At 71.9% G+C, this 110,028-nt stretch carries 111 protein-coding genes and 5 pseudogenes (1 of these 116 only partly in view); 62 read left to right on the forward strand and 54 right to left on the reverse strand.

What is annotated here, in order from left to right; translation table 11 throughout:
* Positions 1–28: 28 nt before the first annotated feature.
* Positions 29–562 carry a hypothetical protein gene (locus tag BKD26_RS25505; protein ID WP_084902503.1) on the reverse strand — a complete coding sequence of 178 codons (534 nt, stop codon included), beginning with the start codon at positions 560–562 and terminating at the stop codon, positions 29–31.
* A gap of 343 nt (positions 563–905) precedes the next feature.
* Here BKD26_RS25505 and BKD26_RS25510 point away from each other — a divergent pair, with 343 nt between their 5' ends.
* Entirely contained in the window at positions 906–1,766 is an 861-nt protein-coding gene (locus BKD26_RS25510) for a CoA ester lyase (RefSeq protein ID WP_107417997.1), read from the forward strand.
* 17 nt (positions 1,767–1,783) lie between these two features.
* Here the strand turns inward: BKD26_RS25510 and BKD26_RS25515 are convergent, their stop codons facing one another.
* From BKD26_RS25515 to BKD26_RS25525, 3 genes are read right to left on the reverse strand one after another with little or no spacing between them, the layout of a single operon-like run.
* Positions 1,784–3,259, reverse strand: coding sequence for an MmgE/PrpD family protein (locus BKD26_RS25515; protein ID WP_241518825.1), 1,476 nt, complete (start codon positions 3,257–3,259; stop codon positions 1,784–1,786).
* The gene (locus BKD26_RS25520; RefSeq protein ID WP_241518826.1) at positions 3,252–4,079 is read right to left on the reverse strand and encodes a cyclase family protein; all 828 of its coding nucleotides are present in this window, start codon (positions 4,077–4,079) and stop codon (positions 3,252–3,254) included. Before BKD26_RS25520 ends, BKD26_RS25515 begins: the two co-directional genes overlap by 8 nt.
* Entirely contained in the window at positions 4,076–5,272 is a 1,197-nt protein-coding gene (locus tag BKD26_RS25525; protein WP_084902508.1) for a CoA transferase, read from the reverse strand. The genes BKD26_RS25520 and BKD26_RS25525 overlap by 4 nt, the downstream gene beginning before the upstream one ends.
* A 189-nt stretch (positions 5,273–5,461) precedes the next feature.
* Here BKD26_RS25525 and BKD26_RS25530 point away from each other — a divergent pair, with 189 nt between their 5' ends.
* Positions 5,462–6,910, forward strand: a complete 1,449-nt coding sequence (locus BKD26_RS25530; RefSeq protein WP_084902511.1) for a dihydroorotase family protein — start codon at positions 5,462–5,464, stop codon at positions 6,908–6,910.
* Between the two features lie 14 nt (positions 6,911–6,924).
* Here BKD26_RS25530 and BKD26_RS25535 read toward each other — a convergent pair whose 3' ends face one another.
* Positions 6,925–7,668 carry an arylmalonate decarboxylase gene (locus BKD26_RS25535; RefSeq protein WP_084902514.1) on the reverse strand — a complete coding sequence of 248 codons (744 nt, stop codon included), beginning with the start codon at positions 7,666–7,668 and terminating at the stop codon, positions 6,925–6,927.
* A complete protein-coding gene (locus BKD26_RS25540; protein WP_084902516.1) occupies positions 7,665–8,225 on the reverse strand; it encodes a TetR-like C-terminal domain-containing protein in 561 nt (186 codons plus the stop codon). The genes BKD26_RS25535 and BKD26_RS25540 overlap by 4 nt, the downstream gene beginning before the upstream one ends.
* A 78-nt stretch (positions 8,226–8,303) precedes the next feature.
* Here BKD26_RS25540 and BKD26_RS25545 point away from each other — a divergent pair, with 78 nt between their 5' ends.
* From BKD26_RS25545 to BKD26_RS25555, 3 genes are all read left to right on the forward strand, one after another.
* Entirely contained in the window at positions 8,304–9,197 is an 894-nt protein-coding gene (locus BKD26_RS25545) for a DUF4437 domain-containing protein (RefSeq protein WP_084902519.1), read from the forward strand.
* 216 nt (positions 9,198–9,413) lie between these two features.
* A complete protein-coding gene (locus BKD26_RS25550) occupies positions 9,414–10,694 on the forward strand; it encodes an MFS transporter (protein WP_179166688.1) in 1,281 nt (426 codons plus the stop codon).
* 183 nt (positions 10,695–10,877) lie between these two features.
* Positions 10,878–13,154, forward strand: a complete 2,277-nt coding sequence (locus BKD26_RS25555; RefSeq protein WP_084902522.1) for a catalase — start codon at positions 10,878–10,880, stop codon at positions 13,152–13,154.
* 72 nt (positions 13,155–13,226) lie between these two features.
* Here BKD26_RS25555 and BKD26_RS25560 read toward each other — a convergent pair whose 3' ends face one another.
* Genes BKD26_RS25560 through BKD26_RS25570 form a run of 3 tightly spaced genes read right to left on the reverse strand, consistent with a single transcriptional unit; the run spans position 13,227 to position 16,205 of the window.
* Complete coding sequence (locus BKD26_RS25560) at positions 13,227–13,799, reverse strand: cupin domain-containing protein (RefSeq protein ID WP_084902524.1); 573 nt, start codon at positions 13,797–13,799, stop codon at positions 13,227–13,229.
* Positions 13,796–15,031 (reverse strand): cytochrome P450, encoded by a 1,236-nt coding sequence (locus BKD26_RS25565; protein WP_107417998.1) that lies wholly within the window; start codon positions 15,029–15,031, stop codon positions 13,796–13,798. Before BKD26_RS25565 ends, BKD26_RS25560 begins: the two co-directional genes overlap by 4 nt.
* A complete protein-coding gene (locus tag BKD26_RS25570) occupies positions 15,021–16,205 on the reverse strand; it encodes a type III polyketide synthase (RefSeq protein ID WP_277622418.1) in 1,185 nt (394 codons plus the stop codon). Before BKD26_RS25570 ends, BKD26_RS25565 begins: the two co-directional genes overlap by 11 nt.
* Before the next feature lie 282 nt (positions 16,206–16,487).
* On the opposite strand from BKD26_RS25570, the gene BKD26_RS25575 reads away from it, so the two are divergent.
* The 4 genes from BKD26_RS25575 (at position 16,488) to BKD26_RS25590 (ending at position 19,368) form a co-directional block, all read left to right on the forward strand.
* A complete protein-coding gene (locus tag BKD26_RS25575; RefSeq protein WP_179166689.1) occupies positions 16,488–16,706 on the forward strand; it encodes an acyl-CoA carboxylase subunit epsilon in 219 nt (72 codons plus the stop codon).
* Positions 16,707–16,727: 21 nt separating this feature from the next.
* Positions 16,728–17,252: a metallophosphoesterase gene (locus BKD26_RS25580; RefSeq protein ID WP_084902916.1), complete on the forward strand. Its 525-nt coding sequence runs from the start codon at positions 16,728–16,730 to the stop codon at positions 17,250–17,252.
* Positions 17,253–17,270: 18 nt separating this feature from the next.
* Positions 17,271–18,428, forward strand: a complete 1,158-nt coding sequence (locus BKD26_RS25585) for a hypothetical protein (protein WP_084902532.1) — start codon at positions 17,271–17,273, stop codon at positions 18,426–18,428.
* A gap of 127 nt (positions 18,429–18,555) precedes the next feature.
* A complete protein-coding gene (locus tag BKD26_RS25590; RefSeq protein ID WP_084902534.1) occupies positions 18,556–19,368 on the forward strand; it encodes an SAM-dependent methyltransferase in 813 nt (270 codons plus the stop codon).
* Positions 19,369–19,377: 9 nt separating this feature from the next.
* Here the strand turns inward: BKD26_RS25590 and BKD26_RS25595 are convergent, their stop codons facing one another.
* Both BKD26_RS25595 and BKD26_RS25600 read right to left on the reverse strand, forming a co-directional pair.
* Positions 19,378–20,280: a helix-turn-helix transcriptional regulator gene (locus tag BKD26_RS25595; RefSeq protein WP_179166690.1), complete on the reverse strand. Its 903-nt coding sequence runs from the start codon at positions 20,278–20,280 to the stop codon at positions 19,378–19,380.
* 85 nt (positions 20,281–20,365) lie between these two features.
* Complete coding sequence (locus tag BKD26_RS25600) at positions 20,366–20,599, reverse strand: DUF397 domain-containing protein (protein ID WP_241518827.1); 234 nt, start codon at positions 20,597–20,599, stop codon at positions 20,366–20,368.
* Between the two features lie 194 nt (positions 20,600–20,793).
* Between BKD26_RS25600 and BKD26_RS25605 the strand changes: the two genes are divergently transcribed.
* Positions 20,794–21,252 carry an ATP-binding protein gene (locus BKD26_RS25605; RefSeq protein ID WP_241518828.1) on the forward strand — a complete coding sequence of 153 codons (459 nt, stop codon included), beginning with the start codon at positions 20,794–20,796 and terminating at the stop codon, positions 21,250–21,252.
* A gap of 57 nt (positions 21,253–21,309) precedes the next feature.
* Here BKD26_RS25605 and BKD26_RS25610 read toward each other — a convergent pair whose 3' ends face one another.
* The gene (locus BKD26_RS25610; protein WP_084902542.1) at positions 21,310–21,699 is read right to left on the reverse strand and encodes a rodlin; all 390 of its coding nucleotides are present in this window, start codon (positions 21,697–21,699) and stop codon (positions 21,310–21,312) included.
* A gap of 159 nt (positions 21,700–21,858) precedes the next feature.
* Between BKD26_RS25610 and BKD26_RS25615 the strand changes: the two genes are divergently transcribed.
* Complete coding sequence (locus tag BKD26_RS25615; protein ID WP_084902544.1) at positions 21,859–22,149, forward strand: hypothetical protein; 291 nt, start codon at positions 21,859–21,861, stop codon at positions 22,147–22,149.
* 22 nt (positions 22,150–22,171) lie between these two features.
* On the opposite strand, the gene BKD26_RS25620 is transcribed toward BKD26_RS25615, so the two are convergent.
* Entirely contained in the window at positions 22,172–22,867 is a 696-nt protein-coding gene (locus BKD26_RS25620) for a maleylpyruvate isomerase N-terminal domain-containing protein (RefSeq protein WP_084902546.1), read from the reverse strand.
* A 95-nt stretch (positions 22,868–22,962) separates the two neighbouring features.
* Between BKD26_RS25620 and BKD26_RS25625 the strand changes: the two genes are divergently transcribed.
* The 3 genes from BKD26_RS25625 to BKD26_RS25635 all read left to right on the forward strand — a co-directional run bounded on the left by BKD26_RS25625 (position 22,963) and on the right by BKD26_RS25635 (position 25,316).
* Complete coding sequence (locus tag BKD26_RS25625; RefSeq protein ID WP_084902549.1) at positions 22,963–23,451, forward strand: hypothetical protein; 489 nt, start codon at positions 22,963–22,965, stop codon at positions 23,449–23,451.
* Between the two features lie 71 nt (positions 23,452–23,522).
* Complete coding sequence (locus BKD26_RS25630) at positions 23,523–24,545, forward strand: DUF3048 domain-containing protein (protein WP_084902552.1); 1,023 nt, start codon at positions 23,523–23,525, stop codon at positions 24,543–24,545.
* A 279-nt stretch (positions 24,546–24,824) separates the two neighbouring features.
* Positions 24,825–25,316 (forward strand): GNAT family N-acetyltransferase, encoded by a 492-nt coding sequence (locus BKD26_RS25635; protein WP_084902554.1) that lies wholly within the window; start codon positions 24,825–24,827, stop codon positions 25,314–25,316.
* A gap of 117 nt (positions 25,317–25,433) precedes the next feature.
* On the opposite strand, the gene BKD26_RS25640 is transcribed toward BKD26_RS25635, so the two are convergent.
* Positions 25,434–25,838 (reverse strand): helix-turn-helix transcriptional regulator, encoded by a 405-nt coding sequence (locus BKD26_RS25640; RefSeq protein WP_179166691.1) that lies wholly within the window; start codon positions 25,836–25,838, stop codon positions 25,434–25,436.
* Positions 25,839–25,916: 78 nt separating this feature from the next.
* Between BKD26_RS25640 and BKD26_RS25645 the strand changes: the two genes are divergently transcribed.
* Together BKD26_RS25645 and BKD26_RS25650 are read left to right on the forward strand one after the other, a co-directional pair.
* The gene (locus BKD26_RS25645; RefSeq protein WP_179166692.1) at positions 25,917–26,543 is read left to right on the forward strand and encodes a hypothetical protein; all 627 of its coding nucleotides are present in this window, start codon (positions 25,917–25,919) and stop codon (positions 26,541–26,543) included.
* A gap of 125 nt (positions 26,544–26,668) precedes the next feature.
* Positions 26,669–28,216: an MFS transporter gene (locus BKD26_RS25650; protein WP_084902560.1), complete on the forward strand. Its 1,548-nt coding sequence runs from the start codon at positions 26,669–26,671 to the stop codon at positions 28,214–28,216.
* A gap of 1 nt (position 28,217) precedes the next feature.
* Here BKD26_RS25650 and BKD26_RS25655 read toward each other — a convergent pair whose 3' ends face one another.
* Positions 28,218–28,694, reverse strand: coding sequence for a hypothetical protein (locus BKD26_RS25655; protein ID WP_084902562.1), 477 nt, complete (start codon positions 28,692–28,694; stop codon positions 28,218–28,220).
* 107 nt (positions 28,695–28,801) lie between these two features.
* Here BKD26_RS25655 and BKD26_RS25660 point away from each other — a divergent pair, with 107 nt between their 5' ends.
* The gene (locus tag BKD26_RS25660) at positions 28,802–29,977 is read left to right on the forward strand and encodes an aminotransferase class I/II-fold pyridoxal phosphate-dependent enzyme (RefSeq protein ID WP_084902565.1); all 1,176 of its coding nucleotides are present in this window, start codon (positions 28,802–28,804) and stop codon (positions 29,975–29,977) included.
* 8 nt (positions 29,978–29,985) lie between these two features.
* Here the strand turns inward: BKD26_RS25660 and BKD26_RS25665 are convergent, their stop codons facing one another.
* The 4 genes and pseudogenes from BKD26_RS25665 to BKD26_RS41555 form a co-directional block, all read right to left on the reverse strand.
* A complete protein-coding gene (locus BKD26_RS25665; protein ID WP_241518829.1) occupies positions 29,986–31,875 on the reverse strand; it encodes a transglycosylase domain-containing protein in 1,890 nt (629 codons plus the stop codon).
* A gap of 85 nt (positions 31,876–31,960) precedes the next feature.
* Positions 31,961–32,227 carry a hypothetical protein gene (locus BKD26_RS25670; protein ID WP_084902567.1) on the reverse strand — a complete coding sequence of 89 codons (267 nt, stop codon included), beginning with the start codon at positions 32,225–32,227 and terminating at the stop codon, positions 31,961–31,963.
* A 148-nt stretch (positions 32,228–32,375) separates the two neighbouring features.
* Positions 32,376–34,601, reverse strand: a complete 2,226-nt coding sequence (locus BKD26_RS25675; protein ID WP_084902570.1) for a sialidase family protein — start codon at positions 34,599–34,601, stop codon at positions 32,376–32,378.
* A gap of 106 nt (positions 34,602–34,707) precedes the next feature.
* Positions 34,708–34,986, reverse strand: a pseudogene (locus BKD26_RS41555) (hypothetical protein); the annotation flags it as partial.
* 256 nt (positions 34,987–35,242) lie between these two features.
* On the opposite strand from BKD26_RS41555, the gene BKD26_RS25685 reads away from it, so the two are divergent.
* Complete coding sequence (locus BKD26_RS25685) at positions 35,243–35,884, forward strand: NAD(P)-binding domain-containing protein (RefSeq protein ID WP_084902571.1); 642 nt, start codon at positions 35,243–35,245, stop codon at positions 35,882–35,884.
* A gap of 34 nt (positions 35,885–35,918) precedes the next feature.
* Here the strand turns inward: BKD26_RS25685 and BKD26_RS25690 are convergent, their stop codons facing one another.
* Complete coding sequence (locus BKD26_RS25690) at positions 35,919–36,593, reverse strand: SUMF1/EgtB/PvdO family nonheme iron enzyme (protein ID WP_084902574.1); 675 nt, start codon at positions 36,591–36,593, stop codon at positions 35,919–35,921.
* A gap of 26 nt (positions 36,594–36,619) precedes the next feature.
* Positions 36,620–36,757: pseudogene (locus BKD26_RS25695) on the reverse strand (HTH domain-containing protein); the annotation flags it as partial.
* Between the two features lie 213 nt (positions 36,758–36,970).
* Here BKD26_RS25695 and BKD26_RS25700 point away from each other — a divergent pair.
* Positions 36,971–37,393 carry a hypothetical protein gene (locus BKD26_RS25700; protein ID WP_084902577.1) on the forward strand — a complete coding sequence of 141 codons (423 nt, stop codon included), beginning with the start codon at positions 36,971–36,973 and terminating at the stop codon, positions 37,391–37,393.
* A 269-nt stretch (positions 37,394–37,662) separates the two neighbouring features.
* Here the strand turns inward: BKD26_RS25700 and BKD26_RS25705 are convergent, their stop codons facing one another.
* A complete protein-coding gene (locus BKD26_RS25705; protein ID WP_084902580.1) occupies positions 37,663–38,127 on the reverse strand; it encodes an SRPBCC family protein in 465 nt (154 codons plus the stop codon).
* A gap of 168 nt (positions 38,128–38,295) precedes the next feature.
* On the reverse strand, positions 38,296–38,712 hold the full coding sequence (locus BKD26_RS25710) for a hypothetical protein (protein ID WP_143662711.1): 417 nt from the start codon (positions 38,710–38,712) through the stop codon (positions 38,296–38,298).
* A 262-nt stretch (positions 38,713–38,974) separates the two neighbouring features.
* Here BKD26_RS25710 and BKD26_RS25715 point away from each other — a divergent pair, with 262 nt between their 5' ends.
* The 9 genes and pseudogenes from BKD26_RS25715 to BKD26_RS25755 all read left to right on the forward strand — a co-directional run bounded on the left by BKD26_RS25715 (position 38,975) and on the right by BKD26_RS25755 (position 45,014).
* Positions 38,975–40,126: a sensor histidine kinase gene (locus BKD26_RS25715; RefSeq protein ID WP_084902585.1), complete on the forward strand. Its 1,152-nt coding sequence runs from the start codon at positions 38,975–38,977 to the stop codon at positions 40,124–40,126.
* Positions 40,123–40,791, forward strand: a complete 669-nt coding sequence (locus BKD26_RS25720; protein ID WP_084902588.1) for a response regulator transcription factor — start codon at positions 40,123–40,125, stop codon at positions 40,789–40,791. Before BKD26_RS25715 ends, BKD26_RS25720 begins: the two co-directional genes overlap by 4 nt.
* Positions 40,792–40,871: 80 nt before the next feature.
* On the forward strand, positions 40,872–42,248 hold the full coding sequence (locus BKD26_RS25725; protein ID WP_084902590.1) for a S1 family peptidase: 1,377 nt from the start codon (positions 40,872–40,874) through the stop codon (positions 42,246–42,248).
* A 103-nt stretch (positions 42,249–42,351) separates the two neighbouring features.
* The gene (locus BKD26_RS25730; protein ID WP_084902593.1) at positions 42,352–42,762 is read left to right on the forward strand and encodes a hypothetical protein; all 411 of its coding nucleotides are present in this window, start codon (positions 42,352–42,354) and stop codon (positions 42,760–42,762) included.
* 89 nt (positions 42,763–42,851) lie between these two features.
* Positions 42,852–43,337 (forward strand): flavin reductase family protein, encoded by a 486-nt coding sequence (locus tag BKD26_RS25735; RefSeq protein WP_179166694.1) that lies wholly within the window; start codon positions 42,852–42,854, stop codon positions 43,335–43,337.
* 198 nt (positions 43,338–43,535) lie between these two features.
* A pseudogene (locus BKD26_RS42110) lies at positions 43,536–43,655 on the forward strand (RNA polymerase subunit sigma-70); the annotation flags it as partial.
* 93 nt (positions 43,656–43,748) lie between these two features.
* The gene (locus tag BKD26_RS25745) at positions 43,749–43,988 is read left to right on the forward strand and encodes a hypothetical protein (protein WP_073758848.1); all 240 of its coding nucleotides are present in this window, start codon (positions 43,749–43,751) and stop codon (positions 43,986–43,988) included.
* The gene (locus BKD26_RS25750; RefSeq protein WP_084902596.1) at positions 43,988–44,362 is read left to right on the forward strand and encodes a toxin Doc; all 375 of its coding nucleotides are present in this window, start codon (positions 43,988–43,990) and stop codon (positions 44,360–44,362) included. Before BKD26_RS25745 ends, BKD26_RS25750 begins: the two co-directional genes overlap by 1 nt.
* A 169-nt stretch (positions 44,363–44,531) precedes the next feature.
* Positions 44,532–45,014 carry a phospholipase A2 gene (locus tag BKD26_RS25755; protein WP_084902597.1) on the forward strand — a complete coding sequence of 161 codons (483 nt, stop codon included), beginning with the start codon at positions 44,532–44,534 and terminating at the stop codon, positions 45,012–45,014.
* Between the two features lie 81 nt (positions 45,015–45,095).
* Here the strand turns inward: BKD26_RS25755 and BKD26_RS25760 are convergent, their stop codons facing one another.
* The gene (locus tag BKD26_RS25760; protein WP_241518830.1) at positions 45,096–45,641 is read right to left on the reverse strand and encodes a VanZ family protein; all 546 of its coding nucleotides are present in this window, start codon (positions 45,639–45,641) and stop codon (positions 45,096–45,098) included.
* 185 nt (positions 45,642–45,826) lie between these two features.
* Between BKD26_RS25760 and BKD26_RS25765 the strand changes: the two genes are divergently transcribed.
* Complete coding sequence (locus BKD26_RS25765) at positions 45,827–46,015, forward strand: DUF6381 family protein (RefSeq protein ID WP_084902931.1); 189 nt, start codon at positions 45,827–45,829, stop codon at positions 46,013–46,015.
* A 96-nt stretch (positions 46,016–46,111) separates the two neighbouring features.
* Here BKD26_RS25765 and BKD26_RS25770 read toward each other — a convergent pair whose 3' ends face one another.
* A complete protein-coding gene (locus tag BKD26_RS25770; RefSeq protein ID WP_241518831.1) occupies positions 46,112–46,555 on the reverse strand; it encodes an Asp23/Gls24 family envelope stress response protein in 444 nt (147 codons plus the stop codon).
* Between the two features lie 305 nt (positions 46,556–46,860).
* On the opposite strand from BKD26_RS25770, the gene BKD26_RS25775 reads away from it, so the two are divergent.
* Positions 46,861–47,064, forward strand: coding sequence for a cold-shock protein (locus BKD26_RS25775; RefSeq protein WP_084902602.1), 204 nt, complete (start codon positions 46,861–46,863; stop codon positions 47,062–47,064).
* A gap of 75 nt (positions 47,065–47,139) precedes the next feature.
* Here BKD26_RS25775 and BKD26_RS25780 read toward each other — a convergent pair whose 3' ends face one another.
* Positions 47,140–48,249 (reverse strand): winged helix DNA-binding domain-containing protein, encoded by a 1,110-nt coding sequence (locus BKD26_RS25780; protein ID WP_084902605.1) that lies wholly within the window; start codon positions 48,247–48,249, stop codon positions 47,140–47,142.
* Between the two features lie 94 nt (positions 48,250–48,343).
* Here BKD26_RS25780 and BKD26_RS25785 point away from each other — a divergent pair, with 94 nt between their 5' ends.
* The 5 genes from BKD26_RS25785 (at position 48,344) to BKD26_RS25805 (ending at position 51,596) form a co-directional block, all read left to right on the forward strand.
* Positions 48,344–48,847 carry an FBP domain-containing protein gene (locus BKD26_RS25785; RefSeq protein ID WP_084902934.1) on the forward strand — a complete coding sequence of 168 codons (504 nt, stop codon included), beginning with the start codon at positions 48,344–48,346 and terminating at the stop codon, positions 48,845–48,847.
* Positions 48,848–48,917: 70 nt separating this feature from the next.
* Positions 48,918–49,397 carry a cation:proton antiporter regulatory subunit gene (locus tag BKD26_RS25790; RefSeq protein ID WP_084902607.1) on the forward strand — a complete coding sequence of 160 codons (480 nt, stop codon included), beginning with the start codon at positions 48,918–48,920 and terminating at the stop codon, positions 49,395–49,397.
* 2 nt (positions 49,398–49,399) lie between these two features.
* Positions 49,400–50,560 (forward strand): cation:proton antiporter, encoded by a 1,161-nt coding sequence (locus BKD26_RS25795; RefSeq protein WP_084902609.1) that lies wholly within the window; start codon positions 49,400–49,402, stop codon positions 50,558–50,560.
* Positions 50,561–50,653: 93 nt separating this feature from the next.
* Positions 50,654–50,983, forward strand: coding sequence for a DUF3040 domain-containing protein (locus BKD26_RS25800; RefSeq protein ID WP_179166695.1), 330 nt, complete (start codon positions 50,654–50,656; stop codon positions 50,981–50,983).
* 253 nt (positions 50,984–51,236) lie between these two features.
* Positions 51,237–51,596 carry an STAS domain-containing protein gene (locus BKD26_RS25805; RefSeq protein WP_179166696.1) on the forward strand — a complete coding sequence of 120 codons (360 nt, stop codon included), beginning with the start codon at positions 51,237–51,239 and terminating at the stop codon, positions 51,594–51,596.
* A 32-nt stretch (positions 51,597–51,628) separates the two neighbouring features.
* Here the strand turns inward: BKD26_RS25805 and BKD26_RS40500 are convergent, their stop codons facing one another.
* A complete protein-coding gene (locus BKD26_RS40500) occupies positions 51,629–51,769 on the reverse strand; it encodes a hypothetical protein (protein ID WP_179166697.1) in 141 nt (46 codons plus the stop codon).
* Between the two features lie 141 nt (positions 51,770–51,910).
* Between BKD26_RS40500 and BKD26_RS25810 the strand changes: the two genes are divergently transcribed.
* Together BKD26_RS25810 and BKD26_RS25815 are read left to right on the forward strand one after the other, a co-directional pair.
* A complete protein-coding gene (locus BKD26_RS25810; RefSeq protein WP_084902619.1) occupies positions 51,911–53,428 on the forward strand; it encodes a hypothetical protein in 1,518 nt (505 codons plus the stop codon).
* Between the two features lie 63 nt (positions 53,429–53,491).
* On the forward strand, positions 53,492–54,901 hold the full coding sequence (locus BKD26_RS25815; RefSeq protein ID WP_084902621.1) for an RtcB family protein: 1,410 nt from the start codon (positions 53,492–53,494) through the stop codon (positions 54,899–54,901).
* 18 nt (positions 54,902–54,919) lie between these two features.
* On the opposite strand, the gene BKD26_RS25820 is transcribed toward BKD26_RS25815, so the two are convergent.
* Positions 54,920–55,375 carry an archease gene (locus BKD26_RS25820; protein ID WP_084902624.1) on the reverse strand — a complete coding sequence of 152 codons (456 nt, stop codon included), beginning with the start codon at positions 55,373–55,375 and terminating at the stop codon, positions 54,920–54,922.
* A 155-nt stretch (positions 55,376–55,530) separates the two neighbouring features.
* Between BKD26_RS25820 and BKD26_RS25825 the strand changes: the two genes are divergently transcribed.
* Positions 55,531–55,725 (forward strand): hypothetical protein, encoded by a 195-nt coding sequence (locus BKD26_RS25825; protein WP_073758831.1) that lies wholly within the window; start codon positions 55,531–55,533, stop codon positions 55,723–55,725.
* Between the two features lie 17 nt (positions 55,726–55,742).
* Here BKD26_RS25825 and BKD26_RS25830 read toward each other — a convergent pair whose 3' ends face one another.
* From BKD26_RS25830 to BKD26_RS25845, 4 genes are read right to left on the reverse strand one after another with little or no spacing between them, the layout of a single operon-like run.
* A complete protein-coding gene (locus tag BKD26_RS25830; protein WP_084902626.1) occupies positions 55,743–56,201 on the reverse strand; it encodes a MaoC family dehydratase in 459 nt (152 codons plus the stop codon).
* A gap of 10 nt (positions 56,202–56,211) precedes the next feature.
* Positions 56,212–57,759, reverse strand: a complete 1,548-nt coding sequence (locus BKD26_RS25835; protein WP_084902629.1) for a long-chain fatty acid--CoA ligase — start codon at positions 57,757–57,759, stop codon at positions 56,212–56,214.
* An 11-nt stretch (positions 57,760–57,770) separates the two neighbouring features.
* Positions 57,771–58,658 carry an amidohydrolase family protein gene (locus tag BKD26_RS25840; RefSeq protein ID WP_084902631.1) on the reverse strand — a complete coding sequence of 296 codons (888 nt, stop codon included), beginning with the start codon at positions 58,656–58,658 and terminating at the stop codon, positions 57,771–57,773.
* A gap of 1 nt (position 58,659) precedes the next feature.
* Positions 58,660–59,580, reverse strand: coding sequence for an SDR family NAD(P)-dependent oxidoreductase (locus BKD26_RS25845; protein ID WP_277622416.1), 921 nt, complete (start codon positions 59,578–59,580; stop codon positions 58,660–58,662).
* A gap of 177 nt (positions 59,581–59,757) precedes the next feature.
* On the opposite strand from BKD26_RS25845, the gene BKD26_RS25850 reads away from it, so the two are divergent.
* Complete coding sequence (locus BKD26_RS25850) at positions 59,758–60,216, forward strand: MarR family transcriptional regulator (RefSeq protein WP_241518851.1); 459 nt, start codon at positions 59,758–59,760, stop codon at positions 60,214–60,216.
* 75 nt (positions 60,217–60,291) lie between these two features.
* Here the strand turns inward: BKD26_RS25850 and BKD26_RS25855 are convergent, their stop codons facing one another.
* Complete coding sequence (locus BKD26_RS25855; protein ID WP_084902634.1) at positions 60,292–60,753, reverse strand: DUF3237 domain-containing protein; 462 nt, start codon at positions 60,751–60,753, stop codon at positions 60,292–60,294.
* 439 nt (positions 60,754–61,192) lie between these two features.
* On the opposite strand from BKD26_RS25855, the gene BKD26_RS25860 reads away from it, so the two are divergent.
* Both BKD26_RS25860 and BKD26_RS25865 read left to right on the forward strand, forming a co-directional pair.
* A complete protein-coding gene (locus BKD26_RS25860; RefSeq protein ID WP_084902636.1) occupies positions 61,193–62,839 on the forward strand; it encodes an ABC transporter substrate-binding protein in 1,647 nt (548 codons plus the stop codon).
* A gap of 32 nt (positions 62,840–62,871) precedes the next feature.
* Positions 62,872–64,323 (forward strand): amidase, encoded by a 1,452-nt coding sequence (locus BKD26_RS25865; protein WP_084902639.1) that lies wholly within the window; start codon positions 62,872–62,874, stop codon positions 64,321–64,323.
* Between the two features lie 849 nt (positions 64,324–65,172).
* Here the strand turns inward: BKD26_RS25865 and BKD26_RS25870 are convergent.
* Genes BKD26_RS25870 through BKD26_RS25890 form a run of 5 tightly spaced genes read right to left on the reverse strand, consistent with a single transcriptional unit; the run spans position 65,173 to position 70,447 of the window.
* On the reverse strand, positions 65,173–65,961 hold the full coding sequence (locus BKD26_RS25870; RefSeq protein ID WP_084902642.1) for an ATP-binding cassette domain-containing protein: 789 nt from the start codon (positions 65,959–65,961) through the stop codon (positions 65,173–65,175).
* The gene (locus tag BKD26_RS25875; protein WP_084902644.1) at positions 65,954–66,949 is read right to left on the reverse strand and encodes an ABC transporter ATP-binding protein; all 996 of its coding nucleotides are present in this window, start codon (positions 66,947–66,949) and stop codon (positions 65,954–65,956) included. Before BKD26_RS25875 ends, BKD26_RS25870 begins: the two co-directional genes overlap by 8 nt.
* Entirely contained in the window at positions 66,946–67,806 is an 861-nt protein-coding gene (locus BKD26_RS25880; protein WP_084902647.1) for an ABC transporter permease, read from the reverse strand. Before BKD26_RS25880 ends, BKD26_RS25875 begins: the two co-directional genes overlap by 4 nt.
* Complete coding sequence (locus BKD26_RS25885) at positions 67,803–68,756, reverse strand: ABC transporter permease (protein WP_084902649.1); 954 nt, start codon at positions 68,754–68,756, stop codon at positions 67,803–67,805. The genes BKD26_RS25880 and BKD26_RS25885 overlap by 4 nt, the downstream gene beginning before the upstream one ends.
* A complete protein-coding gene (locus BKD26_RS25890; RefSeq protein ID WP_084902652.1) occupies positions 68,753–70,447 on the reverse strand; it encodes a CocE/NonD family hydrolase in 1,695 nt (564 codons plus the stop codon). The genes BKD26_RS25885 and BKD26_RS25890 overlap by 4 nt, the downstream gene beginning before the upstream one ends.
* Before the next feature lie 99 nt (positions 70,448–70,546).
* Between BKD26_RS25890 and BKD26_RS25895 the strand changes: the two genes are divergently transcribed.
* Positions 70,547–71,113 carry a TetR family transcriptional regulator C-terminal domain-containing protein gene (locus BKD26_RS25895; RefSeq protein WP_084902654.1) on the forward strand — a complete coding sequence of 189 codons (567 nt, stop codon included), beginning with the start codon at positions 70,547–70,549 and terminating at the stop codon, positions 71,111–71,113.
* Between the two features lie 9 nt (positions 71,114–71,122).
* Here the strand turns inward: BKD26_RS25895 and BKD26_RS25900 are convergent, their stop codons facing one another.
* The 7 genes from BKD26_RS25900 to BKD26_RS25935 all read right to left on the reverse strand — a co-directional run bounded on the left by BKD26_RS25900 (position 71,123) and on the right by BKD26_RS25935 (position 76,648).
* Positions 71,123–71,917, reverse strand: coding sequence for an IclR family transcriptional regulator (locus BKD26_RS25900; RefSeq protein ID WP_084902659.1), 795 nt, complete (start codon positions 71,915–71,917; stop codon positions 71,123–71,125).
* 62 nt (positions 71,918–71,979) lie between these two features.
* Entirely contained in the window at positions 71,980–72,795 is an 816-nt protein-coding gene (locus tag BKD26_RS25905) for a 3-keto-5-aminohexanoate cleavage protein (RefSeq protein ID WP_084902663.1), read from the reverse strand.
* 1 nt (position 72,796) lies between these two features.
* A complete protein-coding gene (locus BKD26_RS25910; protein ID WP_084902666.1) occupies positions 72,797–73,144 on the reverse strand; it encodes a cupin domain-containing protein in 348 nt (115 codons plus the stop codon).
* Between the two features lie 5 nt (positions 73,145–73,149).
* Complete coding sequence (locus tag BKD26_RS25915; RefSeq protein WP_084902670.1) at positions 73,150–73,986, reverse strand: cyclase family protein; 837 nt, start codon at positions 73,984–73,986, stop codon at positions 73,150–73,152.
* 4 nt (positions 73,987–73,990) lie between these two features.
* Positions 73,991–74,896 (reverse strand): 3-hydroxyacyl-CoA dehydrogenase family protein, encoded by a 906-nt coding sequence (locus tag BKD26_RS25920; RefSeq protein WP_084902672.1) that lies wholly within the window; start codon positions 74,894–74,896, stop codon positions 73,991–73,993.
* A complete protein-coding gene (locus BKD26_RS25925) occupies positions 74,890–75,690 on the reverse strand; it encodes an SDR family oxidoreductase (RefSeq protein ID WP_084902675.1) in 801 nt (266 codons plus the stop codon). Before BKD26_RS25925 ends, BKD26_RS25920 begins: the two co-directional genes overlap by 7 nt.
* 439 nt (positions 75,691–76,129) lie before the next feature.
* The gene (locus BKD26_RS25935; protein WP_241518832.1) at positions 76,130–76,648 is read right to left on the reverse strand and encodes a MarR family transcriptional regulator; all 519 of its coding nucleotides are present in this window, start codon (positions 76,646–76,648) and stop codon (positions 76,130–76,132) included.
* Between the two features lie 46 nt (positions 76,649–76,694).
* On the opposite strand from BKD26_RS25935, the gene BKD26_RS25940 reads away from it, so the two are divergent.
* The 4 genes from BKD26_RS25940 (at position 76,695) to BKD26_RS25955 (ending at position 81,044) form a co-directional block, all read left to right on the forward strand.
* Positions 76,695–77,969, forward strand: coding sequence for a multidrug effflux MFS transporter (locus BKD26_RS25940; protein WP_084902685.1), 1,275 nt, complete (start codon positions 76,695–76,697; stop codon positions 77,967–77,969).
* A 22-nt stretch (positions 77,970–77,991) separates the two neighbouring features.
* A complete protein-coding gene (locus tag BKD26_RS25945; RefSeq protein WP_084902687.1) occupies positions 77,992–78,552 on the forward strand; it encodes a quercetin 2,3-dioxygenase in 561 nt (186 codons plus the stop codon).
* Between the two features lie 44 nt (positions 78,553–78,596).
* Positions 78,597–79,565 (forward strand): amidohydrolase family protein, encoded by a 969-nt coding sequence (locus BKD26_RS25950; RefSeq protein ID WP_084902690.1) that lies wholly within the window; start codon positions 78,597–78,599, stop codon positions 79,563–79,565.
* A gap of 414 nt (positions 79,566–79,979) precedes the next feature.
* The gene (locus tag BKD26_RS25955) at positions 79,980–81,044 is read left to right on the forward strand and encodes a cobalamin-independent methionine synthase II family protein (RefSeq protein WP_084902692.1); all 1,065 of its coding nucleotides are present in this window, start codon (positions 79,980–79,982) and stop codon (positions 81,042–81,044) included.
* 485 nt (positions 81,045–81,529) lie between these two features.
* Here the strand turns inward: BKD26_RS25955 and BKD26_RS25965 are convergent, their stop codons facing one another.
* Positions 81,530–81,763 carry a hypothetical protein gene (locus tag BKD26_RS25965; protein WP_084902696.1) on the reverse strand — a complete coding sequence of 78 codons (234 nt, stop codon included), beginning with the start codon at positions 81,761–81,763 and terminating at the stop codon, positions 81,530–81,532.
* 338 nt (positions 81,764–82,101) lie between these two features.
* Between BKD26_RS25965 and BKD26_RS25970 the strand changes: the two genes are divergently transcribed.
* Together BKD26_RS25970 and BKD26_RS25975 are read left to right on the forward strand one after the other, a co-directional pair.
* The gene (locus BKD26_RS25970; RefSeq protein ID WP_107418000.1) at positions 82,102–83,040 is read left to right on the forward strand and encodes an endonuclease/exonuclease/phosphatase family protein; all 939 of its coding nucleotides are present in this window, start codon (positions 82,102–82,104) and stop codon (positions 83,038–83,040) included.
* 185 nt (positions 83,041–83,225) lie between these two features.
* On the forward strand, positions 83,226–83,993 hold the full coding sequence (locus tag BKD26_RS25975; protein WP_241518833.1) for a polysaccharide deacetylase family protein: 768 nt from the start codon (positions 83,226–83,228) through the stop codon (positions 83,991–83,993).
* A 96-nt stretch (positions 83,994–84,089) separates the two neighbouring features.
* Here the strand turns inward: BKD26_RS25975 and BKD26_RS25980 are convergent, their stop codons facing one another.
* The 3 genes and pseudogenes from BKD26_RS25980 to BKD26_RS25990 all read right to left on the reverse strand — a co-directional run bounded on the left by BKD26_RS25980 (position 84,090) and on the right by BKD26_RS25990 (position 87,064).
* Complete coding sequence (locus tag BKD26_RS25980) at positions 84,090–84,953, reverse strand: ROK family protein (protein WP_084902943.1); 864 nt, start codon at positions 84,951–84,953, stop codon at positions 84,090–84,092.
* Positions 84,954–85,256: 303 nt separating this feature from the next.
* Positions 85,257–85,536, reverse strand: a pseudogene (locus BKD26_RS41560) (VOC family protein); the annotation flags it as partial.
* A gap of 76 nt (positions 85,537–85,612) precedes the next feature.
* Positions 85,613–87,064 (reverse strand): PLP-dependent aminotransferase family protein, encoded by a 1,452-nt coding sequence (locus tag BKD26_RS25990; protein ID WP_084902701.1) that lies wholly within the window; start codon positions 87,062–87,064, stop codon positions 85,613–85,615.
* Here BKD26_RS25990 and BKD26_RS25995 point away from each other — a divergent pair.
* Together BKD26_RS25995 and BKD26_RS26000 are read left to right on the forward strand one after the other, a co-directional pair.
* Positions 87,063–87,965, forward strand: a complete 903-nt coding sequence (locus BKD26_RS25995; protein ID WP_084902704.1) for a DMT family transporter — start codon at positions 87,063–87,065, stop codon at positions 87,963–87,965. The genes BKD26_RS25990 and BKD26_RS25995 overlap by 2 nt on opposite strands.
* A 448-nt stretch (positions 87,966–88,413) precedes the next feature.
* A complete protein-coding gene (locus BKD26_RS26000) occupies positions 88,414–88,809 on the forward strand; it encodes a hypothetical protein (protein WP_241518834.1) in 396 nt (131 codons plus the stop codon).
* Positions 88,810–88,880: 71 nt separating this feature from the next.
* Here the strand turns inward: BKD26_RS26000 and BKD26_RS26005 are convergent, their stop codons facing one another.
* Positions 88,881–90,149, reverse strand: a complete 1,269-nt coding sequence (locus tag BKD26_RS26005; protein ID WP_084902707.1) for an MFS transporter — start codon at positions 90,147–90,149, stop codon at positions 88,881–88,883.
* Entirely contained in the window at positions 90,146–91,510 is a 1,365-nt protein-coding gene (locus tag BKD26_RS26010) for an MBL fold metallo-hydrolase (protein ID WP_084902710.1), read from the reverse strand. The genes BKD26_RS26005 and BKD26_RS26010 overlap by 4 nt, the downstream gene beginning before the upstream one ends.
* Positions 91,511–91,595: 85 nt before the next feature.
* Here BKD26_RS26010 and BKD26_RS26015 point away from each other — a divergent pair, with 85 nt between their 5' ends.
* Complete coding sequence (locus tag BKD26_RS26015; protein ID WP_084902712.1) at positions 91,596–92,264, forward strand: metalloregulator ArsR/SmtB family transcription factor; 669 nt, start codon at positions 91,596–91,598, stop codon at positions 92,262–92,264.
* Positions 92,265–92,380: 116 nt separating this feature from the next.
* Here BKD26_RS26015 and BKD26_RS26020 read toward each other — a convergent pair whose 3' ends face one another.
* Positions 92,381–93,088 (reverse strand): TetR/AcrR family transcriptional regulator, encoded by a 708-nt coding sequence (locus BKD26_RS26020; protein WP_084902715.1) that lies wholly within the window; start codon positions 93,086–93,088, stop codon positions 92,381–92,383.
* Positions 93,089–93,371: 283 nt separating this feature from the next.
* On the opposite strand from BKD26_RS26020, the gene BKD26_RS26025 reads away from it, so the two are divergent.
* The 4 genes from BKD26_RS26025 to BKD26_RS26040 all read left to right on the forward strand — a co-directional run bounded on the left by BKD26_RS26025 (position 93,372) and on the right by BKD26_RS26040 (position 99,131).
* On the forward strand, positions 93,372–94,637 hold the full coding sequence (locus tag BKD26_RS26025) for an MFS transporter (RefSeq protein WP_084902717.1): 1,266 nt from the start codon (positions 93,372–93,374) through the stop codon (positions 94,635–94,637).
* Between the two features lie 46 nt (positions 94,638–94,683).
* Positions 94,684–96,468 (forward strand): glycoside hydrolase family 3 N-terminal domain-containing protein, encoded by a 1,785-nt coding sequence (locus BKD26_RS26030; protein WP_084902720.1) that lies wholly within the window; start codon positions 94,684–94,686, stop codon positions 96,466–96,468.
* A gap of 102 nt (positions 96,469–96,570) precedes the next feature.
* On the forward strand, positions 96,571–97,650 hold the full coding sequence (locus tag BKD26_RS26035) for a 5'/3'-nucleotidase SurE (protein ID WP_084902723.1): 1,080 nt from the start codon (positions 96,571–96,573) through the stop codon (positions 97,648–97,650).
* 23 nt (positions 97,651–97,673) lie between these two features.
* Entirely contained in the window at positions 97,674–99,131 is a 1,458-nt protein-coding gene (locus BKD26_RS26040; RefSeq protein WP_084902727.1) for a carboxylesterase family protein, read from the forward strand.
* Between the two features lie 261 nt (positions 99,132–99,392).
* Here the strand turns inward: BKD26_RS26040 and BKD26_RS26045 are convergent, their stop codons facing one another.
* Both BKD26_RS26045 and BKD26_RS26050 read right to left on the reverse strand, forming a co-directional pair.
* On the reverse strand, positions 99,393–99,959 hold the full coding sequence (locus tag BKD26_RS26045; RefSeq protein WP_179166698.1) for an SMI1/KNR4 family protein: 567 nt from the start codon (positions 99,957–99,959) through the stop codon (positions 99,393–99,395).
* 258 nt (positions 99,960–100,217) lie between these two features.
* Positions 100,218–101,007 (reverse strand): annotated as a pseudogene (locus BKD26_RS26050) (maleylpyruvate isomerase family mycothiol-dependent enzyme).
* A 718-nt stretch (positions 101,008–101,725) separates the two neighbouring features.
* On the opposite strand from BKD26_RS26050, the gene BKD26_RS26055 reads away from it, so the two are divergent.
* The 7 genes from BKD26_RS26055 to BKD26_RS26080 form a co-directional block, all read left to right on the forward strand.
* Positions 101,726–102,193, forward strand: coding sequence for a hypothetical protein (locus BKD26_RS26055; RefSeq protein WP_084902729.1), 468 nt, complete (start codon positions 101,726–101,728; stop codon positions 102,191–102,193).
* 213 nt (positions 102,194–102,406) lie between these two features.
* Entirely contained in the window at positions 102,407–103,594 is a 1,188-nt protein-coding gene (locus BKD26_RS26060) for an MFS transporter (protein ID WP_241518835.1), read from the forward strand.
* Between the two features lie 71 nt (positions 103,595–103,665).
* Positions 103,666–104,691, forward strand: a complete 1,026-nt coding sequence (locus BKD26_RS26065) for an SGNH/GDSL hydrolase family protein (RefSeq protein ID WP_084902732.1) — start codon at positions 103,666–103,668, stop codon at positions 104,689–104,691.
* Positions 104,692–104,898: 207 nt separating this feature from the next.
* On the forward strand, positions 104,899–107,109 hold the full coding sequence (locus BKD26_RS26070; protein WP_206603716.1) for an iron-containing redox enzyme family protein: 2,211 nt from the start codon (positions 104,899–104,901) through the stop codon (positions 107,107–107,109).
* Between the two features lie 14 nt (positions 107,110–107,123).
* On the forward strand, positions 107,124–108,959 hold the full coding sequence (locus BKD26_RS26075) for a carbamoyltransferase (RefSeq protein WP_084902735.1): 1,836 nt from the start codon (positions 107,124–107,126) through the stop codon (positions 108,957–108,959).
* Between the two features lie 53 nt (positions 108,960–109,012).
* Positions 109,013–109,183, forward strand: a complete 171-nt coding sequence (locus BKD26_RS40510) for a hypothetical protein (RefSeq protein ID WP_179166699.1) — start codon at positions 109,013–109,015, stop codon at positions 109,181–109,183.
* On the forward strand, positions 109,180–110,028 hold the 5' portion of the coding sequence (locus BKD26_RS26080) for an ATP-grasp domain-containing protein (protein ID WP_179166700.1). 426 nt of this gene lie beyond the right edge of the window; the window shows 849 of its 1,275 coding nt (coding positions 1–849); the start codon lies at positions 109,180–109,182; the stop codon falls past the right edge of the window. Before BKD26_RS40510 ends, BKD26_RS26080 begins: the two co-directional genes overlap by 4 nt.

Below are 110,028 nucleotides of genomic sequence, written 5' to 3' on the forward strand. Positions count from 1 at the left end.
CGTGCCACGGACCGAAATCATCTCACGCTCAAGATCCACTTTCGATACACGCCCTAGCCGCCCTCCCGTCGCCGCCGACCGCCGCCGGAATCAGCAGGGCGGCTCCGGCGCAGCCGCACACGGCCAGCGCCGTGCCGGGCCGGTCCGGGAGCGCTGCGGTCACCGCCCCCGCCGCCCCCAGACCGGCCAGGGCTCCCGCGTACCACGGTGTCGTACCACGGTGCCGGGACAGCGCGGGGGCGCCGATGAGAGCCGCCGCCACAACCGCCGTGCAGAACACCGCCACGGAGGGCCACAGCCCCGCAACGGCCGTCAGCAGGCACGCGGTCGCAGCGCACCGGTCGGCGGCCGCGGCCGAAAAGGGCACCCGCCACCGGGTGGCCACCACCGCCGTGAGGCCGCTCAGCAGCCCCGCCGAGAGCAGGACGTAACGGAGGGCGGGTGCGGGCATCCCGACGACACCGCTCAGCAGTGGACCACCCACCAGCAGCGCGCCGGGTACGAGTCCGGCGGCGGCCCCGGTGAGCGCGTCCACGGCGTGCTCGGACCGGATGGGCCGCATCACCGGGCGGCCCCGCGGCGTACGGCGCGGGGACGGCGTGGCTGAGCAGTCATGGCTGCTCCTTCCCGGAGTGGGAGGGGGCGTCGGAAGGTGTTCCACTAGAGGAAACGCCGTTCCCTATTCGGCCCTATACAGCCCGTGTCGCGCCTCGCTGTCAAGGTCTCGCGCGGGAAACATGGGATCCACTGGGGAAACGAAGGTGCAAAATTCGTCTTGACCCCCGACTCGGTCGTGGATACGGTTGCCGGCACCCGCCCGGCCCGGCTTCAGCCGCGGCGTGCGGCATCCGCCCCGGCGTTCGGTATCCGATGGGCGGCCGCGCCCGAGAACGGATGGAGTGTCCGTGACCCCGCGCTCATGGCTGTACGTGCCTGGCGACCGGCCCTCGCTGCTCGGCAAAGCCCTCACCCGGGGCGCCGACGCCGTCATCGTCGACCTCGAGGACGCCGTGCCCGCGACCGCGAAGGAAGCCGCCCGTGACCAGGTCGCCCGCTGGCTCGCCGCACAGCGGCCCGGTGGGCCGTGCTCCCTCTGGGTGCGGATCAACCCGGGCGCGGCCGGCCACGCCGACGCCCGAGTGGTTGCCGCCCCGGCTCTGGACGGCGTGTGCATGGCCAAGTGTGCCGGGCCCGAGCAGGTCCGCGCCCTGGACGCCGTCCTCGCCGCACGCGAGCGCGAGGCCGGCCTCGCCGTGGGCCGGATCGCGGTGTCGCCACTCCTGGAGGACGCCGCGGCGGTGCTGGCGGCCCCCGCCATCGCCGCCGCGGCGCCACGTGTCGTACAACTCCAGCTCGGCGAGGCCGACTTGTGCGCCGATCTCGGCATGGAACCGGGGGACGACGAGCGCGAACTGCTGGCCCTGCGCACCCACGTGCTGCTGGCGTCCGCCGCCGCCGGCATCCGCCCGCCCGTGGGCCCCGTCTTCACCGACTACCGCGACGCGGACGCCCTGCGGCGCTCCACGCAAGCGCTGCGACGACTCGGCTACCGGTCCCGCGCCTGCGTCCACCCGTCCCAACTGGCCATCGTGCACGAGGTCTTCACGCCCACGCCGACGGAGGTGGACCGGGCCAGGCGGCTCGTCGACCGGTACGAGGAGGCCCTGCGCGCCGGGCAGGCGGTGCTCACCGAGGACGGCCGGATGGTCGACGAGGCGGTCGTACGCAGCGCCCGCCGCATCCTCGCAGCGGGCGAAGCCGTGTGAACCGTCCTCCGGATCTCCTAACCGTGACCGCCCGCGGCGAACAGCCCACCGTTCGTGGGCAGCAGACCGCGGAGGTCGCCGCGGCCGGGCAGCGCCCGTATCCGGGATGCCAGTGCCGTGACCGCCTCGTCCGGCAGCACCCGTGCCGCGTTGAGCCGGTATTTCGTCTCCAGCTCGTCCAGCGTGAGCGGGTTCCCCGGTCCACCGCGTGAGGAGCGCACCCGGTGCTCCCAGCGCCGCCCGTCGTACGTGCGCACCCGCAGCACCGCGCCGAAGGACCTGGGAAACTCCTCGTCGCACCGCTCGTCCACGACCACGCCCACCTTCTCCGCCAGCGCGAGCCGCCGTGAGTCCGCGAACGCCTCCGGCGAGAAGTCGTCGAGGTGCAGGCCCAGCCCACCGCCACCGATCAGCGCGGAGGCGACGGTGTACGGGCCGGAGAACTTCGCGTGGTACGGCGTCGCGGGACGGATCTTGAGCTCACGCGGTGCGCCGATGGTCCGCAACGGGGCCGCGGCGACCCCCAGTTCTGCGAATGCCACCGTGTCCGGGTCCAGCCCGGCGGCACGCAGTGCGAGCGCGCAGTCGATCCCCGGGTGAGTGAAGTGGTTGGAGGGATACGGCTTGTACACCGTGCGCGGCAGTTCCCACGAACCGGCCTCGTCCATCCGGTCCAGGCCGGCGAGGAACGGCCCCGCCTGCCAGGTGTCGTCCAGGTAGGCACGGAAGAAGCCGAAGCGCCCCTCCAGTACGGTCGGCGGCCCGGTGATCCCTTCGGCGGCGAGCTGGGCGGCGCTCACGCCGGCGTGGGCGGCCCATCCGCAGTGGACGCGCTTGACGGTCCCGCCCGTGCGGTTCGCCTCGATGATCCCCCCGCTCAGGGAGCACGCGATGCCGATGGCATCGGCGAGCCGAGCGCCGTCGAGGCCGTAGAGCAGCCCGGCGGCGACGGCGGCGCCCACGGTCCCGCAGATCGACGTGGCGTGCAGGCCCTTCTCGAAGAAAACCGAGTTGCGCAGGGTCGCGTCGTACGAGGCGAGCCCGAGGCGTACGCAGACCTCACCGCCGGCGGCCACGGCCGCGATCAGCCCGCGACCCGACGCACCCGCCGCCTCGCCCGCGGCGAGGGCCGCGGGGACGACGGACGCCGAGGGATGCAGCACGGACGGCAGATGCGTGTCGTCGAAGTCGAGCGCGTGGGCGAGCGTGCCGGTGACGAGGGCGGCCCGGTCGGCGGGCAGCCGCTCCTCCGAGCCGATCACCGAGGCCTCGGGTACGCCGCCGGCCCGCCGCGCGACACGCCCGACGGCGGCCTGCGCCCCGGCGTCGCCGTCCTCTGCGAGCGCGGCGAGGCAGTTGCCGACGGTGTCGAGGATCCGGCCGACGACATCGGCCGTCACCGGCGGCGGCAGCGGCTCGTCCCTGGCCGCGGTGGCGAAGGCGGCGAGCCGCTGGGCGTACGGCACGGCCGGTGTGCCGGTCGTGTCAGCCACGGTCCACCACCGCCAGGGGGCGGGCCGGTGCACCGGTGGCGCCGACCAGCGGGAGTGGGGCGAGTACCAGGAGGAACTCGTCGGCGCCCGCGTCGGCCAGTTCGTACAGGCGCATGGTCTCGACGATGTGGATGCCCGCCTCCACCAGCAGCATCCGGTGGACCGGGAGGGTGGCGTGGCCCTTGCCGGGCGCGATGCGCTCGAACGCGATGGTCTCGCCACCGACCACCCGCACACCCCGGTCGGCCAGCCAGCGCGCCGCTTCGACGCCCGGCCCGGGAGCGCCGCCGGCCGTGCCCACGAAGGTGTCGGCGTCGTGCCAGAGCCGTGACCAGCCGGTGGCGACGAGCACGGCGTCGCCGGGGCGGACCGCCGCGCCTGCGCGTTCGGCGGCGGCCAGTTCGCCGGCCGTCACCTCGTGCCCGGCGGGGAGGGTCGCCACGCCGTGCAGCCGTGCGATGTCGAGGAGGACGCCGCGGCCGACGTACGGGGGGAACTCCCCGATGCCCAGCGCGCTGAAGCCCTCGTGGCCCTGTACGTTCCGGGCGGGCACGCCGCCGTGGAGGTGACCGTCCTGGGAGACGTGGGCGAGTGCGTCGACGTGGGTGCCCACATGGCCGCCCGTGACGATGAGTTCATTGGCCGCCGAGCCGCCGTCCGCCCGGACCATGTCGCCGTGCCGCCGCTCCAGGAGCATCCGGTACGGAGGGTGGTTGGGGGACTGCGGCATGCCGCGGCGCATGGGCTGCGCCAGGTCGAACACCTCGGCCCGGGCGGCCAGTTCCCACAGGGCGCCCGTCGTCTCCGTCTCGCTGCTCAAATGGCACCTTCCTCGCGCAGTGCGGCCAGCTCGTCGGCGTCGATGCCCAGCCGGCCGGAGAAGATCGCGTCGTTGTCGGCCCCGGGGCCGCGTCCCGTCCACCGGATGGCGCCGGGGGAGTGGGAGAGGCGGAACAGGACGTTCTGCATGCGCACGGGTCCCAGCTCGTCGTCCTCGACGGTGGTGAGCGAGTCGAGCGCCCGGTACTGCGGGTCGCTGAAGACGTCGCGGATGTCGTAGACGGGCGCCACCGCGGCGTGTGCCCTGTCGAACGCGTCGACGACGTCCGTGAGGTCGCGCCCGGCGATCCAGTCGCCCACGTACCGGTCGAGGAGGTCGGCGTGCGCGGCACGGCCGGAACCGGTGGCGAACCACGGCTCGGTGCTCACCTCCGGGTGACCGACCAGGGTCAGTACGCGCTCGGCGACCGACTGTGCGGAGGTGCTCACCGCCACCCACCTGCCGTCGCGCGTACGGTAGGTGTTGCGCGGCGCGTTGTTCACCGACCGGTTGCCGGTGCGTTCCGGCACGATGCCGAGTTGGTCGTACGCCATGGGCTGCGGGCCGAGCAGCGTCAGCAGCGGTTCGATGATGGCCAGGTCGATGACCTGGCCGGGGCCACCGTGCACGTCGCGGTGGTACAGCGCCGTCTGTACGGCACCGGCCAGGGTGAGCGCCGCGACGCCGTCGGCGAGCCCGAAGGGCGGCAGGGTCGGAGGGCCGTCGGGTTCACCGGTCACGGCGGCGAAGCCGCTCATCGACTCGGCGAGGGTGCCGAACCCGGGGCGCCCGGCGTACGGCCCGAACTGGCCGAAGCCGGTCACCCGGGCGACGATGAGCCGGGGGTTGACCTCGTGCAGGACGTCCGGCCCCAGACCCCACCGTTCGAGCGTGCCGGGGCGGAAGTTCTCGATCAGGACGTCCGCCCGCGCGGCAAGCCGGCGCAGCAGGGCGGCCCCGGACGGCGTGCCGAGGTCGATGGTCACCGTGTGCTTGTTGCGGGCCAGGGACTTCCACCACAGGCCGATACCGTCCTTCGCGGGACCGTGCGTGCGCGCCGGATCGTGCTTGCGTGGGTGCTCGACCTTGACGACGTCCGCCCCGAAGTCACCCAGGACCGTCGCCGCCAGGGGCCCGGCGAAGAGCGTCGCGCAGTCGAGCACGGAGATGCCGCGTAAGGGTCCGTCGGACATCCGCTTCGCCTCCCTGTTTCGTGAGGTGAAATCCTGTTCCTCGTTGTGGAACAGGAGTGCCGAAGTTAGCATGTGCCGTCACGGCCCGACAGGGGAACGCTGTTCCGCTGACCGAAACAGGCGGGGGCCTGGGGTCCCACCCGCACCGGCATCGAAGGGGGTGAGGGCTGCTCCCGGCAGCCCCGAGGCATGGCACGCTACGACCTGCTCATCACGAACGGCACGCTCATCCAGCCCCACGTGGGCGAGATACGCGCGGATCTCGCAGTCAAGGACGGCCGCATCGCCGCCCTGGGCGAGGACCTGTCCACCGGCCACGCCGCCGAGGTCGTCGACGCCACCGGCCGCGTCGTCCTGCCGGGTGCCGTCGACGCGCACTACCACCTGGGCATCTACCGCGACCTGGCGCTGGACGCCTACGAGGAGACCCGCTCCTCACTCGTCGGCGGGGCCACCACCGTGCTGTCGTACTTCCGCACCGGAGAGCACTACCTCAACCGCACCGGACGTTACGAGGACATCTTTCCCGAAGTGCTGCGGGCCGTGGCCGGCCGGGCGTTCACCGACTACGGCTTCCACCTCGCCCCCATGACCACCGACCAGATCGGCGAGATCCCCCGCCTGATCACCGAGTACGGCGTCACCTCGTTCAAGTACTACATGTTCTACAAGGGCTTCAACCTCGCCTCCAGTTCCCGTGACGCCGCCTCCTTCCGGATGGCCGACGACGGCCAGGAGTACGACCTCGGGCACCTCTTCGAGCTGATGGAGGCCGTCGCGTCGGCCGGCACGCCCGGCTCCCGGCGCCGAGTCTCCCTGTCGCTGCACTGCGAACAGTCCGAGCTCATGCGGCTGTTCATCGACCGCGTACGCAAGGACGGCGATCCGCAGACCCTCGCCGCGTACCACCGGGGCCGCCCGCCGCTCACCGAACGCGTCGCCATCGGCGAGGCCACCACGCTGGCCCACGCCGCCCGGTGCCCGGTCAACCTGCTGCACCTGTCCGGCGCCGACGCGCTGGACGCGGCGCGCACCGCCCGGCGAGGCCACCCCGGCCTCGACGTACGCACCGAGGTCACCCTCCACCACCTGTGCCTGGACCACGCGTCACTCGACGCGGCGGGCGCCGGCCTCGGGGCCAAGGTGAACCCGCCCCTGCGCACCCGGCACGACAACGAGGCGTTGTGGACCGGGGTGCTCGACGGCGACATCGACTGGATCGCCTCCGACCACGCCTGCTGCATGGAGGAACACAAGGGGGACGAACTGTGGCCCGCCCTGCCCGGCTTCGGCGGCACCGCGCTGCTGTACCCGGTGCTGCTCTCGGAAGGCCACCACCGCCGCGGCCTGCCGCTGCACCGGGTGGCCGAGCTGGTGTCCGCCAACCCGGCACGCGCGTACGGCCTGACCCGCAAGGGCTCCCTGCTGGTGGGCGCCGACGCGGACATCGTCGTGGCCGACCTCGACAAGCGGCAGACCGTGTCCGCGGACCTCCTGCTGTCCGGCCAGGACCACTGCCCGTTCGACGGAGTGGAGCTGCGCGGCTGGCCGGTCACCACCATCGTCGGCGGCCGCGTCGCCTACCGCGACGGCGCCGTGGTGGGCGAGCCGTCGGGGAGGTACGTCCGCCGGGGCTGACCTGACTCGGAATGTCAGTGCTCACGCAGCAGCAGGCCGGCACCGGCGACGCGGTTGTCGATACCGTGCTCGCGCAGCGCGTGCCACAGCGTCGCGCTGTTGATGGCGATCACCGGCTTGCCCAGTTCGGCTTCGAGCGCGTCGGCGAGCGCCACGAACGACAGGTTGGTGCCGACCTGCACGATTGCGCCGACGTCCGGCCCGTCCAGCTCGCCCACCACCCGCCGCAGCCGCTCGTCCGGCACGCGGGCGATGTCCATCGCGGTCGGGCAGCGCAGGCCGGTCACGGCCGTGACATCGAATCCGGCCTCGGTGAAGAAGCGGCCCACCTCCCGGTCGGCCACCGGCTGGTAGGGAGAGAAGACCGCGATCCGGCGGCAGCCCAGCTCCCGGAGGGCCGCCCGGCAGGAGCTCGCGCCCGTCGTCACGGGCAGTCCCGTACGCTCGCGCAACCGCCGCTCGAACACCGCGTTGCCCTCGACGCCGCCCCAGAACGTCTCGGCGGACATCCCCATGACCATACGGTCGGGCTCGGCCGTCAGGACGTCCCGCACCGCGGTGTCGATGGACGCCCTGATCTGGCCGAGCAGCGCCTCGAAGCCACGGTCGTCGCCCATCACCGGATCGGGGATGTACATCGACCCCGCGCGGTACGCGACACCGCGGACGCCCGCGGTCCAGTAGTCGTGCTCGACGACGGTGTTGGTGCTGGGGACGACGACCCCGAAGACGGCGCGTGGACCGACGGCGTTGGTCATGCGCGCACCACCCTCGCGAGCACCTCGTCCACCGTCCGGTGCGCCCTTGTCCGCCCGGCGGGACGGTCGAGCAGCAGAGCGTCCACCAGCAGCGGTGCCGCGATGGCCGCCACGGCGTCCTCGCGGTCCCGCCGGCCGATCCCGGCGGCGCGCAGCGCGTGGTGGAACGGGGCCAGCAGGTCCGCGACGTACCGGCGCCGCAGCTCCGCCGTGGCCGGGTCGATGGACGCCGCGGCGATCAGGGCTTGCAGGAACCCCCCGACGGGCTTGTCGCGCAGTCGGTTGCACAGCAGGTCGACCTCCCTGTGCAGGTCGGCGGCGACGTCGCCCGTCGGCTCCTGGGAGGGCAGCGGGGCGACGTCGATGAGCGCCGCCAGCACGGCGTACGGAGTGGGCCAGTGCCGGTAGACGGTCGAGCGGGAGACCCCCGTCACGGTGTGCAGGCGCTGCGGGGTGAGCGCGGCGGCTCCCTCGGTGAGCAGGAGCTCCAGGGCGGCGGTCAGCACGGTCGTCGTGGTGTCGTCGGTGGGCCCAGCGGGCCGGCCGGGTCGCGTCATAGGCATTGACGATACACATTGCACCGCATATTGATAAGCGATACAGCATGCATCGGATACCTCAATGGAGGAGGACCCATGCGCCCACACGTGGAGCTCATCGACGAGCGCGACCTGATCTGGCACCCCGCCGAGTTCCAGCGCGCGACGGGGACCGCCGAACAGCTCAACCTCAGCTACGACGAGGAGGACGGCTCCGCCTCGCTCAAGGTCCGTTTCGCCGGCGACTGGTCGCGGCCCGCCGGTGTCCATCACGCGGACACCGAGTGGTACGTCCTGTCGGGCGAGGTCACGATCGACGGCACGACCCTCGGCCCCGAGGGCTACTGGACCGCGCCCGCCGGCGTCCGTACGCCTCCCGTCGAGGTCGCCGCCGGAACGGAGATACTCCTCTTCCGCGAGCACGGCGACTGGCGTTTCGACCTCGCCGACCGCGACCGGCCGGATGTGCGCGACGACCAGAAGCTCATCGTGCTCCGGGCCTCCGAGATGCCGTGGATCGACGTCAAGGACGGCAGCCCCATGCGCTTCGACCTCGGCGGCACGCCGGTGCCGGGCCTCTTCATCAAGCTGCTGCACCGCGATGAGAAGACGGGCTTCTACACCCGCCTCATCAAGGCCAAGCCGGGGTGGCGCGAGGAGCCGCTGGCCCATCACCCGTGCAGTGAGGAGGCCTACTGCCTGGACGGTTCCTTCGAGTACAACTACGGCAAGATGTGGCCCGGCACCTACTTCTGGCGCCCCCCACTGATCCGCCACGGCGACTTCACCGCCGACGCCGAGAAGGGCTGCACCTGGCTCGTCCGCTCCGACAGCGACCTCGTCGACTGGTACACCGACAACGCGCGCGTGGTCATGGAGGGCGAGGCGCTCAACTGGGGGCCCGCCCACCCCGACACCGTGCCGCCCCGCTTCGTCGAGCCCGTACGCTCCCGGAGCATCGGCCCGTGGGAGGACCCCGCGCGGCAGTGAAGCCGCACGTGCCTCCGTTCAGCGCCGCTCGATCGAAATGAGGGGCTCCACTCCGCCCGCACCTCCACCCAGCGCCGGCCCCACAGGGCATCCTCCACAGCCCTGGGACCCGGCGGTGATGGCCGAGCGCCGTTCCGGTCGCACCCGCGCCCGCCGACACGAAGACGTCACACCACGCACGTGTGCGGGGCGGCCGATGCGGGGATGGCCATGATCATGACACAGACATTAGCCCCGGCCCGCCGCCCCGCCCGGCAACTGCTCGCCGCCTCCGTGGGCAACGCCGTCGAGTGGTACGACTGGTACGCCTACACCTTTCTCGCCACCTACATCGCCGGCCAGATCTTCCCCAAGAGCTCCGGAAACTCGCTCGTCCCCCTGCTGTCCACCTTCGCCGTCTTCGCGGTCGGCTTCTTCATGCGCCCCGTCGGCGGGCTGCTCATGGGCGCGGTCGCCGACCGGCACGGCCGGCGCGCCGCGCTGACCGTCACCATCCTGCTGATGGGCGGCAGCAGCCTCCTGGTCGGCCTGACACCGACGTACGCCGCCGCCGGCGTCCTCGCCCCGGTGGTACTGGTCGCCGCCCGGCTCCTGCAAGGCCTCTCCGTGGGCGGCGAGTTCGCCGCCTCCACCACCTTCCTCGTCGAGTCCGCCGGGCCCGGCAGGCGCGGCCTGTTCTCCAGCTTCCAGTACGTCTCCACCACCATCGGCCAGCTCGCCGCCTCCGGTATCGCCGCCGCCCTCGTCAGCGGCCTCGGCGAGCGGCAGATGGACGGCTGGGGCTGGCGCGTCCCGTTCCTCGTGGGAGCCGTCCTCAGCCTCGTCGGCTTCTGGATCCGGCGCGGCGCCGAGGAGACCCTTCAGCACACCCCCGACCGCGCCGACGGGCCCCGCCCCGGGCTCTTCGACGCGCTGCGCCGCCACCCGCGCGAATCGCTGCTGATCTGCGGCATCACGGCGGGCGGCACCATCGCGTACTACACCTGGACCTCCTACCTGCCCACGTACGCCGAACTCAACGCCGGTGTCGACAAGGCCGACGCGCTCCTCGCCGGCACCCTCTCGCTCGGCTTCTTCGCACTGCTCCAGCCCCTGGGCGGACTGCTGTCGGACCGCTACGGCCGCAAACCGCTGCTCCTCTTCTTCGGTGTCGGCTTCGCCCTGCTCAGCGTGCCCCTGCTGCGCTCGATCGGCGACTCCTTCGGCTCGCTGCTCCTGGTCCAGTGCGCCGGCATGGTCCTGCTCACCGGGTTCACCTCGATCTCGGCCGCCGTCAACGCGGAGATCTTCCCCGCGCGCGTGCGCGCCGCCGGCATCGGATTCCCGTACTCGCTCACCGTGGCCCTCTTCGGCGGAACGGCGCCCTACGTGGGCACCCTGTTCAAGGACGTGGGCCATCCGGGGCTCTTCCCCTGGTACGTGTCGGTCCTGTGCCTGGTGTCCGCCGCCGTATACCTGCGGCTGCCCGAGAGCGCCCACAAGGAACTGGAGCGCTGACAACCGGGTACAAGTGCCGTTCGAACGCATGACCAAAGTCCGTGCTTCCCCCAACGACATGGGGGTACCTGCGCAGCCATGACCACCGTGTGCCGATGGGCGGATGTCTCCGGCCCTTCCGTTTTGGCCCGTCCCGCGGCGGTCATGGCTGTGGAGTCCCTGTCCCAGAGCACGGAGGAAACGATGCCTACCCCCAACCCCCTGAAAACGGCCGCCGAAAAGGTGACCGAAGCCGTACGCGGCGACGGCGGCCCCGCCGGCGACATCCCCGGCGCGCCCGCCCCCGAGCCCGCACAGCTCGACGAGCCGACCGAGGTCCGCGGCCCGCTGCCGCCCAAGCCGGACCAGAGCGGCCCGGAGACGTACAGCCCCACCGGCCAGGCCACCGGCGCCGAACAGCCGCGGATGGCGCAGGGCGACCCGTACCTGACCACCGCCCAGGGCGCCCGGCTCTACGAGAGCGACAAGTCCCTCAAGGCCGGCAGCAGGGGCCCCGTTCTGCTCCAGGACCACCACCTGCGCGAGAAGATCACACACTTCGACCACGAGCGCATCCCGGAGCGGGTGGTCCACGCCCGCGGCGCCGCCGCCCACGGCGTCTTCCAGGGATACGGGACGGCCGCGAAGGTCAGCAAGGCGGCGTTCCTCGGCAAGGACGTCCGGACGCCGGTGTTCACCCGCTTCTCGACCGTGCTCGGCTCCCGCGGCTCGTCGGACACCGTGCGCGACACCCGGGGCTTCGCGACGAAGTTCTACACCACCGAGGGCACCTTCGACCTGGTCGCCAACAACATCCCGGTGTTCTTCATCCAGGACGCCATCAAGTTCCCCGACATCATCCACGCCGGGAAGCCCCACCCCGACCGGGAGATCCCGCAGGCCCAGAGCGCCCACGACACCTTCTGGGACTTCGTCACCCTCCACACCGAGGCCACCCACCACACGCTGTGGAACATGTCCGACCGGGGCATCCCACGCTCCTTCCGGATGATGGAAGGCTTCGGCGTCCACACGTTCCGCCTCGTCAACGAGGAGGGCACGACCACCCTGGTCAAGTTCCACTGGAAGCCGAAGCTCGGTGCGCACTCCCTGGTCTGGGAGGAAGCGCAGATGATCAACGGCATGGATCCGGACTTCCACCGCCGGGACCTCGCCGACGCCATCGAGGCCGGGGCGTACCCCCAGTGGGAGCTGGGCATCCAGACCTTCCCCGACACCCCCGAGCAGACCTTCGAGGGCATCGACCTGCTGGACCCCACCAACATCGTCCCCGAGGAGCTGGCCCCCGTACAGCCGATCGGCCTGCTGACCCTCAACGCCAACCCGTCCAACTTCTTCGCCGAGACCGAACAGGTCGCCTTCCACCCCGGCCACCTCGTCCCCGGGATCGACATCACCGACGACCCACTGCTGGCCGGCCGGCTCTTCTCCTACCTCGACACCCAGATCAGCCGGCTCGGCGGACCCAACTTCGCCCAGATCCCGATCAACCGCCCCCACGCCCCGGTCAACGACATGACCCGCGACGGCATGCACCAGACGGCCGTGCACACCGGCGTCGCCCCCTACCGTCCCAACTCCCTGGACGGCGGCTGCCCGTTCACGGCGGGGGCCGACACCGGCGCGTACATCGAGGTGCCGCTGGAGGTCCCGGCCGCGAAGAAGGTCCGCGAGGCCCCCGCCTCCTTCTCCGACCACTTCAGCCAGCCCCGCCGCTTCTGGCTCAGCATGACCCCGCCGGAGCGCGAGCACATCGCCGCCGCCTACACCTTCGAACTGGGCAAGTGCTACGAGCAGGCCATCAAGGAACGCGGGCTGAAGGTCCTCGCCAACATCGATCCGGAGCTGTGCGAGAAGGTCGCCGCCGGCCTCGGCCTGCCCGCCCCCAAGGCCACCGAACCCCTCGCCATGGTGGAGCCCAGCCCCGCCCTCTCCCAGATCGGTGAGACCTGGCCCACCGACGGCCGGATCATCGGCATCGTCGCCGACGACAACGGCGAACTGGACGGCGTACGCGCGGTACGTCAGGCCGTGCTCGACGCGGGCATGGTGCCGCTCGTGATCGCTCCGGCCGGCGGCCAACTGGGCACGGACGGCGACCCGGTCGCCGTGCAGCGGACCTTCGCCACCGCCCGGTCGGTGGAGTTCGACGCCCTGCTCGTGGCGGGCCTGCCCGGCCACGGCGCCGACGCCTACGGCGCCCGGGACGCCCGGGCCGCGGACGCCGAGCAGCCCACGGCGGCGACCGACCCGCGCGTGCTGCTGATGGTCTCCGAGGCATTCCGGCACGCCAAGGCCATCGGCGGCTGGGCGGGTGCCGAGAGCGTCCTGGAGGCGGCCGGCGTACCGGCCGGGGCCACGGGCGTGGTGACCGGCGACAGCGGCGAGAGGGTCCTCGCGCAGGTCACCGAACTCCTCGGCCGCCACCGCGTCTGGGACCGCTTCCCGGCCGCCGCGTAAGGCCGCGCACCGCGTCCGGCAACTCGGGCGTGACGCCTCGTGCGCCGGGAGCCGCGTGACGCGTCCCGGCGCTCACGGCTCCCGGTGCGCGTCGTGCCGCAGCGGCGTGATCTGCTCGATGTCGTAGCGGGCGCGCAGCGCGGCGATCGCCGCGTGGTCCGGGGGCCCGCCCCGGTCGAGGATCTCGATGAGCTCCTCGAAGTACCGCTCGTGGTCCGGGGGCGGGGACGCCTGGAAGAACATCCTGGCGGGCCTGTCCGTACGGTTGGCGAAGGCGTGCGGACAGCCCGGCGGGACCACGATCACCGTGCCCGGCGTGGCCCGGACCGTACGCCGCCCGGACGGCGACTCCCAGTGCCGCCAGTCCTCGGCCGTCCGCACCCGCGGCTCGAACGCCAGGACGTCCAGCTCACCCTCCAGGATGTAGAACAGCTCCTCGCTCCGGGCGTGCACATGGGCACCCACGTCGAAACCGGGCTCCACCACCACCTCGAAACTCGACGCCGCCCGGGAGTGCTCACCCGTCACCTTGAAGGTGACCTCCTGGGCGGGCGACCGCAGCGTACGGCCGTGGCCCTTCGGCACCAGCAGCCCGTCGGGGGCGTCGGCCAGCAGCGAGGCCGGCGCCCCCTGATGCGCGGTCACCAGGTCACCGGAAGGGACTGCGGCCCGCGGATGAGCGCGCCGCGGCGGAAGGGGACCGCGTGGACCGGGACGGCGAGGCGCAGGCCGGGGAACCGGTCCACGAAGGCGTCCACCAGAAGTTCGGACTCCATCCGGGCGAGCATCGCACCCACGCAGAAGTGCGGCCCGTACCCGAACGCCACATGCGGGTGGGGACTCCGGTCGAAGTCCAGCGTCTCCGGGTCGGGGAACACGTCCGGATCCCGGTTCGCCGCCAGGTACGAGACGTAGACCGGCTCACCGGCCCGGATCCGCACCCCCGCCACCGTCACGTCCTCCAGGGCGATCCGGGACAGGCCGACCGCGCTGCGGTGCGGGATGTAGCGCAGCAGCTCGTCGATGGCGCGCGGGCGGACGGCCGGCTCGGCGCGCAGCCGCGCCATGAGCTCGGGGCGGGTGAGCAGGATGAAGAGCATGTTGCCGCAGTTGTTGGTGACCGCCTCGCCGCCGATCTGGATCAGCAGTGCCAGCCCCACCGCCTCCGACGGCGTGATCTCACCGTTCGCCACGGCCGTCCCCAGCAGCCCGATGACGCTCTCCTCGTCGGTGCCGTCGCTGCCGTCACCGTCACGCGGCTGGCTCAGCAGGTCGGCGAAGTAGGCGCACATGTCCTCCTTCGCCCGCTGGCTGCGTTCGACACCGTGGGCGGAGGACAGGATCAGGTTCGTCCACTCGTGCATCCGCGGCCGGTCGATGGCGGGCACGCCCATCAGCTCGCACACCACGGCCAGTGGGAACGGCCCCAGCAGCCGCTCGGTGAAGTCGGTCGGCGGGCCGTCGGTCAGCACCTCGTCGACCAGCTCCTCCAGCAGCTGCCGGGCCCGGTCGCGCAGCCGCTCCACACCCCGCGTGGTGAACGCGGGCGCCACCGCCCGGCGCAGTCGCGTGTGGTCGGGCGGATCCTCGAACCCCACCGCCCCGTCGACCGGGATGAAGTGCGGCGCGAGGCGGGTGACGTCGTTCTCCACGACCAGCTTCCGGCTGAAACGCGGGTCGTTCGTCACCGCCCTGACGTCGTCGTAGCGCGTCACGAGCCACGCCCAGCCCTCGCCGTTGGGCAGCTTGATCCGGGTGACCGGGCCCTCGCGCATCAGCTCCGCGAGCACCGGGTCGAAATCCACCCCGAAGAGATCGAGTGCGGGCCAGTGGCGTATGGGGGGCAGTGGGGCTGTGGTCGTCGTCTCATCCAACACGGGTCGGCTCCTCCACCAGGACACGGTCGGGTACGTCCTTGAGCACGCGGGCGGTGACGCGTTCGGGTACGCGGTCGGCGACGGTCCAGCGGCCGAGTGACATCTCGGCCGTGATGCCCGGTCCGAAACCCGCGAGCAGGCCGCGCGCGGTGTGGTGCGCGCTTCCCTCGTCGAACAGCCGCCGCAGCGCGTCCAGGACGACGGCGCTGGCGATGTTCCCGTACTCGGTCAGCGTCGCCCGGCTGAAGCGGAATGCCTCCGACGGCACGCCCAGGAACTTGCTCAGGTCGTCCAGGATCCTCGGACCGCCCGCGTGGATGATGTAGAAGTCCAGGTCGGAGGCGTCCCAGCCGTGCTGTCCCGCCAGCTCCTTGAGGGCCGGCGCCAGGGGCTCCATGGTGCCGGGCACCCGCTTGTCGAGCTTGAAGTGGAAGCCGGTGGCGCGTACGTCGTAGGCGATCCAGTCCTCCGTCTCGGGCACCAAGTACGAGCCGTTGCGCTCCAGCGTCACTCCCGTACCGCCCTGGCCCCGCACCACCGCGGCCGCGAGACCGTCGCCGAACAACCCGTTGGACAGCAGGTTGCCGACGCCGAGGTCGGTCGGCTGGTAGCACAGCGAGCAGAACTCGCACGCCACGATGAGCGCGTTGGCCTCCGGATAGGCGGTGCAGAAGTCGTGGGCCCGGTTGATCGCCGCGCCGCCCGCCGCGCAGCCGAGCTGGGCGATGGGCACCTGGCGGGTGTCGCTGCGGAAGCCCATGGTGTTGATCAGCCACGCCGTGAGCGACGGCATCATGAAGCCCGTGCACGAGACGTAGATGATCACGTCGATGTCCGCGGCGCTGAGCTCCGCGTCCTCCAGAGCCTGGTTGATGACGGCGGGCACCCGGGCCTTGGCCTCGGCCTCGTATATCTGATTGCGTATCTCGAAGCCCTCGTGCCGGAGCGTCTCCTCGATCGGCCGCAGCAGGTGCCGCTTGCGTACGCCGGTGTTCTCCATCAGCCGCAGGGCGAGTTGCAGCTGGGGGTGGTCCGCGTGAATGGTCCGCGCCAGATCGAGCGTCTGCTCCATGGTGATCACGTGCTCGGGGACGGAGACCGCGGGTCTGCACAACGTGGCCATGACGTAAGCCCTTTCGTCGCGTTTGCACTCAAAGGATCCGGGACCGGCGATCGTCGCGCGCGTCGAGGAAAACGCGCCCCGTTACGTCAAACCGGTGACGCGGCGCCCTTCCGGGCCGGGTTCCACCGCGCCCGCCCGCGGGCGTCCGCCGACCCGGCGGCGCAACCATGGGCGGCGATCCGGCGGGCGTCGCTTCACCCGGACGGAGCACATGGCCCGGCGCGGCCGGCCGTTTCACCACCGCCGGGGCACGGGGCGCGTGTCCGACCACCGTTCGCCCGAACGGGGGAGCAGCGGATGCCCCGGGGAGAGAGGGCGGCCGATCATGAGCGAATGGCCCTCCACTTCCGTATCGTTCACGGCCGCCCGACCGCCACCGAACTCGCGGCCCTCACCGCCGTACTGACCGCACTCGCGTGCCGGACCGCGGCGGCGGAGCGGCCCGGAAGCGGTACGGCACCACGCCGGGCGGACTGGGACCGCGGCTGGCGGGCCCACCCGCCCCCCGGATCGTGGCGCGCCCGCTTCGGCCTCCCGCCCCGGCACCATTGAGGGGTGAAGGCGACCCACGACCTGCGACTGCTCCTGACCTCCGACACCCACCTGCCCAAACGCGCCAGGCGACTGCCCGCGGAGTTGCTGGCGGGCATCGAGGCCGCCGACGTGGTGCTGCACGCCGGCGACTGGGTGGACGTCGAAACCCTCGACCTGCTGGAGGCCCGCGCCAAGCGGCTGCTGGGCGTCCACGGCAACAACGACGGCTCCGAGCTGCGCGCCCGGCTGCCCGAAGTGGCCCGCGCCGAACTGGGCGGCGTGCGGTTCGGGATCGTCCACGAGACGGGTCACGCGCAAGGCCGCGAACGCCGGTGCGAAGAGCGGTTCCCCGATCTGGACGTCCTGGTGTTCGGGCACAGTCACATCCCCTGGGACAGCACGGCACCCGGCGGCCTCCGGCTGCTCAACCCCGGCTCGCCCACCGACCGCCGCCGCCAGCCGTACTGCACGTACATGACCGCGCTCGTCACCGGCGGCCGGCTGGCCGAGGTCCGCCTCCACCGCCTCCCTCCCCGCCACCCGGTGCGGCCCGACCCCCACTAGAGCGGATACGGTGCCGGTGTGGTGATCGACACGGAGGACGCGGCCGGGACGGCGCTGCTGCTGGCGGCCGCCCCCGTCGGCAAGGGGCGGCTGATCGACGCGGTGGGCGTGCTTCCCGCGCTCGCCGCCGTACCCCCGGGCGCGTTGACCGGCACGGCGGCCGCGACACTGGTCGAGCTGGCGGACCCGCTCGACCCGCAGGCCGTGCTCACCCGCCTCCGCGCCGCCGTCGCCGCGCCCGGCCCGCTCTCGCTCTACATCGCCGGGCAGCTCCACCTCGACCACCGGCAGCGCCTGCCGCACCTGGCCCTGGCCCGTACGTCACCCGCCACCCTGCGCTACACCGCCCTGCCGTGGCACTGGATCGCCGGTGAGCTGAAGCTGCGCCGCCCCGGCACGACCACGGTCGTCCTCGACCTGGTCGCCGACGACCCGACCTGGCAGCAACTCGCCACGGACCGGGGACTGCTCGCGCTCTGCCACGGGGTACGCGTGTACGGCCGCGTCGTCCCCCCACCCGGGCGCCGTACGATCGCGAGCCCCGACTACCTCAAGGCCTGCGCCGCCATCTGGCGCAGCGGGGCGCGCCCCCCGCTCGCCGCCCTGCACGAACAGGCCGCCGCACAGGCCGGCGCGCAGAGCGGTACGCACGCCACGCTGGTGTTCGCCGCCGGCTTCCCGCCCGCGCCCGTACCCTCCGCACGCCAGGAGAGCGCCACCGACCGGCCCGCTGCCGACACCGATCCGCTGCCGTCGATCCTCGCCGCCGCCGCGTCCGGCCGCCACGGTGAAGCGGCGGCCGCCGCCGCGGCCTGGGAGCAGCACGCGCACCGGACGTACGGTTCCGGCTCGCCCCAGGCCGTCCACTGGCTGGAGGTACGCGCCGACCTCGCCCGCCTCGCCGGGGACCCGGCGGCCAGCTGCCGGCTGTGGATGGTGGCCGCCGAGGCCAGGCTGGCGCGGCAGCAGACCCGGGACGACCGCCAGGTCGAAGGCGCCGTCGACCGCGCCCACCACCAGTGGGAACGGCTCCGCGATCCGGACACCGCCCGCGCCCTCGCCCCGGCCCTGATCGCGCTGCGCCGCCGGGTGCCCGGCCGCCAGCGCGGAGCGCTCCAGGTGCTGCAACGCCGGCTCGAACGCTGGCACGACGCCGGCGAAGGTGTCATGCGCTGACACGATGGCCGAAAGGCGCCCACCCGGACCCGCGTACCCGGCCATTCCTCATACCGGCACGCCCGCTCTCCCTAGCATGTGCCTCTCGTACGACCTACCTGACGGCACCCGAGCGGATGAGGACTGGATGGCACGCGAGTTGTGGAGCCCTGACGCCATCGACACGACCGTGCCCAGCGTGGCGCGCATGTACGACTACTTCCTGGGGGGCAGCGACAACTACGAGTCCGACCGCGAGGCGTGCGAGCTCCTGCTGAAGCAGGTGCCCAGTACGAAGGCGCTGGCCGTGAACAACCGGCACTTCCTGCGGCGCGTCGTACGCGTGCTCGCCGCGGAGTACGGAATCCGCCAATTCATCGACCACGGCTCGGGCCTGCCCACCCAGGACAACGTCCACCAGGTCGCCCAGGCCGTCGACCCCGCCGCCGCCGTGGTGTACGTCGACAACGACCCCATCGTGCTGGCGCACGGCCGTGCCCTGCTGGACGAGAACGACCGGACGGCCGTCATCCAGGCCGACATGCGCGACACCGAGGGCATCTTCGACCACGAGGAGACCAGGAGGCTGATCGACTTCAGCCGGCCCGTCGCCGCCCTGTTCGTGTCGGTCCTGCACTGCATCCCGGACGAGGACGACCCGGGCGCGCTGGTCCGGAGGGTCGCCGAACGCCTCGTACCGGGCAGCTTCCTCGTCGTCTGCCAGCTCGTCAGCGACCGCCCCGAGATCCGCACCTTCGTGACCGACTTCATGGCGGAGGCCACCGGCGGGCACTGGGGCCGGGTGCGCGAGGAGCACGAGGTGGCCGCGTTCCTCGACGGTCTGGAGATCCTCGAACCGGGCCTGGTGGAAGTGTCGACATGGCGGCCCGACAACGACCTCGCCCCCGTCCAGCAGACCGACGAATGGGTCGAGTGGGGTGGCGTCGCCCGGATCGGGTAGGCGCTCTGCTCAGTAGCGCTCGATGCGCTCGCGTAGCAGCGCGAGCGAGTCCGCCGGTGTGAGAGCGCAGGCCCCCAGCCTGTCGAGCATGTCGCGGTACTGCTCGACGGTCTGGGGTTTCTGGCTGAAGGTGCTGTCCGTCAGGTGCTCGATGTAGACCGCGTCCTTGAGGTCACCGAGCGCGAAGCGCAGATACGTCACGCCCGTGCCCACACCCACGGACGCGGTCACGTCCAACGGCGCGATCTGCACGGTGACGTGGGACCGCCGCATCATCACGGCGAGGTGCTCCAGCTGCTCGCGCATCACCCGGTGTCCGCCGACCGTGCGCAGCAGGACCGACTCGTCGAGCACCGCCCACAGCCGCGGCGCGTCCGGCTGGTCGAGCTGTCGCTGTCTCTTCTGCCGCAGGTCCACCCGGCGCCCGACGTCGTGCGGGAGGAGGCGGGCGGGCCCCGACTCGATCACCGCACGCGCGTAGGCGGGCGTCTGCAGCAGGCCCGGCACATAGAACGGCTCGTACGTGCGGATGATCGCGGCCGCTCCTTCCAGGGCGACCAGCGGGGTGAAGAAGTCCGACAGGACGTCGCTGAAGGAGTTCCACCAGTCCGGCCGGCGGGACTGGGCGACCAACCGGTGGAACTCCGCCACGAGTTCCTCGTCCTCCACCCCGTACAGGCGCAACAGCGCCTCGGCGTCGGCCGGTTTGCACCCGTGCCGGCCCAGTTCGAGCCGGCTGGTCTTCGACCGGGAGAAGCCGAGGCGGACGTCGACGTCCGCGGGGTCGAGCCCGGCGCTCACGCGCAGTTCGCGCAGCTTGCCGCCCAGGATCAGCTTCAGGGCGGTCGGGTTGTTCTCGACCGCCCCCAGGGGCCGGACGAACAACGACGGGCTCCGTTCCGTTGCAGCCATCGGGACGCTCCTGCTCTGTGAGGACACGACAGTACCCAGCGCGCGGCCGGGCGGGCCAGACAGCGAGTCGCTCTGGTGGCCCGATTCAGTCCAGTACGGAGTCGAAGTCGCCGTCCCTGGCGCCCGCCACGAAGGCTGCGATCTCCTCACGGGTGTAGATCAGCGCGGGCCCGAGCGGGTCGCGGGAGTTGCGGACGGCGATGTGGCCACCGGGGAGCGCGGCCAACTCGACGCAGTTTCCCGTGGCGTTGCTGTGACTGCTCTTGGTCCATGTCACCGAGCTCAGGGCTCCGGCCTGCATACCGTTGAAGAACTCCACACCCACCAACCCCTGCCGTTTCGTTCACGTGTTCCCGCCATCCTTGAATGCAATCCCAGATGCAATTGCATTTTGGCGACGCGGCCGACGATACTCGTTCCAGATCGGCTGCCGCAGTGTCGAACACCGAAGCCTGCAGGGGGACATGCCCAGTGACGGCTCATATGTCGGCCTTATCGCGTACGGATGCCGCGTTGCCGCGTGACGAGAGTCTGGACGGCTTCGCCGCCTGCGGGCTCGGCGGGTGTCCACGGAGCGCGGGGCAGGCGCGGCGTTTCGTCAGGGCCACCCTGACCTCATGGGCGCTGCCGTCGCTCGTGCCGGACATGACGCTGGTCGTCAGTGAACTCGTGACCAACGCCGTCCAGCACGCCCTGGCCCCGTCCTCTTCCCCGCCTTCTTCCCCGTCCTCTTCCCCGCCCCTGGAACATCCCGTGTGGCTGGGCCTCTTCCGGTACCCCGGCGTCGTGGTGTGCGCCGTCTCCGACCCGAGCCCCGAACCGCCACGGCCGCGCCACGCTGGCGACGCCGCGGGGAGCGGCCGGGGCCTCGCCCTCGTCGGCGCCCTGAGCGAGTCCTGGTCCTGGGACCGGGCCCCGGTGCGGGGCAAGACGGTCTGGGCGACCCTCTCCCTGCCCGGCGACTACGCCTGACCCCCCTCACCACGGCCGGCCCGCACGGCGCCCGGCGCGCGTGCGGGCCGGCTCACGTCAGTCCTGGGCGGCGACGGACGCGTTCTCGGCGATGACCTTCTCCAGGATGTGCGACAGGGCGCTGTCGCCCTTGACCGCCGTGGAGTTCTCCGCGCACTGCTGGTTCTGCGTGTCGTTCACGAGGTCCTGAACACCGATGTTGATCAGCAGGATGTTCTGGACGTCGCCCTGGACCGGCAGGCCGACGCACAGCTTGTTGAGCGACCCCTGAACGAGCCCGACCTGCGGGCTCATGTGGCCGCCGGTCTTGGTGTTGCCGTACGACTGGGCGGAGAAGTTGCCGTTCTGCGTGTCGACTCCGCGGTCGCCCACGGCTGCGGCCATCGGCGCGGACACGCCGAGGACGGCGGCGGCGACACCGGCCGTGGCCAGAACCTTCTTGATCATGTTCGTCCTTCATTGTCGTGACACCCGGATCTCCGGGTTCCTTTGCGTAACAGACCGCCCCCCGCCGCGTAACGCCCCGGAGATGAGCTAGCCGTGAGTTCACCCTTTTGCCGCACCCGGGCGGAATGAGCGCGAGCGCGAGCGGTCACACATGGCTGCATGAACCATTCCGCAGCGGACGAGCGGGTCGTCGAACGGCTCGTACCGGCATGGCTGGAGGAGGCGGCGCGGCATGACGCGCGGACTGCCGAGGAGGCACGGGAGGAGTGGCGGCGGCGGAGGCTGTCCGCCGAGGCCGCCCGGGAGCTGGCCGACTGGGTGACGGCCCGGGTCACCGACACCGGCTTCAACGCGGACGAGGGGCCCGCGCCGGACGTGCCCGTACGCATCAGCGTCGCCGACAAGACGGCCGTCCACCGCTGGCTCGCCGCGCAGGGGCACGACGTGTGACGGACGGCCCCGGCCGAAGAGATCATCCGAGCAGAGGGAAGCGCGGCGCGTCCGGGCCGAGCGCGGCGCGCTCGGCGGGTGTGAGGGCGGTCCGGCCGGTGGCCGCGCGGGCGTAGTGCGCGTCGTCCCACGGCACCGGGGCGGGCCGGCCCAGGAGCCCGTCCAGCGTGCGCCGGACCTCGGCGAGCCCTTCCGGGGAAGGCCCCGGCAGGCCGGCCAGTGAGACGCCGAGGTCCAGATGATGGATGGTGGCCTCCACCGCGAGCGTACGCAGCAGATCGCCCGTGCGCAGGACATGCCCCTGGGTGGCCACGGGCTGCCGCGGATCGACGTGGTCGGCGGCGTGCAGCGCGGCCGCCACCGTCTCCAGGTACAGCTCGCGCAGTTGCCCGACGCACAGGAACATCCCGGCGACGGTCCGCGCGAACCGGCGGCCCTGCGCGGCCCGCTCCTTGCCCGCCGCGTCCTGCTGCCGCCAGTCCGCCCAGTAGGTGACGGCGTCCCGGTCGGGCTCGGCGTCGGTGGGCATGTGCAGGGCGTTCAGGGCGCGCTGCACATCGGTCAGGCAGTGGAACACCAGGTCGCGCGCGGCCCAACCGGTGCATCCGGTCGGCGCCCACGACCGCTCGTCGTCGATTTCCCGGACAGCGGCCGCGAACGCTCCGTACGCCGCGCGCAGCACCTCGCCCGGGTGTGTCAGGTGGTCGGCACCGGTCATGACCTCCAGTGTGCGGGCCCCCGCGTCGGTTTGGTGTGTACCTGACGCTAGAGTGCGGTGTTTCATCCATTGGCGTACGGAGGAGGGGGCGGCGCATGAGTGCGCAACTGCGGGAGGCCGCAAGCGAGTTGGCGGGAGTGCTGTGGCGGGAGCACACCGTCTACCGTGAGCGGTCCGGGGGCGTGGTCATCCGTGGCGAGCACGTCAAGCGCTGGATCAGCCTCGCCCCCGCGGGGGGCCGCGACGAGATACTCCTCCGGGCGGGCCGCATCCTCGACGGCGGAACCACCGCCCCGGCCCGCTCGGAAGCCGTGATGCCGCTGTCCGCCGGCACGGCGGAGCTCGCCGCCGCGTGCCGGCGCCTGCTCGCCGAGACCGCTGCCGAAGCCGCCCTCGCCGCCGCCGGCCCCGCGGCGAAGCCGCGCGGCGCCGGGCGCAAGGTGGCGGCACGGCCCCGGCGCCCGAAGAAGCCCCGCCGGTCCGGGCGCAAGGGGAGACACACGGGTGTCGGCTCCTGGGTCGTCCTGCTGTGCCTCGCCGGTGTGGTCGGGTACCACTTCTGGAGCACTGGGGCGACGCCCTGAAGTGACCCGGCTCCGGCTCTGTTCCGGCACTGCTTTTCGTGGTCCACTTGAGGCAGGCAGGAGCAGGACCGATGGGTGCCAGGCGCAAGTCGGTACTGGCCGGTGCAGCCGTCGCCGTGGTGGTGTCCGCGGCCATGACCGCCGGCCTTTACGCATGCTCGGCACCCGGTCCCGAGCCCCGGCCCCAGCCGCCGCCGAGCGCGACCACGCCACCCACGCCCCTCCCGCCCAGCCCCGCCCGGCAGGGCGTGTCGCCCTTCACGGGACTCCGGGCCGAGCCCGCCCCGGTGCTCGCCGTCAAGATCGACAACGTCCGGCCGGCGCGGCCCCACACCGGCCTCGGCGCGGCCGACATCGTCTACGTCGAGCAGGTCGAGGCCGGGCAGAGCCGGCTCCTCGCGGTCTACTCGTCGCAGCTGCCCCGCACGGTGGGGCCGGTACGCAGCGCCCGCGAATCGGACCTGGAGCTGCTGCGGCAGTTCGGCCGCCCCGCCCTCGCCTACTCCGGCGAGCAGTCCGCGCTCCGCCCCCTGATCGAGGCCGCCCCGCTGTTCGCCCTGACACCGGGCGACGTCCCCCGGGTGTACTTCCGCGGCCAGGACCGCCCGGCCCCGCACAACCTGTACGTCAGACCCGAACGCGCCCTGGCCGCCGTCCCCAAGGCCGACAAGGCCAAGGACATCGGCTTCCGGTTCGGCGCGGCGCCCGCGGGCGGCAGGCAGGTGAACGAGCACACCGTGCGCTACCCGGCGGCACGCTTCACCTTCACCTGGTCGGACAGCGCCCAGCGGTGGCTCGTGGCCATGGACGGGGCGCCCGCCCGCACCACGGACGGCGGGCAGGCGGCGGCCCGGACGGTCGTCGTGCAGAACGTCGACGTCCGCTCCTCGCGGTTCAGGGACCGGGGCGGCAACGTCACCCCGTACACCGAGACCGTGGGATCCGGCACCGCGCTCGTCCTCCGCGACGGCAGGAGCCACGACGCACGGTGGAGCCGGCCGGCGGCGACCGGCGGCACCACCTTCACCACACCCGCCGGACAGCCCCTCACCTTCGCGACCGGACAGGTCTGGGTGGTCCTCATCGGCCGGTGACAGCCGCGGTGGGCGCGCCCGCGCGGCCGCCGAGGGGGGTGCGCCGGCCGCGCCACCGACACCTCCCACTCGGCGTCCGTGGCCGGTGCCGGCCACCGCAGACCACGGGCCACCGCGGCCCCCGGCCTGGGGCCTGGCGCCGGACGGCCGCCCCGCGGGCACCTGGCGGCACCCCTGGACGTGACCGGCGGTCGTCCCGAGCACCGCGTCCGCTGCCTCGCCGCGGGGTGGGCGCACACCGTGGCCCTGGTCGACCGGGGCGACTTGTAGGGTGCGGACATGTCATCCTCGCCGCGCCTGGCGAAGGTCACCCCGGACAACGTCGACGCCGCCTGCCGGCTGCGCATACGCCCCGACCAGGAAGGACTCGTCGCACCGGTCGTCCGGTCACTCGCCGAGGCGTACGCACAGCCCGACATCGCCTGGCCCCGCCTGATCCTCGACGGTGACGAACCGGTCGGCTTCGTCATGGGCTTCTTCGGCGTCCGGTTCGACCCCGACGTCGCGGGCGACCGCCACCGCAACAGAATCTGGCGCCTCAACATCGCCGCCGGCCACCAGGGCATGGGGTACGGCCGCTTCGCGGTGGAGTCCGTGTGCGAGGAGATCCGCCGGCGCGGCGGGACCCGTGCGACGGTGACCTGGGTCCCGGGCGACCACGGCCCCGAGCGCTTCTACCACCGGCTCGGCTTCCGCCGCACCGGAGAGCTCAGCGGCGACCAGGTCGTCGGCGAGCTGGACCTCACGGGTGCTCAGAGCGCCGCAGCGTGACGGGGGGCCGGACGAGTGCCCGCCGAAGCGGCATACCTCCGCGAGGACTTCGACCGCTGGGTCGCCCAGGAGGACAGCGGCACCGCCGCGCACCGGTGCCAAGTCCACCGGGACGCGCTAGGCGGCGAGACCGAGCCGGGCCTGCCGCGTACTCGGCCGCGACGCCCCAGCCACCCTCGCCCGCCGGACGCCGGTCTCGCTCACGGCGGAACCGTCGCTCACCGGGGCGACGGCGCGCCGTCCGGCCGACTGTGCCCGGCCCGTCCGGGCGAGACGGGACAGGTCCGCCTGGGCCAGCGAGAGGAGATCGGCCAGCCCGAGACCGAGGGCGTGAGCGGCGGCCGCGAGGACCTCCGACGACGCCTCCTTGCGGCCGCGCTCCAGCTCGGAGAGATAGGGCATCGAGATCCGGGCCGCGTCGGCCACGTCCTTCAGCGTCCGTTCCTGCGCGAGGCGTTCGCGGCGCAGCACGTCACCGACGATGTGCCGCCAGAGGGGCTCTTTGGGTACGTCGTTGTTCACCCCTCCAGCGTACGGGCGTTGACCGCCCGGCGGCGCGCCCTTGCGACGATGTCGGAACACCAGGGAGGGGAGCTTGCGGTGACGGACCGATCGGAAACCGGGCCGCCCGGCATGGAGCAGCACGTCACGGCGGACGGCGGCTTCGCGTACGGGGTGATCGGCGCGTCCCTGCACGTCTTCGGCGACGGCACACCGCTGTACGTACTGGAGAACTGGCGCCCGCCGCCCCCGGACGCGGCGTCCCGGCCCGAACCGCCGGGCGGCCGGGAACGGGAACTCGCCGATCTGCGTACCTGGCGCGAGGAGGGCCCGCGGCTCGCCGTGCGGTGGCTGCACGGCCCGGACGGTCGGGGCGGGTCGCTGTTGGCGGCCGAGTTCGCCCGCGAGGCGCTCGCCGACGGCTGGCGGGTCGTCACCGCCGTCCACGGCCCCGGTGCCGTCCTGCCGCCCCCCGGCAGCCAGGACCTGCGGCCGGCCGGCGCCCAGGGCCTGATCCTGATCGTGGACCACGCCGACCGGTGGCCGCTGACCCACCTGACGTGGCTGTTCAGCAACGCCCTGCTGCACCGGCCCGATGTGCCCACGCGCCTGCTGCTGCCGGCCCGCTCCACCGACACCTGGCCGGCCGTACGCGCCACGCTCGCCAACCACCGGGCGGGCACCTCCGCGATGTTCTCCGCACCGCTCCAGGACGGTGGCGCGTAGCCGGGAGAGCGGCACGGTGATCGACTGGTCCGGCTCATCCCCCGGCCTTACGGTCGAATAGTGAACGAAGCCGTCCACTGACGCTCCGGAACCGTCCGCTGACCCTCCGGTGAGGGATGCGCCGCATGACCAGACCGCAGCCGACCCCTGTACCGCAGACCGCCACCCCCGAGCGGGGCGGCGGCAACGCGATGGCGCTCCTGGTCATCGCCTCGTGTCAGCTGATGGTGGTCCTCGACATCACCATCGTGAACATCGCCCTGCCGCACATCCAGAGTTCGCTGCACTTCTCGACCACGAACCTCTCCTGGGTGGTCAACGCCTACACGCTCACCTTCGGCGGTCTGCTGCTGCTCGGTGGCCGCGCGGGCGACATCCTCGGCCGCCGCAGGGTGTTCATCTCCGGTGTGCTGCTGTTCGTCCTCGCCTCGCTGCTCGGCGGACTGGCCCAGAACTCCGGACAACTCCTCGCCGCGCGCGCCCTGCAGGGCGTCGGCGGCGCCATCGCCTCCCCGACGTCCCTGGCCCTGATCAGCACGACGTTCAAGGAGGGCCCGGAGCGCAACCGGGCGTTCGGCGTGTTCGCCGCCGTCTCCGCCGGCGGAAGCGCCATCGGGCTGCTCGCGGGCGGCGTCCTCGTCGAATGGCTCGACTGGCGCTGGGTGCTGTTCGTCAACGTACCGATCGGGCTGCTCATCGCCCTCGCGACGCCGAAGTGGATCAAGGAGTCCGAGCGCCACCCCGGGAACTTCGACGTCACCGGAGCGCTGACCTCCACCCTCGGCATGGTCCTGCTCGTCTACGGGTTCATCCGCGCCGCGCAGGACGGCTGGGGCGACCCGCTCACCGTGGCGTCCTTCGGCGTCGCCGTGGTGATCCTCGCGGTGTTCATCTTCGTGGAACGGCGCTCCAGGCAGCCGATCACGCCCCTGCACATGTTCGCCGACCGCAACCGCGCGGGCACGTACGCGATCATGCTCAGCCTCGCCGCCGCGATGTTCGGCATGTTCTTCTTCCTGACGCTCTTCGTGCAGAACGTCCTCGACTTCAGCCCGCTCAGAGCCGGCCTGGCGTTCCTGCCGGTCAGCGCGATCATCGCGGTCGGCGCGGGCCTCGCCTCCCAGCTCCTGCCCCGGTACGGACCGAAGCCCTTCATGGTGACCGGAGGGCTGCTCGCGGCGGCCGGCCTGGCCTGGCTGACCCTGACCGACGTGCACTCCACCTACCTCGGCAGTGTGCTGGGACCGATGCTCGTCTTCGGCCTCGGCATGGGGATGGAGTTCGTCTCGCTGACCCTGATGGCGCTGTCCAACGTCCCCGTCCAGGAGACGGGCGCGGCATCCGGCCTCCTCAACGCCACCCAGCAGGTGGGCGGTTCGCTCGGCCTGTCCATCCTGGTCACGATGTTCGGTACGGCGAGCGCCAACGAGGCGGAGAAACAGGTGCCCGCCTTCCTCTCGCAGGCCGACCCGGCGGAACGGCTGCGGTTCCAGCGCACCGGAGAGCTGCCGCCGCCGTGGGCCGATCACGTCCTGACCTCCGGCGTCTCCGCCGCCTTCGTCGTCGCGGCGATCTTCACCGCCGTCGCGGCACTCGTCGCCCTGCTGGTCATCCAGGTACGCCCCTCCGACATCGAGCGCCTCAAGGGCGGGATGGGACCGGGCGGGGTCTGATTCACCTCCCGTACACGCCCTGGCACAGCGCGGTGACGGCCGGGTCCGTGACTCCCTGGGACGCACGGCACACGTCGTCCATGCCGTACGCGGGCCGTGGCAGCGCCGGGACGTGCACGGGCGGGACGTGCGCGGCCGGCGGCTGGGGCCGTGGCCGCGGCCGCTGAGGCCCGTCCGCCGGGGCGGGAGCCCTCCGCGCGGGCGGCTTCGGCACGGCCCACGCGCGCGCCGGCCGCTCGGCCGTACGGCGGTCCTGCCGCACGGGCTCGCGGGACGGCCCGGGGAGCGCTCCGATCGTGGCGAGTTCCTCACGCGGCGGAGGCTCGGGCGGGCGGCGCCAGTGGACGGGAGGGGGCGCCGGATCGCCCGCCGGCGCCCATTGCTTCGGCTGGGGCGGCGCGGCGACCGTGCGCGGTACGGACACACATCCCGTGGCTCCGAGGAGGACGGCGAGAGCGAGGGGTACGATCCGGCGCATCCCCCCACCTTCCCGCAGACCACCGCCGCCGGGTGCCGTCCCGCGGCCGGACCACCGGCACGAGTGACCCGGGCGGATCCGCCGCCCGACGCCTAGAATCGCCGGGCATGGAGCAGATACCGCACGGCTCGCCCGACGACCCGAACCCGCTCCGGCACCTCTCCCTGGAGCAGCTGCGCCGCCGTACCAGCGTGAAGTGGCGTACGTACCCCGACGACGTGCTGCCGCTGTGGGTGGCCGAGATGGACGTGCTGCCCGCGGAGCCGGTGGCGCGTGCGGTCACCGACGCGATCGCCATCGGGGACACCGGCTACCCGGCCGGGACGGGCTACGCCGAGGCACTGGCGTCGTTCGCGAGCGAACGGTGGGGCTGGGACACGCTCGCGGTGGACCGCACGCGGCTCGTGCCCGACGTGATGCTGGGCATCGTCGAGGTACTCAAACTGATCACCGGCCCCGGTGACGCGGTCGTGGTCAACTGCCCCGTCTACAACCCCTTCTACCTGTTCGTGGAGCACATGCCGCGCCAGGTCGTGGAGGCACCGCTCGACGCGCGGGGGCGGATCGACCCGGCGGCCCTGGAGGACGCGTTCCGGCAGGCCGTCGCCGGCGGGCGCCGCGCGGCGTACCTGCTGTGCAGCCCGCACAACCCCACCGGCACCGTGCACACCGCCGGCGAACTGGCGGCCGTGGCGGCGCTCGCCGACCGCCATGGCGTACGCGTCGTCGCCGACGAGATCCACGCCCCCGTCGTGTCCCGCGCGACGCGGTTCGTGCCGTACCTGAGCGTGCCGGGAGCCGGGACCGGCTTCTCGCTGATGTCCGCGTCCAAGGGCTGGAACCTGGCCGGCCTCAAGGCCGCGCTCGCGGTGGCGGGACCGGCCGCCGCCGACGACCTGGCGCGGATGCCGCCCGAGGTCGGCCACGGGCCCAGCCACCTCGGCGTCATCGCCCACACCGCCGCGTTCCGGGACGGCGGCGACTGGCTCGACGCCGTACTGGACGGGCTGGACGACAACCGGCGCCTCCTCGTCGACCTCCTGGCCAAGCACCTGCCCGGCGTACGCCACATCCCCGGTGACGGTACGTACCTGGCGTGGCTGGACTGCCGGGCGCTCGGCCTGGGCGACGACCCGGCCGCCGTCTTCCTCGACCGCGCCCGTGTCGCGCTCCACCCGGGCCCGCCGTGCGGAACCGGCGGCGCCGGCCATGCCCGCCTCAACCTCGCCACCTCCCCCGAGGTGATCACCGAAGCGGTACGCCGCATGGCCGGCGCGCTGTGAGGGCGCCGCTACTCGGCCTCGCGTGACGCCGGGGAGCCGGTCATGTAGGACGACCACACCCGCAGCGGCAGGAAGTCGGCCCGGTCGGTCTCGCTTCCGCCGACGCCGTTCATGGGCAGCAGCCCGTCCGTACCGGGCCGGCTGCGGAAGACCGTGACGGCGGTGGACAGTTGCCCGGTGTAGCCGACGAACCAGGACGCGGGGACCCGGTCCTCGTCACCGGTGCGGCCGGCGGCGACGGGGGAGAGGGTACGGATGGCGTCCGGGGTCATGGCGTCGACGGCCACGTCCCGCAGCGCGTCCGAGACCTGACGCGCCACCTCCGCGTCCAGCGCCTGCCGGGCGGCCGGCCGTTCCAGCCCCTCCAGCGGCGTGCCCAGGTGGCTGACCGCGGTGACGGAGTACGGGTCGGCCTGCCGCCCGTCGGCGGCGAACGTCGCGTACGCGCCCGCCATCCGGATCGCGCTCGGGGTCGACGTACCGGTGGGGAAGGACGACTCCAGGGGCGCCATGCTGAGCGGCAACAGGCCGGAGCCGACGGCGTGGTCCCGCACCTTCTCCAGCCCGACCGCCTCGCCCAGCCGGCTGTAGACCCCGCTGTCGCCCCGGACCAGCGCCTGGCGCAGCGCGAGCGGCGCGTCGCCGACGGAACCGCCCCGCTGCTGGAGGGCCGCCGCCAGGACGAACGGCGTGAAGGCCGAGCCCACCGGCACACCGGCCGTGTCGGCGTTGTTGGTGAAGTGCTCGGTGGCGTCGGAACCCCCGTACAGCGCCAGCACCGCCCCGTCGCCCGGGCGGATCGACGCGGCGCCGACCTCCACCTCCCGGTCGGCGATCCGGCGCGCCGGGTCGAGCGACGTCTGCCGGACCTCTTCCACGGTCGTGCGCAACCGCTCCACCTCCCGCTTGTCGAAGGTGGTACGGATCCGGTAACCGCCGCGCCCCAGCTGTTCGGTCGTCAGCCCGGTGCGGTTCTTGATGTCCTTGTCGGCCACGTCCACCAGATAGCCGATCTGGCCGGAGAGGTTGGTGGAGACCGACTCCGGCCGGGGCTCGGGGAAGACGGTGTACGTGGCCCGCTCCGCCTTCGACATGTACCCGAGCTCCACCTGCCGGTCCAGGACGTAGCCCCACCGCTGCACGGCCCGGCGGTGGTGGGCAGCGCTCAGCGAAGGGTCGTACAGCTCACCGCCCTTGAGCAGCGCCGCCAGCAGGGCGCTGCGGGAGGGGTCGAGGTCCTTTGCGTCCATGCCGTAGTACGCCACCGCCGCGGCCTGCACCCCGTAGGCGTTCCGGCCGAACCAGCTGGTGTTGAGGTACCCCTGGAGGATCTCCTGTTTGGACAGCGATCTCGACAGTTTGACCGCCAGGCACAGCTCACGCAGCTTGCGGTCCAGGGTCTGTTCCTGGGTCAGGTACGTGTTCTTCACGTACTGCTGCGTGATGGTGGAACCGCCCTGCACCTCCTGGCCGCGCGCCATGTTCACCACGGCCCTGGCCAGCCCGCGCACCGAGAAGCCGGGGTCGCTGTAGAAGGTGGCGTTCTCGGTGGCGATCACGGCGTTCTGGAGCGACGGCGGAATGTCGGACAGGGGTACGTTCTGCCGGTTGACCGGCCCGACACTCACCATCTGGGTGCCGTCCGCCCAGTAATACACATTGGCCTCGGCGCGCGCGTAGGCGTTCACGTCCGTGATCTGCACCGTGGAGTAGACATGGCCCACCAGCGCGGCCAGTGCGCCGAAGGAGAGCAGCGCGACGCCGAGCAGCTGTCGCCACGACGGGACCCACCGGAGGGCTCCCCGCCGGCCCCGGCGTGGGTAATCGATGCGGAACCGGCGGCCTTTTCCCGGCAGTGCACGCGGAACCCACGCCTTCCGCCCCCCTCGACGCAGCACGGCTCATCGCCCCCCTTTCTGTACGGGTGACCTTGCTGTCCCCTACTACGGGACATGACGGTCACCCGTTCAGGTGAGGGCGGACTCAGCCACCGACGGGCAGGCCCGCCGGCAGGCCACCCGCGGGCAGGCCGCCGAGCAGGCTGCCACCGACCGGCAGCGGCGAGGCCTGGTGCCCGGACGAGTCGGGGGACGTGCTCAGCGGCCCCGTGCTGTTGAGGTCGGTCACGACGGGCGCACCGACGGAGGCGGGCGGCTGCTCCCCGGCCACGGCGGGGGTGGCGACGGCGACGCTCGCGCCGGCGATGGAGGCGCATACGGCGACCAGACGGACGCGGGGATGACGAGGCATGAGGTGCTCCTGGTGTGTGAGGGGAGGAAGTGCCGCATGTACGGCTGGAATGTGCAACGAACCCACCCCCGCCGACGACACGGTCCGCGCCTCCACCGCCGGGGCCGTCACCCCGGCCGGGGTGACGGCGCCCGGGACACCGGCCGGCTCAGGGGACGGTCAGTTCGTAGAACCCCCTGCCGAAGGTGGCCGCGACCAGGCGGTGGTGGCCGGCGTCGTACTCGATGTCGTCGACCGGGACCGCGGGCATGCCCCGGCCGAGGCGCGACCAGTGGCGCCCGCCTGACGCGGAGGCCGCAGAGGCGAAGACGCCCTGGTCGGTGCCGACGGACAGCATGCTGCCCCGCCCGATGACCAGGTCGTTGACGGGCGCGTCGGGAAGGTTGCCGGACAGGTCCTTCCACCGCTTGCCGCCGTCCGTGCTGCCGTACACATGGGCGAGCCGGGAACCGGCACGGTACCCGGAGTGGGTGGTGTAGACGCGGTCGGGGTCGGCCGGGTCGACGACGACACGGGTCACCCAGGGGCGGCCCTCGGCGAGCTTCGTCCAGGTCCCGCCCAGGTCCTTGGTGACCCAGACACGGCCGTCGTCGGTGCCGGCGTACACGGTCCGGCCGTCGCCCGCCGGGGCGATGGAGGTGATCGTTCCGTAGTTGGTGTAGATCGGGTCCGGACCGGGGCCGCCGGAGAGGTCGGGACTGATGGCCTGCCAGGTCACGCCGCCGTCCGTGGAGCGGTTGAGCACCTCGGAGCCGTAGTACAGGATCTTCGGGTTCCGGGGATCGAAGACGACGGGCGTGAACCAGTTGCGCCGCTTGAAGACCGTCTTGTCGGCGAAGTAGGTGAGGGTGTCGCCGCCGTCCGTGGACCGGAAGCAGTTGCCGTACTGGTAGCAGGCGAACACGTTGTTCACGTCGGTCGGGTTGATGAGGTTCTCCTCGCCGTCCCCGCCGAGGTACTCGTTGAAACCGTCCCCGCCCCAGGAGCGCAGTGAGCCGTTGTCCTGGGACCCGCCGGAGATCCGTGAGGGGTCCTGCGGGCTGATGGCGGCGCTGTAGAGCTGGGTGTACGGCTCGTGTCGGGCCTTGACCCAGCCGCCGTCCCCGTTCGCGTCCGACCGGTAGACGCCACCGTCGTTGCCCAGGTAGACGCGGCCCGGCCGGCGCGGGTCCCAGACCATCGCGTGCTGGTCGACGTGGATCGTCGAATCGTCGTACGTCCAGGTGGCGCCGGCGTCCTTCGAGGTCATCAGCGGTACCCCGGCGACGTGCACATGCCTGGCGTCCTCCGGGTCGGTCCACACCTTCCCGAACCACCAGCCGAAGCTCGACTGCGACCCGGTGAGCTTCTCGTCCGCCGGTGTCCGGCTCCAGGTGCCGCCTCCGTCGGTGGAGGTGTAGAAGCCCTCGAAGGGGCCACTGGTCTTGTTGACGATGGCGTACAGCCTTTTCCCCGCGACGGCCAGCCCGATCCGCCCCACGTCCGGCCCCCGCGCGGGCAGGCCGCCGCCGAGCCGCTCCCAGGTCTTCCCGCCGTCCGCGCTGCGGAACACACCGGAGCCGACGCCGCCGTACGTCCGCAGTGCCGGCGTACGGCGGTGGTCCCACATCACCGCGTACAGTTCCTCGCCCTGGACGAACACTTCGGTGGCGCCGGTGAATTCGTTCTCCCCGGCGAGAATCCGCTGCCAGGTCTCCCCGCCGTCGTCCGAGCGGTACACGCCGCGGTCGCCGCCGCCGTTGTAGAGCGAGCCGGCCGCGGCCACGTAGATCCGCCGAGGATCGGCCGGGTCCACGGTGATGGCGCTGATCGCACCCGAGTCACGCAGCCCGATGGGCCGCCAGTTCGCTCCGCCGTCGGTGCTGCGGTAGAGGCCGGTGCCTTCGTACGTGATGCTGCCGCCGCCCGGGTTGGGCTCGCCGGTCCCGGCGTACAGCGTGCCGTCCGGCGCGGTGGCGATCGCGCCCATGGCCTGCGTCCAGCCGTCCGGCCACGCGGACGTGAAGGTCTGCCCGGCGTCCGTGCTGCGCCATACGCCGCCACTGGCCGCCGCGGCGTACACGGTGTCGGCGCGTGTGGGGTCGAGCGCGAGGGAGACGATCCGTCCACCGATGTTGGTGGGCCCCACGGACTTCCAGCGCCCGCCCACGGTGGGCAGTCGGCGTGCCTGCGCGGCGGCGGTCTCGTGGGCGTGGCGCGGAATCGACTGTCCCGGCAGCGTCTTCTGCAGGTACCGGTACTCGGCCGGCGCGGCAGGCCCCCGGACCGGCCGGTACACATCGGGCGGCCCCGGCGGCGCGGCCGCCGCGGGCGCCGTGAGCAGGCCCAGGCCCAGGAGCGGTGCGAGGACCAGCGGAAGCAGACGTCTGCGCATGGACACCCTCTCTTCGTCATGGCCATCTCAAGCCGTGCCGACGTTACGAGAGGGACCAGGGCAACAGAAGGGCACGCGCCGGACTTTGTGGCGGCCGTGCTCCGTGGAGGTCGCCGGCGCGGAGTCGGACGCCGTCCAAGCGGGCTCCGGAGAACCGTGCACTTCGCGGGGTGACGCTCTCCGGGAGCACGCGGACGCGGTCCTCGGGGACGCGGCGCTCCAGGCCGTGGACGACGTCGTGACCGAGCGCTGAGGTGATCCCGCCGACGGGTGGCGTCCGGGGGTGCTCCGCGTTGTCCCGGAGGAACGCGGCGAGCCGGCGCTCGGAGAAAGCGGCCGCGTCCCGGCGGGCGCAGCGGTCGGTCATCCGGTCGCGGACATGCAGCCCCGTATCGACTTCGAGGCCACCGCCCCGGTACTGGCCCGGCCCGCGGCCTCGGTGTGGCCGGCTCCCGGCGATCCCACCTGACACGGCATCGGCTCTGCGGCTGCGCACCCTGCCCATCACCGAGCCGCCCCTGCGCGGCCGGGTCGCCCTCACCTGGCGTGCGGTGAGCGACCGCGGAACTACGTCTTTGGTGCCGGTCCACCCGGGTCCGCGGGCGGATTCGCCGCGCCTGTACGGAAGTTAGCGTCACACCATGCGTATAGGACTACTTGGCACCGGAAACGTCGCACGAGCACTGGCCCAGGGCTGGAGTGCCGCAGGACACGATGTGCTCCTCGGTTCACGCAGGCCCGAGGACCGGACAGACCTCGGCCTCCCCGTGGCGGGACTGAGCGAGACGGCCGCCCACGCTGAGGTACTGGTCAACGCCACACCCGGAACCGTCTTCGTGGAACTGCTCCACTCCATCGGGGCACCGGCGCTGGCCGGCACCCTGCTGATCGATGTCGGGGTCGGGCTCTCCGACGACTTCACCCGACTCTCACACCCCAACAGCAGTCTGGGCGAACAGATCCAGCAAGCCTTCCCGCTGACGCCCGTCGTCAAGACGCTGTGCACCATGGACTCCACCGTGATGATCGCCCCGGACGCTCTCGACGGCCCGAGCACCGTCTTCCTCTCCGGCGACGACGCCGAAGCGAAGAGGACCACCGGCCGCCTGCTCACCGACCTCGGGTGGCCCCCGTCGTCCCAGCTGGACATCGGCGGCATCACCACCGCACGGGGACAGGAACACTTCGCCCTGCTCTTCATGGGCATCGCGGGCGGGCTCGGGGCCCACACGTTCAACATCAACGTGATCACCCGCCCCGCTGCTCACGCTCTGCCCTCCTGACGGGATCGCCGGTGGGCGGCGGGTGGCGCGGGCCTCAGAGGGACCGCGCCACCCGGAACCCCACGTCGTCGATCCGCAGGGTCGGGTGGCTGCGGCGCCGCACCGAGGCGCGGCAGCTCCAGCGCTCGTCGAACCACCCGCCGCCCCGCAGCACCCGATAGGTGCCGTAGACCTCGGGGTCGTAGAGGTCCCAGCACCACTCCCACACATTGCCCAACATGTCGTACAGGCCCCACGCGTTGGGCGGTCTGCCGCCCACGTCGTGGGTCCGCTCGTCCGAGTTGCCGCGATGCCAGGCGATCTCGTCGAGCGGCCCGTACCGAGCGCCGGTCGTACCGGCACGGCAGGCGTGCTCCCACTCCGCCTCGGTCGGCAGCCGGTACCCGTCGGCGGACGCGTCCCACTCGACGCCTTCCTCGTCCGTACGGAACCGATACGCGGGCGTCAGCCCCTCCCGCTCGGACAGGGCGTTGCAGAACCGGACCGCGTCCCACCACGACACGCCCTCGACGGGCAGCCGGTCACCCGGCGGCGCGCTGCTCGGCCGCAGACCGGTGACGTGCGCGTACCACGCCTGGGTGACCGGGAACGCCGCGAGCCGGTAGGGCGCGAGCTCGACCGGCCAACGGCGCTGCGTCCGCCGGTCGGACAGCGTCACCTGTCCCGGCGGGATGGTGACCGTCTCGTACCCCGCGCTCACTTCCGTCATCCGGGAAGCCTATCGGCGGTGTACCGGTCGGCCATGACGCCCACGGCATCCGCCGACGCGCCCAGCGCTTCGATGTCCCGGTGCACGGTACGGACCGACGCCTCCGGCTCGGCGGCGAGTTCCGGGGCGGTCATCCGCCCGCGGTTCCAAAGCAGCAACAGCAGGGAGAGAAGCCGGTCGGCACGTACAGGGAATGTGGCCCCCGATCACCGCGGCGCAGGCCTGTGCGGCCCGTCGAGAGGGCTTGCCCCGAGCTGTCCGTCCCGTACGCCTTCGATGACGAGTGCTGTCCGCCGTCCGGAGCTCATTGACCTGATCTTGAGCACCGCCGTAGGGTGAATGCCACCCCTTCACACCGATCGCTCGTTGGGCGCCTCATGGTCCTCGCATCGCCTGCCCGCCGCCGCGCCGCTGTTTTCGCCGGCTCCGCCCTCCTGACCACGGGACTCGCGTTCACGCTGTCGGCGTGCGCAGACGGCGCCCCGCCCGCGGGCGGGCAGAGCGCCGTCTCCCTGAGGCTCACCGGCGCCTCGCTCGCGGGCGCGTTGGAGGCGCAGGCCACGGCCGTCGAACGCCAACCCGGCCCGAAGGTGTGCACCACGGACCCGGCCGACCGGGCGGCCTGCCGGAACCCGGGCGGGACGATCGATCCCCGCGGGGGAGACCTTGACGGTGACGGCGTCTTCGAGCCGCACGAGCCCGTCGGCCCCGGCTACAAGGACCCGCGCGCGTACGACGGCGGCAGGACGTCCGGTGAGACGCAGTGCGAGTGGCTGCGCTCGCAGGGCAAGGCCTGCTGAGCCCGGCCGAGAGGGCCTGGCGGCGTAGCCCCTGGAGGAGGGGCCGAGCGGGCGCGTAACCCCATAACCCCCCGGCGCCGGAAGTGGGGGGTGGGGACACGGACAGTCACTCCGGTCCCGAGCTGGGTGCCGGGGACCTTCTACACCCACCCCCCATGGCCGCGAGTCCCTCACGATCTCCGTCCGGCTCACTGCTGCGCACCGTACCCGGTGCCACTGACAGGGCCGGCCATGACCCGTGGCGGCACGGGCGGCCCTGTCAGTGCCGCTCAGCTCTCGCCCGGCTTGATGCGGCCGCGCCAGCCGCCGGATTCGCCGCCCTGGCGCTCGATGAAGTCCTTGAACCGCCGCATGTCACCCTTCACGCGCCGGTCGATTGTGCCGGTGAGGTCGGCCGCCTTCTCCGCGACGCCGCTCGTCTCGACGTCCATCACCAGCTCCACGCGCGTGTGCGTGTCGTCCAGGCGCTGGAAGCTGACCACACCCTTCTGCTGGGTGTCACCGCTGATGGTCCTCCACGCGATCCGCTCGTCCGGCAGCTGGTCGACGATCTCGGTGTCGAACTCGCGCCGCACACCACCGATCTTGGTCTTCCAGTGGTTGTGGCGGTCGTCGACCTGGATGACCTCTTCGACGCCCTCCATGAAGTTCGGGAATTCCTCGAACATCGTCCACTGGTTGTACGCGGTGTGGACGGGGACCTCGACCTCGACAGCTTCCTTTACCGTGCTCATCAGCGTCTCTCCTCGTTCCCGGTCTGCGGCGCGGCACGGATCTGCCACGCACGTCGGCCGGTGATGCGGGTACCCGCTCACCTGGATCCATGCCCGCCCGTTCCACGTGACGGTGCCCCGCCCTCCTCCCCCTGGAGGGCGGGGCACCGTCATACCCCCGCCGGTGGATCAGCCCCGGACGTTCTTGAGCAGCACCTTCACGTCGTGGCCCTTGTGCCAGCCCGTGTCCACGAGCGGGCTGTGGTGGCTCTCGGTGCCCCAGACGTAGTACTTGTGCCACGACTGGTGCCACTGGCCGTTCAGGTTCGAGCCCGTGGCCGTGTAGACCTGGGCGACCTTGCCGTCGCGCTTGTTGTCCCAGATGTAGAGCTGGGCCTTGGTCTGCGTGTTCAGGCCGCTGTACCGGTCGCACTCGCGGTACTTGACCCCGGCGGCGTTGTCGTCGACCTGGATGGTCCGCCACGCCGTGCAGGCCGCGGCCACACCCACCTCCGACGGGGAGGCCACCGCCGTCGGCGCCAGGGTGGCGGTGGCCGCCGCGGCGAGCGCCACCGCGCCCAGTGCCATGCGCTTGCGTACGTTCATCTCGTGCCGTTCCTTTCCGACGACCACGGGTCCGGTCCCCCGGTCGGGTCCCCCGAAAGACCCGCGGTCCCGGCGGTCGCGGTGGTCGGCCGCGCCGCCGTGGTGCTGGTCCAAGAACCTACGGGCGGTCCGCCCGCCGCGTCGTCCCCCGCCGGGTTGACGTGCCCGCCCACCCCCGGCGGTAGGTCCGCGGTTCCTGCAACTTCCGCGGTACGGCGACGGATTGACGTAGCGCCCTCTCCACCCGGGTTACGCTGCGGCGATGCGGATCCGCCCCCCTGCCGCCGACGTACTGATCACGGCGGCGACGACCACTGTGGCCGTGCTGCTCGGACAGGAGGCCACGAGCCAGGGGTGGCCCGCGCTCGACCTCGCCGGCTACCTGCTGGTGGGGCTGGTCAACCTGCCGGTCGCGGTCCGTGGCAGGGCGCCCGTCGCCGTCTGCCTCTTCGTCCTGGCGATGTGGACCGTGTACGTCACCGCCGGCTACTGGCCCGTGGTGAACTCCTTCGCCCCCATGCTGGCCCTCTACACGGTCGCCTCCCTGCGCCCCCTGCGTACAGCGGCCGGCTGCGCGGCCCTGATGAGCGCCGTGTGGATCTACGCGGGCCTCATCAGCGACCGCGCCGCCATGCCGTCCGTCGTCGGTCAGGCCCTCGGCTTCTCCCTCGTCCTGGTCCGTTTCGGACATCTCGCCCGCCGCTCCGCCGAGCTGGCCCGCCGGCTGCGCGACGAGCAGGAGGAGCGGGCCCGCCGCGAGGTGACCGAGGAACGCGGCCGGATCGCACGGGAGCTCCACGACGTGGTCGCTCACCACATGTCGGTGATATCCGTGCAGGTCGGGCTGGCCCGCTTCGTCTTCGACTCCGACCCCGGCACGGCCCGCACCGCCCTGGGGACCATCGCGGGCACCAGCGCGGAGGCCCTGGAGGAACTGCGGCGCGTGCTGCAGGTGCTGCGCGCCGACGGGGACGGCGGCCCGGCCGCGCCCATGCCGGGCCTCGCCCGCCTGGAGGAGATGGCCGAACGCGTACGGGCCGGGGGAGTGCCCGTCGAGCTGCGCGTCGACGGTACGCCGCGCCCCCTGCCGCCCGGGGTGGACCTGTGCGCGTACCGGGTCGTCCAGGAGGCGCTGACGAACGTACTGAAACACGCGCCGGGCGCCGGCGCGCTGGTGGAGGTCCACTACGGGCAGCACCATGTGGCGGTCTCGGTCACGGACGACGGTGAGGGGGTGATTCAGGACAGAGTGCGGACGGGGAGTGGACATGGCTTGATCGGGATGCGGGAGCGGGCCAAGCTGTACGGGGGGACGATCAGCATCGGCCCGCGGAGCGAGGGGGGATTCGCCGTCCGGCTGACCCTGCCGACCTCCACCCGGACCGCACGGCAGGGAGACGGCACGACGGAATGACCAGGGTGCTCGTCGTCGACGACCAGTTCCTCATCCGGGCCGGACTGGTGGGGCTGTTGCGTGCCGCGCCGGGGATCGAGGTCGTGGGCGAGGCCAGTGACGGCGAGGAGGCCGTCGCGCTGGTGGCCGGGACCCGGCCCGACGTGGTCCTCATGGACATCAGGATGCCCGGCATGGGCGGCATCGCGGCCACGGAGAAGATCCTCGCCGAGGCGCCGGACCCGGCCCCCAAGGTCCTGGTGCTGACCACCTTCGACCTCGACGAGTACGTGTACGGGGCGCTGCGCGCCGGCGCCTCCGGCTTCCTGCTCAAGGACTCGGGGCCCGAGCGGCTGCTCGCCGCGGTCGCGGCGGTCGGCGGTGGCGACGCGCTCTTCGCGCCCAGCGTCACCCGGCGGCTGGTGGAGGCGTTCGCGCGGCAGGTCGGCAGCGAGCCTGCCCAACCGCCCCCGGACCTCGGCATGTTGACCGGCCGGGAGACCGAGGTGCTGCGGCTGACCGCGCGCGGCCTCAGCAACCAGGAGATCGCCGGTGAGCTCTTCATCAGCGAGGCGACCGTCAAGACCCACCTGAACCGCGCCATGAACAAGCTGGACCTGGACAGCCGCGCGCAGGCCGTCGTGGTGGCGTACGAGACGGGCCTGGTGACACCCGGCGGCGGCTGAGCCGGTGAACCGAACGGTGCGGCCGCACGTATGGAGGGGCGACCTTCTGTTTCGCACCGGTACGGCATTGGGGGCCATGGATGAAGCACGGGCGGCGCACCCTCCGGCGGGCCATCAGGCTGGCGGCCGTCGGCGGGCTGCTCTGCGGCGGGCTGATGGTGTCGCACGCGGTGGCGGGGGAGCCGGTGACGTCGGGCGGCCGTACGGCCGTCGACGGTGTCACCCCGTCCGCCGATCCGGCGGCGGATCTCGTCGCGCGGCTGGGCACGTCGCGTACCGCCGGTAGCTGGATCGGGGCGGACGGCCGCCCGGTCGTCGCGGTGACCGACGACGCCACGGCCGCCGAGGTCCGGCGCGCGGGAGCGCGGGCCGAGGTGAAGCGGCACAGCATGGAGGACCTCAGCTCGGCGACCGAGACCCTGCGGCGGGCGCCCAGGGTGCCCGGCACCGCCTGGGTGGTGGACTACGCCGCCAACCAGGTGAAGGTGTACGCGGACCGCACCGTCTCCGGCGCCGGCTGGTCGCGCATGACCGACGTCGCCCAACGGGCGGGAGACTTCGTCCATATGCAGCGGACCGAGGGCGAGTTCACCACCAGGGTCAATGGCGCGGTCCCCATCTTCAACGGAACCGGCCGCTGCTCCGTGGGCTTCAACGTCACCGACGGACGGGACAACTTCATCCTGACGGCCGGGCATTGCGGTCCCGAGGGCACCCGCTGGTTCAGCGGCAGCCAGGGCCTCGACGGGCAGATCGGCACCACCGTCGCCCGCAGCTTCCCGGGCAAGGACTTCTCCCTCGTCCGGTACGACGACCGCGACGCCTTCGACGGGACCAACGCCGTGGACATCGGCGAGGGCCGGAGCGTGCCCGTCATCGGCGCGGCCGACCCCGTCGTCGGCCAGCAGGTCTTCCGCAGCGGCAGCACCACGGGACTTCGGTCGGGACGGGTGACCGCGTTGAACGCCACGGTGAACTACCGCGAGGGCACGGTGACCGGGCTGATCGCGACCACGGTCTGCGCCGAGCCCGGGGACAGCGGCGGACCGCTCCTCGCGGAAGGCCTCGCGCTGGGGGTGACCTCGGGCGGCAACGGCGACTGCACGGAGGGAGGCATGACGTTCTTCCAGCCGGTGACCTCGGCGCTGACCGCGCTGGGCGTACGGGTCATCGACGGGCGCCTCGCGGCCGACCGGAGCACCGTCGCCGCCCCGCCCACGCCTCCCTCGGCACCTCCGTCGCCCGCCGGCGCCGCGCCGCCCGCCCAGGCCGTCGCACCACCGGGCGGCGGCACGGGGCAGCGGACGGTCACCGGGATCGTGCGTGCGCGCGAGCTCGTCCCGGGCCTCGGGGTCATCGGCGTGAGCCTGCTCGGGCTGCTCGCCGTCCGGTGGCTCCTCGCCGAGCGCGCCGACCGCGACCACCTCCGCGCGCACTACTCCCGGAACTGGGGTTGACGCTGGATGGATTATCTCTTTCGTGTCGAATAATCCGGTTATCGTCCCACGTGCTTAAGGTGAGCCCGCTGAAGCCACCCCCCTACGCTTGGGAGACATAGCAATGGGTCAGTTCGCACGTACCTGGGGCGCCGGCATCTCCGCCGCCGCGCTGATCGCCGGCTCGGTCGGAACCGCCGTGGCGGTCTCGTCCCCGTCCTCCGCGCCCAGCAAGCCCGCGGCGTCCAGCACCGCACTCACGACCGCGTCGGCCAACGCCACGATGAAGAGCGTGAGAGCGTGGCAGCAGTTCCGCATCCGCGGCGTCGTCAAGAGCCTGCGTCCGGGCAGCAAGGTCACCCTCCAGCAGAAGCAGGGCAGGCGCTGGGTGTCGCTCCCGGCCTCGATGAACACCACGTCCCGCTCCACCTACAGCATGCGCGTCATGCTCGGCCTGAAGGGCCACAACAAGCTGCGCCTCGTCGACAGCCGCAAGCGGGTCGTCTCACCCGTCATCAACGTCTGGGTGCGCTGACACCCGCAGGCCTCCGGGCTCGCCCGCCGCAACGGCGTCGCGAGCCCGGCCCAGCCCGGCCCGCCGGGGCGGCAGGTTAGGGTCGTCCCGTGTCCGAACTCGATGCGTTCAGCGATCTGCTCGACTGTCCGATGTACGTCGTGACAGCCGCGGCCGGCGACGAGCGGGCCGGCTGTCTGGTCGGATTCGCCTCCCAGTGCTCGATCCGGCCACCGCGCTTCGCCGTATGGCTCTCCACGGCGAACCGCACCTACCGGGTGGCACGCCACGCCACCCACCTGGGCGTCCACCTCCTCCACCGCGAACAGGCCGCCCTCGCCCGGCTGTTCGGCGGCGAGACCGGCGACGAGACCGACAAGTTCCGGCAGGTCACCTGGGAGCCCCGCCACGGCGGGGTACCGGTCCTGGCCGACGCCTGCGTCTGGTTCGTCGGCCGCGTCCACAGCCGGGTCGACGGCGGGGACCACGTGGGCTTCCTCCTGGACCCGGTCGAGACGTCCCCACCGGTGCGGGGGCGCCCGCCGCTGGTCATCCTCAGTGACGTCGCGGACCTGTCGCCGGGTCACCCCGCCTGACGCGGCGGCGTGTCAGGCGGCGGACCTGGTTGCCTGTGCCGGGACCACGGGGGAGCGGGGGCAACCGATGGACGAACGCACTGTGCTGCCGGCGCGATTCCAGGAGGACCGGCCCACCCCCGGAGCGGTGGCCCACCGGATGCTCGGCCGGCTGGAGACGGACGCGCCCGACCCCGCTCCCGGCCACCGCGCGCGGCAGCCATGCTCGTCGTGCTCGACCGGCTCGCGCCGCCCGAGCGGCTCGCCTTCGTACCGCATGACATGTTCGCCGTGCCGTTCGACGAGACCGGCCCCATGATCGAGCGGTCCCCGGCCGCGGTGCCGACCTTCACGATCAGTGACGGCACACTCCACGCCGTGGCTCCGGCGTCCTCTGGCCGACCAGGTACCAACTAGGTACCATACGGAGGTATGCCGTCCTTGAACATCACCTTCACCGATGAGGAGCTGGAGGAGGTCCGCGCCGCGGCGGCCGCCGAAGGCAAGTCCCTCAAGCAGTACGTCCACGACCTGCCCCTGCGTGAACGTCAGCGGCGCCAGTTCGTCCGTTACGCCGTCTCCTGGGGCGAGGCCCACCGCGCGGAGTTCGACGAGGCCTTCCCCGACGAGCTCCCCCAGGCCGACGGCCGCCGGGGAGGCGCGGCCGCCTGATGGTGCTCTACATCGACGTTCCCTGGCTCCTGGACGTCCAGGAGCAGGCAGTACCCGAAGACGTCAGCGTCGCGGACTACTCCGCCCTCGTCGCGGCCGTCGCCCGCCACAAGACGCGCATCCCGCGCCCCACCACGTCCGAACCCGACCCCGCCTGGCGCGCGGCCGCACTCCTGCACACCCTCGTACGCCTCCAGCCGCTGCCGCACCGCAACTCGCTGTACGCCTGTCAGGTCGCCGTCGCCTACATGCACGCCTCCGGCGAGGGGATCGACGCCCCGTACGGGGCCCTGGTGGACCTGGTGCGCGACATCCAGGCGGCCAAGGCCACCGTCTACCAGGCGGCGGACCGCATTCGCGGCTGGCGCATCTGAGCGCACGCACCGCGTCCCGCTCCGCCACGACACCGTGTCCGGCACCCCGCAGGGTGCCGATCGGCGTTCCGTTCCCCGTACAGGGGACCTCCAGCAACCTCGCACCCGGCTGATCGTTTGCAGTCCTGGGCGGGACCTCTCCGCCCATGACCGACTACCTGGAGGCCCGATGCGCAGGAAGCTCTCGACCACCGCCGCCGCGCTCGCGTTCGCTACCACCACCGCTCTGAGCGGCGTTGTCGCCTCTGCCGGCACCAGCGTCGCCACCGTCGCCGAACCCACCGTGCGCGAGCAGGCGGACCGGATCATGAACCTCACCTACCGGGAGTTCGCCAGGACGCCGCGCATCGAGCCGTTCAACTGGACCACCGACGGCTGCTCCGTACCCTCCGGCTACGCCCCGTACAGCGAAGTGTTCCGCCCCGCCTGCGTCCAGCACGACTTCGGGTACCGCAACTACGGTGCCAACCACGAGCTGAAGCTCAGCCCGACCCGGGAGACGAAGGACTGGATCGACAGCCGGTTCAGGACCGAGATGGAGCGTGTCTGCCAGGACACCTCCGTCACGCCCCTGGCTCACATCAACTGCATGAACGCGGCCCAGGCGTACCACCTCGCGGTCAGCTTCGGAGGGGACCCGGCGTTCTTCTGAGCGGGTTCCCGGGCGCGGAAGAGCCGTGCCGGATCTCTCCGGCACGGCCCTGCGGATCGTCGCGCTCTTTCGTGGCCGTCGCTATGGCCCGGCCGGAGTCGTCGGCGGCCGTCCGGTGAAGCGGTGCCACCAGTGGCGGCGCCTGGGGTGCACGGCCCTGCCGAGCCGGCGGCCGATCAGCAGATAGCCCAGCAGGGCGCCCGTCGTGTTGAGCAGAACGTCGTCGACGTCGAAGGCCCGTCCGGTGATGAGGGCGCCCTGGACGAGTTCGACCAGCGTCATCACCAGCGCGGTGACCGCCGCCACCCGGAGCAGCCCGCGAGCGCGCGGCACCAGCACCGGCAGCAGCACGCCGAACGGGACGCCCAGCACGACATTGCCGCCGAGCTGCTTGACGGTGTCCCGGAAGGCGGGCTGCGCGAGATAGTCGCGGATGGAGTCCCCGGGCCGCAGATTGGTGTGCGTCATCGGCTCTGAGGCGGCCGAGGGTTCCAGGGTCAGCCGGGCCAGCACCACCGCGAAAGCCACCATCCCCGCGAAGGCCAGCAGCATGGCCGCCGCCCGGCCCCAGCGGGACGCGCCCCGCCTTTCCCTCACCGCGTCGTCGCGCAGGTCGGTTCGCGCCATCACCAGCTCCCAAGTCAGGTCGTCCGCTTGCGATCCCGTTACCCCCAACAAGGCGCGGCACGCGCCCGTAACCGTGGGTGATGGTCCGGGATGCGCGCGGGGAGAGGTTCTGTTTGTCTGATGTGGCCCGGCTTGGGCGGCCACATCAGATGTGGCAGACGTACCGGACGGAAAGCAGGAACATCGTGAGCATTGCGGACGAACCCAGCAGCCGAGTCCTCCAGATGCGCGCCAAGGCGCAGGAGTTGGAGCAGGCGGCGGAACGCGCCACCGACCCGCAGGACCAGCAGCGGCTGAGGGAGAAGGCTCGCCGGCTCAAGGAGCAGAGCGAGCAGGAGCGTGGTATGACACGCGAGGACATCGACCCGGTGTAGCGGGCCGGCCGGGTCAGGCGGCAGTCGTCTGCCATGGGTGATCCGTCATCGGCCGACGGCTGCCGCCTGCCCGTGCTGGGGCCTATCGCACGCGCCCTATCGCACGCGCCCTTCGGCCGCCTCTTCGTCCTGCTCTTCGGGCAGGTGGACGTCGTCGACGGAGATGTTCACCTCGACCACCTCCAGGCCCGTCATACGCTCCACCGCCTCGATGACGTTCTCCCGGACATCACCGGCCACGTCCGCGATGGCCAGGCCGTACTCCACGACGACGTCCAGGTCGATGGCGGCCTGGCGCTCCCCGACCTCCACCTTGACGCCGCGTGTGACGCTCGCGCGTCCGCCGGGAACGCGGTCGCGCACCGCTCCCATGGTGCGGGCGAGCCCGCCGCCCAGGGAATGGATGCCGTCCACCTCTCCGGCCGCCATCCCGGCGATCTTCACCACCACACCGTCCGCGATGGTCGTCCTGCCCCGTGTCGCCGGGTCGGCGCCACGGGATGCGGACATGCTCTTCGTCGAACCGGTCGGCTCCGTCATGGGGAAGCCACCTCCTCGATGCGCACGCTCGGCTTCCGGGGGCATGGATGCGGTACGGATCCCCTTCCCAGCGTCCCCCCGGTGGGCCTCCGACGCCACGCGAGCCCCGGACCGACACACGACCGGCGGGTGTGCGCTGCGTAGCAGGACGAGCACTGTTCGGGTACGGTCGGGAGCAGAGAAGTCGTGGTTCCGAAGTGTGCGCCCGTGATCGCGATCACGGGCGTTTGTGCTGTCACACCCCTTGTCGGGCCCGCACTCTCCGGGCCCGCACGGTGCGGGCCATTCAGGCATAGGAGGCCGGTATGGCTACTGGAACGGTCAAGTGGTTCAACAGCGAGAAGGGCTTCGGCTTCATCGCCCAGGACGGCGGAGGGCCGGACGTCTTCGCCCACTACTCCCACATCACCGGCGCCGGTTATCGCGAGCTGGCGGAGGGTCAGAAAGTGACCTTCGACATCACCGAGGGCCGCAAGGGGCCGCAGGCGGAGAACATCGTCTCCGCCTGACGCGTGGCGGACACCGCCACGACCAGAACGCGCGTGGTGCTCCGGCGGCGTGGCCCCGGGGACACCACGCGCGCGTCATGCGGGCCCGGCCTGACGCGGCCAGGCGATGTGCAGCCGGGCCTCCAGCGCACCCCGCGCCGAAGCCACCGTGGCGGCTTCGGCGTCCACCTGCTTGCGGACGGCGGAGGACAGCCGCCCGAAGGGCGTGACCGTCAGGTCGACCTTGCGGCCTGCGGCCCTGGCGCGCCAGGTGCCGGCGATCTCGGAACCGACCAGCAGTGCGCCCGGGCCTCCGATGGCCCGCCAGATCTCCTTCTCCCGGCCCTTGTCGGGCACGAGCAGCGCCCGGTCGCGTGCCTGCAGGTACGGGTCGCCCGGGGGCAGCAGCCGCACGAGTCCGCGGCTCCCGGCCGACAGCAGCGCGTCCAGGCCGGAGGCGGGCAGCCACGCCCTCCTGCCTTCCAGCGACACCTCGGCCAGTTCGTCGGGCCACACCGCCTTCACCACGGCCGGCCTGGTGCCGAGGAACTTCGCCACCTCGGCGGGCGTGGCGGGGCCCAGGAAGCGCAGATAGGCGCGGACCAGCTCGGTGGTCCCGGACGCCGCGGCCGGCACGGGAAACCTCTCGGCCAGCGGCGCCAGTACCGTCCCGGTCCCTTCCGGCACGACTCCGATCGCCCCGAAGAGCCCGGCCTGCTGGAAGAGCAGCCCGGAGATGTGCCGGGCGCCGCACCGCTCGCACCAGTAGGTCAGCGATTGCGGTACGGACGCGCTGACCGCCGTACTGACCTCGCCCTTGCTCATCGGCGCGGTCACCACCTCGCGGAACGCCTCGGCGGTGACCCGGAAGGCCGCGACACCGAGCCATGCCCCCTCCCTGATCACCGCCGTGTCGATCCGCGCCGTCGCGTCGGCGTCGTCCACCGGCCACAGGGCCGCGGCGAGCGCCGGCAGGTCCCCGCGCCGGTGCAGATGCGGCGCGCCACGGAACGACCAGACGAGCTCCAGCCCGTCGGGGGACGCGCCCCGCGCGGCCAGCGCCAGCCGGGCGGAGCCGTACGGCGTGTCCTGCGCCCCCAGGGCGAGTACGCCGGGGTCGAGCGAGGAGCGGTCCAACCCGTGGACCGCCACCCGGTAGGCCAGAACCTGGCCCCGGCTGACGTCGACCGGGCGCGTGCTGCTCACGACCGCACCCTACCCACACCCCTCGTTGTCCCGAGTCGGAGCGACCCGGATATTGACGTGCCGCGTGACCGACCCCTCCGTAGGGTCGGTGCCCGTGGAACCGCTCAGTGAGAAACAGATCCGCTCGTCCTTCGTGAACTGCACCAAGGGTGAGGCAGCCCGGCTCAGACTGCCGTCCGACTTCGCCGGGCTTCCGTGGGAGGACCTGGACTTCCTGGGGTGGGTGGATCCAGGGGCTCCGCTGCGGGCCCACCTCGTGCTGCCCCGTGCCGACGGTCCGGTCGGCATCACCCTGCGCGTCCCGGCCGTGAGCCGTACCAGTGCGGTGAAGTCCAGTCTCTGCCAGATATGCCTGACCGGACACGCCTCTTCCGGAGTGACCCTGCTCGCCGCGCCGCTGGCCGGTGCGCGGGGCCGCGAGGGCAACACGGTCGGGATCTACCTCTGCTCCGACCTCGCCTGCCCGTTGTACGTGCGCGGCAAGCGGCAGCCGAAGCTGCGCTCCGGGCGCTATGAGGAGTCCCTCACCCTGGACGAGCGCATTGCCCGTATGGAGGCCAACCTGGACGCCTTCGCGGCCAAGGTCACCACGGGCTGAGACCTCGGGCACTGACACGCCTGGGACGTGCGTACCGGGCCGGGCCTCGCGCACCGGTGATGATGAGCGCATGGACGTCACCGAGGTACTCCTGCCAGGGGTGGGGATCCGGTACGAGTTCACCAACCACGAGGGGGACCGGGTCGGCATCGTCGCGGGCCGGACCGGTGACTTCGAGCTGGTCGTCTACGTGGGCGGCGACCCCGACGAGGGCCGGCCCGTGGTGCGGCTGAACAGCGAGGAGGCGGACGCGGTCGCCGAGATCCTGGGGGCTCCGCGCATCGCGGAACGCTTCGCCGACCTCACCAGGGAGGTGCCCGGACTGCTGTCCGGCCAGGTCGAGGTCCGGTCCTCCAGCCCGTACGCCGGACGGCCGCTGGGGCGCACCAGGGCAAGGACCCGGACGGGTGCCTCCGTCGTGGCGATCGTCCGTGGCGAGGACGTGATCGCGTCGCCCACGCCGGACGAACGGCTCCGGGCCGGTGATGTCCTGGTCGTGATCGGGACCCGTGACGGGATCGCCGGCGTGGACCGGATCGTCCAGGGCTGAGTGTGCGTACCCCCGTCACGCTGCTGCTGGAGCTCGGTCTCATCCTCACCGCCCTCAGCGTGCTGGGTGCCGTGGCGCGCCGCTTCACGTTCTCGCCGGTCCCGCTCTACCTGCTCGCGGGCCTCGCCCTGGGCGAGGGCGGGATCGCGCCCGTCCCGGCCGCCGGCGAGTTCGTGGAGACCGGGGCCGCCATCGGGGTCGTCCTGCTCCTGCTCACCCTGGGGCTGCAGTTCTCCCTCACCGAGTTCACGGTCAGCATGCGCCGGCACGTGCCCTCCGCCCTGGTGGACCTCGTCCTGAACGCGGTGCCGGGCGCGGTGGCCGGATGGCTTCTCGGCCTGGACGGTGTCGGCATCCTGGCCCTCGCGGGCGCGACGTACGTCTCGTCTTCCGGCATGGTCGCCCGGCTCCTGGCCGACCTGCGGCGACTGGGCAACCGAGAGACCCCGGCGATCCTGTCCGTGCTGGTCATGGAGGACTTCGCCATGGCCGCCTACCTGCCCCTGCTGGCCGTCCTGGCGTCCGGCGGCCCCTGGTGGCAGGCCGTGCTCGGGGTCCTGGCGGCGGTCGGTGCGGTGCTGGCGGCCTTCGCCGCCTCCTACCGGTGGGGTCATCACCTCGGCCGGCTGCTGTCGCACCCGGACGCCGAGCAGCTCATGCTGCGGGTACTCGGCCTCACTCTGATCGTCGCCGCGCTCGCCGAACTCATCCATGCCACCGCGGCGGTGGCCGCGTTCCTCGTCGGCCTCTCCCTCACCGGCGAGACCGCCGACCGGGCCCGGGCGGTGCTCAGCCCTTTGAGGGACCTGTTCTCCGCGATCTTCTTCCTGGCCATCGGGCTGTCGGTCCGCCCGGACGACCTGGTGCCGCTCCTGCCGGCCGCCATGGCCCTGGCCGCGGTCACGGCTGCCACCAAACTCCTCACCGGCCAGTACGCCGCCTCCCGCGACCAGGTGGGCCGTCGGGGCCGGCTGCGCGCCGGGACGGTACTCATCGTGCGCGGCGAGTTCTCCATCGTCATCATCGGCCTGGTCGGCACGGTGAACGACGACCTCGCCCCACTGGTCACCGCGTACGTCTTCGTCCTCGCCATCGCGGGACCGCTCCTCGCGCGACTCGCGGGCACCCTTCCCCGCCGCCTGGAGAAGGGCCGGCACGGATGACCGGTACGGATGACACGTGGGATGGGGGAGAATACGTACGTATACGAGTGGCTTCTCCCGCGCGTGAATCCTTCCCGTGAAGCAGGTGGCGTCATGGAACACGAGTCGGAAGGGCGCATCCTCGCGCAGATAGAGCGCAGCCTCACCAGCGACGACCCCGAGCTCGCCGCCCGCATGAACACGCTCAACGAACAGTTCTCCGAGGGGCAGGAGGCGCACCGAGGGCGTGAGAGCCAGGGAAGCGAACCGCTCACTCCTGAGCGGAACCGGCACAGGAGGACCCTGCTGGTTCTGGTGGTCATCGCCCTTGTGGGGCTGCTCCTGACGGCGATCCTCAACGCGTCGTCGAACGAGTCCCCGGCGCCGCCCGGCAGCACCACCCCCGCCGTGTCCGCGCGAGCACTGGCGTCACCGGTGGCGTAGGAGCAAGGAGGAGGCCGCGGTCAGGGTCCGGTCGTGGTGCTCCACGTCGGTCCACACGTCCGTGGGGTGCGGGCGCGATACGTACCGGGCCCAGATGCTCGGGCCAAGGCCGGCCATCAGTGGTATCGCCAGCCAGCCAGGTCCCGACGGTGGACAGCGCGACCGGTACGGGGTTTTGCTATTGGTCGACGGGCGTACAGGCAGCTTCGCGCGGCTTCACGCGGCTTCCGGCAACGGAAGGGGGCATCCGGCGATGCCTGACCCATTCCACACCTCCGTCACCACACACCCCGGCGGCGACACCGTCCTGACCGTGTCCGGCGAACTCGACATCGTCACCGGCGAGGAGGTGCGCAGCCGACTGCGTACCGCGCTGGACCGGTCGCACACCGTCCTCCTCGACCTGTCCGGCGTCACCTTCCTGGACTGCTCCGGCCTGCGCGTCCTGCTCTGGGCCCGTGGACAGGCCGCCGCCGAAGACGTCCGGCTACTGCTCGACGCGCCTTCCCCCGCCGTGGACAAGATCCTCCGGGCGACCCGCCTGGAAACGGCCTTCACCCTCTCCGCCCCCTCCACGACCACGGCACACCCCCTGCTCCCCGCAGGCGGCTGAACAGCCGGACATGGCCACGACGGCCCGCCGCCCTACGACGACGGCCGGTCGGCCAGCTCGTCCAGCGCCCGCATCGCCTCGGCGTGGGCGCTCATCCGGCAACGCACACTGCCACTGGTGAACAGCGCCGCACCGGCGACCGCTCCGGCCCCACCGGGAGCCCGGTCGGTCACTCGTTGGGGCCCGGGCGTTGGGCCGACTGACGCGCCTGCCCGGTGCGTGGGGCGCGGTCGGCGCGCAGCGTGGTGGGGGACGGTGGTGGGAGGGACCAGCACCGTCGTACCGCCACCGGACACGACGAGTGAGGCCCGGCCATGCAGGAAGCACGGTTGATCGCAGGCTCGCGGGAGGGCGCCCCGCTCACGACGCGGGGCGACGGGTACCCGCCCGCCGCCGGAACGGCCGCGCGTCCGCTGCCCTGGCTGGCCGCCGTCGCCGCCGCTTTCACGGTCGCGCAGCTCGTCCTGGTCGTGCCCGGCCTCGGGCTCGGCTGGGACGAGACCGTGTACGTCAGCCAGGTCGGCCCACAGGCCCCGGCGGCGTTCTTCAGCGCGCCCCGGGCGCGGGGCATCAGCTTCCTGGTGGCGCCCGTCGCGGCGCTGACCCCGTCCGTGGAGGCGCTCCGCGTCTACCTGGCCCTGCTGTCGGGCTGCGGCCTGTTCCTCGCGCTGTGGGTGTGGCGGCGGCTGCTGCCGGTACCGGTGCTCGCGATCGGCGGGGCACTGTTCGCGACCCTGTGGGTCACGGTGTTCTACGGCCCGCAGGCGATGCCGAACCTGTGGGTCGCCTACGGGGCGCTCGCCGCGGTCGGGTTCTTCCTGCGCGCCGCGCGGGACCTCGGTGACCGGTGGGCCCTGCCCGGCCTGGGCGCCGGCGTGGCACTCGCCGCCGTGATGCGCCCGACCGACGCGGTGTGGCTGGCCCTGCCCCTCGCGGTGGCGGCGCCGCTCATGCGGCCGGCCCGCCGCCGGCCCCTGGCGGTGGTGGCCGTGCTCGCGGCCGCTCTGGTACTCGGCTGCGCCCCATGGGTCGTCGAGGCGTACGCGCACTACGGCGGCCTGCCCGCGAGACTGCGGCGCGCCAGCGAGATCCAGGGCCACCTGGGCTGGTACTTCGCCGTCGACGACCACGCCCGGGCCCTCGGCGGGCGGACGCTGTGCCGACCCTGCGACGTGCCCTGGCGGCATCCGCTCGCGGCCGTCTGGTTCCTCGCGCTGCCCCTGCTCGTGGCGGGCGGCGTATGGGCAGCCGCCCGTACCCGCCACCGTGCCCCGGTCGTCCTGGCGGCCGTGACCGGCCTGGTGCTCGCCGCGCCCTACCTCTTCACCGTCGGGTACGCCGCCCCGCGCTTCCTGCTGCCCGCGTACGCCCTGCTGGCCCTGCCCGTCGCCCAGTGCCTGGTCCGGGCGGCCAGGCGCCGTACGGCCGCCGCCCTGATCGCCGTGGCGGCCGTCGCGCACCTGGCGGTGCAGTACCGGGTGCTCGACGGCGTGGCCGACCGGGTACGCCGCGACAGCGTCACCCTCGGCCGCGTCGCCGCCGAGCTGCGCGCACAGGGCGTCCGCCCGCCCTGCGTGGTCAGCGGCGAGGACGCGATCCGGGTGGCCTTCCGCGCCGGGTGCGCCTCGCGCCAGCCCTCGGGCCACGACGGCAGCATCACGCCCCAGGGCCTCGCCGCCATGGGCCTGCACCGACCGGTCGCGGTCCTGGTCTCCGACCTGGGCGGCATCCCGCCCTACGCCCGCCAGTGGCGCGTCCACCGGCTCCCCGACCTGGGGCACCGCACCGGCCTGCGCGGCTACCTGTCGCCGGCGGCCACGCCGACGGGGTGAGACGGCGGTTTATGCCGGGCGGTGCGGGAAACGCGGACAGCGACGCCGCCTCAGGAGGCCGCGATGGAGTACGTCGAAGAGCGCCCCTACCGGTTCCGTATCGGCCGCCACGGAGACATGCGGGTACCGGGCGTGGTGTTCGCATCCCGGGCGCTGTTGCGGGACGCGGAGAAGTCGCTGGAGCAGGTCGTCAACGTGGCGACGCTGCCGGGCATCGTGAGCGCCTCCTACGCCATGCCCGACATCCACTGGGGCTACGGCTTCCCCATCGGGGGAGTCGCGGCCACCGCCATCGACGAGGGCGGCGTGGTCTCACCCGGCGGCGTCGGCTTCGACATCTCCTGCGGGGTACGGCTGCTGGCCGCCGACTGCGACCGGCGGGCGCTGGAGCCGGTACTGCACCCGCTCATGGACGGCCTCGGCCAGGTGACCCCGCGCGGCGCCGGACCGGGCGGCGTCTGGCGGCTGAGCAGCCGCGAGCTGGAACGGGTCCTCCAGGGAGGTTCCCGGTACGCGGTGGAGCAGGGCCACGGCGAGGAACGCGACCTGCGGCGCTGCGAGGACGGCGGGGCCGTCGCCGACGCGGACGCGGACCGGGTGAACGAGCGGGCGCGCGAGCGGGGGCTCGGCCAGGTCGGCAGCCTCGGCTCGGGAAACCACTTCCTGGAGGTCCAGCAGGTCGCCGAGGTCTACGACGAGGCCGTGGCCGCCGCGTTCGGGCTCGCCGCCGACCAGGTGTGCGTGATGATCCACTGCGGGTCGCGCGGGCTCGGGCACCAGATCTGCTCGGACCACGTCCGGGCGATGGACAAGGCCATGGCCCGGTACGGGATCGGCGTACCGGACCGGCAACTGGCCTGCACCCCGGTCGACTCGCCCGAGGGCCGCGCGTACCTGGGCGCGATGGCCGCGGCGGCCAACTACGGCCGTGCCAACCGCCAGCTGCTCGCCCAGGCGGCCCGCCGGGTCTTCCGCCGCGAGGCCGACGCCCGGCTCACGCTCGTGTACGACGTGTCCCACAACCTCGCCAAGGTCGAGACCCACCCGGTGGACGGCCGGCCGCGCCGGCTGTGCGTCCACCGCAAGGGCGCCACCCGGGCGTTCCCGCCCGGCCACCCCGAGCTGCCGGAGGACCTGCGCGCCGTGGGCCAGCCGGTGCTCATCCCCGGCACCATGGGCACCGCCTCGTACGTCCTCACCGGCGTCCCCGGCGGCGACGCCTTCCACTCCACCTGCCACGGAGCGGGCCGCGTGATGAGCCGGCACCAGGCGGCCCGCACCATCGGCGGCAAGCAGCTGCGGGCCCGGCTGGAGGCGGACGGCATCGCGGTACGCCCGGTGTCGTGGCGGGGCCTGGCCGAGGAGACCCCGGAGGCGTACAAGGACGTCACCGCGGTGGTGGAGGCGAGCGAGGGCGCGGGGCTGTGCCGCAAGGTGGCCCGCCTGGTCCCGCTCGGCGTGGTCAAGGGCTAGCGGTTGCCCGCATGGTCCTCAGACGTCGACCGTCACCGCGCACGACCATCCGTACGGATCCGGGGCCAGGTGCAGCTCGTGCCAGGACACGGCCTTGGGCACGGCGCCGGTGATCGGCACGGACCGTACGTCCGTCACCGCCATCCGTACGTCCAGCCCGCCGTCCACCGTCTCCACCTCGACGTCCACCGGCACGTCCCCGTGCACCTCCAGCCGGAAGACGACCTCGTCCAGCAGCGCCGCCAGCAGGTCGTCGTCGCTGCCCTCGGCCACCTGCACCTGCCGTACGGCGGTCGCCCGTACCCCCGAGACGTCCGCGAAGCACTCGACCATCCCGAGCACCGCCTCCACCAGGCACTGCTCACGGCTCCCGCCCCACGCCTCGACGCGTACGTCTGCCGTGTGCGGTACCGCCCGGTGCCCGCTCGCCCCGGGGGTCCGGTCCAGCCTGTCGTCGTCCGTGTCACCGGCCATGACGATCGCGTGCCCTTCTCACCCCACCCGCATGCGTCCGGAGCGCCATCCGTTACGGCACGGGCGGCATGCGTCAGGCCCGAGCGTCGGTCACGGCGGCAGCCGACCGATGCTCCCGGGTCGCGGAGCGGGGAGCATCGTCGTAGACAGGGGGCATGAGCGAGGAGAAGACGTGGTGGCATCCCGGTGAGATCGTTCCGGCCAGCGGGATCTACGAGTGCGACTGCGGCGCGGGGCACCACTGGAGCACGGATGTGAAGGGTCATCGCTTCCCGCCACTGCCGTTCGGGTGTCCGGGCAGCTCGTGGTCGCTGAAGACCGAGGCCCACCCGGACGAGCCGTCCGCGTAGGGGAAGCCGACGAGGCGTCAGGCGTAGTGGCGATAGACCGCCTGGGCCACGCAGGCGGGCTTGTCGCTGCCCTCGACCTCCACCGTGAAGGTCAGCGGCATCTGTACGCCGTTGCCCTTGACCTCCTCCACCGCACCGACGGCGCCGTGCAGGCGCACCTTGGCGCCGACCGGGACGGGGCTGGGGAAGCGGACCTTGTCCAGCCCGTAGTTGACGCTCATGGAGATACCCGTGATCCGCAGCAGCTCGTTGAAGAGCGGGATGATCAGCGACAGGGTCAGGTAGCCGTGGGCGATGGGTCCGCCGAAGGGGCCTTCCTTGGCCTTCTCCGGGTCGGTGTGGATCCACTGGTGGTCATCGGTGGCGTCGGCGAAGGTGTTCACCCGGTCCTGGGTGATCTCCCGCCAGGCGGTGCGGCCGAGGTCGGCTCCGCTCAGGGACGTGAGCTGGTCGAGGCCATGGGCTGTGGTGGGCATGGGGTTCCTTTCAGGGGTGGGCCGGGTCGGTGGGACCGTCGGCGTAGGTGGCGCGCAGGGCGGGTTTGACGATCTTTCCGGAGGCCGTACGGGGAAGGGCGTCGGCGAAGACGACCGACTTCGGGATCTTGTACTTGGCGAGCCTGCCGTGCAGGTGGCCGAGGACGTCGGGTGCGTCGGCGGCGCGGAATCCGGGCTTCAGGACCACGACCGCGCGGCCCACTTCGCCCCAGACCTCGTCGGCCACACCGATGACCGCGCATTCGCCGACGGCGGGGTGGCTCAGGATCACGTCCTCGACCTCGGCCGGGTAGACGTTCTCCCCGCCCGAGACGAACATGTCCTTGACCCGGTCGACGATGTAGGCGTACCCGTCCGCGTCCGTCCTGGCGACGTCGCCGGTGCGCAGCCAGCCGTCGTCGGTGAAGGCGTCAGCGGTGTCGTCCGGCCGGCCCCAGTAGCCCGGCATGACGTTGGGGCCGGAGACGAGGATCTCGCCGCTCTCGCCCGGTGCGGCGGCACGGCCGTCGGGCAGCACCACACGGGTGTCGGTGAAGAAGTGCGGCACGCCCGCGGAGCCCGCCTTGGCCGAGGTGTGCTCGCGGTCCAGGTAGAGGACCCCGGGGGAGGCCTCGGTCATGCCGTAGCCCTGGCTGAAGGCCAGGCCGCGCGCCAGGTACGTGGCGATGGTGCGCGCCGGGACCGGTGCGCCGCCGCAGTTGAGGGTGCGGAGGCTGGACAGGTCGGTGTCCGCCCACCGGGGCCTGGCGGCCATGGCGTCGTACATGGTGGGAACGCCGAACATGTACGTCACGCGCTCGGCTTCGATGAGCCCCAGGACGCGGTCGGCGTCGAACGCGCCGAGCAGCACCACGCGCCCGCCCTTGAGGAGCGTCGGCAGGCAGGTCATGTTGAGCCCGGCGGTGTGGAACAGCGGGGCGACGACCAGGGTGACCTCGTCACCGGCCAGGTCGATGTCGACCAGGACGTTGACGCTGTTCCAGACGATGTTGGCATGGGAGAGGACGGCGCCCTTGGGACGGCCGGTGGTCCCGGAGGTGTACATGATCATGCATGGGTCGTCCGGGGCGACGGCCTCGTCCAGCGGCTCCGTCCCACCGTCGGCGAGCAGTTCCTCGTAGCCGAGGACACCGGTCCCCGGATCCCCGAGGGCGACGCGGTGGCGCACGCCCGCCTCCGCGGCGGCCGCGGCCGCGACCTCGGACGACTCCTGGGCATGGACCAGGACGGCGCTGCCCGAGTCGGAGAGGTTGTACGCCAGCTCCGGCGCGGCCAGCCGGGTGTTGAGCGGGACGAAGACCGCCCCGAGCACACCGGCCGCGAACAGCGTTTCGAGGAAGGCCGGGTGGTTGGGGCCCAGGTACGCGACCCGGTCGCCCTGGCCCGTACCCAGGGCGCGCAGGGCGTGTGCCAGGCGCAGCACCCGCTGGTGCAGCTCCCGGTACGTCCACGTACGGCCCTCGTGGACGACGGCGATCCGGTCCGGGGTCTTGCGGGCCCGGCGGGCCGGCCAGGAACCGATGCCTTGGTTCAACACGGCGACCCCTTTCAGTCCTTGAGGAGGCCGAGAAGGCGGGCGGCGTTTTCCTTCAGGATCTTCGGCCGGACCTCCGGCTTGATGTCGAGCTTCTCGAAGTCGGCGAGCCACCGGTCGGGGGTGATGACGGGGTAGTCGGAGCCGAAGAGGACCTTGTCCTGAAGCAGGGAGTTGGCATACCGCACCAGCTGCGGCGGGAAGTACTTCGGCGACCAGCCGGACAGGTCGATGTACACGTACGGCTTGTGGGTGGCGACGGCCAGCGCCTCGTCCTGCCACGGGAAGGACGGGTGGGCCAGGATGATCCGCAGCTGCGGGAAGTCCACGGCGACGTCGTCGATCAGCATGGGGTTGGAGTACTTCAGCCGGATGCCACCGCCACCGGGGACGCCCGCTCCGATGCCGGTCTGGCCGGTGTGGAACAGCGCGGGTACGCCGAGCTCCTCGATGGCTTCGTACAGCGGGTAGGCGAGCCGGTCGTCGGGCGAGAAGGCCTGGATGCTGGGGTGGAACTTGAAGCCGCGTACGCCGTACTCCTCCACCAGGCGGCGGGCCTCGCGCACTCCCGCCCGGCCCTTGTGGGGGTCGATGCTGGCGAAGGGGATGAGGACGTCGGGGTGGGCGGCGCAGCTCTCGGCGATCTCCTCGTTGGAGATGCGCGGGTGACCGGTGGCGTGTTCGGCGTCCACGGTGAACACCACGGCGGCCATGCGGCGTTCGCGGTAGTGGGCGGCCATCTCCTCGATGGTGGGCTGCCGGTGGCCGTGGGACTTGAAGTACTCCTCGGAGGCGCCGAACAGCTCTGGGCTCAAGGACCCGTGGCCGTCCTTGGAGACCTCCGCATGGGTGTGCATGTCGATGGCGGTCAGGTGCGTGAGGTCGAGCGCGAGGTCGCTCATCTCAGGCCTCCGGTGCCTTGGGCGCCGGGATGCCGTAGGTCTCCGGCTCGGCGCCGACGCCGTCGTACCACTGCGCCGCGATCGCGCCGGCGCTCCAGCCGCCGTCGGCGAAGGCCACCGCCTTCTCCTTGGGGTGCGCCCACAGGGCCAGCCGGTCGCCGCCGATGCCGATGGCCTGTCCGGTGACGTCCTTGGCGGCGTCGGAGGCCAGGAAGGTGATCAGCGCGGCGACGTCCTCGACCGTGCCCAGGCCTTCGTCCTTGCGCAGCCAGTCCGGCAGCGGCGCGCCGGTGCGCTCGGCCTCGGCGATGACCGGCGCGAAGGCCGGGATGGTCTTGGTCATCTCGGTGGCCGCGACCGGCACGACGGCGTTGACGGTGATGCCGGCCTTGGCCAGTTCCATGGCCCAGGTACGCGCCATGGCGACGATGCCGGCCTTGGCGGCGGCGTAGTTGGTCTGGCCGAAGTTGCCCCGCTGCCCGGCCGGCGACGATATGAGGACGATCCGGCCACCGGTCCCCTGCTCCCGCATCCGGACCGCGGCCGCCCGGGCGCAGGTGAAGGTGCCGCGCAGGTGCACCTTGATCACGGCGTCGAAGTCCTCGTCCGTCATCTTCCACAGCACGCGGTCGCGGAGGATGCCGGCGTTGGTGACGAGCACGTCCAGGCGTCCGAACTCCCGTACCGCCGTGTCCACCAGCTGCTCGGCCGCCGCGGTGTCGCCGACCGCGGCCACGACACCGGTGGCCTTGCCGCCCTCGGCGGTGATGGCGGCGACCGCGTCGTCGACCGAGTCGCGGTCGACGTCGTTGACGACGACCGAGGCTCCGGCGGCGGCCAGCGCGCGGGCGTAACCGAGCCCGAGCCCCCGTCCGCTTCCGGTCACGACCGCGACTTTGCCGTGCAGATCCATGGTGTGCACCTCTCTGGTGGTGTCTCGGGGGAAGGCCCGGTCGTGCAGCGGCGCGGGGCAGCCGGCCACCCAGCGATCGACAGGAATCCTGATGGTTTGGAGTGTGCTCGATACTCAGGATTCCTGTCAATGGCCTAGGGTGGGCGCGTCATCGAGGGCTGGTCGGCAGTACGTGGAGGCGTGAACGTGGAGGCAGTGGCGGAGTCCGGGACGGGGGGAGGGGCGAGCGCGGGCGGCCCTTCACTGCTCTATCTGGTCAAGCGGACGGAGCTGGCCGTACGCGCACGCCTTGAGGAGCTGCTCAAGCCCGCCGGCATCACGGCACTGCAGTACACGGCCCTCACCGTCCTGGAACGGCACGACGGCCTGTCCGCCGCGCAGCTCGCCCGGGACTCCTTCGTCACGGCCCAGTCCATGGCCGACATGGTCCGCACGCTGGAGAACCGTGGCCTGATCCGCCGCGAGCCCCACCCCCGCAACCGGCGCGAGAAGGTCGTCCTGCTCGCCGATGCCGGCCGCCGGCTGCTGGCCGAGTACGCCGAGCCGGCACGGCGGCTCGAGGAGCGTATGGTCCTGGACTTCGACGAGGAGGAGAGCGCCCGGTTCCGCGACTGCCTGAACCGTGCCTACCGCGCGCTGTCCTGACGCGGGCGGCGCCTGCCGGTGGCCGGTGCCGCCGGTGGCGCGGTGGATGTCCCACCGGCCACCGGCGGCGCCGTCCTACTGGAGCGCGTACATGCGAATGGCGACGACGTCCTCCCCCTCGGGGCGGGCGAGCCCCACGAAGACCGTCTCGGCGAGCCACCGGTGAGCGGGCGCGTCCGTCCGGAAGGTGGGGGAGGTCCGGTAGTAGTGCCCGGCCTCCGAGACCTGCAGGTCGCCGTCGTACTGGTCCGGGCAGTCGGACTTGGGCCGGTAGTAGCCCCGGTTGACGATGTCGATCACCGCACCGTCGTCGGCCTGGATCAGGTAGCGCGCGTCCAGCTCGCACACCTCGCCCCGGGTGCTGCTCCAGTCGCCGCCGCCCGCCAGCACCTTTCCGCGCAGCAGCGGACCTTCCACGCTGCCTCCGACGATGGGGGTGAATTCGGTGACCTCTCCGTCGCCGTGACCGATGTGGAGTGTCTCGGCGACCTGGGCGCGGATCTCGAACGCGAAGGTGAGAGCGGGTGTGAAGGACACGGTGGGTCTCCGTTTCGTGGGTGGGGTACGTCGTGCCCGCCGGCGGCGGGACGCGCCGGGGCAGGGGCGTCGTTCGACGCGTCGGCCCGCCGGCCGTGGGTCGGGGAATCGCCGCTGCTCGGAGGCGGCCGGGCAGCGCGGCCGCCGCGATCGTCGTGGCCGGGCGCGGCAGCGGGGAAGCTGCGGTGGCGCGCGCACGGCGGCGGTGTGGACGGAGAAGCTACCGGCCTCTGCGCCGTTGTGTCACCCCCCGGCCGTGTCGCACTGCCGGATCTGCCGAGAAGACGGCTCAGGGTCTTGACGCGTTTGCCCGCCGGATGCAAGCGTGACATGCAACAACGTTATATGACGTTCGTTTATGAAGGCTTGCCGCCATCCCCACGCCTCGACGGCGAGCGCTCCCCTCCCTTCCCCTCTCCCTCGGCAAGGAGCATCAGCCATGGCTGCAAGAAGACAGGTGCTGACGGTGCTCATCAGCGTGGGTGTGCTGGCCACGACGTCCTGCACCTCCACGTCCAACGGATCCGGCGGCGCGCCCCGCCCCGCTCGGCTCACCACCACCACAACGCCCGGTACCGGCGCGGTGGACCGGGTCACCTGGGCACTGCCCTACGGCGAGCCCACCACCCTGGACCCCGCGAAGGTCGGTGACTACTCGCCCCAGACGGTCGAAGCGAACCTCTGCGACACACTGACGCGGATGAACGCGGACTTCTCCCTGAGCCCCGGCCTGGCCCGGAAGGTGACCTGGACGGACAACCGCACCCTGGTGCTCGACCTCCGGGCGGACGTGACGTTCTGGGACGGCTCCCGCATGACGCCCGAGGACGTGATCCACAGCCTGGAACGGCAGACCGACCCCAAGACGCAGGCGCTGTACGGGAACTACCTCGCCGCGGTGACGTCGATCAAGGCCACCGGCCCGCACCAGGTGACCCTGCGCACCAGGACGTACGACCAGACCCTCCCCAAAGCCCTGTCGACGTCCTTCGGCGCGGTCAGCCGGAAGGCGTACGCCCAGAAGGCGGGCGCCGCCTACGGCACCGCCAAGGGCGGACTCATGTGCACCGGGCCGTTCAAGCTGGCCTCCTGGAAGTCCGGCCACAGCATCACCCTCGAACGCAACGACGCCTACTGGGACGCCCGGCTCAAGCCCAAGGTCGGCAAGCTTGTCTTCACCTTCATCACCAACAGCAACACACTGACCAGCGCCCTCCTCTCCGGCGAAGTGGACGGCACCTACGAACTGCCGCCCAGCAGCGCCACCGCGCTCGCCAGGGCCAGCAACGGCGACACCTACCTCGGCCCGTCCACCCAGAACGTCCTGCTGGTGCCGGGCAGCGCCAAGTCCCCCGCCGCGGACCGCCGGCTCCTGGACGCCCTGTCGCTCTCCCTGGACCGGACCGCACTGATCAAGAACGTGTTCGGCGGCGACGCCACGCCCCTGAAGTCGCTCGTCCCGCCCCTCACCTGGCGCGGCGACAAGGCGGCCGACCGGTACGACGCCGCCTACGCGGCACTGCCGGCCGCACCCGAGCCCGACCTGGAGCGGGCCAGGAAACTGATGGACCAGGTCGGCCCCGTGTCACGGCCCCTGGTGGCGGCGATCCCGGCGGGTGACCAGAAGGGACTGCAGACGCTCACGTTCCTCCAGGCCGCCGCCAAGAAGCTCGGGGTCGACATACAGCTCCGGCTGCTGCAGCCCACCGAGATGTCCTCGCTCTTCTACGACCCCTCCATCCGGCAGGGCATCGACCTGATCCTCACCTTCGGGTACGTCGGCATGCCCGACCCCGCGGCGTACGTGGCGGAAATGGTCACCCCGCGCGGATTGTTCAACTGGACCGGCTACGACAACCCCGCCGTGACCCGGCTCCTCCAGCAGGCCCGTACGTCCTCCGACCCCCAGGTCTCGGCCAAGGCCTTCGGCGAAGCCCAGGCCCTCTTCACCCCCACCGTCCCGGTGATCTACCTCGCCGCCACCCACGAACGGATGTACATGAACAAGCGCATCAGCGGCGCGCCCACCTCCTTCGCCTACATGGGCATGCCGTGGGCCGCGTACCTCGGCGGCACCGCGAAGTGACCCGCGCACCCCTCACCCCTCAGGAGACGACGATGAGCACCAGCAGCCCGGGCGAGAAGCCGCTGTGGGACCACTCCGCCGCCGAACTGGCAGCCGGCATCCGCGGCAAGGCCTTCTCCGCCACCGAGGTCGCGCGGGCGTTCCTCCAGCGGATCGACGAGACCAACCCGGCCGTCAACGCCCTCGTGGACATCCGCCCGGAGGAGGCACTCGCCCAGGCCGCGGCGGCGGACGCGAAGGTCGCCGCCGGTGAGCCGCTGGAACCGCTGCACGGCGTACCGGTCTCCATCAAGATCAACACCTCGCAGCGCGGATACGCCAGCTCCCACGGCATCCCGGAATGGGCCGGCGCCGTCGCCGGGGACGACGCGGCGTGCGTCGCCGCCCTGCGCCGGGCGGGCGCGAACCTCATGGGCCGCAGCAACAGCCCCGCCTTCGCCGTACGGTGGTTCACCGGCAACGACCTGCACGGCAGGACGCTCAACCCGTGGAGCAGCGCCCACACCCCCGGCGGGTCCTCCGGCGGCGCCGCCGCCGCGGTCGCGTCCGGGATGGTGCCCATCGCCCAGGGCAACGACATCGGCGGTTCCATCCGGTTCCCGGCCTACTGCTGCGGCGCCGTCGGCCTCCGGCCCACGGTGGGCCTCGTCTCCGCCACCGAGCCGGCCCAGGGAGGGGAGTTCGACGCCCCCCTCTCCTTCCAGACCATGGCGGTGCACGGACCGCTGGGCTGGACGGTCGACGATGTCCGACTGGGCCTGCACGCCATGGTGACCCCCGACCTCCAGGACCCGGTCGGCCTCCCGGTGCGCCCGCCGCTCGGCGAGCCGCGCCCGGTGAAGGTCGCCGTCGTCCGCGACGCCGGACTGGCCAAGCCGCACCCGGCCGTGGAGGCGGCCATCGACAGCGCGGCCGCCTGGCTCGGCGAAGCCGGCTACGAGGTGGAGGAGGTCGAGCTGCCGCTGCTCGGCGAGGCCGCGCGGCTGTGGTCGCTGCTGCTCTACGAGGAGCTGCGCACGATGATGCCGGAGATCGAACGCTTCGGCGACGACACGGTGCGGCTCTCGCTCGCCTCGTCGTTCGCCGCGGCCACCGAGCACTGGGGCGAGCGGCCCACGCTGGAGGCGTACATCAAGGGCTACGCGCGGCGCGGCACCCTCATCACCCGGCTCCAGCAGTACCTCGGCGACGACCGGATCCTGCTGACGCCCGTGTCGGCCGAGCCCCCGTTCGAACAGGACGCGGACCTGGCCGGCGACGCCCGCGTACGCGAACTGCTCGCCGCGCAGTGGCCCATGCAGGCCGTCCCGGTGCTCGGCTTCCCGGCGATCTCGGTACCGACCGGCCTCCGGGACGGGCTCCCGTCCGGCGTACAGCTGATCGGCGGACGGTACCGCGAGAACCTGCTGCTCCACGCGGCCACGGCGATCGAGGCCCGCGCCGAGCGCACCCGGCCGCCACTGGCGCCGTCCGGCGCCGCCTGAGCCGGGGCACCGGCTGCGGCACGCGTACGCGCCCCCTCGCCGGCCCTCGGGGCCCGCGAGGGGGCGCGACCGCGTTCCTCCGGAAGGCGTCTGCCGGCCTGCTCGCACGGCCCGGGCATGGGGAGGTGCCCCCTTGGGGACGCACACCCCATGTTCGTGATCCCCCGTACATCGGCATCGGCCTCGGAGCGGGCCCGGCGACGATTCCCGGCCGACGGGTATGCGCCCCCTGCGCGGCCTGCTCAGCCCGCGAGGACCGGCCGACCTGCGCGAGGAAGCGGCGCGACTGGAGAGGATCGCGCGTCGCCGCGGCTTCGCCATGATGTGCATGGACGGATCGCCGCGCCATATGACGACCCTCGGCGGCCAGGTGATCCAGCGGGAATCCCGGCTCATTCCGGAGGCGTACGCCGACGAGGAACTGCGCGCTCTGCTGTCCGCACGCACCGGGGACGAGATGGCCGGCGTGCCCGAACCGGTCGAGCGGCACGTGCCCAGCATCCTGCACCGCCGGGGCGACCCCCATGGCGCCCACACCGACGACTACCCGTACGCCCTGGTGCTCTTCCTCGAAGCACCCGACGCACCGGACGACGGCGGTCTCCTGGAACACGCGCCCCACGCCGCGTCACCGCGCGACCTCGACGCCCCCTCGGCCCGTGCGGTCCACCACCGACCGGGCGACGCGTACCTGCTGCGCAGCGACACCACCGCACACCCGGTCAGCCCGCTCACACGAACCGGCGTACGCCGTACGGTCGTCACCCTCCGCCCGCGAGCTGTACGCCTGACGCACGACGAGGGCGCTTGTCCGGCCCCCTGTGCCCGGACAAGCGCCCTCGTCGTGCGTCAGGCCGCGGCCTGCTGCGCCCCCCTGCGCGGTTTCCAGCCCGGCTTGGGGATGGAGTCGATCAGGCGGCGCGTGTACGCGTCCCGCGGGTGGTCCAGGACGTCCGCGACCGGGCCGTACTCGACGACCTTCCCGGCCCGCATGACCAGGACTTCGTCGCTGATGTGCCGGACGGCGCCGAGGTCGTGGGTGATGAACAGCAGGGACGTCCCCGTGGTCGCCCGGATGCGGGCGAGCAGGCCCAGGATCTGGGCCTGGATCGACACGTCCAGTGCGGCGATCGCCTCGTCGAGGATCAGCACCCGCGGTTCGGCGGCCAGCGCGCGGGCGATGGCGACGCGTTGGCGCTGGCCGCCCGAGAGGGCCTTGGGCAGGGACGCGGCCTGCCGCTCGTCCAGGCCCACCATGTCGAACAGTTCCGTGACCCGGGCCCGCAGAGCCTCGCCCCGCAGCGGCTGGTGCAGCACGACGGCCTCCGCGACCGCGTCGCACACCCGTTGGCGCCGGTCGAGCGAGGAGTAGGGGTCCTGGAAGACCATCTGGATCTGTCGGCCCCGGGCACGCCGCTCACCCCGCCGGACGCGTCCCGGCCGACGCTCGCTCCCGGCGACCACGATCCGCCCCCCACTGGGCGCCTCCAGCCCGGCGATCATGCGAGCGGTGGTCGTCTTGCCCGATCCCGACTCGCCGACGACCGCCAGTGATCCCTGCTCGGGAAGGTGGAAAGTGACGTCGTCGACGGCGACGAAGCCGCCGAACACCTTGCGCAGGTTCGTTACCTCAAGCATGCGTGCCGGCCTCCTCGGGCGAGTGCGTGTGGGGGAAGTGGCAGGCCGCCGTGGACTCGCCCGAGGAACGCGGTTCGGGCCGCTCGCTGCGGCACAGCTCCCGCGCACCGGGACACCGGTCGCTGAAGGCGCACCCCGGTGGAACCTCGAACCCGGACAGCGGTCTGCCCGCGATGGCCCGCAGCTCGGCGCCGGTGTCGCCGACCGCCGGGCGGGACGCGAGCAGGGCGCGCGTGTACGGGTGACCGGCCCGCGACCGCAGCAGGCCGGCCGGGAGTTCCTCGACCGTCGAACCCGCGTACATCACCACGACCCGGTCGCACACGGCGGCGGCCAGTTCCAGGTCGTGCGTGATGAACAGCATGGCGAGCCCGCGCGCTTCCCGGGCCTCGCCGATGATGGCCATCACCTCCTCCTGCGTCGTCACGTCCAGCGCGGTGGTCGGCTCGTCGGCGAGCAGCAGCCGGGGTTCGGCGGCCAGCGCGGCGGCGATCATGACGCGTTGCAGCAGGCCGCCCGACAGCTCGTGCGGCCGCTGCCTCATGCGCCGTTCGGCGTCGCCGATACCGACCTCCCGCAGGATCCCGGCCACCTTGGCGACGGCCTCGGCGGCGTGAACACCGCGAGCGGTCGTCAGCCCCTCCACCAGGAAGTCGCCGACGCTACGGGCCGGGTTGATGTGCGCCCGTGGGTCCTGGAACACCATGGCGACGTCGCCGGCACGGAACGTACGCAGCCGTTCCCGGGACATGCCGGGCACGGACTCGCCGGCGAACAGCAGCTCGCCGCGCATCCGGGCGCCCTGGGGCAGCAGGCGCAGAATCGAACGGGCCGTCAGGGACTTGCCCGATCCCGACTCGCCGACCAGGGCGACGGCCCGGCCTTCGGCGATGCTCAGGTCCGCGCGGTGGACGACGGTCTTCAGCGTTCCGTCCAGGGGCAGTTCGAGGCTGAGTCCCTCGATGTGCAGCAGGGGGGAGGATGTCATGCGTTTACTCCGAGCAGGCGTCGGGACAGCCCGGTTCCCAGCAGGTTGAACGCGACCACCACCACGAGGATGACGAGACCCGCGTACAGCGACTGCTGCGGTTGGCCGGCGAGGATCGAGGGGGCCCCGTTGGCCACCATCAGTCCCCACTCCGGGTCCGGCGGCTGGCTGCCCAGCCCCAGGAACGAGATGGCGGCCACGTCGAGGAGGGCGTACCCGAAGCCGATGGTGGCCTGGACGAGAACGAGGGGCAGCAGGTTCGGCAGCAGGTGCCGCAGCCAGATGCGGGCGGTGGGCGCCCCGAGGAGCTGGAGCGCCGAGACGTACGGCAGGTTGCGTTCCTTGAGCGCGGCCGACCGCACCACCCGGGTGATCAGCGGGAGGTACGCGATCGACAGCGCCACCACCGGGGCGGTGAGCCCGGCTCCGAAGACGGCGGCGGCGAGCACCGCCATGATCAGGCCGGGGAACCCGAACACGACGTCCAGGGCGCCGGAGACGAACCGGTCGAGCCACCCCCCGGCCCAGGCGGCGGTCAGCGCGAGCAGCGTGCCGAGCGTGGTGGAGATCAGGATCACCAGCGCCGGGGCCGCCAGGCTGGAACGCGTACCGCAGATGAGCCTGGACAGGATGTCGCGTCCGGTGTCGTCCGTGCCCAGCAGGTGCGCCCCGGAGGGCCCGGCGTTGACGCCCAGCGGGTCGACGGCGTTGGGGTCGTACGGGGCGACCAGCGGGCCCAGCGCGGCCAGCAGGACGAACAGGGCCACCACACCGCCGGCGGCGAGCGTCACACGGTCGCGCGGGCGCCCGGCCGCGGCCTTGGCGCGCGGGGTACGGCTCAGCAAGGCGATGCTCATGAGGCACCCTTCCGCGCGGCCGCCCGGGGATCGAGCGCCGCGCTGACCAGGTCGACGACGGTGTTGATGACGACGAACACGACCACGAAGATCAGGGACACGGCCTGAACCACGGCCATGTCCTGCTTCGACGCCGCCTCGATCATGAGGGCGCCCAGACCGCCGGTCCCGAACGCCTGCTCGGCGACGGCGGCGGTGGCGATGAGGCCCGCGATGCCCACGCCGGACACCGCGCACACGGGGCCGGACGCGTTGTGCAGTACGTGCCGTCTGATGACGGTCCGTTCGGGTACGCCCCGGCTGCGGGCGGTCTCCACATGCTCCGAGCGCATCTCCGCGCGCACCGCCGTCCGGGTCACCTGGGCGACGTAACCGATCCACGTCACCGCCAGCGCGAGCGCGGGCAGTGTCAGGTGCGACAGGGTGCCGGTGAAGCCCTCGCCGGAGCCGTACACCGGGAACCATGGCAGCTGGACGGCGAACACCCAGATGAGCAGGACCGACATGATGAACGTCGGCACCGCCATCGCGCCCGCCGTGAGCGTCGTGGCCAGCGTCTCGGTCCGCCCGCCGCGCAGTGCGGCGACCGTGCCGATGAGCGTGCCGGCGAGGAGGACCAGCACGGAGGCGTACGCCACCAGCGCGACGGTGTCGCCCACGCGGTCGCCTATGAGGCCCGCGACGGAGTCGCGGTAGACCAGGGACTTGCCGAAGTCACCCTGGACGAAGCTGCTCAGCCAGTGCCAGTAGCCCGCGAGGAACGGATCGTCCAGGTGGTACTCGCGGTGGATCTGCTCCAGCACCTCCGGGTCGGGGTTGCGGCTGCCGCCGACGAGCAGCGTGGCGGGGTCGCCGGGGGTGAGGAACATGGCGCCGTAGATGGCCAGGCTGGAGGCGAGGACGGTCACCACGAGCGTGCCCAGCCGGGTGGCGACGAACCGGAGTGTCATGGCCGGTCACCCCCGGTGGCGCTGTCGGGCAGGACGGTGAGGCGCAGGCGTGAGGGGTGGGCGCGGCCGGTGCGCAGCGTCTGGAGGCTCGCCTTGGGGGTGACGGTCAGCCACGGGTTCTCGGTGGAGCCGGAGTTGGGCAGGTGGTTGGGGAAGTCGCTGCTGGTGATCATCAGCGCGAGCCGGTGGCCCGGGCGCAGCCGGTAGCCGGTGTGGCCCAGCGCGATCTCCGCCTCGCCCGCGCCGTCGGCCGTGTCCATCTGCGCACAGCCCCGGACGATCAGCCGTGCGGTGCCGTCCGGGGCGAGGTCGAGGAGCCTGACGAATACATCGAACGTGGGCGCGGTGCTGTCGACGTGGAGCACCGCGTGCACGGGCCCGGCGAGGTCGAGCGGCGTGCCGGACGCCGGGCCGGTGAAGACCAGGACGTCGTCCCGGTCGGCCGTGGGGCGCTCGTCCGGGTGGTCGCGCAGCAGCATGAAGGTGTTCTCGGTGGCGGAGGGTACGAGGTCGTCCGGGTCGTACCGCCATTCCACGGATCCCTTGCCCGATGACGGCGCGGCGTCGAGGCGCCCGCCCGGCACCGGGCCGGTCGCCGCTGCCGGTTCCCCCAGGTACAGGTCGACCGGCGTCGCCTCCGGCGGCGGCCAGGCCGTCGCCGTACGCCAGCCGACGTGCCCGAGCTTCCACCGCACCCGCGGCAGCGACTCGGGCCGGGCGCTGCCCTCGAGGAAGACGTCGAAGAACTCCAGCGCGGGACCGGTGTAGGAGTCCAGCATGGTGTCGAGAGCGGCCTCGTCGGCCATGTGGTCGGTGCCCGGGGTCACCGGGGCGTTCTCGAGGAAGTAGTTCTCGTGGTCCGTCGTGTCGGCGACCAGGTACTGCACCGCCGACCAGCCGGGGCGCCGGGCCAGTTCGGTGTAGTCGCGCATGTGGGCGATGCCGAGGTTGTCGAACCAGCCCACGCAGTGCAGCACCGGTACCGGACGGGCGTCGTAGGGGTGCGGTCCGTTGTACGGGGGCAGCGGGATGCCGCCGACGATCAGGTCGAAGCCCGCCGACCGCTTGCCGATGGCCGCGAAGGCCTGTTCGTACGCGGCGATCAGCGGACGCGTGGTGAGGTCGGCCTCGTACTCGTAGCTGTCGTTGTCGATCCAGTGGTGCGCCTGGTAGTCGGCGCCCTCCAGCCACAGCGGCTGCCGGCCGGCCCCGGTGTCGTAACTCGCCACTCCGGGGCCGTTGCTGGTGCAGGTCACCCGGGGCACGATCGCCCGGAGGGCGGGGTGCTGGCCGGCGACCGCCGACCACTGGGTGAAGCCGTAGTACGAGTCGCCGAACATGCCCACGAGGCCGTTGGACCACGGCTGGTGCGTCACCCACTCGATGGTGTCGTACCCGTCGTCCACCTCGCCGGTCCAGCCCAGAGTCTCGCCCTGCGAGCGGAACTTGCCCCGGACGTCCTGGACCACCATCACGTAACCGCGTGCCGTGAACCGCTCCGCCACCTTCTCGAAGAAGACGTAACGGCTGTTCTTGTCGTACGGCAGGCGGACGAGCACGGTCGGGGCGGGGTCGGGGCGGGCGCCGTAGACGTCGGTGGCCAGCAGCACTCCGTCCCGCATGCGCACCATGTGCTGCTGCGCCTGCGGGGGGACGGGCTGGGGGGTGACGCGCTCGACGGCAAGGCTCATGGGCCCTCCACAGAGAAGAAACGCTGAGAAAACAACGTGATATAACAACGTTGCATCTGAGTGTCCGCACCGTCAACCCCACTGAGCTAGGTTGCCCTCATGCCGATCGACGTCGACGAAGTCCAGCGCCGCAAGGAAATCGCCCGGGCCACCCTTGCCGTTGCCGCCCGTGACGGAGCCCGCGCGGTCACCATCCGCGCCGTCGCCAAGGAACTGGGCGGCTCCACGGCGATGGTCACCAACTACGTGCCCACCCGCATAGCGCTGATCACCAACGCCGTCCACGCCGCCGAATCCCGCTGGCGCGCCGACCTGGAAGCGCGCGTGGGCGATCTGCAGGGCAAGGAACGCCTGCGGGCCATGGTGGAGTGGAACCTCAGCACCGAGCCCGACGACCTGCTGCTGCGTACGCTCTGGGTCGAGATGCTCTCCTCGACGCACACCGACCCCAACGGGGTCGACCGGGACGAGGCGCGCGAGTCACGGCAGGAGTTCGTCGACGCCGCCATCGCGGCGGGAGCGCCTGACGCGGACCTGGCCGCCGACGTCCTCTCCCTGCTGACCCGCGGCTACTTCATCTCCACCGTCGAGGACCCGGCCTTCTGGACGGCCGAGCGGACGGCCCGGGTCGCACGGGCCGTCGTCGACGCCCTGGTGGGCGACTGACAAGGGGACCTACGGCGCCGGCTCCACGGGGCCGAAGTCCCTTTCGATCAGGTCCCTGGCGCGCAGCAGGGCATCGGCGATCGCCGGCTCCCGGCCTGCGAAGCGCTGGGTGGGAGTGGGGACGCTGATGGCCGCGACCCCCCAGGCGGCCGTGCGGACCGCGACGCCGACGGCGCAGATGCCGAGCGTGTGCTCCTCGCGGTCGAGGGCGACGCCCGTGCGGCGGACGCCGTCGAGGTCGCGGCGCAGTGCGGAGCGAGTGGTGAGGGTGTGCGGTGTCTCGGCGGTGAGCCGGTTCGGTACGGCGTCCTCGAGCGCCGTCACCGGGAGGGCGGCCAGCATGGCCTTGCCCGGCGCGCAGCAGTGCGGGGGGAAGCCGGCGCCCACCGCACTGACCGCGCGCAGCCGTTGGTCGGAGACGACCTGGTCGACGAAGACCACCTGGTGGTTCTCCAGGACCGACAGGTCGACGGTCTCCCGCAGTTCCCGGGCAAGTTCCTCCAGGTACGGACGGAGGTCGACGACCAGGGCGGACCGTACGGAAGCGGCCATACGGCGGACCTCCGGACCCAGCCGGTACCGCCCGCGGTTGCCCGCCAGGGTCACCAGCCCCTCCGCCTCCAGCGCGCCGAGAATCCGGTGGACGGTGGACTTGGCCAGACCGATCCGCTCGACGACCTCCGCCTGCGTCAGCCCGGACGGAGCCGCCTGGAGGAGACGCAGCACCTCCGCCGCCCGGGCGATGACCTGGATGCCGCCCGTGGTGCCGCGTCCCGCCCGCGTCTGCTCGTCGACCGCCGTCATGGCATGTGCCCCCTTCTCACGTCGTGTCCCGGACAGACTGCCGTACGGGGGCGAACGTGCGGCTACCGGCCCGGCAGACCGAGGAGCCGCTCCGTCTCCTCCACTCCGGCGACGGCCAGGTCGAGGTCCCGGGCGAGGGCGACCGCGCGCTCGACCAACGGCCGGTTGCCGGGCGCGAGTTCCCCCTTGCGCAGGTGCAGGGTGTCCTCCAGCCCGGCGCGGGCGTTCCCGCCCAGAGCCAGACCCATGGCGGTGAGCGGCAGGTTGTGCCGGCCGATCGCGACGACCTGCCACACCGCGGCCGGGGGCAGCCGGCGCACCATGGTGAGGAGATTGTCGGCGGTCGCGGCCATGCCGCCCCGGACGCCGAGGACGACGGAGAACTGCAGCGGCTCGGTGAGCAGGTCTTCCTCCCACAGCCGGAGGCACGCCTCCAGGTGACCCGTGTCGTAGATCTCCAGTTCCGGTTTGACGTCCAGCTCCCGCATCCGGGCCGCCAGACGCCGCACCTTGCCGGGCGGATTGCGGAACTCGCCGTCGCCGAAACTCATCGAGCAGGGGTTGAGCGTGGCCATCCGGGGCCGCAGCTCCACCAGCCGCTCCCGCTCCTCGAACGGCACGTCCAGCCCGACCCCCGTGGACAGCTGGATCAGGACCGGGCAGCGTTCGGCGATCAGATCCATCGCGCGCCGCGCGATGTCCGGGTCGGCGGTCGGCCGCTGGTGCTCGTCGCGCAGGTGGAGGTGGGCGACCGACGCTCCCGCCCGGTACGCGGCGACCACGGCCTCGGCGATCTCCTCCGGAGCCGTCGGCAGGTGCGGGTTGTCGGCCTTGGTGGCGATCGGGCCGGTGGGCGCCACGGTGATGACGACGCCCATGTCAGCCCTCCCCGGGCGGCAGCGCGATGGTGACCAGCAGGGTGGCGGGCACGTTGGACCGGTTCTCCACCGAACGGGTCTCACCCTTGCTCAGGTGGACCGAGTCGTACCGCCGCAGCGTCGCCTCCCGGCCGCCGGCGGTGACCACCAGCTCGCCGTCGAGGACGACGTACACCGTCTCCTCCACCGTGGGCGCCGCCTGCGCCACCCCGCCCGGCAGGTAGTAGGACAGCCCCGTCCAGAACCGCGTGGTCGGCCCGGCCTCATGGCCCTGCAACCGCAGCGCGCCGACACCGTGGTGCGCTGGCGGCCGGTACGGCGGGGCCTGATCGAGAGCTGTGACGCGCATCGGGCTCATCCGCGTTCCCCCGTCTCGATCCGGTACGCGCCGGCCGGGTCGACGATGGCGACCAGGCGCACGATGCAGCCGTCACCGCCCTTCCAGCGCCAGGGGAAGGCGGCGAAGGTGACGCGCTTGCCGGTGACCTTGTCCAGGTCGCCGCCGACGTTCTCGAAGCCGATGATGCCCTGGGACAGGATGGCCCGGTGGCACGGCTCCCACTCGGGGAAGTCGTCCAGCACCGCGCGTCCGGTCTCGGCCTCGTACTCCTCGCAGGCCCACGGCAGCAGGCCGTTCGGGGCGCCCGGACCGTGCGGGCCGATGGCGGTGGCCAGCGGGTGGTCCAGGGCCTGGGTGTCGGTGCCGACGGCCTTGACGCCCTTGGCGGCGAACCACTCTCCGGCCTCCTTGTAGAAGCCGGGGGAGTAGGCGTAGTAGTCGCTGTTGTCACCGTAGGTGTGGTGCCAGCCGGTGTTCACGACGACGATGTCGCCGGGGCGTATCTCGGGGGTGGCGGCCTCCAGGTCGGCGGCGGTGACCACCTCCCACTTCTTCTTCGGTATCGACACCACCACGCCGGTGCCGAAGAAGGAGCTGAGCGGGATCTCGTCGAGCAGCGGGGTGTTCTCCACGACGTGGCCGGGGGCGTCGATGTGAGTGCCCGAGTGCATGACCGTGGTGATCCGCTGGGTCAGGACGCGGGACTTGGACATGCTGTGCAGGCGCTCGATCCGCACGTCCTCGAAGTACGGCCAGCAGGGCGTGCCGTGCCCCCACGGGTGGGAGAGGTCGTAGAACTCCAGGCCCTGCTCGGCCGCGCCCAGGGGCCAGGTGAAGGAGGTGTCGTTCATGGTGTCAGCCTTTCGTGGGTCGGTTGTCGGACGGGGTGTCGTCCGCACGGGACGTGAGCTGCTGGGCGACGTGCCGGGCGAGCCGGCTGGCCGCCCGGTCGCGGCTGCCGTCGGGCCAGGTGAGGAAGCCGCGGCCGCTCTTGGCGCCCAGGTCGCCCGCGGCCACGAGGTCGCGCAGCAGGGGCGAGGGGGCGGGGGAGCGGTTCAGGGCGGGCAGGACGGCGTCGTGGATGGCGAGGGTGAGGTCGAGGCCGACGTAATCGGCGTTCTCCAGTGGGCCCATGGCGCCCAGGCGCAGGCCGATGGTGTTGCGCACCACCGTCTCGACGGTTTCCGCGCTGCACACTCCGTCGGCGACGAGTGCGATCGCCTCGCGCCACAGCGCGTGCTGCAGACGGTTGCCGACGAACCCCGGTACGTCGCGCTCGACGCGTACCGGCAGCTTGCCGAGGGAGGTGAGCAGAGCGGTGGTGCGCGTCATCGTCCGCTCGCTGGTGTGGCTGCCGCGGACCACCTCGACGACGGGTATCAGGCCGGGTGGATTCCACCAGTGGGTGCCCACCACCCGTTCGGGGCGGGCGGTGCGCTCGGCGATGCCGCTCACCGGCAGGACGGAGGTGTTGGTGGCCAGCAGCGCATGAGGCAGCAGGCGGTCCAGGCGCGCGAACAGGTCCCGCTTCACCTCCAGGTGCTCGGCGACGGCCTCGACGACGAGATCGGCGCCCGTGACGGCGGTGGCCAGGTCGGTGCTGCCGTCGACGGCGCCGTCGGTGCCCCCCAGGGCGTCCACCGCGCGGTGCAGGGCGCCGGAGTCAAGGTCGTGCAGCCGTACCGGATGGCCCGCGGCCGCGAACACCTCCGCGATGCCGTGACCCATCAGGCCCGCGCCGACGACGGCGACGGTCAGCATGCGGTGTACCCGCCGTCGAGGTACAGCACCTGTCCGGTGACGAACGCCGAGGCGTCGCTGAGCAGGTAGACCAACGCCCCGGAGAAGTCGGCCGGTTCGGCCAGGCGGCCGAGCGGGATGCGGGCGAGGATGGCGTCTCGGGTCGCGGTGGCCTTCTCGTCGTCCTCGTACATCCAGGCGGTCAGCTCCGAGCGGAACAGCGTGGGAGCCAGGACGTTCACCCGGATCCCGGCACCGCCCCACTCGGCGGCCAGCGTGCGCCCGAGCAGGTCGACCGCGGCCTTGGAGGGGCAGTAGGCGGAGTATCCGGCGGCGTGGCCGAGCCTGCCCCGGGTGGACGACACCAGCACCACGCTGCCCCCACCGCCGCGGCCGAGGATGTGCCGCCCCACCGCCCGGCACATCAGCCACGAGCCGCGCACGTTCGCCGATTGCACGGCGTCGAAGTCCTCCACCGTCATCTCGGTGATGGGCGCGACGTGGTTCATGCCGGAGGCGACGAGCAGGCCGTGCACGTCGCCGTACGCCTCGACAGCGGCGTCCACGATCGCCTCGGCGTCCGCCGGTCCGTCCGGCCGGCGCCCGACCGTCACGACGCGGCCGGGTCCGTCCAGCTCGGCGGCGAGTGCGTTCAGCCTGTCGGTGTTGCCACCGGCGAGGGTCAGATGAGCGCCCAACGCGTGCAGGGCGCGCGCCGCGGCGCTGCCGAGCGCGCCGGTCGCGCCGGTGATGAGGACCGAGCGCTGGTCGAGCTGGAAGTCGCTGAGGGAAGAAACAGCAGGAAGGAGTGCCACGAGAACCCCCTAGGTTCCGTGATGCGAATCAAACGTGCCGTATGGTGGTTCAACGTAGGGCTCGACTGAGCCGCGGTCAATGACCCGCGCGGGACGAGGGGTTGGCGCGCACGACCGGCCCCGGTCGGCGGGCGCCGGACTTCACGGTGCGGGCGGACGTGGTGCGGTCCACCGCCACCCACGCGAAGTGCGCGAGCCGTACCCGTCCATCTGGGCCCGGGCCTGGGCCTGGGCCTGGGCCCGGGTCGACGCCGTCGACCCGATCGCCGGCCAGTGCTTCGCCCGGAGCGCACGGCTGCTCGCCCTTCCCGCCGAGGTGCCCGGCGGGAAGGGCGGCGTACGGCGCCACCACGCCCTCGCCGACGCCGTCCGGGCCGCCTGTGCTGGACGCCGCGCCGACCGTTCGAACTGCCGCGCCCGGCCTCTGATGAGGCCTTCGTCAGTCCTCGCCGCCGTCAGCGGACGCCGGTCCGGCCAGGCCGCGTTCCATGGTGTCCGCGAGGAGGTTCAGGGCGTCCAGCACCTGACCCCGCCCCTCGCCGAGACCGGCCAGCAGCCGGGCCTCGATGGCCAGTTGATGGGGGAACAGGGCGTCCACGGCGGCCTTTCCCTCCTCCGTGAGCGCCACCAGGGAGGCCCGGCGGTCGGCGGGGTTGGCCGTGCGGGCGATGAGGCCGCGCTTCTCCAGTTTGGTCAGGGCCTTGCTGATGGCCGCCCGGGACAGCTTGCGCAGGTCGGCGATGCGGCTGGCGGTCACCGGCTGGTCGAGGTGGCGCAGCGGGACCAGGAGGTCGACCTCGGGCAGGGTCAGCGGCGCACCCTCGTAGAGCGGTTCGACCGCCCGGTCGCGCAGGGCCATGACCCGCTTGAGGAGCGCCACGATCTCCATGGGAGACGTGTCCAGGCCGGGATGGCGGGCCGCCCACTGTTCAGCGGCGGTGGGGACGGACGGAAGCACAGGAACCTACTTTGTAAACTGGTGAACTACTTGTTATCTTGTCTCCATGGTAAGCAGTCATCCTGCCCAGGTCGACACCCGGAGCCGCCGGCGCGCCGCCGTCCCACCCAGGCCCAAGGAGCGGGTCACCGGCCTGCTCCTCGTCCTCGGCTCACTGACGGCGGTCGCCCCGTTCGCGACCGACATGTACGTACCGGGTTTCCCCGCCATGGGCGCCGCGCTGCACACGAGCAGCGCCACCATCCAGCTCACGATGACCGCCTTCCTGGCCGGCATGGTCGCCGGTCAGATCCTCCTCGGCCCCCTCAGTGACAGTCTCGGCAGGCGCCGGCTGCTCATCGGCGGCAGCGCGGGTTTCATCCTGTTCTCGCTGGTCTGCGCCCTGGCGCCCAACGCCTACGCCCTCATGGCCGCCCGGTTCCTCCAGGGAGCCGCCGGTGCCGTGGGCATGGTGCTGGCCCGAGCGGTGATCACCGACCGCTTCCACGGCCCGGACATCCCCCGCTACTTCGCGGTGCTCTCCCAGATCCTGGGCGTGGCACCCGTCGCCGCGCCCGTCCTCGGCGGCGCGGTCCTCGCGGTGTCCACCTGGCGGGCCGTCTTCTGGGTCCTGTGCCTCATCGGCGTCCTGCTGCTGGTCGGCGTGCTGCTCAAGGTGCCCGAGTCGCTGCCGCCGGAGCGCCGCCACGGCGGAGGGCTGTCCGGCACGTTCCGCGCGATGGGCCGCCTCACCCGCAACCGCCCCTTCATGGGGTACGTCCTGGTGCTCGGCTTCTCGTCGGCGGCGCTGTTCGCCTACATCAGCGGTTCCAGCTTCGTCTTCGAGCGGGTCCACCACGTCTCCGCCGGCATGTACTCACTGATCTTCGCGGTGAACGCCCTCGGCATGCTGCTCGCCGGCACGGCCTTCGCCAGGCTGGCCCGCCACATCCGGCTGAACGTACTGCTCAGTCTCAGCGTCGCCGTGGCCGCCACCGGCACACTCGCCCAAGTCCTGGTCACCGCGCTCCTCGGCGAGAGCTTCACCGGGACCTGGATCACCCTCTTCGTGGTCATGTGCGGCATCGGCATGATCTTCCCGGCGACGATGAGCCTCGGCCAGAACATCGGCCGCACCGCCCCAGGAGCGGCGTCCGCGCTCCTGGGCGGACTGCAGTTCCTGTGCGGGGCCATCGCCTCCCCACTGGTCGGCGCCTTCGGCGAGAGCAGTTCCCTGCCGATGGCCACGATCATGCTCGTCTCCCTGGCCCTGGCCGTCCTGACGCTGCTGTGCCTGGTACGCCCCCGGCGCGGCCACGGCGAGATCTCCACCACTCCGTAACCACGCACCGAATGGAGCCCCGATGACCATCGAGTTCACCACCCAGTACCGCACCCGCTCCCGCATCCCGGCCGAGCCGGGCAAGCCGTACTTCATAGAAAAGGGCCTCGGCGACCGCGCCCACCTGTTCGGCGACCTCGTCACCGTCTACGCCGGCGGCGAGCAGACCGAGAACATGTTCAACTTCTTCACCGTCGAGGGCCCCAAGGGCGACCTCATCCCGGCCCACTCCCACCCCGACACCTACGAGGTCTTCTACGTCACCGACGGCGCGGTGCGGCTGTTCGTCGAGGACCTGGAGGGCGAACAGCACGAAAAGCTGCTCACGCCGGGCGACTTCGGCTTCGTACCGAAGAACTGCGCGCACGCCTACCGCATCGAGCGCCACCACAGCCGGGTCGTCGGCGTGGCCGCGGGCCCCGGCGGCACCTTCGAGCGGTTCTTCGAGAACCTCGGCACCCCCACCGAGGAACTCACCCTGCCGCGCGAGCCGTACGTCCCCGCACCGGAGAAGTTCCGCACCGTGCCGCAGCAGTACGACGTGACCTTCCTGCCCGGCCACGAATGGCGCACCGGGAACTGACCGCCACTCGACCCTCCATTGCCCCCGCCGGAAAGAAGCCACCCATGACCAGCACCGAGGACGTCGGCCTCGTCGACGTCCACGCCCACTTCGTCACCGAGTCCTACGTACGCCGGGCCAAGGAAGCCGGCCACCGCATGCCCGACGGCGTTCCCGCATGGCCCTCCTGGTCCGCCACGGCCCACATCGAGCTGATGGACCGCTGTGGAATCGACACCGCCATGCTGTCCGTCTCGTCGCCCGGTGTGCACTTCGGCGACCACACCGCTGCCCGCCGCCTCGCCCGCGAGGTCAACGAGGACGGCGCGGAGGCGGTACGCGAACACCCTGGCCGCTTCGGCCTGTTCGCCTCCCTGCCGCTGCCCGACGTCGACGGCTCCCTCGACGAGATCGCGTACGCCTTCGACACCCTGGACGCCGACGGCGTGGTCCTGGAGACCAACACCCACGGCACCTACCTGGGAAACCCGTCCCTCGAACCGGTCTGGGCCGAACTCGACCGCCGAAGGGCCGTGGTCTTCCTGCACCCCACATCGCCGGTCTGCTGGGAGCAGTCCGCGCTCGGGCGGCCCCGGCCGATGATCGAGTTCGTCTTCGACACCGCCCGCACGGTCACCGACCTGCTCATGTCCGGCACCCTGGAGCGCCACCCCGACCTGAAAATCATCGTCCCGCACTGCGGCGGCGCGCTGCCGGTCCTCGCCGACCGCATCAACGGCTTCATGAAGATGTTCATGCCCGCCGGCACCGACGCCCCGGACGCGGTCGGGCAACTGCGCCGCCTCTACTACGACCTCGCCGGCCCCGCCCTGCCCCGCCAACTCCCCGCCCTGCTGAGCCTGGCCGACCCCGACCGGCTCCTCTACGGCAGCGACCACGTCTGGACCCCGGCCGCCGGCGTCGAGCATCACGTCCGGAGCCTCGACGCCGCCCCCGCCCCCTCACCGGCCACCACCTGGCGCTCCCTCACCACCACCAACGCCCGCCGCGTCCTGCCGCGCCTGACTCCCTGACGCTCGGCGTCGTGTGGGATCACCAGCGGTGGCGGCTCGTGGAGCTGGGCGCGCAGGTGGTGCACGGCCGATCGCCCTGTCCAGGGTCCGCCGACACCCCGATGTATCCCACCACCGCCCGGTGACCGGGCGGATCGTCGCCGGCCACCGAGGATGGTGTGCCGATTCGCGCGCCGGAAGGCTGATCCCACAAGTCAACCCCATGCCTTTCCCGGCACTCATCCAGTGAAATCTCGACAGGCGTCCCATGCGGGGCGGACCCCCTCCGATCGCATGCGAGGCTCCGTATTCCCCTGGCAACGGCCGGTGATCCGCGGGATTCGGGATCATGCAGCACCGATCCCGCTCGTACGCGCCGCGGGCGCCCTCCGCGCCTTGTTGCGTGGGCCGACCGTGCTTCCTACGGTCCCCACCATGAGCATCCCCACCGAGCCCATCGGCAGCATCCCCCGGCCGCGCTCTTTGCAGGCGGCCCTCGTCGAGTACGCGCAAGGGCGGCTGAGCGACGAAGAACTGAGCAGGCTTCAAGAGCAGGCGACGGCCGACACCCTGTCCAGGCTGGAAACGTTGGGCTGTGCCGTCCTGGTCGACGGGGAGCAGGCCAAGCCGAGCTTCGCCACGTACCCCCTCTCGGGACTCACCACCCTCGACCCGGACGGCGCCGTCATCCCCTTCGCCGACGGCCACACCCGCCAGCTGCCCCGGCTGACCGCAGGGCCCTTCCGCTACCAGGTCCGTGCGGAGACCTACCTGCGCGACGCCCGGCGTCACACCGCCCGGCCCGTCAAGCAGGCGGTGATCGCACCGTCCGCCCTCAGCCTGCTCTACCCGAGCGAGTCCATCGACGGCTACTCGCGCGAGGTGTTCCTGCGGGATCTCGCCGACGAGGCCGAGGGCGACATCCGCGGCTGCCTGGAGGCGGGCGCGTACCGCGTCCAACTCGACTTCACGGAAGGCCGGCTGTCCCTCAAGCTGGATCCGTCCGGGAGTGTGCTGGACGACTTCATCGCCCTCAACAACGAGGTGCTCGGCCGGTTCGGCGAGGACGAGCAGGCCCGCCTGGGCGTGCACACCTGCCCGGGTGGGGACCAGGACTCCACCCACAGCCTGGACACCGACTACGCCGACCTGCTGCCCAAGCTCTTCCGGCTGAAGGTCGGCAACTTCTATGTTCAGCTGGCCAGCGAGCCCGACCCCGAGCGCGTGCTGAGCATCATTTCCAAGCAACTGCGGCCGGGCATCCGGGTGTTCGTCGGGGTGACCGACCCGATCTCCACCTCCGTCGAGACCGCCGAAGAAGTACGCGACCGGGTGCTGCTCGCGGCCCGGTACATCCCGGTCGACCAGTTGGGCACCTGCGACGACTGCGGCTTCTCGCCGTTCGCCGACGACTCCAGCACCTCACGTGACCTCGCCTTCGCCAAGATCGAGGCACGCGTACGGGGAACCAGCCTGGCGTCCCAGGCCCTCGGCCTCTGACCGCGCTGCCCGACCCGGCACGTGATGCACAGTGACCTGCCCGTCAGCAGGTCACTGTTCACCCCGGGCACCTGACAGCTCGCCGTGACGCGCTACATGATCGCCGCGATGACAACTCATTCTGCTCAGAGATTGGGGTCCCGTCCGCGCAAGGTGAGTGCTGATGCTCACTCGGACCGCGAACAGGGATTCCCGCCTTTCCTTCTGGCCGCGCGTGCGTGAGTTCGCCGTGCCGCCCTCCATGATCGAGACTGCGACCGGCGGGCGGATGAGCGCGGCGGGCCAGCAGGTCGATTCCCCTCGCCTGCTCTGGACCGTGCTGCTCACATACCATGGACCGTGGTACGTAGTGGCACCGCGCTCCCGGCTGAACTCCGCACCGATGTGACAGGCTCCGGGTGTCCGACTGCCGGCGCCGGGAACGAGATCGGCGGCAGGTCGCTGTGCCCGCGCGTTCCGCGCCCGACGCGGCGCCGCCGTGGGGATCAGCCGTTCAGCCGGTTGCGCAGCAGCTGCTTGCCGAGTTCCGCGCCCTTGCGGCTGTCCGACTGCGCCTTGCGAAACAGCTCGACGACTTCCGTGTCCTGCTCCCGCTCGGCGTCCTTGATGTAGGTCTCCAGCCGCAGAGCGTTGCTCAGGCAGGCCTCGACGTACCAGATGAGGTTGTAGTCCTTGTCCTTGGTGCCCGTGGTCTCACCGGTTTCCGCGTTGCTGCTCATGGCGCCTCTCCTTGATCGGGGCATGGCGTACCGCCCCGCCGTCGGCCGACGACTCGACCATCTGATAGTGGGAGGAGACCACCGTAACCACACCCCGGAGTCGTGCGGGATCACTCCACCCGGGCAACGGAACGGTGTTCACACCAACGGCCGCGCGCCGGGGTTCGCGCGGTCGGCCCACGGTGATGGCGTCGAGGTGGTGTCGCGCGACTGCACCGCCGATGAGGGTCGAGGAACCGGTCGGGGCCCGGAGAGCGTCATTGGCACGAACCAGGAGCACACGGGGCGCCCGGACGACTACGTACCGGGCGAGCCGGCAGCGGGGGAGTGGCAGTGGCATGGCGGCGAACATGGGGCGCATACGCCCGCAAGGTATGCGTACGGCGGCCGCGGCCGCGGTCACCGCGGGCCTGTTGCTCTTCCCGGACGTGATCCCGAACGTGCCCGGTCGCCTCGGGAGCCTTGTGGAGACGTTTCTGCCGTGGCTCGGGCTCCTCGCACCCGTACTGCTGGGTCTTGGCCTGCTGCGCCGCAACCCGCTCGGTGTCGTCGCGGCCCTGGTGCTGATGGTGGTCTGGCTCGCCGTGTTCGGCAGGCCGCTGCTCGTCCGGCCCGAGGCGGCGTACGACCTGACAGTCGTCCAGCACAATGTCGACGACGGCAATCCCGACCCAGCGGGTACGGCGCGGGCCCTGCTCGACGCCCGTGCCGACCTCGTCGCGCTGGAGGAACTGACGCCCTCCGCCCTGCCCGCCGTGTCCGCTGCTCTGGCGGCCGATTACCCCCATCACGTCACCGCCGGCACGGTCGGCCTCTGGTCGAAACATCCTCTGTCCGGAACCGGGCCGGTGGACATCCGGCCCCGCGGCGTGGGGACGCAATGGCTGCGGTCCCTGCGCGCGACGGTGTCCACTCCGCGTGGCCCGGTTGCCGTGTACGTGGCTCATCTGCCGTCCGTACGCATAGGGTTCAGCGGCTTCCGCTCGACGCGCCGTGACGAGAGCGCCGCCCTGCTCGCGCATGCCCTCGCCGCCGAACCACTGGATCGGGTCGTCCTGCTGGGAGACCTGAACGGTACGGTCGACGACCGTGGCCTCGCCCCGGTGACGTCGCGCCTGAGCGGACCGCGTACCGGCCTGGCGTTCAGCTGGCCGGCGGCTCTGCCGGTGGCCCGGATCGACCACGCCCTGGCCCGCGGGGCGTTCCTCACCCACGTCTGGTCGCTGCCCGAGACCGGCAGCGACCACCTGCCCGTGGCGGCCCGCGTCCGCCTGTGAGCTCCGCACTCGGCCTGGTGAGGCCGTGGGGGTGAAGTGCTTCCGCGCTGGATTCCCCTGCGGCGGTCGGGCCCTCCCCCTGATAACCGTTGCCGCATCTGCCTCGCCCCGGCCAGGACGTCGGCGTCCAGGATGAGAGGTGGCCGGCCTTCAAGTGGGAGCGGGATTGCGCCGATGGTGGTGGTGTGAAGCTTCCTTCGAAGGCCGCGGTGGTGGTGGCTGCGGTGGTGCTGGGCACCATCGTGGCTCCGGTGGGACGTGCGCAGGTCCATCGGGCGGCGGTGGCCACGCAGCGGTGGGACGAGACACGGTTGCGGGCGCTGTTCGGGTCGGAGAACCGTACGATCCGGACCGAGCAGCGGGTGGTCGCGCTGACGTTCAACGCGGCGTGGAACGACCGGGGACTGGATACGGTGCTGGCCGTCCTGGGCCGCCACAAGGCGCCGGCGACGTTCTTCCTCACGGGTGACTTCGCCGACCGCTGTCCGGAGGCGGTCCGCCGCATTACGGCGGCCGGGTACGGCCTGGGCAACCACTCCTACAGCCACCCCTATTTCGCGGACCTGACCGCGTCCGAGCGGGCGAGTGAGGTACTGACCGCGGACCGGGCGATCCGGGCGGCGTCCGGAGCGGTGCCGCTGCCGTTCTTCCGCTTCCCGTACGGGGAGACGACCGAGCAGCACATCGCGGACGTCAACGACTTGGGTTTCGCCGACATCGAGTTCACCACCGACACCAACGGATACCTCGGCGCTGCCGGAGGGATGACGGCGGACAAGGCGGTACGGCGGGCCGTGGATGCCCTGCGGCCCGGCGCGATCCTGCAGATGCACATCGGGGCTCCGGACGGCCAGGGCCCGGTCCTCGACGCCGAGGCGCTGCCACGGATCATCGAGGCCCTCGAGTCCCGCGGGTACCGGATCACCGACCTGCGGGGCCTGGTCAGCGAGTGACCACGCCTGCGGGGCTGCGGACTCCTCGACCGTTGGGTCCACCAGCCGCTGCTGGTGCTGGTGCTGGTCGGACGCGCCTTGCCGCTGAAGGGACGGTCAGACGTACTGGGCGATCCAGTCCTCCTTGGCTGCGGCGGCTTCGGCCAGGCGCAGGGCACCCTGGGCAACGACCAGGGCGGGGTTGTGGACCCGGGCGACGCTGCAGGCGTTCCACAGCTCCGGCAGGGTGTGGGCGCGGGCGGTCGCGAGGGCGGTGGTCCAGTAGCCGGGGTAGTCGAGGGTGCCGCCGGCGGTGTGGAGGGCGTCGGGGTTGAGGATGTTCACCAGCGTGGCGATGGCCAGCCCGAAGGATTCTCCGGCCGCGTTGACGATGTCCCGGACGCCTGCGTCGTCGGCGGCGAGTGCGGCGTGCACCTGGTCCGGGCGGAGACCGGTGGAGCGTACGATCGCGGCTCCGCCCGCGAGTTCGTCGAGGCGCTTGATGCCGTGGGCGGTCGGTACCGGCATGCTCCCGACTTCGCCCGCCCACCCCCGGGAGCCGCGGACCACCCGGCCCCGGTGGAGACAGGCGGAGCCGATGGCGGTGCCGGAGAGCATCACCACGAGGGTCGAGGCGCTGTGGAGCCCTTCGGCCTCCCGGGCGAGGGCGGCCCGGATGTCGTTGACCAGGAGGTGGGGGACGCCCAGACCGGTGGGGCCGGGCCAGCCGTTCAGGGCGGGCAGGACGTCGCAGACGGCGACGCGGCCGTTCTCGACCAGTCCGGGAACGGCGATGCCGACGGCGGCGGGGGCCAGATCGTTTTCGGTGAGGAACTTTGCGATCGCGGTACCGATCTCGTCCTGGGTGGCGTCGGGACCGGTGGTGACGCGGCGGATGAGGGGGTCATCGTCCCCGTGGATCCGCGCGTACATGAGGAGCTTGGTGCCGCCGATGTCGATACCTACTGCCGAATGTCGCATCCGTGTGACTGCCTCGCGGAGATCGGGGATGGTGACCGACTCTATCGGCCGGCTGGCCTCTGCGAAGGGTGCGCGTGCACTCCGCGCTGCACCGCGCCATCTTGCGCTCCGGACGCTTTCCAGGGAGCTCAACAGCCGTGCCGACGCACCGAGTTGCCGGTCCGGTGGGCCGGTGCGCCGCAGCACGGTGGGGGCGACGAGGGCGGCGCCGATCTGAGCGTTCGGGGAGCGAGGCGGTAGCCGGGTTATGCCGAAGGTCCGACGCGGGCCGGCATGTCCCTGGCCCGGCTCGGCTTCTTTGCCTCTGACCACGCAGAAGGGGTGCCCGGCCGGATCGGTGAAGACGCGCCACCTGTTCTGAGCCCGCTGGTGATCCGGCTTGCCCGCGCCCAGTTCCAGGAGCCGGGGTCCCGGCAGCCCGGTAGTCGTCGACCCGTTGGAAGCCGACGAAGAATCCGTCCTCACGGGTCAGAGCGGCGAAGTCGGCGTCTGATCGTGGGTGGGGTTCAAGGCCGGTGGCCTGCTGGTAGAAGGCCGCCAGACCCAGCGGATCGGAGTCGAGTGTTATCGCGGTCAACTTCACTTTCGCGACGCACACCCTGGAGGCGGCCGTCCACTTGCCGAACCGCAGGCCGTGAGCGACGGAAGCGCCCCCCGGCTTACGCCGCCGCCGGGAGGGCCTGGCGGAGTCGGTGGATGCCTTCCTCCAGTTGTGCGGTGCCCGGGGTGCTGACATAGCTGACCCGCAGGTGGGGGGCGGGTGCCTCGGCGGTGAAGTAGGGGCTTCCGGCAGTGACGGCCACGCCGTGGCGCAGGGCGGCCGCGGTGATGGCGGACTCGTCGGTTCCGTCGGGCAGCCGCAGCCACAGGTGGTATCCACCGCGCGGTGGCTGGTGCGGCAGCAGAGTGGGCAGCGCGCTGCTCAGTGCGGCGAGCAGGGTGGTTCGGCGGTCGCGCAAGGCACCGGCGAGCGCCCGCAGGTGGCTGGCCCAGGCGGGGGAGCCGACCAGTTCCAGGGCGGTCTCCTGCAGTGGGCGGGGGACGAAGAAGCTGTCGACGACCTGGATCGCACGCAGCCGCTCCAGCACCGGACCGCGGGCGGACAGGGCGCCGATCCGCAGGCTGGGGGAGGCGGCTTTGGTGAGCGAGCGCACATGGACGACGACGCCGTCCGGGTCGTCGGCGGCCAGCGGCAGTGGCAGGGGCGGGGAGTCGGCGTGCACCAGGCGGCGGGCGAAGTCGTCCTCGACGACGAAGGCGCCCGCGGCCCGGGCGATTCTGAGCACCGCGGCGCGCCGCGGTGGGGACAGGACGGTCCCGGTGGGGTTGTGGAACAGCGGCTGGCAGACGAACACCCGGGCCCGGGTGGCCTCGAACGCCTCGGCCAGCAGGTCGGTGCGTACACCGTCCGCATCGACCGGCACCGGGACGGGCCGCAGCCCGGCGGCGCGGGCGATGGCGAGCATGCCGGGATAGGTGGGCGATTCGACCAGGACGGGGGAGCCGGGAGTCGTCAGGGCCCGCAGGGCGGTGGTGAGCGCGCTCTGGGCCCCGGCGGTGATCAGGATGTCCGAGGCGTCGAGCGAGCCGCCCGGCCCGCCGATGTCGCGGGCGAACCAGTCCCGCAGCTCGGCCAGACCCTCCACCGGGGGGCGGGACCAGGTGCCGGGCCGGCGGCCGGCCCGGGCCAGGGCGGCGGCCAGGGCCCGCTCCGGCTGGAGCGCCGCGTGCAGGTAGCCCCCGTTGAGGTCGATGACCTCGGGCGGAGGAGTGGTGAGCGTGGCCAGGACCCCGGCGGCGCCCGCGCCGCGGCTGCCCGCGTGGACGGCGGCGTGCGGCGCGTCCGCGCTCAGGGCGACCTCCTGCCAGGAGACGTCGCCGACGCCGCCCGCGACACGGCGGGCGGTCGCCTTGAACACCCCGGCACCGGGACGGGAGGTGACGAGCCCTTCGGCGGCGAGGGCGGCGATCGCCCGGGAGACCGTCACGGGACTCACCTGGTACCGCGCCACCAACGCCCGGCTGGAGGGCAGCTTCTGACCTTCCGGATAGCGGTTCAGCTCGTCCCTCAAGGTCGCGGACAAACGCTCCACACTGCTACTGTCATTCATGACAGTACAAGATAGCGCTACTCTTTCTTCGGCGATAGCGGTCCGCAACGGTACCGGCACCCTCCTGGCCGCTCTCGGTGTGGTGTCCTTCTCCTTCAGCTTCCCGGCCACGGTGTGGGCCCTGGACGGCTTCGGCCCCTGGACGGCGACGGGCGTGCGGGGTCTGCTGGCGGCCCTGCTCGCCGCAGCCTGCTTGTACGGGGCGCGCGTGCCGGTGCCCGCGCGGCAGCACTGGCCCGGCCTGCTCACCGTGGCCGGCGGCTGCGTCGTCGGCTTCCCCCTGCTGAGCACGCTCGCCCTGCAGACCTCTACCACCGCGCACTCGGCCGTTGTCATCGGCGTACTGCCACTGGCCACCGCCACCATCTCGGCCGCCCTGACCGGCCGGCGGCCTTCGCGCGTGTTCTGGACGGCCGCGATACTCGGCGCCGTCGCCGTGGTCGGCTTCACGCTCCAGCAGAGCCACGGCCTGCCGACCCTCGGCGATGTGTACCTCTTCGGCGCCCTGTTGGTGTGCGCCGCCGGGTACGCCCAGGGCGGCCGTCTCGCGTCCCACCTGCCCGGCTGGCAGGTCATCGCCTGGGGCGTCGTCGCCGCTCTGCCGGTGTCCGCCCTGGTGACGGCCCTCGCCCTGCCCTGGGAGCCGGTACATGTGACCGCCAAGGCGGCCGTTGGAATGGCCTACGTCGCCGCCGTGTCCCAGTTCGGCGGGTTCGTCGTGTGGTACCGCGGTATGGCCGCCATCGGGGTGCCCAAGGCGAGCCAGATCCAGCTTGCCCAGCCCCTGATGACCCTCGTGTGGGCGGTCCTGTTCATGGGCGAGCAGTTCTCGTTCCTCGCCGTGCTCACCGCTCTGATCGTCCTCGGCTGCATCGCGGCCACCCAGCGCGCCCGCAGCTGACGCCACCTCATCCGCACCCTCGCCGGCCGGAGAAGCACGGGCGTGGTTGCTCGTCGCTTCGGGCGCGCTCGGCATGGCGCAGTGCCGACTTGAGCAGATGCCGAGCGCGTCGGCGAGGACCGAAGCGGGCCTGCCGGACGTTGCACCCTCCACATGCCGGACGCCCGCGGGTGTGCGCAGCGGTGCCGGGGCTGTCCGCCTGCAGGCCAGGCGGACAACCTCGCGTGCCTCTCGGGCGCCGCGCCCCCCTTCGCACTCGGCTCCGCCAGCCGTGGCCGTCAACGAGGCGCGACCCGGTCTGTCCTGACGTATCAGCGGAAAGCGAGGTGCTTGAACCGGCGCAGGAGGCCGCAGATCTGTTTCAGTCGAGGTGGCGACTGAGCAGTTCGATTCACTGCCGCAGAGTGGCCGTACGACACCGCCGCCCGGAACCGGGAGGAATCGAGACGTGACCGGATGGATGCGTCATGCCCCGCGATGGGCGGTGGCGCTGACCCTGGCCATCGCCGCCGGCCTGCTGTTCGTCGGTGCCGTCTCCCACATCATCGACCTCATCCGCCACGGCCTGCACCCGTACGACTGGGCACCGAGCTGGCTCAACCTCTACTGGTCCTCACTCGCCCTCTTCGACCTGCTCGCATCCGCACTCCTGATCAGAGGTAAGGGCAGGGGCATCGACCTGGCCTGCGTGATCACGGTGACCGACATCGCCGCCAACTGGTACGCGATCCACGGCATCCAGCACAGCAGCCTCCTCGCACAGCCAGGACTGCAACGACTCGCCGCTTTCGCCCTCCTCGTCCTCAGCGCCGCACCGTTGATCCGACGACACCTCGCCCATTGAGCCGGCCTCTTGGAGGGTGGCCTTGTACGTGACCCGGAGGTGGCCCTTGCCGCTTCACTGCGGCAGCATCGTCAGGTGCGAGGGCGTGTCTCGTACATCCGTACCGCCACCACCAGGCCGGAGGCGGCGGTGAGGGCGGCGATGGCCCAGATGGCGGTGGTCAGGCTGTAGGCGTCGGCGAGGGCTCCGGCGAGGAGGGCGCCCACGGCGAAGCCGCCGTCGCGCCAGAGGCGGTAGACGCCGACGGCGCGGGCGCGCCAGGCGGGGTGGGCGACGTCGCCGATGACGGCGAGCAGGGTGGGATAGACCAGCGCGGTACCGATGCCGAGGAGGGCCTGGGCGGTGGCCCAGACGGCAAAGGTGGTGCCGGCGGCGACGAGGGCGATGGCGGCGGCCTGGAGCAGCATCCCGGCGGTGATCAGGTGTTTGCGGCCGATACGGTCGGACCACCAGCCGGTGAGCATCTGGCCGGCGCCCCAGACGGCCGGGTAGAGCGCGGCGAGGATGCCGATCTGTGCGATGGACATGCCGTGCGTGGCGAAGAGCAGAGGGAAGATGCCCCAGGCGAGGGCGTCGTTGAGGTTGTTGACCAGGCCGGCTTGGCTTGCGGCGGACAGGGCCTTGTCGCGAAGGCTGGTGAGGCGGGCGACCTGGCCGGTGGTCAGCTCCCCGTCGTGCCCGCTGCCCGCGGGGGTGACGTGGCGGGCTGCTTCGAAGCGGGCGTGGTCGCGGGTCTCCCGTACCGCGAGGGTGGACAGGCCCAGGGCCAGTACGACGTAGGCGGCGCCGAGCAGGAATGGCGCGGGACGTAGCCCGGCGTGCTCGGCGATGACGCCGGTGGCCATGGCGGTGGCGGCGACGGCGACGTATCCGGCGGCCTCGTTGAAGCCCATGGCCAGGCCGCGGCGCTCCGGGCCGGCCAGGTCGATCTTCATGATGACTGTGGTGGACCAGGTCAGGCCCTGGTTGACGCCGAGCAGGACGTTGGCGGCGACGATCCAGCCCCAGGACGGGCCCCAGGCGAGCATCGCGGGCACGGGCAGGGCGATGAGCCATCCGGCGATGAGAACCGGTTTGCGGCCGTAGCGGTCGGACCAGGTGCCGGCGAAGAAGTTGGTGACGGCCTTGGTGGCGCCGAAGGCCAGGATGTAGGTCATGGCCGCGGTGTACGCGGACAGGTGGAAGACGTCGTCGGCGAGCAGCGGCAGGACGGTGCGCTCCTGGCCGAGCATGCCGCCGACCAGGGCGTTGATGACGACGAGCAGGCTGAACTGAGCGAGGTTGGCCCGCAGCCCGAGGCGTACGCCGCGGCGGGTCCCGCCGGTGGCGGGGGCGGTCACGCGGTCTCCTCCAACGGACGGCCGGTGGCCTTGGACCAGTCGGCCGGCCCGCCGTCGAGGACGGCGAGATGCTTGTGACCGGATCGCTGCAGCAGACTGGCCGCGGTCATGGCACGTTCACCGTGGCCGCAGGCCACGACGGGGTGCCGAGGTGCCTCGTCGCTGTGTCCGGTGAGATCGCCGAGTTCGATGTGGACCGCGCCGGGGATGTGTCCGGCGATGTGCTCGGCCCGCTGGCGGATGTCGAGGACGGGGCGGCCGGCGATCCGGTCGGCGGTGAGCAGCTCGATGCGTTCCTGCTCCCCACCGCCCGAGGTCCAGGCGTCCATACCGCCGCCGAGGTGTCCTGCCAGCCGCTCATGGCCGATCTTCAGCGCCTGCCAGGTGACTTCGGCCAGGTCCTGGCCGGCGGCGGTGACGAACACGAGTGGGGTGTCGTCGGGCAGCAGCCAGCCGAGCCAGGTGGCGAACGCGTCCCGCAGCGGGATGGAGACGGCACCGGGGATGTGGCCCGCGGCGAAATCCGCCACGGGGCGTACGTCGATGATCTGGACCCCCTCGCCGATCAGGTGGCGCACCTGGTCCACGGAGAGCGCGGGAAGGACCGGCGCCGAACGCAGAACGGCGGGCCCGCGCCGGTTCACCTCACTCAGGCGGTCGAAGTACGCGGGGTAGGAGCCGAGACTGCCGAGCAACCGGCGTACGAAGGTGTCCTCGTCCGGTGCGGCGAGCAGGGGATTGGCCTGCTTCTGCGCGGCGATGGTGGTGGTGCGCTCGGCACCCGGCGGCGCGGAACAGAAGGATCCGGCGCCGTGCGTCGGCCACACCGCCGTCGCGTCCGGCAGTTCGGCCAGGCGCCGCAGCGAGCGGTACTGGGCGCGGGCCAGCTCCTCCGCGCGGTCGGCGCCGAGCAGGTCCGTACGGGCGGCCGAGCCGACGATCAGGGAACCGCCGGTGAAGACGCCGAGCTCGCGGGCGCCGTCCAGCAGCAGGAAGGACAGATGCTCGTCGGTGTGGCCGGGGGTGGCCAGCGCGCGCAGAGTCAGGCCGCCGAGGCCGATCTCGTCGCCGTCGGTGAGCCCGGTGTGCGGGAAGGCCCGGTTGCCGCCGACGGAGGCGAGTACGGCCGCGCCGTCGTCAGCGGCCAGCTGCACCGCACCGGACAGGAAGTCGGCGTGCAGGTGGGTGTCGGCGGCGAAGGCGACCGTGAGCCCACGCCGCGCGGCAGCAGCACGCAGTGCACGCAGATCACGGCTCGCGTCCACGGCCAGGGCCCGTCCGTCGCCGAGGTCGACGAGGTAGGCGCTGTTGCCCAGGCCCTCGTCGACCAGCGGTATCAGGTGATCGTCGGCGAAGCCCATCGGATCCTCCAGGTGTCACGGAAGGTGCGGATGGCTCCCGCACCCGCCCTTGGTTACACTATTCCATGGAATAGTGGAGGATGCCATGGGAGACCCCGCGCGCAAAGCCGCGCTGTACGACGCCTTCGCACGCACCGGCAAGGCTCTGAGCAGCGGGAAGCGCCTGGAACTGCTCGATCTGCTGGCGCAGGGCGAGCGCACCGTCGACGCGCTCGCCAGGGCCGCGGGGCTGAACCTGACCACTGCCTCGGCGCATCTGCAGACCCTCAAACAGGCCGGGCTCGTGGCCACCCGCCGCGACGGCGTACGCATCCACTACCGGCTGGCCGGCGACGACGTCGCCGCCCTCTACGCCCTGCTGCGCCAGGTCGCCCGGACTCATCAGGCCGGCGTCGAGCCCGCCCGCACCGCCTACCTCGGCGCGGACGACGCCGAGGAGGTCGACCGCGAGGAACTGCTGGCGCGCGCCCGGGCGGGCGGGGTCGTCGTCCTCGACGTCCGCCCGGTGGAGGAGTACGCCGCCGGCCACATCCCCGGCGCGATCTCCATCCCGGTCGGTGAACTCGCGGGAAGGATCGAGGAGTTGCCGAGCGACGTCGAGGTGGTCGCGTACTGCCGCGGCGCCTACTGCGTCCTCGCCCACGACGCCGTACGGCTGTTGAACGCTCATGGCCGCAAGGCGGTCCGGCTGACTGACGGGATGCTCGAGTGGCGGCTGGCCGACCTCCCCGTGGACAGCGGGGCCGCCGCCTGATCCCCGCGCTCGGCGGCGGCCCGGCTCGGCCCGGCTCGGCCCGGCTCGGCCCGGCTCGGTCCGGTACGGTCGGCGTGCGGTAGGTGAAGGCTACGGAGGCCTGACCGCCGCCCGGCTCAGCGGTCCGTTGCGTCGGCGTCGCCCTCGGGTCCCGGCGGCAGAGCCGCCCCCGCGATCGAGATCGAGCGGTACACGCGGTCCAGATAGCGGCGCAGCCGGTCGGCCATGTCCATGGACTCGGGCTCCAGCGCCCACTGGAGCTGCAGCCCGTCCATGACGGCGATGATCTCCTGAGCCTCCGTCAGGCAGTCGGTCCCGGGCTGGAGTTCGCCGGAGTCGACGCCGCGCCGCAGTGTGCCGGACAGGTCACGCAGGATCGTGCGGTAGCGCCGGGTGAAGAAGGTGTGGGCGGGGTGGCCGGGGTCGGAGGACTCGCCGACCAGGACGTTGAACATCCGGGTCCGGCCGGGGCGCCGGCTGTTGTAGTCGACGAGCTCGAGCAGGCGCAGGAAGCAGTCGGCGGCGGAGTCGAACCCGGTCGAGAAGAACCGTTCGATGTCGTGCTCCTCGCTGCGCTCCAGCACGGAGACGAGCAGGTCCTCCTTGCTGCGGAAGTGATGCAGCAGGCCGCCTTGGGTGATGCCGACGTCCTTGGCGATGCGGGCGAGGGAGGAGGCGTGGAAGCCCCACTGGGCGAAGTGCTCCACCGCCGCGTCCAGGATGCGCAGGCGCCGCTCGTCCCCCACGGCGTAGCCGCCGCGAGCTGCGGCCTTGCCGTTCCGTGGGGCTTTCGTACGCGCCGTCCGCTCGTCCTCGTGATCCATGGGAAGCACCTTAACCAGCCGGTGAGCCGGACCGGATCGTTGTGACCCACGCCACATTCACAAAACCTACTGCCCACTCGGTATTCATGATTGCCTGTGCTCGCCCGAACGGCGGGGTCACCCCCACGCCCGGCACGGAGCATTCCGGCGATCACGGTCGTCCCCCTCGCCTGCGCCCCCCGCGAATGCGCCGTTCCAGAGATCCCCGTTCCTCGCCTTCGGCGTCCCCGTCCCACTTCCCCTCTTCCGTCCGCGAGAGCCGCCGCACCCCGAGGAGCCGGACATGTCCAGATCCGAGACCGACCACGTCCCCGTACCACCGTCCGTACCAGCCTCCGCGGCGACGCATGCCGGGGGCCCGCTGGGCAAACTGTTGTTCCTGCTCGCCCTCGGCAACACCGCGATGTTCATGGTCTACATGGGCGTCGGGCAGGTGCTGCTCCCCGTGCAGGTCGAGCTGCTCGACCCGGCGAACAAGATCGCCAACCTGGGACTGGTCTCCGGCATCGCCGCTGTTTTCGCGACCCTGTTCAACCCGCTGGCCGGGCTCCTGTCGGACCGGTCCCGGCGGCGCAACCCCTGGATCCTCGGCGGCGGCCTCGCCGCCCTGGGCGCACTGGCGCTGCTCGGCGCGATGAAGACGATCCTGCTGGTCACCATCGGCTGGTGCCTGGTACAGGCGATGATGAACGTCTACCAGGCCGCCATCACCGCCGTCGTCCCCGACCGGGTGCCGATGGAGCGCCGCGGGCTCGCCTCCGCCATGGTCGGCATGGGCACCCCCATCGGCACGATCATCGGCGTCACCGCCGCCGCCGCGTTCGTCCCGCACGACGTGCGCACCGGCTACCTCGTCCTCGGTGCGGTCATCGCCGGCGTGGCGGTGCTCTTCACCGCACTCGTACGGGAGCAGAAGCTCCCGGAGGTGGAGACGGTGCCGCTGGGCCGGCAGCTCGCCGCGTTCGGCTCCGCCCTGAAGGCGGGGGACTTCCGGTGGGCGTTCATCGGCCGGTTCCTGATGATGCTCGGCTACTTCGCCGTCTTCCTGTACCAGCTGTACATCCTCCAGGACCACATCGAGTTGCCCGAGGGCATGTCCCCCACCGCCGCCGTCGCGATCATCTCGCCGGTCAGCGCGGTCTGCACGCTGCTGTCGACGGTGGTCGGCGGTGTGCTCTCCGACCGGATCGGCCGGCGCAAGCCGTTCATCGCCGTCTCCTGCGTCTTCACCGCGCTCGGCATGGTGGTGCCGGTGGTCAGCCCCACCTGGACCGGCATGCTCGTCTTCTGCGTGGTCACCGGGCTGTCGTTCGGCTGCTTCATGGCCGTGGACACGGCCCTGGTCACGCTGGTGCTGCCGAGCGCGGACGACGCCGCCCGCGACATGGGCGTCCTGAACATCGCCAACGCCGGTCCGCAGATCATCGCGCCCTTCATGGCCTCGCTGGTCGTCGCCTCGCTCGGTGGTTACACCGCCCTCTTCATCACCGGTGCCGTGATCACCGTCCTCGGTGCCCTGTCGGTCGTCCCGATCCGCAGCGTTCGCTGACTTCCTGCCGTCCCCCGTCCCGTAACGTCCCGTCCCCGGAGAACCCATGCCTCCCGCACCGGCCCGCAACGACGGCCACCCCTACCAGGACCCGTCCCTCCCCGTGGACGCGCGTGTCGCCGACCTCCTCGCCCGTATGACGCTGGAGGAGAAGGCCGGCCTGCTCTTCCACACCATGCTGGCGATGCACCCCGACGGCCGCCCGGTCGAGGCGGGCGATGACGCCCTCGTCCCGTCCGACACCACCGGCCTGCTGAAGTCGAAGCTGATGAGCCACGTCAACCTGGTCGGCACCACCGGGCCCCGGCAGCTGGCCGAATGGCACAACGCCGTCCAGGAGATCGCCGCCGGCACCCGCCTCGGCATCCCGGTGACCGTCTCGACCGACCCCCGCCACTCCTTCACCGCCAACATCGGCGCGTCGATCCAGGCCGGAGCCTTCTCCGCCTGGCCCGAGCCGACCGGCCTCGCCGCCACCCGCGATCCCGAACTCGTCCACCGCTTCGCCGACATCGCCCGCCGCGAGTACCTCGCCGTCGGCCTGCGCGTCGCCCTGCACCCGCAGATCGACCTCGCGACCGAGCCCCGCTGGTCGCGCCAGTCCGGCACGTTCGGCGCCGACGCCACCCTGACGAGCGAGCTGGTCCAGGCGTACGTCCGCGGCTTCCAGGGCGACACGCTCGGCCCGCACAGCGTGGCCACCATGGTGAAGCACTTCCCGGGCGGCGGCCCGCAGAAGGACGGCGAGGACCCGCACTTCCCGCACGGCAAGGAGCAGGTCTACCCGGGCGGCATGCGCGACTACCACCTGGAGCCGTTCAAGGCCGCCATCGCCGCCGGGGCGTCGCAGATGATGCCGTACTACGGCCAGCCCATCGGCACCGACTGGGAAGAGGTCGGCTTCGGCTTCAACAAGGGCGTCGTCACCGGTCTGCTGCGCCAACGGCTCGGCTTCGACGGGATCGTCTGCACCGACTGGGGGCTGCTGACCGACGCGTCGATCTTCGGGGAACTGCACCAGGCCCGCGCCTGGGGCGTCGAGCACCTCACCGTCGCCGAGCGCGCGGCGAAGGCCCTCGACGCGGGCGCCGACCAGTTCGGCGGCGAGGCCTGCCCCGAGACCGTGGTCGAGCTGGTCCGCACCGGCCGCGTCACCGAGGAGCGGATCGACGCCTCGGTACGCCGCCTGCTGCGCGAGAAGTTCGTCCTCGGGCTCTTCGACCGCCCGTACGTCGATCCGGACCTGGCGGAGGAGGTCGTCGGCAACAGCGAGTTCCGCGCCGCCGGCGAGGCCGCGCAGCGCCGCTCCCTCACCGTCCTGGTCAACCGCGACAAGACCCTGCCGGCCGGGACCGCGGGCCGGCGCCCGAAGCTGTACGCCGAGGGCGTCGACGCCCGCGTCGCGGCGGAGTACGGCGACGTGGTGGCCGACCCGGCCGACGCCGACCTCGCGGTGCTGCGGCTCCACACCCCGTACGAGCACCGGGACAACAGGTTCGAGTCGCTGTTCCACTCCGGGCGCCTCGACTTCACCGACGAGGAGCTCGAGCCGGTCCTGCGGCTGCTCGACGCCGTACCGACCGTCGTCCTGCTCAACCTCGAACGGCCCGCCATCGTCCCGGAGATCGCCGAACGGGCCGCCGCCCTCATCGCCGACTACGGCGCGAGTGACGAGGCGCTGCTGGACGTCGCCTTCGGACGCGCCACGGCCGAGGGGCGGCTGCCGTTCGAGATGCCCCGCTCCATGGCCGCCGTCGAGGCCTCCCGCCCCGACGTACCGCACGACACGGCCGACCCCGTCTTCCCGTACGGGTCGGGTCTGGCCATCTGAGCCGCCGCACCCCCTCCCGAGCCGCCGGGGGCGGCGACACCTGACGCGCGCCGCCCCCGGCCCCAGCGTGCCATCGCACGACCGAAGGGACACCCCTCAACCATGCCCTCCACCCCGCGCAGACTCCTCGCCGCCACCGCGACCGGAATCGTCCTCTCCTGTCTCGGCGTGGCCGCCGCCGCCGATACCGCAGGCCCTGGCACCAGCGCCGACAACCGCCCGCTCACCGGTCTGCGCGTGCTGCTGTCCAACGACGACTCCATGCAGGCCGCCAAGGCGTCGAACTCCGACGGACTCGGCCTGTACGAGATCCGCAAGGCGCTGTGCGACGCGGGCGCCGACGTCGTCGTCATGGCGCCGTGGCAGGTGCAGTCCGGCAAGGGCACCGCCGTCACCAATGGCGGCACGCTCACGCTCGCCCGGCGCACCCAGCTGCCCGCCGGTTACGGGAACGACTGCGCCGGCACCCCCTCCGGCTCGCCCGTCTACGGCATCTGCCTCGCCGACGGCCCGTGCGGCGCCGACAGCCCGAGCGCCACCCCGGCCGACACCGTCAAGTTCGCGCTGCGCGGGGGCCTCGCCGCGAAGGCCGGCTGGACGGACGGCCCCGACCTGGTGGTGACCGGCATCAACTCCGGGCCCAATGTCAGCGCCCAGGTCAACGACTCGGGCACGGTCGGCGCCGCCATCGCCGCCGTCGACCAGGGCGTGCCCGCCGTAGCCTTCTCCTCGTCCGGGGACGCCTCCCAGATGCGCTTCCCACTCGCCAACTACCGCGCCCACGCCCGGTTCGCCGCCGCCTTCCTCGGCGGTATGCGCGAACGCGACCTGTTCACCGACCGGTTCGCGCTCAAGGTGGACTACCCGGACGTGAGCGCCGGGCAGCGGGCCAAGGCCCCGGTGTGGACCAGCGTCGGCCACGGGCAGGTCGTGTGGCACGCCTACCAGCCGAAGCAGGCGGGGGGCGACACCTACGACATCACCATGGGCGTGTGCGCCAACCGCCCCGGCGACCGGTGCACCGAGACCGTGAAGGACGCGGACTCCACCGCCCTGCTCGGCCGGGGCCACATCGCCGTCGCGCCGGTCACCGCCGACCGTACGTACGGGGTGAGGGCCGACGCCACGAGGGAGCTCGCCCGGGTGAAGCACTACGTCACGAACGACGCGCCCCGCTCCTGACCGCACCTCCAAGGAGACCCGCCATGCCGCACCTGACCGTCCGTACGCCACGCGGCCCCGTGCGCGGGGAGCGCCACGCCACCGGCGTACGGTTCCTCGGCATCCCCTACGCGCAACCGCCGGTCGGTGAACTCCGGTTCGCCGCACCCGTACCGCCCGAGCCGTGGTCGGACGTCCTCGACGCGACGGCGTACGGGCCGACCGCGCAGCGCCGGCCGTTCGCCGAGGTCACCACGATCCCCGAGCCGACCATCCCCGGCGAGTCCACGCTCAACCTCAACGTCTTCACCCCGGACCCGTCCCCGGGCGCCGGGCTGCCGGTCCTGGTGTGGATCCACGGCGGCGGTTTCGTCGCCGGGTCCGCCGCGAGCCCCTGGTACGACGGCGGGGCCTTCAACCGGGACGGCGTGGTCCTGGTCTCCCTCGGCTACCGGCTCGGCATCGAGGGGTTCCTCCACCTGCCGGACGCGCCCGACAACCGGGGGGTACGCGACTGGATCGCGGCACTGGAGTGGGTACGCGACACCATCGCCTGCTTCGGCGGCGACCCGGCCAAGGTGACCGTCGCCGGTCAGTCGGCGGGCGGCGGGGCCGTACAGACGCTGCTCGCCACGCCGGCCGCGAGCGGCCTGTTCCGGGCCGCCATCTCGGTGTCGGGTGCCGTGATGCAGCCGCAGGGCCGGGAGGTGGCCGAGGCCGTCAACCGGCTGTTTACGGCCCGTACCGGCGTACCGGCGACCGCCGCCGCGCTGAGAGACGTTCCGGACGGCGACCTGCTCGCCCACCAGGACGCGCTGGCCGCGCCCGGGCCTGACCGGGGACGGCTGCCGATGCTCGTCCTCGCGCCCTTCGCCGACGGGGAGTTGATCCCGCACGCGGTGCCGGACGCGCTCACCGAGGGCGACGCGGGCGCGGACATCCCGCTGATGGCGGGCTTCACGGCGCACGAGTTCAACGGCATGCCGCAGCCGGGCGCCACCGACGCCGACGTGTGCGGCCTGCTCGCCGCCCTCGGCCTCGACGCCGACCGCGCCCGGCTCTTCCTCGAGACGTACGAGACGTACGGGGGTGAGCCGGCGGCCCTGATGGGCCAGGCGGTCACGGACACCACCTTCCGCGCGCCCACGCTGGCCATCGCCGACGCGCGGGCCCGGCGTTCCCGGCCGACCTGGCTCTACCAGTTCGAGTGGGCCGGCACCGCGCCGGGCTTCGCGGGTGCGGCGTACCACTGCGTCGACCTGCCGTTCGCCTTCGACCTGCTCGGTGCGGAAGGCGTCGGCGCCGCCCTCGGCGCCGCCCCGCCGCAGCACCTCGCCGACGCCGTGCACGCCGCCTGGGTGGCGTTCGTACGAGACCTGGACCCCGGCTCGGCCTGGCCTCGGTACACCGCCGAGGGTCGGGAGGTGATGCTCTGGGACGGCGAGCCGCGCGTCGCACACGACCCGCTGCGCCCGGTGCGGGAGGTCTGGCTGCCCGCCTGAGACCAAGGGGCGGGCGGTACTGACGGAGCCGTCCGACCACCGGGGACCCGGGGGCCGCCCCGTACCGGGCAACCCGGGTACGGAGGTGACGTTCACGGAGGCGGCCGGGGAGCGCTCGTACCTGTGGTCCAGCAACATCGTCGTCCCGAACGTCACGAACCCGGACGGCCCCCGGTGCGGCGACCCGAAGACGAGCACGGCCGCCACCTGGCGGGAAGGTCAGGCACACGTGGGGCTATCCGGTGGCGGTCCCACCACAGCTCAGCAGGGTGTCACCTCGGGGTCGACCATACGCAGGCCCCAGGGCTCCAGTGTGCCCTCGCAGAGTTCGGCCAGGAACTGCACCGTGCCGCCCTCGTAATGCCACCAGGCTCCGCCCCGACTGGCCACCGTGACGCGCCACTGCTGTGGGGCCTCTCCGGCCGTACTCCACATGAACTTGTCGCTCTCGTCCGACTCCGCCCACGGCAGAAGGCCGCCCGGTGCGGGATGGGGCAGCAGACCGAGCTCGGGTACCAGCCAGGCTTCGACAAGTACTGCCAGAGCGCTGTGGATGTCACGAAGCATCTGGTGTTCTTCGCCGGGCTCGGGCAGGCCGACGAGAATGTAGTCGCCGATGGCGAACGTCGGGTACCACTCTGCGAGGTACTTGTAGTCGGACGGCAGGGCGGTACCCAAGCTTTCCTCGATCAAGGCCCAGTCGAGCGCAGCCGGCTCAGCGCGGCGGTGGTCGGCCAAGCCGGGGATGGCGCGCTCAAGCGCCGCAAGAGCCTCTGCCGGGTCCGTGATGCGGCGCTTCGGCGACTGTGTCTCGATGAGGTCCGTCATGGGCAGCAGCCAATCAGACTTGTGCGACATCCCCGTGAGCGGATCCACTCGTCCCGGCCCCTCCGATACCGCCCGGCAGTGGGCGAGGACGGCCCCGCCGCAAGCCCCGGCGCCTGTACGCCGGCCGGGGCTACGAACGACTTCGACAAGCGCCTTCGCCTGGCTGCATCAACGCCCTCCGCCGCCTGCGCACCCAGCCTGAGGGGACCAGTTGGGCGGGCGATGGTCCCACCGCAGCGCTGGTCTTTGTCGCCGGTCCTATTCCGGGTCCCAGGCCAGGAGCAGGTCGAAGAGACGTCGGTCGCCGTCGAGCTTCAGGGAGTCCACCGGAATACGGCCGTACAGGGCCAGGACCAGCTCACTGGCCGTGCCCCGGGCGGAGGCGTCGGCCGCGTCCGGGTGCTCGCCGGCGGCGGTGGCGGGCATCGCGCCGGGCGTGGGGAGGCGGGTAGTCCGCGCGCCGTCGGCGGAGAGCGACAGGCGCCAGGATCGGCCCTCGGTGGCGTGGTAGTCGACGGAAGAGGGCTCGTGCGGCCAGGCGTCCGTCGTTGCGCAGCAGGTGGACAGGAACTCGTCGACACCGTCGAGTGCCGTCTCGTCCGGCAGCGGCTGTGGGGCGCCCAGGGTGACCTGGGCGTCGTAGGTGTGCACCGCCACCTCCTGAAGCTGGTGCCGGGCGACGGCACCGCAGGTCTGCGGCGACTGCGACCCACCCCACCACGTCCAGCAGCCGCGATCCGGGCCGGACTCCCGCAGTGCGCTCAGCAACTGCTCCGTGGACTCGGCCGACCAGGCCAGCAGGGGGCGCAGCCGGGGTACCTCCCGCAGCGGTCTGGGCCGGGGGAGCGTCGGCAGGCCCTGTGGCGATGGTGGCGGCCCAGCGGCGGTGCCCCTTGCCCAGGTGCTGCACCAGATCGAGCAGCGTCCACTCGGGGCAGGCCGGCACCTGCACGTCGAGGCTGCGCGCGGACGCGACCGCGGCCCGGAACGCGATCGACCGTTCGTCGATCAGCCGCAGTAGAACGGGGAACTCCAGAGTCTTCGCCACGCCGGTTGTCTATCACCGTGCTCCGACAACCGGACAGCGATTTTTGCCTGCTGTCGTCGTATCGCTTCTCTCGGTGAGGTCCCTCCGCGCTCAACTGACAAGGGATGCGGGCCTGGAGGGGAGCAGACGGGGGCCGGATCGGGGTAGCAGGTGCGACGTCCCGGTTGCCCCTCTTCGGTGGGTTGCCTCCGCAAGGTCGGAGGATCTCACGCCGACTGTGATCCTCCAGTGAGGTTGCGGATACACCCCTCCAGCGCCTGTCGGTGCCGACTTTCCTTCAACTTTGCCATAAATCTTGCGCATCAAGACAAGACCGCGAGTTCGTTGACGCTCTGGTTAATCTCGAACTAGGTTTCCAGCGGGCCGTTAGGAACATTCCTTCGTGAGGTCTGGTCGGCATGTCATGTTCTCATCCGAACCGAGGAGGGGTTATGTCCAACTCCATCGCCGAACCACGACGTCGCTGACCAACTCGGCACCCACACCCGCCCCTTCAGGGCTCAAGCACAGCTCATGGCTGCGCGAACGTACGTCACATCCGCACGCCTCCCAGGCCGCACACGACCTGCCGTGCGCGACGCGGCGCGATCCGTTCCGGATACGGCGCCCGGCTGGAGGCCGCGCCCCTGAAGCGTAGGCGTGCCCATTGTCCCGAAACCCACTGCCGTACCGGTCATGAGGGCGGAGTCGTGATGCCGTCGTCGCGCCCTCTGTCACTGTGAAGGAGAAGCATGTCTGCCCCCACTGTCCGGCCGCAGTCAGCGGCGGCTTTCTGCTCTGGCTGGTTACCTGTGGCTTCGCGTCGCTCTGGGGACGGCGCTGGGTCAGAGCCGGCGGCAGGCCTGCGCCCGGCACCCCGCCGGCCGGCGACGAGAACGACGAGAGCACGGCAGCTGCCTTCCGCGGCGGCTTCTTGGCCGAGGTCGTCAACTCGACGGCCTCTGCGCTTCTTTGCAGCATCATGCCGCAGTTCATTCCCGACCGAGCTGCTGAGGGGCCGTACTCCCCGCTGCTCGGTGGCACCGTAGTGCTGTGCGCGCCGCCCTGTTTCCCGTTGGGCGCGCCCACTGCCCGCCGCCTGGGCCCTCTCCTCGTCCGGCCACGCGTCGAGCCGGTTGTCGAGGGCGTGGCCAAGCTGGTCACTCCCACGCTCGGAGTGCCGCAACTCGCGGAACTCGTGACCTGACCCCCGCCCGCCACCGGCGGGCCGCTGTCCGTGCTCCCCACCCGGCGGCCCCGACGCTCCCGGCGCCCCCGGCCGCTCAGCAGGTCGACGCTCGCTCATGCTGCGGCGGCTCTCCGGCGTTGCCCCACACCCCCTCGCACGACGATCGGCCTTGTTCCCGTGATTCCCTCAGCTCTGCTCCCCCCACCCGGTCCCAGGCGCGCCCTGGCCCTGTTGACGCTCGCGAGTGCCACGGCCAAGGGGATCTTCCTCACCTCCGGGGTGCTGTACTTCACCGAGGTCGTACACCTGGACGCGCTCGACGTCGGTCTGGGCCTCAGCGTGGCCGGCATCGTCTCCATGGGCCTCGGCGTGCTCGCCGGCCGCCTCGCCGACCGTATCGGCCCCTGGCCGGTGCTCATGGCCAGCCTGCTGGTCAGCGCAGCTGCCACGGCCGCCTTCCTGCTGGTGCAGGGTGCGGTGTCGTTCCTGGCCGTGGTCGTCGTCGCGATGGTTGCCCAGGGCGTTCTCCTGGTGGCCCGCGGCCCGGTCATCAACGCGATCGGCGGCACCTCCGCCCAGGAACTGCGGGCCTACGTCCGGGCGGTCACCAATGTCGGCATCACCGCCGGGGCGGCGCTGGCCGGCTGGGCGGTGCACCAGGACACCGTGCAGGCCTACCGGCTCGTGGTCGCGGCGGACAGCGTGTTCTTCCTGGTGGCCGCAGGGCTCGCATTGCGGCTGCCGAGGCCCAAGCCGGTGCCGGCGCTGCCCGGGCCCCGCTGGACGGCCCTTCGCGACCGCCCCTACCTCGCCGTTGCCGCGCTGGACGGAGTGCTGTCGATCCAGTACCGCGTGCTGACCGTCGCCGTACCGCTGTGGATCATCGACCACACCGACGCGCCGAGGTGGACGGTCTCCGGTGCCGTGGTCCTCAACACGGTGATCGTCGTCGCGCTCCAGGTGCGCCTCTCCCGCGGTGTGGACACACCATCGGCCGCGGGAAGGGCGCTGCGCCGGGCCGGTGCCACGCTGGGGGTGGCCAGCACGTTGATCGCATGCGTCTCCCTGGTTCCTGCGCACCAGGCGGTCCTGCTGCTCGCACTGGGCATCGCACTGCACACTCTGGGGGAGATCTGGCAGGCGGCCGGTGGGTTCGAGCTTTCCAACGATCTCGCTCCGCCGCATGCGCTCGGCCAGTACCTCGGAGTCTTCGGCATCGGCATGGGGCTCGCCGAGTCGTTCGCACCGGCGCTGCTCACCTGGCTGTGCCTCGGGTACGGGGTGCCGGGCTGGCTGGCCGTCGGGGCGCTGTTCGTGATCACCGGAGCGCTCGCGCCGACAGTGGTACGACGCGCCGAGGCCACGCGTACCCACTCCTCCCCAGCCCCCGCCCTGCCAGGCCCGGCCTCCGCCACCTGACCGGGAGCACGTCTAGCAACCTCCCTCCTCAGCGCCTCTCTTCCGATCTTCCGAAAGTGAGTCCTCCTGCCATGACGTCACAGCGCGCCGCGCTCACGCCGCAGATGTTGCAGTACGCCGAGAAGTTCGACGACCGCGGGGACATCAGGTGGCTGCCCTACCTGATGTACTTCCACCCCGCCGGGCACACCTCCGACGTCGTCCGTACGGACAAGATCGGCTTCCGCCTCTCGGAGGGACAGGGGCAACGCGCCTCAGCCGGCGGCGAGGTACCGGACGGCCCGGTGCGCCTGATCGCCGGAAGTTCCACGGTGTTCGGTATCGGCGCGAGTTCGGATGCCCACACGCTCGCTTCCCGCCTCTGGGACAAGCACGCCCCGTCCAGCCCGTGGCTCAACTTCGGGGGGCGCAGCTTCAATTCGGCGCAGGAACTGCTGCTGTTCACCCTCTATCGGCACCTCGTCCCCAGCATTGACGAGATCGTCCTGTTCACCGGGTTCAACAACCTCGGTCTCGCCCGGCTGCCGCAGCACCTCCAGGGGGACCACGGGGCCTTCTTCAACGGGCACGAGTACGCCGAGCAGGTCCGTGCCGCCCGGCTGGCGAAGTTCCGGGAGAACGGACTGTCCCGGCGGGCGGCGCACAAGGCGCTCGCAGAGCCGCAGACCGACCACACTCCGCCGTCGCTGGACGAGCAGATCGACCGGGCCACCGAGCTGACGATCCGCCACCTGGACAACTGGCGACTGCTCGCCGCCGGACTCGGCGCGAAACTCACCTTCGTACTCCAGCCCTTGGCCCCCTGGGTGAGGGAACAGCCTTGTTCCGAGGAGAGCCGCCTGTTCGCCGAGCTCGACGCCATCGCCGACTTCGGCCGTGCCTACGGTGACATCTGCACCGTCGACGCCGGGCGCCGCTACGCCCGCGCGCTGAGCGCCGGGTGCGAGCGCATCGGTGTGCCCTTCCTCGACATGAACCCGGTCCTGGCCGAGGCCGCCGATCCCGGGCAGTGGCTCTTCGTCGACCGCATCCACTTCACCGATGAAGGCCATGACATCGTCGCGGGCCTGCTGACCGACCGCCTCCGGCTCAACTGACCGACCGGCGCCTTGACGACATACACGCCCGGACCAGCTGCCGGCCGGACGTGACCTCCGCCCCAACCTGTATGGAGAGATCCCCACATGAAACTGATCCGCCGCATTCTCGACCGCATCTTCCGGCGCTCCCGCTCCAAGCGGAAGGGCCAGGACGCAACCATCTACCCGATGTTCTGAGCGGTGCGTACCCCTATGAATCCCGCCGTGGTGACCAATCCACCGCCCCTGACGCCGCGCTCGGCCTACGCCCTGCTGACCGAGCCGGAATGCCCGGCCGCCGAACAGCCGACGGCCGACCGCGTCCGTACCCACATGTCCGCGACATCCTCAGCCGCAGAGGATCTCACGTCTCTCACCATCGGCCGGCTGCGGGAGGCGGCCCGCGACTGGGCGGCGGCCGAGCGCACGCGCTTCCAGGCCCTCGCCGCAAGCGCCCGTGACGACTCCGAACGGCTGCTTCTCGCGCAGGGGGCCGCACTCGACTGCGCACCGCTCGGGCTGATGTCCGGAGCCTGGCTGCAGTGGCTGAGCAGCATGGCCACCGCGGACGCCCCGGCTGCGCTCGCGGCGCTCACGTTGTACGCCTCGGACGTGGGCGTGGGCCGTCCGAACGATTCCCGAGGAGCGGCCTTCGCCCAGCTGCTGCGTGCCCTGCGCGTCGCGGAGCACGCCCACCCCGCCGCCCGTCTCGCACTCGACCTCCGGATCGGGGAGGACGCCTTCACGCTGCCGGCCCTGCTGTTGTTGATGGGTCGCCGACCCGACGAGTTCCACGCCGAGATCCTCGGCGCTGACCTGTGCCTGCGCGAGGCCGGGCTGCTGCCTGCACTGGAACTGGTCGACCTGGCGGACGCCGCCGTCGAAACCTCCGACGTGGACCCCGGCCGGCCCCGGGCGCACGCCGATGTGCCAGGAGGGCTGACCGCGGCCGAGCGGGCACTGGAGACACTGGACGGCGGGTCCGGCGACCCGACCCGGGTCGAGGACGGCTTCCGCTGGGCGCTCGCCGTGCTGCGGTCGTGGAGCGAGGGCCTGCTGGGCCGGCTGACCGCCGTACTCGACCCCGCCCACCGGGCCGCGGAGATGCTCCGCGCGAGAGCCCGGGAGGGCTCGGTCTACCACCACGATCACGAGCTCGCCGGGCGCCCGCTCTCCGCGTGGTTGCGTGAGGCCGTCCACGCCCCGCGGCCCCTGCTCGACGCTCTGGCCACGAGCCCGCTCATCCGGCCCGGAAAACCCGAGCGCAGCCCCTTGCTCAACGGGCTGGTCGGCGAGCGCGGGCCCATGTTCCGGGTCTTCACCGAGACCGACCTGGAGATTCTGGGCAACTGGATACGCTCCCTGCCCGACACCACCGGTCACACCCCGGTGGACAAGGACGGCACGGCCTTGCCGGACGGCGCCCACGCCACCACTGTTCCGGGCCGGGGGAGTACGGCACCCGCGGCCGTGACCGGTGTCACCGGCGCCGGCTTCCCCCTCGGCCAGGGCGAGGACGGCGAGTCGGCAGAAAACGATCTCCCACCGACCGACCTGCGGGAAGCCTACGCCCGTCTGCAGCGACGGACCCAGACCCCGGCGCTGACCGCCTACGCCAGGAGGTACGTACACGGCTGGCTCGGCCGGGCCGCCCACCGCATGGACCAGGACGGTGTTCCGCTTCCCGGCCAGTGGCCCGCCGAAGGGTTACGTCCCTGGCTCGCCGACCAGCACGACCGGCACGCGGAAGAATTCGAGAGCATCGCGAAGGCCGAGCTGCCGACCCGGGAGGAGCTCATCGAGTCGACCGTACAACTGGCACCCCTGACCATGATCGACGGAGCCTGGCTGCAAGGATTCACCGACTACGGCCTGGCCTCGTCGGACATCGGCTTCTCCCTCTTCGAGACGTACTGGGACGAGCTCGGAAACGGCCGAGCCGACCTCAACCACGCCCTGATCTACCGCCAGTTGGTGGAGAGCATGGGTATCGAGCTCCCGCCCACCGGGACCGTCGACTTCGCCCGATGGCCGGGCTTCGAGGACCGTTCCTTCGAACTTCCCGTCTTCTGGCTCTGCATCGGCCGCTTCCCGAAGACCTTCCAGCCCGAGATCCTGGGACTCAATCTCGCCATGGAACTCTCCGGCGTCGGAGGCAGCTATCGCCGCGCCCGGCTCGCCCTGCGTGCGCACGGGTTCAGCACCCGCTTCGTGGACATCCACAACACCATCGACAACGTGGCCACCGGCCATTCCGCCTGGGCGGCCGACGCCATCGACAGCTACATGTCGACGATCGCACCGCCCTCCGGCACCCGTGCCCGCGAGGAGGTGTGGGCACGCGTCCGCACCGGTTACCGGGCGCTGAACCCGCCCGCCGGGTGGTCCGCCAGGCGAGCCCAGCGCCGCGCCGAGTCCGCAAGCCGTCCGTTGTGAAAGTGAGCACCGACATGCCCGATCTCGTACTGGGGATATCCGCCTTCTACCACGACAGCGCGGCCGCCCTGATCGCGGACGGAGCCCCACTCGCCGCCGCTCAGGAAGAGCGGTTCACCCGTGTCCGCCACGACCCCTCCTTCCCCGGCAACGCCGTCCGCTACTGCCTGCGGGAAGCCGGCGCCACTCTCGACGACGTCTCCGCCGTCGCCTACTACGAGGATCCGGAGCTCAAATACCAGCGAGTGCGGGCCACGTACCGCGCGACGGCCCCGCAGGGCCTCGCGATCTTCCGCCGTACGCTGCCCGAGTGGCGCTCCTGGAAGCGCACCGCCACCCGCCGTGTCCGTACCGAGCTGAACGCGCTCGGGCTGGGGCGTGTCCCAGAGGTCGGCGCACGCCGCCACCACGAGTCGCACGCGGCCTCCGCCTTCTTTCCCAGCCCGTACGAGAACGCGGCCGTGCTCTGTGTCGACAGCGTCGGTGAATGGGCCACCACCACCCTGTGGCACGGCACCGGTACCGCGCTGCGGCCTGTCGCCGAGATCAGATTCCCGCACTCGCTCGGGCTGCTCTACTCCGCCTTCACCTATTTCTGCGGCTTCAAGGTCGACTCGGGCGAGTACAAGCTCATGGGCCTCGCCCCTTACGGCACGCCGCGATACGCCGACCTGATCAGGGAACACCTCATCGACGTGAAGGAGGACGGCTCCTTCCGGCTGGACACCCGGTACTTCGAGTTCCTCTACGGACAGGTGATGACCGGCACGGCCTTCGAGAAGCTCTTCGGCGGGCCGCGCCGCCTGCCCGAAGCGGACCTCACCGAGCGTGAGTTCGACCTCGCCGCCTCGGTGCAGGCGGTGACCGAGGAGGTGGTGCTCCGGCTGGCCCGCACCGCCCGCCGCCTCACCGGGGAGAAACACCTGTGCCTGGCCGGCGGCGTCGCACTCAACTGCGTCGCCAACGGCAAGGTGGTGCGCGAAGGCCTCTTCGACGAGGTGTGGATCCAGCCCGCGGCCGGCGATGCGGGCGGGGCTCTCGGCGCCGCCACGGCGGTGGCGATCGAGCGCGGTGCCGGCCGGGACCACCTGTCCGGCGGACACGACGCCATGTCCGGATCACTCCTCGGTCCCGCCTACACCGGCGAGGAGATCGGCCGGACCCTGGACCGACTGGGCGCCTCCTACACCCGGCTGGACACCGGCCGGGTCGCTTCCACTGTGGCCGGACACCTCGCGGACGGCGCCGTCGTCGGCTGGTTCCAGGGACGCATGGAGTTCGGTCCCCGGGCGCTCGGTTCCCGGTCGATCATCGGTGACGCCCGTGATCCCAGGATGCAGTCCACCATGAACCTCAAGATCAAGTTCCGGGAGTCGTTCCGGCCCTTCGCCCCCTCGGTGCTGTGCGAGGACGTCAAGGACTACTTCGAACTCGACCAGGAAAGCCCCTACATGCTGGTCGTCGCCCCGGTCGCCGAGGCCCAGCGTGTCCAGCCGGAGCGGGCCACCGACGCCACCGGCCTGGACCTCCTGAAGGTCACCCGCTCCACCATCCCCGCGGTCACCCACGTGGACGGCTCCGCCCGCGTCCAGACCGTCAGCCCGCACAGCAATGCCCCGTACCACCGGCTGCTGACCGCCTTCAAGGAACGGACCGGCTGCCCGGTGCTGATCAACACCTCCTTCAACGTCCGCGGCGAGCCCATCGTCAACACTCCGGAAGAGGCCTACACCTGCTTCATGCGCACCGGCATGGATGTCCTGGTCCTCGGCGACCACCTGCTGCTCAAGCAGGACCAGCCCGCCTGGAGCGAAGAGGCCGACTGGCGGGAAGCCATCCCGCTCGACTGACACACCGCACCGCACCTTTCTGTCCGTGCCCCTCACTCACCCGAGAGACCCCCGTGCGAAACGTTCTGCTGACCATGACCTACGTACTGCTCCTCGCCCCGGCAGCCCTGGTACTCCGGCTGCTCGGCCGCGACCCCCTGGACCGCACCGTGGACCGCACCCGCGACTCGTACCTGATCACGCTCCCCAAAGCTCCCGTCACCGGCCGGACGGTGACCCGATGACCACCGCCTCCCGCCGTGCGCGCCGCCTCGCCTTCCTGGAGAGCAACCTCACCGGCACCGGAATGCGCGCCCTGCGCCACGCCGTGGACATGGGTCTGAGCCCCGTCTTCGTCACCTCCGACCCGGCCCGCTACGACGCCGAACCGGAGACCGCCCGCGCCATCCGCGAAACCTCCGAGCAGATCCTCGTCTGCGACACCCAGGACCCCGAGACCATCGCGAAGACACTGCTCACCGCCCTGGGACCGGGCGGCTCGTCCCAGGACGCCGGGCTGTGCGGCGTGATGACGGTGATGGAGTACTACGTGCCGACGGCCGCGGCCGTCGCCCACCGACTCGGCCTGCCCGGCATCGCCCCCGACGCCGCCGCCCGTGCGCGCGACAAGCTCCGGACCAGGACGGCCTGCGCCGAACACGGCGTGGCAGTACCTGGATTCCGCTTCGTCCGCTCCACCGACGAGATCGACTCCCTCCTCGAGGAGATCCCTCTCCCCTGCGTCGTCAAGCCGATCGACGAGTCGGCGAGCATCGGGGTACGCATCTGCCACACCATCGAGCAACTTGCCCAGGGGATCACGGAGATCGCGCAGAGCCCCGTGAACTCCAAGGGACAACCTCGCATTCCCGGCGCCCTGGCCGAGGAGTGCGTCTTCGGCCACGAGGTCAGCGTGGAGACCTTCACCTTCGCCGGAAGGACGACCGTTCTCGGTGTGACGGACAAGCTCCTCGGCACCACTCCGCACTTCGTCGAACTCGGCCACACCTTCCCCTCCACCGTCCCCCACGCCCAGCAGGCCGCAGACCTCGCCCTGGCAGCGCTCGATGCCATCGGCTTCGACTTCGGA

It is taken from the genome of Streptomyces sp. CB03238, from assembly GCF_002099185.1.
In the GTDB taxonomy this organism is placed as follows: domain Bacteria; phylum Actinomycetota; class Actinomycetes; order Streptomycetales; family Streptomycetaceae; genus Streptomyces.

What these genes read in the sequence shown, in the direction of transcription:
- BKD26_RS25505 (WP_084902503.1), bottom strand. Translation starts at nt 562, where the DNA reads ATGCGGCCCATCCGGTCCGAGCACGCCGTGGACGCGCTCACCGGGGCC.
- BKD26_RS25525 (WP_084902508.1), bottom strand. Translation starts at nt 5,272, where the DNA reads ATGTCCGACGGACCCTTACGCGGCATCTCCGTGCTCGACTGCGCGACG.
- BKD26_RS25530 (WP_084902511.1), top strand. Translation starts at nt 5,462, where the DNA reads ATGGCACGCTACGACCTGCTCATCACGAACGGCACGCTCATCCAGCCC.
- BKD26_RS25535 (WP_084902514.1), bottom strand. Translation starts at nt 7,668, where the DNA reads ATGACCAACGCCGTCGGTCCACGCGCCGTCTTCGGGGTCGTCGTCCCC.
- BKD26_RS25540 (WP_084902516.1), bottom strand. Translation starts at nt 8,225, where the DNA reads ATGACGCGACCCGGCCGGCCCGCTGGGCCCACCGACGACACCACGACG.
- BKD26_RS25545 (WP_084902519.1), top strand. Translation starts at nt 8,304, where the DNA reads ATGCGCCCACACGTGGAGCTCATCGACGAGCGCGACCTGATCTGGCAC.
- BKD26_RS25550 (WP_179166688.1), top strand. Translation starts at nt 9,414, where the DNA reads ATGACACAGACATTAGCCCCGGCCCGCCGCCCCGCCCGGCAACTGCTC.
- BKD26_RS25555 (WP_084902522.1), top strand. Translation starts at nt 10,878, where the DNA reads ATGCCTACCCCCAACCCCCTGAAAACGGCCGCCGAAAAGGTGACCGAA.
- BKD26_RS25575 (WP_179166689.1), top strand. Translation starts at nt 16,488, where the DNA reads ATGGCCCTCCACTTCCGTATCGTTCACGGCCGCCCGACCGCCACCGAA.
- BKD26_RS25590 (WP_084902534.1), top strand. Translation starts at nt 18,556, where the DNA reads ATGGCACGCGAGTTGTGGAGCCCTGACGCCATCGACACGACCGTGCCC.
- BKD26_RS25595 (WP_179166690.1), bottom strand. Translation starts at nt 20,280, where the DNA reads ATGGCTGCAACGGAACGGAGCCCGTCGTTGTTCGTCCGGCCCCTGGGG.
- BKD26_RS25610 (WP_084902542.1), bottom strand. Translation starts at nt 21,699, where the DNA reads ATGATCAAGAAGGTTCTGGCCACGGCCGGTGTCGCCGCCGCCGTCCTC.
- BKD26_RS25615 (WP_084902544.1), top strand. Translation starts at nt 21,859, where the DNA reads ATGAACCATTCCGCAGCGGACGAGCGGGTCGTCGAACGGCTCGTACCG.
- BKD26_RS25620 (WP_084902546.1), bottom strand. Translation starts at nt 22,867, where the DNA reads ATGACCGGTGCCGACCACCTGACACACCCGGGCGAGGTGCTGCGCGCG.
- BKD26_RS25625 (WP_084902549.1), top strand. Translation starts at nt 22,963, where the DNA reads ATGAGTGCGCAACTGCGGGAGGCCGCAAGCGAGTTGGCGGGAGTGCTG.
- BKD26_RS25630 (WP_084902552.1), top strand. Translation starts at nt 23,523, where the DNA reads ATGGGTGCCAGGCGCAAGTCGGTACTGGCCGGTGCAGCCGTCGCCGTG.
- BKD26_RS25635 (WP_084902554.1), top strand. Translation starts at nt 24,825, where the DNA reads ATGTCATCCTCGCCGCGCCTGGCGAAGGTCACCCCGGACAACGTCGAC.
- BKD26_RS25650 (WP_084902560.1), top strand. Translation starts at nt 26,669, where the DNA reads ATGACCAGACCGCAGCCGACCCCTGTACCGCAGACCGCCACCCCCGAG.
- BKD26_RS25655 (WP_084902562.1), bottom strand. Translation starts at nt 28,694, where the DNA reads ATGCGCCGGATCGTACCCCTCGCTCTCGCCGTCCTCCTCGGAGCCACG.
- BKD26_RS25660 (WP_084902565.1), top strand. Translation starts at nt 28,802, where the DNA reads ATGGAGCAGATACCGCACGGCTCGCCCGACGACCCGAACCCGCTCCGG.
- BKD26_RS25670 (WP_084902567.1), bottom strand. Translation starts at nt 32,227, where the DNA reads ATGCCTCGTCATCCCCGCGTCCGTCTGGTCGCCGTATGCGCCTCCATC.
- BKD26_RS25675 (WP_084902570.1), bottom strand. Translation starts at nt 34,601, where the DNA reads ATGCGCAGACGTCTGCTTCCGCTGGTCCTCGCACCGCTCCTGGGCCTG.
- BKD26_RS25685 (WP_084902571.1), top strand. Translation starts at nt 35,243, where the DNA reads ATGCGTATAGGACTACTTGGCACCGGAAACGTCGCACGAGCACTGGCC.
- BKD26_RS25690 (WP_084902574.1), bottom strand. Translation starts at nt 36,593, where the DNA reads ATGACGGAAGTGAGCGCGGGGTACGAGACGGTCACCATCCCGCCGGGA.
- BKD26_RS25700 (WP_084902577.1), top strand. Translation starts at nt 36,971, where the DNA reads ATGGTCCTCGCATCGCCTGCCCGCCGCCGCGCCGCTGTTTTCGCCGGC.
- BKD26_RS25705 (WP_084902580.1), bottom strand. Translation starts at nt 38,127, where the DNA reads ATGAGCACGGTAAAGGAAGCTGTCGAGGTCGAGGTCCCCGTCCACACC.
- BKD26_RS25710 (WP_143662711.1), bottom strand. Translation starts at nt 38,712, where the DNA reads ATGAACGTACGCAAGCGCATGGCACTGGGCGCGGTGGCGCTCGCCGCG.
- BKD26_RS25715 (WP_084902585.1), top strand. Translation starts at nt 38,975, where the DNA reads ATGCGGATCCGCCCCCCTGCCGCCGACGTACTGATCACGGCGGCGACG.
- BKD26_RS25720 (WP_084902588.1), top strand. Translation starts at nt 40,123, where the DNA reads ATGACCAGGGTGCTCGTCGTCGACGACCAGTTCCTCATCCGGGCCGGA.
- BKD26_RS25725 (WP_084902590.1), top strand. Translation starts at nt 40,872, where the DNA reads ATGAAGCACGGGCGGCGCACCCTCCGGCGGGCCATCAGGCTGGCGGCC.
- BKD26_RS25730 (WP_084902593.1), top strand. Translation starts at nt 42,352, where the DNA reads ATGGGTCAGTTCGCACGTACCTGGGGCGCCGGCATCTCCGCCGCCGCG.
- BKD26_RS25745 (WP_073758848.1), top strand. Translation starts at nt 43,749, where the DNA reads ATGCCGTCCTTGAACATCACCTTCACCGATGAGGAGCTGGAGGAGGTC.
- BKD26_RS25750 (WP_084902596.1), top strand. Translation starts at nt 43,988, where the DNA reads ATGGTGCTCTACATCGACGTTCCCTGGCTCCTGGACGTCCAGGAGCAG.
- BKD26_RS25755 (WP_084902597.1), top strand. Translation starts at nt 44,532, where the DNA reads ATGCGCAGGAAGCTCTCGACCACCGCCGCCGCGCTCGCGTTCGCTACC.
- BKD26_RS25760 (WP_241518830.1), bottom strand. Translation starts at nt 45,641, where the DNA reads ATGGCGCGAACCGACCTGCGCGACGACGCGGTGAGGGAAAGGCGGGGC.
- BKD26_RS25770 (WP_241518831.1), bottom strand. Translation starts at nt 46,555, where the DNA reads ATGACGGAGCCGACCGGTTCGACGAAGAGCATGTCCGCATCCCGTGGC.
- BKD26_RS25775 (WP_084902602.1), top strand. Translation starts at nt 46,861, where the DNA reads ATGGCTACTGGAACGGTCAAGTGGTTCAACAGCGAGAAGGGCTTCGGC.
- BKD26_RS25790 (WP_084902607.1), top strand. Translation starts at nt 48,918, where the DNA reads ATGGACGTCACCGAGGTACTCCTGCCAGGGGTGGGGATCCGGTACGAG.
- BKD26_RS25800 (WP_179166695.1), top strand. Translation starts at nt 50,654, where the DNA reads ATGGAACACGAGTCGGAAGGGCGCATCCTCGCGCAGATAGAGCGCAGC.
- BKD26_RS25805 (WP_179166696.1), top strand. Translation starts at nt 51,237, where the DNA reads ATGCCTGACCCATTCCACACCTCCGTCACCACACACCCCGGCGGCGAC.
- BKD26_RS25810 (WP_084902619.1), top strand. Translation starts at nt 51,911, where the DNA reads ATGCAGGAAGCACGGTTGATCGCAGGCTCGCGGGAGGGCGCCCCGCTC.
- BKD26_RS25815 (WP_084902621.1), top strand. Translation starts at nt 53,492, where the DNA reads ATGGAGTACGTCGAAGAGCGCCCCTACCGGTTCCGTATCGGCCGCCAC.
- BKD26_RS25820 (WP_084902624.1), bottom strand. Translation starts at nt 55,375, where the DNA reads ATGGCCGGTGACACGGACGACGACAGGCTGGACCGGACCCCCGGGGCG.
- BKD26_RS25825 (WP_073758831.1), top strand. Translation starts at nt 55,531, where the DNA reads ATGAGCGAGGAGAAGACGTGGTGGCATCCCGGTGAGATCGTTCCGGCC.
- BKD26_RS25830 (WP_084902626.1), bottom strand. Translation starts at nt 56,201, where the DNA reads ATGCCCACCACAGCCCATGGCCTCGACCAGCTCACGTCCCTGAGCGGA.
- BKD26_RS25840 (WP_084902631.1), bottom strand. Translation starts at nt 58,658, where the DNA reads ATGAGCGACCTCGCGCTCGACCTCACGCACCTGACCGCCATCGACATG.
- BKD26_RS25860 (WP_084902636.1), top strand. Translation starts at nt 61,193, where the DNA reads ATGGCTGCAAGAAGACAGGTGCTGACGGTGCTCATCAGCGTGGGTGTG.
- BKD26_RS25865 (WP_084902639.1), top strand. Translation starts at nt 62,872, where the DNA reads ATGAGCACCAGCAGCCCGGGCGAGAAGCCGCTGTGGGACCACTCCGCC.
- BKD26_RS25870 (WP_084902642.1), bottom strand. Translation starts at nt 65,961, where the DNA reads ATGCTTGAGGTAACGAACCTGCGCAAGGTGTTCGGCGGCTTCGTCGCC.
- BKD26_RS25875 (WP_084902644.1), bottom strand. Translation starts at nt 66,949, where the DNA reads ATGACATCCTCCCCCCTGCTGCACATCGAGGGACTCAGCCTCGAACTG.
- BKD26_RS25880 (WP_084902647.1), bottom strand. Translation starts at nt 67,806, where the DNA reads ATGAGCATCGCCTTGCTGAGCCGTACCCCGCGCGCCAAGGCCGCGGCC.
- BKD26_RS25885 (WP_084902649.1), bottom strand. Translation starts at nt 68,756, where the DNA reads ATGACACTCCGGTTCGTCGCCACCCGGCTGGGCACGCTCGTGGTGACC.
- BKD26_RS25890 (WP_084902652.1), bottom strand. Translation starts at nt 70,447, where the DNA reads ATGAGCCTTGCCGTCGAGCGCGTCACCCCCCAGCCCGTCCCCCCGCAG.
- BKD26_RS25895 (WP_084902654.1), top strand. Translation starts at nt 70,547, where the DNA reads ATGCCGATCGACGTCGACGAAGTCCAGCGCCGCAAGGAAATCGCCCGG.
- BKD26_RS25900 (WP_084902659.1), bottom strand. Translation starts at nt 71,917, where the DNA reads ATGACGGCGGTCGACGAGCAGACGCGGGCGGGACGCGGCACCACGGGC.
- BKD26_RS25905 (WP_084902663.1), bottom strand. Translation starts at nt 72,795, where the DNA reads ATGGGCGTCGTCATCACCGTGGCGCCCACCGGCCCGATCGCCACCAAG.
- BKD26_RS25910 (WP_084902666.1), bottom strand. Translation starts at nt 73,144, where the DNA reads ATGCGCGTCACAGCTCTCGATCAGGCCCCGCCGTACCGGCCGCCAGCG.
- BKD26_RS25915 (WP_084902670.1), bottom strand. Translation starts at nt 73,986, where the DNA reads ATGAACGACACCTCCTTCACCTGGCCCCTGGGCGCGGCCGAGCAGGGC.
- BKD26_RS25920 (WP_084902672.1), bottom strand. Translation starts at nt 74,896, where the DNA reads ATGCTGACCGTCGCCGTCGTCGGCGCGGGCCTGATGGGTCACGGCATC.
- BKD26_RS25940 (WP_084902685.1), top strand. Translation starts at nt 76,695, where the DNA reads ATGGTAAGCAGTCATCCTGCCCAGGTCGACACCCGGAGCCGCCGGCGC.
- BKD26_RS25945 (WP_084902687.1), top strand. Translation starts at nt 77,992, where the DNA reads ATGACCATCGAGTTCACCACCCAGTACCGCACCCGCTCCCGCATCCCG.
- BKD26_RS25950 (WP_084902690.1), top strand. Translation starts at nt 78,597, where the DNA reads ATGACCAGCACCGAGGACGTCGGCCTCGTCGACGTCCACGCCCACTTC.
- BKD26_RS25955 (WP_084902692.1), top strand. Translation starts at nt 79,980, where the DNA reads ATGAGCATCCCCACCGAGCCCATCGGCAGCATCCCCCGGCCGCGCTCT.
- BKD26_RS25965 (WP_084902696.1), bottom strand. Translation starts at nt 81,763, where the DNA reads ATGAGCAGCAACGCGGAAACCGGTGAGACCACGGGCACCAAGGACAAG.
- BKD26_RS25970 (WP_107418000.1), top strand. Translation starts at nt 82,102, where the DNA reads ATGGCGGCGAACATGGGGCGCATACGCCCGCAAGGTATGCGTACGGCG.
- BKD26_RS25980 (WP_084902943.1), bottom strand. Translation starts at nt 84,953, where the DNA reads ATGCGACATTCGGCAGTAGGTATCGACATCGGCGGCACCAAGCTCCTC.
- BKD26_RS25995 (WP_084902704.1), top strand. Translation starts at nt 87,063, where the DNA reads ATGACAGTACAAGATAGCGCTACTCTTTCTTCGGCGATAGCGGTCCGC.
- BKD26_RS25990 (WP_084902701.1), bottom strand. Translation starts at nt 87,064, where the DNA reads ATGAATGACAGTAGCAGTGTGGAGCGTTTGTCCGCGACCTTGAGGGAC.
- BKD26_RS26010 (WP_084902710.1), bottom strand. Translation starts at nt 91,510, where the DNA reads ATGGGCTTCGCCGACGATCACCTGATACCGCTGGTCGACGAGGGCCTG.
- BKD26_RS26015 (WP_084902712.1), top strand. Translation starts at nt 91,596, where the DNA reads ATGGGAGACCCCGCGCGCAAAGCCGCGCTGTACGACGCCTTCGCACGC.
- BKD26_RS26020 (WP_084902715.1), bottom strand. Translation starts at nt 93,088, where the DNA reads ATGGATCACGAGGACGAGCGGACGGCGCGTACGAAAGCCCCACGGAAC.
- BKD26_RS26025 (WP_084902717.1), top strand. Translation starts at nt 93,372, where the DNA reads ATGTCCAGATCCGAGACCGACCACGTCCCCGTACCACCGTCCGTACCA.
- BKD26_RS26030 (WP_084902720.1), top strand. Translation starts at nt 94,684, where the DNA reads ATGCCTCCCGCACCGGCCCGCAACGACGGCCACCCCTACCAGGACCCG.
- BKD26_RS26035 (WP_084902723.1), top strand. Translation starts at nt 96,571, where the DNA reads ATGCCCTCCACCCCGCGCAGACTCCTCGCCGCCACCGCGACCGGAATC.
- BKD26_RS26040 (WP_084902727.1), top strand. Translation starts at nt 97,674, where the DNA reads ATGCCGCACCTGACCGTCCGTACGCCACGCGGCCCCGTGCGCGGGGAG.
- BKD26_RS26045 (WP_179166698.1), bottom strand. Translation starts at nt 99,959, where the DNA reads ATGACGGACCTCATCGAGACACAGTCGCCGAAGCGCCGCATCACGGAC.
- BKD26_RS26065 (WP_084902732.1), top strand. Translation starts at nt 103,666, where the DNA reads ATGACGTCACAGCGCGCCGCGCTCACGCCGCAGATGTTGCAGTACGCC.
- BKD26_RS26075 (WP_084902735.1), top strand. Translation starts at nt 107,124, where the DNA reads ATGCCCGATCTCGTACTGGGGATATCCGCCTTCTACCACGACAGCGCG.